The 111,627-nt window shown below is 62.1% G+C and carries 109 protein-coding genes (1 of these 109 cut by a window edge); 58 read left to right on the plus strand and 51 right to left on the minus strand.

All coding sequences use genetic code 11. The annotated features are described in order from the left end of the window. Nucleotides 1-226 precede the first annotated feature (226 nt). The 14 genes from IEI94_RS05665 to IEI94_RS05730 all read left to right on the plus strand — a co-directional run bounded on the left by IEI94_RS05665 (nt 227) and on the right by IEI94_RS05730 (nt 14,071). Nucleotides 227-631, plus strand: a complete 405-nt coding sequence (locus tag IEI94_RS05665; protein WP_191166357.1) for a hypothetical protein — start codon at nt 227-229, stop codon at nt 629-631. Between the two features lie 10 nt (nt 632-641). Next, entirely contained in the window at nt 642-1,367 is a 726-nt protein-coding gene (locus tag IEI94_RS05670) for a hypothetical protein (RefSeq protein ID WP_191166358.1), read from the plus strand. 317 nt (nt 1,368-1,684) lie between these two features. Then, on the plus strand, nt 1,685-1,960 hold the full coding sequence (locus IEI94_RS05675; RefSeq protein WP_191166359.1) for a hypothetical protein: 276 nt from the start codon (nt 1,685-1,687) through the stop codon (nt 1,958-1,960). A gap of 10 nt (nt 1,961-1,970) precedes the next feature. Then, nucleotides 1,971-2,705 (plus strand): hypothetical protein, encoded by a 735-nt coding sequence (locus IEI94_RS05680; RefSeq protein WP_191166360.1) that lies wholly within the window; start codon nt 1,971-1,973, stop codon nt 2,703-2,705. Between the two features lie 790 nt (nt 2,706-3,495). Then, a complete protein-coding gene (locus tag IEI94_RS05685) occupies nt 3,496-4,242 on the plus strand; it encodes a hypothetical protein (protein ID WP_224749957.1) in 747 nt (248 codons plus the stop codon). 36 nt (nt 4,243-4,278) lie between these two features. Further along, complete coding sequence (locus IEI94_RS05690) at nt 4,279-5,610, plus strand: hypothetical protein (RefSeq protein WP_191166361.1); 1,332 nt, start codon at nt 4,279-4,281, stop codon at nt 5,608-5,610. Between the two features lie 112 nt (nt 5,611-5,722). Then, nucleotides 5,723-6,097 (plus strand): DUF2628 domain-containing protein, encoded by a 375-nt coding sequence (locus IEI94_RS05695; RefSeq protein WP_191166362.1) that lies wholly within the window; start codon nt 5,723-5,725, stop codon nt 6,095-6,097. Between the two features lie 160 nt (nt 6,098-6,257). Beyond that, a complete protein-coding gene (locus IEI94_RS05700) occupies nt 6,258-6,644 on the plus strand; it encodes a hypothetical protein (RefSeq protein ID WP_191166363.1) in 387 nt (128 codons plus the stop codon). Nucleotides 6,645-6,772: 128 nt separating this feature from the next. Continuing rightward, entirely contained in the window at nt 6,773-9,028 is a 2,256-nt protein-coding gene (locus tag IEI94_RS05705; RefSeq protein WP_191166364.1) for a hypothetical protein, read from the plus strand. A 17-nt stretch (nt 9,029-9,045) separates the two neighbouring features. Beyond that, nucleotides 9,046-10,929 (plus strand): toxin-antitoxin system YwqK family antitoxin, encoded by a 1,884-nt coding sequence (locus tag IEI94_RS05710; RefSeq protein ID WP_191166365.1) that lies wholly within the window; start codon nt 9,046-9,048, stop codon nt 10,927-10,929. Nucleotides 10,930-10,949: 20 nt separating this feature from the next. Further along, nucleotides 10,950-12,038, plus strand: a complete 1,089-nt coding sequence (locus IEI94_RS05715) for a PQQ-binding-like beta-propeller repeat protein (protein WP_191166366.1) — start codon at nt 10,950-10,952, stop codon at nt 12,036-12,038. Nucleotides 12,039-12,187: 149 nt separating this feature from the next. Then, on the plus strand, nt 12,188-12,760 hold the full coding sequence (locus tag IEI94_RS05720) for a hypothetical protein (protein WP_191166367.1): 573 nt from the start codon (nt 12,188-12,190) through the stop codon (nt 12,758-12,760). 71 nt (nt 12,761-12,831) lie between these two features. After that, nucleotides 12,832-13,455: a hypothetical protein gene (locus IEI94_RS05725; RefSeq protein ID WP_191166368.1), complete on the plus strand. Its 624-nt coding sequence runs from the start codon at nt 12,832-12,834 to the stop codon at nt 13,453-13,455. A gap of 40 nt (nt 13,456-13,495) precedes the next feature. Continuing rightward, entirely contained in the window at nt 13,496-14,071 is a 576-nt protein-coding gene (locus tag IEI94_RS05730) for a zf-TFIIB domain-containing protein (RefSeq protein ID WP_224749959.1), read from the plus strand. 685 nt (nt 14,072-14,756) lie between these two features. On the opposite strand, the gene IEI94_RS05735 is transcribed toward IEI94_RS05730, so the two are convergent. Further along, nucleotides 14,757-15,461, minus strand: a complete 705-nt coding sequence (locus IEI94_RS05735; protein ID WP_191166370.1) for a PspA/IM30 family protein — start codon at nt 15,459-15,461, stop codon at nt 14,757-14,759. A 15-nt stretch (nt 15,462-15,476) separates the two neighbouring features. Next, nucleotides 15,477-15,881, minus strand: a complete 405-nt coding sequence (locus IEI94_RS05740; RefSeq protein ID WP_191166371.1) for a YjfI family protein — start codon at nt 15,879-15,881, stop codon at nt 15,477-15,479. Between the two features lie 178 nt (nt 15,882-16,059). On the opposite strand from IEI94_RS05740, the gene IEI94_RS05745 reads away from it, so the two are divergent. From IEI94_RS05745 to IEI94_RS05770, 6 genes are all read left to right on the plus strand, one after another. Further along, nucleotides 16,060-16,683: a hypothetical protein gene (locus IEI94_RS05745; protein ID WP_191166372.1), complete on the plus strand. Its 624-nt coding sequence runs from the start codon at nt 16,060-16,062 to the stop codon at nt 16,681-16,683. Between the two features lie 176 nt (nt 16,684-16,859). Further along, the gene (locus IEI94_RS05750) at nt 16,860-18,662 is read left to right on the plus strand and encodes a flotillin family protein (RefSeq protein ID WP_224749960.1); all 1,803 of its coding nucleotides are present in this window, start codon (nt 16,860-16,862) and stop codon (nt 18,660-18,662) included. Nucleotides 18,663-18,797: 135 nt separating this feature from the next. Further along, complete coding sequence (locus IEI94_RS05755; protein ID WP_224749961.1) at nt 18,798-23,735, plus strand: DNA repair ATPase; 4,938 nt, start codon at nt 18,798-18,800, stop codon at nt 23,733-23,735. 107 nt (nt 23,736-23,842) lie between these two features. Further along, complete coding sequence (locus IEI94_RS05760; protein ID WP_191166375.1) at nt 23,843-24,580, plus strand: hypothetical protein; 738 nt, start codon at nt 23,843-23,845, stop codon at nt 24,578-24,580. Between the two features lie 208 nt (nt 24,581-24,788). Beyond that, entirely contained in the window at nt 24,789-25,925 is a 1,137-nt protein-coding gene (locus tag IEI94_RS05765) for a hypothetical protein (RefSeq protein WP_191166376.1), read from the plus strand. A 145-nt stretch (nt 25,926-26,070) separates the two neighbouring features. After that, nucleotides 26,071-26,478 carry a hypothetical protein gene (locus IEI94_RS05770; protein ID WP_191166377.1) on the plus strand — a complete coding sequence of 136 codons (408 nt, stop codon included), beginning with the start codon at nt 26,071-26,073 and terminating at the stop codon, nt 26,476-26,478. A gap of 132 nt (nt 26,479-26,610) precedes the next feature. On the opposite strand, the gene IEI94_RS22850 is transcribed toward IEI94_RS05770, so the two are convergent. Together IEI94_RS22850 and IEI94_RS05780 are read right to left on the minus strand one after the other, a co-directional pair. Next, nucleotides 26,611-27,732 (minus strand): M48 family metallopeptidase, encoded by a 1,122-nt coding sequence (locus IEI94_RS22850; RefSeq protein ID WP_191166378.1) that lies wholly within the window; start codon nt 27,730-27,732, stop codon nt 26,611-26,613. Next, nucleotides 27,729-28,919 (minus strand): DUF898 family protein, encoded by a 1,191-nt coding sequence (locus tag IEI94_RS05780; protein ID WP_191166379.1) that lies wholly within the window; start codon nt 28,917-28,919, stop codon nt 27,729-27,731. The genes IEI94_RS22850 and IEI94_RS05780 overlap by 4 nt, the downstream gene beginning before the upstream one ends. A gap of 584 nt (nt 28,920-29,503) precedes the next feature. On the opposite strand from IEI94_RS05780, the gene IEI94_RS05785 reads away from it, so the two are divergent. Further along, entirely contained in the window at nt 29,504-29,944 is a 441-nt protein-coding gene (locus tag IEI94_RS05785; RefSeq protein ID WP_191166380.1) for a hypothetical protein, read from the plus strand. A 124-nt stretch (nt 29,945-30,068) separates the two neighbouring features. On the opposite strand, the gene IEI94_RS05790 is transcribed toward IEI94_RS05785, so the two are convergent. Continuing rightward, a complete protein-coding gene (locus IEI94_RS05790) occupies nt 30,069-31,424 on the minus strand; it encodes an acyltransferase family protein (protein WP_191166381.1) in 1,356 nt (451 codons plus the stop codon). Between the two features lie 379 nt (nt 31,425-31,803). Here IEI94_RS05790 and IEI94_RS05795 point away from each other — a divergent pair, with 379 nt between their 5' ends. Next, nucleotides 31,804-32,433: a glutathione S-transferase family protein gene (locus IEI94_RS05795; protein ID WP_191166382.1), complete on the plus strand. Its 630-nt coding sequence runs from the start codon at nt 31,804-31,806 to the stop codon at nt 32,431-32,433. A 26-nt stretch (nt 32,434-32,459) separates the two neighbouring features. Here the strand turns inward: IEI94_RS05795 and trhA are convergent, their stop codons facing one another. Both trhA and ribA read right to left on the minus strand, forming a co-directional pair. Continuing rightward, entirely contained in the window at nt 32,460-33,125 is a 666-nt protein-coding gene (gene trhA, locus IEI94_RS05800) for a PAQR family membrane homeostasis protein TrhA (RefSeq protein ID WP_191166383.1), read from the minus strand. Between the two features lie 44 nt (nt 33,126-33,169). Continuing rightward, on the minus strand, nt 33,170-33,805 hold the full coding sequence (gene ribA, locus IEI94_RS05805; protein WP_191166384.1) for a GTP cyclohydrolase II: 636 nt from the start codon (nt 33,803-33,805) through the stop codon (nt 33,170-33,172). A gap of 182 nt (nt 33,806-33,987) precedes the next feature. Between ribA and hemE the strand changes: the two genes are divergently transcribed. The 6 genes from hemE to IEI94_RS05835 all read left to right on the plus strand — a co-directional run bounded on the left by hemE (nt 33,988) and on the right by IEI94_RS05835 (nt 39,968). Beyond that, nucleotides 33,988-35,055: a uroporphyrinogen decarboxylase gene (gene hemE / locus IEI94_RS05810; RefSeq protein ID WP_191166385.1), complete on the plus strand. Its 1,068-nt coding sequence runs from the start codon at nt 33,988-33,990 to the stop codon at nt 35,053-35,055. Nucleotide 35,056: 1 nt separating this feature from the next. Next, on the plus strand, nt 35,057-35,434 hold the full coding sequence (locus IEI94_RS05815) for a VanZ family protein (RefSeq protein WP_191166386.1): 378 nt from the start codon (nt 35,057-35,059) through the stop codon (nt 35,432-35,434). Nucleotides 35,435-35,741: 307 nt separating this feature from the next. After that, entirely contained in the window at nt 35,742-36,770 is a 1,029-nt protein-coding gene (locus IEI94_RS05820; RefSeq protein WP_191166387.1) for an amino acid ABC transporter substrate-binding protein, read from the plus strand. A gap of 118 nt (nt 36,771-36,888) precedes the next feature. After that, the gene (locus IEI94_RS05825; RefSeq protein WP_191166388.1) at nt 36,889-38,079 is read left to right on the plus strand and encodes an amino acid ABC transporter permease; all 1,191 of its coding nucleotides are present in this window, start codon (nt 36,889-36,891) and stop codon (nt 38,077-38,079) included. Between the two features lie 9 nt (nt 38,080-38,088). Continuing rightward, nucleotides 38,089-39,189 carry an amino acid ABC transporter permease gene (locus tag IEI94_RS05830; protein WP_191166389.1) on the plus strand — a complete coding sequence of 367 codons (1,101 nt, stop codon included), beginning with the start codon at nt 38,089-38,091 and terminating at the stop codon, nt 39,187-39,189. A 50-nt stretch (nt 39,190-39,239) separates the two neighbouring features. Next, entirely contained in the window at nt 39,240-39,968 is a 729-nt protein-coding gene (locus IEI94_RS05835) for an amino acid ABC transporter ATP-binding protein (protein WP_076749932.1), read from the plus strand. On the opposite strand, the gene IEI94_RS05840 is transcribed toward IEI94_RS05835, so the two are convergent. Continuing rightward, nucleotides 39,946-41,430, minus strand: a complete 1,485-nt coding sequence (locus IEI94_RS05840) for a diguanylate cyclase (RefSeq protein ID WP_191166390.1) — start codon at nt 41,428-41,430, stop codon at nt 39,946-39,948. The two genes, IEI94_RS05835 and IEI94_RS05840, sit on opposite strands and share 23 nt — an antisense overlap. A gap of 51 nt (nt 41,431-41,481) precedes the next feature. Beyond that, a complete protein-coding gene (locus IEI94_RS05845; RefSeq protein ID WP_224749962.1) occupies nt 41,482-42,072 on the minus strand; it encodes a histidine phosphatase family protein in 591 nt (196 codons plus the stop codon). Between the two features lie 138 nt (nt 42,073-42,210). Here IEI94_RS05845 and phnD point away from each other — a divergent pair, with 138 nt between their 5' ends. Genes phnD through phnE (IEI94_RS05865) form a run of 4 tightly spaced genes read left to right on the plus strand, consistent with a single transcriptional unit; the run spans nt 42,211 to nt 45,712 of the window. Then, on the plus strand, nt 42,211-43,245 hold the full coding sequence (phnD, locus tag IEI94_RS05850; RefSeq protein WP_191166391.1) for a phosphate/phosphite/phosphonate ABC transporter substrate-binding protein: 1,035 nt from the start codon (nt 42,211-42,213) through the stop codon (nt 43,243-43,245). Between the two features lie 58 nt (nt 43,246-43,303). Further along, nucleotides 43,304-44,107 (plus strand): phosphonate ABC transporter ATP-binding protein, encoded by an 804-nt coding sequence (gene phnC, locus IEI94_RS05855; RefSeq protein WP_191166392.1) that lies wholly within the window; start codon nt 43,304-43,306, stop codon nt 44,105-44,107. Beyond that, a complete protein-coding gene (gene phnE, locus IEI94_RS05860; protein WP_191166393.1) occupies nt 44,094-44,909 on the plus strand; it encodes a phosphonate ABC transporter, permease protein PhnE in 816 nt (271 codons plus the stop codon). Before phnC ends, phnE (IEI94_RS05860) begins: the two co-directional genes overlap by 14 nt. Beyond that, nucleotides 44,903-45,712, plus strand: a complete 810-nt coding sequence (gene phnE, locus IEI94_RS05865; RefSeq protein WP_191166394.1) for a phosphonate ABC transporter, permease protein PhnE — start codon at nt 44,903-44,905, stop codon at nt 45,710-45,712. The genes phnE (IEI94_RS05860) and phnE (IEI94_RS05865) overlap by 7 nt, the downstream gene beginning before the upstream one ends. Nucleotides 45,713-45,737: 25 nt before the next feature. Here the strand turns inward: phnE (IEI94_RS05865) and IEI94_RS05870 are convergent, their stop codons facing one another. Then, nucleotides 45,738-46,226, minus strand: a complete 489-nt coding sequence (locus IEI94_RS05870; protein ID WP_191166395.1) for a hypothetical protein — start codon at nt 46,224-46,226, stop codon at nt 45,738-45,740. Between the two features lie 204 nt (nt 46,227-46,430). Between IEI94_RS05870 and IEI94_RS05875 the strand changes: the two genes are divergently transcribed. The 3 genes from IEI94_RS05875 (at nt 46,431) to IEI94_RS05885 (ending at nt 50,946) form a co-directional block, all read left to right on the plus strand. After that, on the plus strand, nt 46,431-46,859 hold the full coding sequence (locus tag IEI94_RS05875; RefSeq protein ID WP_191166396.1) for a host attachment protein: 429 nt from the start codon (nt 46,431-46,433) through the stop codon (nt 46,857-46,859). 117 nt (nt 46,860-46,976) lie between these two features. Continuing rightward, on the plus strand, nt 46,977-48,863 hold the full coding sequence (locus tag IEI94_RS05880) for a methyl-accepting chemotaxis protein (protein WP_191166397.1): 1,887 nt from the start codon (nt 46,977-46,979) through the stop codon (nt 48,861-48,863). Further along, complete coding sequence (locus IEI94_RS05885; RefSeq protein WP_191166398.1) at nt 48,853-50,946, plus strand: methyl-accepting chemotaxis protein; 2,094 nt, start codon at nt 48,853-48,855, stop codon at nt 50,944-50,946. Before IEI94_RS05880 ends, IEI94_RS05885 begins: the two co-directional genes overlap by 11 nt. Nucleotides 50,947-50,959: 13 nt before the next feature. Here IEI94_RS05885 and IEI94_RS05890 read toward each other — a convergent pair whose 3' ends face one another. After that, nucleotides 50,960-51,886, minus strand: coding sequence for a LysR family transcriptional regulator (locus IEI94_RS05890; RefSeq protein ID WP_191166399.1), 927 nt, complete (start codon nt 51,884-51,886; stop codon nt 50,960-50,962). Nucleotides 51,887-52,045: 159 nt separating this feature from the next. On the opposite strand from IEI94_RS05890, the gene IEI94_RS05895 reads away from it, so the two are divergent. Continuing rightward, the gene (locus tag IEI94_RS05895) at nt 52,046-52,822 is read left to right on the plus strand and encodes a ferredoxin--NADP reductase (protein ID WP_191166400.1); all 777 of its coding nucleotides are present in this window, start codon (nt 52,046-52,048) and stop codon (nt 52,820-52,822) included. A gap of 106 nt (nt 52,823-52,928) precedes the next feature. Here IEI94_RS05895 and glnK read toward each other — a convergent pair whose 3' ends face one another. The 3 genes from glnK to IEI94_RS05910 form a co-directional block, all read right to left on the minus strand. Further along, entirely contained in the window at nt 52,929-53,267 is a 339-nt protein-coding gene (gene glnK, locus IEI94_RS05900) for a P-II family nitrogen regulator (RefSeq protein ID WP_095620677.1), read from the minus strand. A 145-nt stretch (nt 53,268-53,412) separates the two neighbouring features. Then, nucleotides 53,413-54,660 (minus strand): ammonium transporter, encoded by a 1,248-nt coding sequence (locus IEI94_RS05905; protein ID WP_191166401.1) that lies wholly within the window; start codon nt 54,658-54,660, stop codon nt 53,413-53,415. A gap of 106 nt (nt 54,661-54,766) precedes the next feature. Further along, nucleotides 54,767-55,105, minus strand: a complete 339-nt coding sequence (locus tag IEI94_RS05910) for a P-II family nitrogen regulator (RefSeq protein ID WP_076746022.1) — start codon at nt 55,103-55,105, stop codon at nt 54,767-54,769. Between the two features lie 289 nt (nt 55,106-55,394). Between IEI94_RS05910 and IEI94_RS05915 the strand changes: the two genes are divergently transcribed. Next, the gene (locus IEI94_RS05915) at nt 55,395-55,730 is read left to right on the plus strand and encodes an accessory factor UbiK family protein (protein ID WP_191166402.1); all 336 of its coding nucleotides are present in this window, start codon (nt 55,395-55,397) and stop codon (nt 55,728-55,730) included. A 31-nt stretch (nt 55,731-55,761) separates the two neighbouring features. Then, nucleotides 55,762-57,273 (plus strand): YifB family Mg chelatase-like AAA ATPase, encoded by a 1,512-nt coding sequence (locus IEI94_RS05920; protein WP_191166403.1) that lies wholly within the window; start codon nt 55,762-55,764, stop codon nt 57,271-57,273. A gap of 27 nt (nt 57,274-57,300) precedes the next feature. On the opposite strand, the gene IEI94_RS05925 is transcribed toward IEI94_RS05920, so the two are convergent. Both IEI94_RS05925 and IEI94_RS05930 read right to left on the minus strand, forming a co-directional pair. Then, entirely contained in the window at nt 57,301-57,792 is a 492-nt protein-coding gene (locus IEI94_RS05925) for a hypothetical protein (protein ID WP_191166404.1), read from the minus strand. Next, nucleotides 57,789-58,769 carry an alpha/beta hydrolase gene (locus IEI94_RS05930; protein ID WP_191166405.1) on the minus strand — a complete coding sequence of 327 codons (981 nt, stop codon included), beginning with the start codon at nt 58,767-58,769 and terminating at the stop codon, nt 57,789-57,791. Before IEI94_RS05930 ends, IEI94_RS05925 begins: the two co-directional genes overlap by 4 nt. A gap of 217 nt (nt 58,770-58,986) precedes the next feature. Here IEI94_RS05930 and IEI94_RS05935 point away from each other — a divergent pair, with 217 nt between their 5' ends. Beyond that, nucleotides 58,987-61,161 carry a malate synthase G gene (locus IEI94_RS05935; RefSeq protein WP_191166406.1) on the plus strand — a complete coding sequence of 725 codons (2,175 nt, stop codon included), beginning with the start codon at nt 58,987-58,989 and terminating at the stop codon, nt 61,159-61,161. Between the two features lie 151 nt (nt 61,162-61,312). Further along, a complete protein-coding gene (locus IEI94_RS05940; protein ID WP_191166407.1) occupies nt 61,313-61,726 on the plus strand; it encodes a PaaI family thioesterase in 414 nt (137 codons plus the stop codon). Here IEI94_RS05940 and IEI94_RS05945 read toward each other — a convergent pair. After that, a complete protein-coding gene (locus IEI94_RS05945; RefSeq protein WP_191166408.1) occupies nt 61,702-62,094 on the minus strand; it encodes a DUF423 domain-containing protein in 393 nt (130 codons plus the stop codon). The genes IEI94_RS05940 and IEI94_RS05945 overlap by 25 nt on opposite strands. Before the next feature lie 101 nt (nt 62,095-62,195). Between IEI94_RS05945 and thiS the strand changes: the two genes are divergently transcribed. Genes thiS through trmB form a run of 3 tightly spaced genes read left to right on the plus strand, consistent with a single transcriptional unit; the run spans nt 62,196 to nt 63,981 of the window. Next, a complete protein-coding gene (gene thiS / locus IEI94_RS05950) occupies nt 62,196-62,396 on the plus strand; it encodes a sulfur carrier protein ThiS (RefSeq protein WP_076746030.1) in 201 nt (66 codons plus the stop codon). Nucleotides 62,397-62,406: 10 nt separating this feature from the next. Continuing rightward, nucleotides 62,407-63,204, plus strand: a complete 798-nt coding sequence (locus tag IEI94_RS05955) for a thiazole synthase (RefSeq protein WP_191166409.1) — start codon at nt 62,407-62,409, stop codon at nt 63,202-63,204. A 27-nt stretch (nt 63,205-63,231) separates the two neighbouring features. Continuing rightward, a complete protein-coding gene (trmB, locus tag IEI94_RS05960) occupies nt 63,232-63,981 on the plus strand; it encodes a tRNA (guanosine(46)-N7)-methyltransferase TrmB (RefSeq protein WP_191166410.1) in 750 nt (249 codons plus the stop codon). A 465-nt stretch (nt 63,982-64,446) separates the two neighbouring features. On the opposite strand, the gene IEI94_RS05965 is transcribed toward trmB, so the two are convergent. Next, the gene (locus IEI94_RS05965) at nt 64,447-65,364 is read right to left on the minus strand and encodes an AEC family transporter (protein WP_191166411.1); all 918 of its coding nucleotides are present in this window, start codon (nt 65,362-65,364) and stop codon (nt 64,447-64,449) included. A 114-nt stretch (nt 65,365-65,478) separates the two neighbouring features. Here IEI94_RS05965 and IEI94_RS05970 point away from each other — a divergent pair, with 114 nt between their 5' ends. Next, nucleotides 65,479-65,991 (plus strand): hypothetical protein, encoded by a 513-nt coding sequence (locus tag IEI94_RS05970; protein WP_191166412.1) that lies wholly within the window; start codon nt 65,479-65,481, stop codon nt 65,989-65,991. Then, complete coding sequence (locus IEI94_RS05975) at nt 65,988-66,578, plus strand: SCO family protein (RefSeq protein WP_191166413.1); 591 nt, start codon at nt 65,988-65,990, stop codon at nt 66,576-66,578. Before IEI94_RS05970 ends, IEI94_RS05975 begins: the two co-directional genes overlap by 4 nt. 10 nt (nt 66,579-66,588) lie before the next feature. On the opposite strand, the gene IEI94_RS05980 is transcribed toward IEI94_RS05975, so the two are convergent. The 7 genes from IEI94_RS05980 to IEI94_RS06010 form a co-directional block, all read right to left on the minus strand. After that, nucleotides 66,589-67,653: a PHB depolymerase family esterase gene (locus IEI94_RS05980; RefSeq protein WP_191166414.1), complete on the minus strand. Its 1,065-nt coding sequence runs from the start codon at nt 67,651-67,653 to the stop codon at nt 66,589-66,591. 5 nt (nt 67,654-67,658) lie between these two features. Continuing rightward, complete coding sequence (locus IEI94_RS05985; RefSeq protein ID WP_191166415.1) at nt 67,659-68,345, minus strand: FKBP-type peptidyl-prolyl cis-trans isomerase; 687 nt, start codon at nt 68,343-68,345, stop codon at nt 67,659-67,661. A 93-nt stretch (nt 68,346-68,438) separates the two neighbouring features. Then, nucleotides 68,439-68,873 (minus strand): universal stress protein, encoded by a 435-nt coding sequence (locus IEI94_RS05990; protein WP_191166416.1) that lies wholly within the window; start codon nt 68,871-68,873, stop codon nt 68,439-68,441. 37 nt (nt 68,874-68,910) lie between these two features. After that, nucleotides 68,911-70,194, minus strand: a complete 1,284-nt coding sequence (locus tag IEI94_RS05995) for a TRAP transporter large permease (protein ID WP_191166417.1) — start codon at nt 70,192-70,194, stop codon at nt 68,911-68,913. Between the two features lie 15 nt (nt 70,195-70,209). Continuing rightward, on the minus strand, nt 70,210-70,797 hold the full coding sequence (locus IEI94_RS06000) for a TRAP transporter small permease (protein WP_412030900.1): 588 nt from the start codon (nt 70,795-70,797) through the stop codon (nt 70,210-70,212). Between the two features lie 201 nt (nt 70,798-70,998). Beyond that, the gene (gene dctP, locus IEI94_RS06005; protein ID WP_191166418.1) at nt 70,999-72,015 is read right to left on the minus strand and encodes a TRAP transporter substrate-binding protein DctP; all 1,017 of its coding nucleotides are present in this window, start codon (nt 72,013-72,015) and stop codon (nt 70,999-71,001) included. An 89-nt stretch (nt 72,016-72,104) separates the two neighbouring features. Beyond that, nucleotides 72,105-72,650 carry a TIGR02444 family protein gene (locus IEI94_RS06010; RefSeq protein WP_191166419.1) on the minus strand — a complete coding sequence of 182 codons (546 nt, stop codon included), beginning with the start codon at nt 72,648-72,650 and terminating at the stop codon, nt 72,105-72,107. Between the two features lie 54 nt (nt 72,651-72,704). Between IEI94_RS06010 and IEI94_RS06015 the strand changes: the two genes are divergently transcribed. After that, nucleotides 72,705-74,636 (plus strand): ATP-binding cassette domain-containing protein, encoded by a 1,932-nt coding sequence (locus tag IEI94_RS06015; RefSeq protein ID WP_191166420.1) that lies wholly within the window; start codon nt 72,705-72,707, stop codon nt 74,634-74,636. A gap of 276 nt (nt 74,637-74,912) precedes the next feature. On the opposite strand, the gene dtd is transcribed toward IEI94_RS06015, so the two are convergent. The 4 genes from dtd to thiD all read right to left on the minus strand — a co-directional run bounded on the left by dtd (nt 74,913) and on the right by thiD (nt 77,806). Further along, nucleotides 74,913-75,350 carry a D-aminoacyl-tRNA deacylase gene (gene dtd / locus IEI94_RS06020; protein WP_191166421.1) on the minus strand — a complete coding sequence of 146 codons (438 nt, stop codon included), beginning with the start codon at nt 75,348-75,350 and terminating at the stop codon, nt 74,913-74,915. 41 nt (nt 75,351-75,391) lie between these two features. After that, complete coding sequence (locus IEI94_RS06025) at nt 75,392-75,973, minus strand: chalcone isomerase family protein (protein ID WP_191166422.1); 582 nt, start codon at nt 75,971-75,973, stop codon at nt 75,392-75,394. A gap of 82 nt (nt 75,974-76,055) precedes the next feature. Next, nucleotides 76,056-76,901: a universal stress protein gene (locus tag IEI94_RS06030; RefSeq protein ID WP_191166423.1), complete on the minus strand. Its 846-nt coding sequence runs from the start codon at nt 76,899-76,901 to the stop codon at nt 76,056-76,058. A 92-nt stretch (nt 76,902-76,993) separates the two neighbouring features. After that, nucleotides 76,994-77,806 carry a bifunctional hydroxymethylpyrimidine kinase/phosphomethylpyrimidine kinase gene (gene thiD / locus IEI94_RS06035; protein ID WP_191166424.1) on the minus strand — a complete coding sequence of 271 codons (813 nt, stop codon included), beginning with the start codon at nt 77,804-77,806 and terminating at the stop codon, nt 76,994-76,996. 65 nt (nt 77,807-77,871) lie between these two features. Between thiD and IEI94_RS06040 the strand changes: the two genes are divergently transcribed. Next, the gene (locus IEI94_RS06040; protein WP_191166425.1) at nt 77,872-78,303 is read left to right on the plus strand and encodes a YqaA family protein; all 432 of its coding nucleotides are present in this window, start codon (nt 77,872-77,874) and stop codon (nt 78,301-78,303) included. Nucleotides 78,304-78,309: 6 nt separating this feature from the next. Here IEI94_RS06040 and IEI94_RS06045 read toward each other — a convergent pair whose 3' ends face one another. The 5 genes from IEI94_RS06045 to IEI94_RS06065 all read right to left on the minus strand — a co-directional run bounded on the left by IEI94_RS06045 (nt 78,310) and on the right by IEI94_RS06065 (nt 82,682). Next, nucleotides 78,310-79,713, minus strand: coding sequence for a TRAP transporter large permease subunit (locus IEI94_RS06045; protein WP_318153369.1), 1,404 nt, complete (start codon nt 79,711-79,713; stop codon nt 78,310-78,312). A gap of 9 nt (nt 79,714-79,722) precedes the next feature. Continuing rightward, nucleotides 79,723-80,274 carry a TRAP transporter small permease subunit gene (locus tag IEI94_RS06050; RefSeq protein WP_191166426.1) on the minus strand — a complete coding sequence of 184 codons (552 nt, stop codon included), beginning with the start codon at nt 80,272-80,274 and terminating at the stop codon, nt 79,723-79,725. A 132-nt stretch (nt 80,275-80,406) separates the two neighbouring features. Continuing rightward, nucleotides 80,407-81,222 (minus strand): endonuclease/exonuclease/phosphatase family protein, encoded by an 816-nt coding sequence (locus tag IEI94_RS06055; RefSeq protein WP_191166427.1) that lies wholly within the window; start codon nt 81,220-81,222, stop codon nt 80,407-80,409. A gap of 2 nt (nt 81,223-81,224) precedes the next feature. After that, nucleotides 81,225-81,872, minus strand: a complete 648-nt coding sequence (locus tag IEI94_RS06060; protein ID WP_191166428.1) for a thiol:disulfide interchange protein DsbA/DsbL — start codon at nt 81,870-81,872, stop codon at nt 81,225-81,227. A 189-nt stretch (nt 81,873-82,061) separates the two neighbouring features. Further along, the gene (locus IEI94_RS06065) at nt 82,062-82,682 is read right to left on the minus strand and encodes a c-type cytochrome (RefSeq protein WP_191166429.1); all 621 of its coding nucleotides are present in this window, start codon (nt 82,680-82,682) and stop codon (nt 82,062-82,064) included. A gap of 277 nt (nt 82,683-82,959) precedes the next feature. Here IEI94_RS06065 and yihA point away from each other — a divergent pair, with 277 nt between their 5' ends. Then, the gene (gene yihA, locus IEI94_RS06070; RefSeq protein ID WP_191166430.1) at nt 82,960-83,568 is read left to right on the plus strand and encodes a ribosome biogenesis GTP-binding protein YihA/YsxC; all 609 of its coding nucleotides are present in this window, start codon (nt 82,960-82,962) and stop codon (nt 83,566-83,568) included. Here the strand turns inward: yihA and IEI94_RS06075 are convergent. From IEI94_RS06075 to argH, 7 genes are read right to left on the minus strand one after another with little or no spacing between them, the layout of a single operon-like run. After that, nucleotides 83,565-84,302, minus strand: coding sequence for an HAD family hydrolase (locus tag IEI94_RS06075; protein ID WP_191166431.1), 738 nt, complete (start codon nt 84,300-84,302; stop codon nt 83,565-83,567). The genes yihA and IEI94_RS06075 overlap by 4 nt on opposite strands. A 10-nt stretch (nt 84,303-84,312) precedes the next feature. Then, entirely contained in the window at nt 84,313-85,224 is a 912-nt protein-coding gene (locus IEI94_RS06080) for a tyrosine recombinase XerC (RefSeq protein ID WP_191166432.1), read from the minus strand. Continuing rightward, nucleotides 85,221-85,937, minus strand: coding sequence for a DUF484 family protein (locus IEI94_RS06085; protein ID WP_191166433.1), 717 nt, complete (start codon nt 85,935-85,937; stop codon nt 85,221-85,223). Before IEI94_RS06085 ends, IEI94_RS06080 begins: the two co-directional genes overlap by 4 nt. A gap of 38 nt (nt 85,938-85,975) precedes the next feature. Next, on the minus strand, nt 85,976-86,809 hold the full coding sequence (dapF, locus tag IEI94_RS06090) for a diaminopimelate epimerase (RefSeq protein WP_191166434.1): 834 nt from the start codon (nt 86,807-86,809) through the stop codon (nt 85,976-85,978). Continuing rightward, nucleotides 86,809-88,080: a diaminopimelate decarboxylase gene (lysA, locus tag IEI94_RS06095; protein WP_191166435.1), complete on the minus strand. Its 1,272-nt coding sequence runs from the start codon at nt 88,078-88,080 to the stop codon at nt 86,809-86,811. Before lysA ends, dapF begins: the two co-directional genes overlap by 1 nt. A gap of 2 nt (nt 88,081-88,082) precedes the next feature. Then, nucleotides 88,083-88,232: an LPS translocon maturation chaperone LptM gene (gene lptM, locus IEI94_RS06100; RefSeq protein WP_191166436.1), complete on the minus strand. Its 150-nt coding sequence runs from the start codon at nt 88,230-88,232 to the stop codon at nt 88,083-88,085. Then, entirely contained in the window at nt 88,229-89,626 is a 1,398-nt protein-coding gene (argH, locus tag IEI94_RS06105) for an argininosuccinate lyase (RefSeq protein ID WP_191166437.1), read from the minus strand. The genes lptM and argH overlap by 4 nt, the downstream gene beginning before the upstream one ends. A 235-nt stretch (nt 89,627-89,861) precedes the next feature. Here argH and hemC point away from each other — a divergent pair, with 235 nt between their 5' ends. The 5 genes from hemC to IEI94_RS06130 all read left to right on the plus strand — a co-directional run bounded on the left by hemC (nt 89,862) and on the right by IEI94_RS06130 (nt 95,898). Further along, nucleotides 89,862-90,803: a hydroxymethylbilane synthase gene (hemC, locus tag IEI94_RS06110; protein WP_191166438.1), complete on the plus strand. Its 942-nt coding sequence runs from the start codon at nt 89,862-89,864 to the stop codon at nt 90,801-90,803. Continuing rightward, nucleotides 90,803-91,594, plus strand: coding sequence for a uroporphyrinogen-III synthase (locus IEI94_RS06115; RefSeq protein WP_191166439.1), 792 nt, complete (start codon nt 90,803-90,805; stop codon nt 91,592-91,594). The genes hemC and IEI94_RS06115 overlap by 1 nt, the downstream gene beginning before the upstream one ends. A 6-nt stretch (nt 91,595-91,600) precedes the next feature. Beyond that, entirely contained in the window at nt 91,601-93,091 is a 1,491-nt protein-coding gene (locus IEI94_RS06120; RefSeq protein ID WP_191166440.1) for a uroporphyrinogen-III C-methyltransferase, read from the plus strand. Beyond that, nucleotides 93,088-94,311 carry a heme biosynthesis HemY N-terminal domain-containing protein gene (locus IEI94_RS06125; protein WP_191166441.1) on the plus strand — a complete coding sequence of 408 codons (1,224 nt, stop codon included), beginning with the start codon at nt 93,088-93,090 and terminating at the stop codon, nt 94,309-94,311. Before IEI94_RS06120 ends, IEI94_RS06125 begins: the two co-directional genes overlap by 4 nt. A gap of 213 nt (nt 94,312-94,524) precedes the next feature. Then, nucleotides 94,525-95,898 carry an NCS2 family permease gene (locus IEI94_RS06130; RefSeq protein WP_191166442.1) on the plus strand — a complete coding sequence of 458 codons (1,374 nt, stop codon included), beginning with the start codon at nt 94,525-94,527 and terminating at the stop codon, nt 95,896-95,898. Nucleotides 95,899-95,982: 84 nt separating this feature from the next. On the opposite strand, the gene IEI94_RS06135 is transcribed toward IEI94_RS06130, so the two are convergent. The 3 genes from IEI94_RS06135 to ybiO all read right to left on the minus strand — a co-directional run bounded on the left by IEI94_RS06135 (nt 95,983) and on the right by ybiO (nt 99,955). After that, on the minus strand, nt 95,983-96,594 hold the full coding sequence (locus tag IEI94_RS06135; protein WP_191166443.1) for a LysE family translocator: 612 nt from the start codon (nt 96,592-96,594) through the stop codon (nt 95,983-95,985). Nucleotides 96,595-96,712: 118 nt separating this feature from the next. Next, nucleotides 96,713-97,468, minus strand: a complete 756-nt coding sequence (locus IEI94_RS06140) for an AraC family transcriptional regulator (protein ID WP_318153365.1) — start codon at nt 97,466-97,468, stop codon at nt 96,713-96,715. A gap of 165 nt (nt 97,469-97,633) precedes the next feature. Next, on the minus strand, nt 97,634-99,955 hold the full coding sequence (ybiO, locus tag IEI94_RS06145) for a mechanosensitive channel protein (RefSeq protein ID WP_191166594.1): 2,322 nt from the start codon (nt 99,953-99,955) through the stop codon (nt 97,634-97,636). 327 nt (nt 99,956-100,282) lie between these two features. Here ybiO and IEI94_RS06150 point away from each other — a divergent pair, with 327 nt between their 5' ends. The 3 genes from IEI94_RS06150 (at nt 100,283) to crcB (ending at nt 101,400) form a co-directional block, all read left to right on the plus strand. Then, nucleotides 100,283-100,495, plus strand: a complete 213-nt coding sequence (locus tag IEI94_RS06150) for a hypothetical protein (RefSeq protein ID WP_191166445.1) — start codon at nt 100,283-100,285, stop codon at nt 100,493-100,495. A 99-nt stretch (nt 100,496-100,594) separates the two neighbouring features. Continuing rightward, on the plus strand, nt 100,595-101,002 hold the full coding sequence (locus IEI94_RS06155; protein WP_318153366.1) for a CrcB family protein: 408 nt from the start codon (nt 100,595-100,597) through the stop codon (nt 101,000-101,002). Continuing rightward, nucleotides 100,999-101,400 carry a fluoride efflux transporter CrcB gene (gene crcB, locus IEI94_RS06160; protein ID WP_191166446.1) on the plus strand — a complete coding sequence of 134 codons (402 nt, stop codon included), beginning with the start codon at nt 100,999-101,001 and terminating at the stop codon, nt 101,398-101,400. Before IEI94_RS06155 ends, crcB begins: the two co-directional genes overlap by 4 nt. Here the strand turns inward: crcB and IEI94_RS06165 are convergent. Then, nucleotides 101,378-101,935: an ATP-dependent zinc protease gene (locus IEI94_RS06165; RefSeq protein WP_191166447.1), complete on the minus strand. Its 558-nt coding sequence runs from the start codon at nt 101,933-101,935 to the stop codon at nt 101,378-101,380. The genes crcB and IEI94_RS06165 overlap by 23 nt on opposite strands. Before the next feature lie 92 nt (nt 101,936-102,027). Between IEI94_RS06165 and IEI94_RS06170 the strand changes: the two genes are divergently transcribed. Next, entirely contained in the window at nt 102,028-102,771 is a 744-nt protein-coding gene (locus tag IEI94_RS06170) for a sulfite exporter TauE/SafE family protein (protein ID WP_191166448.1), read from the plus strand. A gap of 5 nt (nt 102,772-102,776) precedes the next feature. Here the strand turns inward: IEI94_RS06170 and IEI94_RS06175 are convergent, their stop codons facing one another. The 3 genes from IEI94_RS06175 to IEI94_RS06185 are packed head-to-tail and all read right to left on the minus strand — an operon-like array spanning nt 102,777 to nt 106,514. Then, nucleotides 102,777-104,075, minus strand: coding sequence for an aspartate kinase (locus IEI94_RS06175; RefSeq protein ID WP_191166449.1), 1,299 nt, complete (start codon nt 104,073-104,075; stop codon nt 102,777-102,779). Nucleotides 104,076-104,132: 57 nt separating this feature from the next. After that, nucleotides 104,133-105,311: a carboxynorspermidine decarboxylase gene (gene nspC / locus IEI94_RS06180; protein ID WP_191166450.1), complete on the minus strand. Its 1,179-nt coding sequence runs from the start codon at nt 105,309-105,311 to the stop codon at nt 104,133-104,135. Nucleotides 105,312-105,314: 3 nt separating this feature from the next. Beyond that, nucleotides 105,315-106,514, minus strand: a complete 1,200-nt coding sequence (locus IEI94_RS06185) for a saccharopine dehydrogenase family protein (RefSeq protein ID WP_191166451.1) — start codon at nt 106,512-106,514, stop codon at nt 105,315-105,317. A gap of 358 nt (nt 106,515-106,872) precedes the next feature. On the opposite strand from IEI94_RS06185, the gene IEI94_RS06190 reads away from it, so the two are divergent. After that, nucleotides 106,873-108,756, plus strand: coding sequence for an OmpA family protein (locus tag IEI94_RS06190; protein ID WP_191166452.1), 1,884 nt, complete (start codon nt 106,873-106,875; stop codon nt 108,754-108,756). 96 nt (nt 108,757-108,852) lie between these two features. Here IEI94_RS06190 and IEI94_RS06195 read toward each other — a convergent pair whose 3' ends face one another. The 3 genes in view from IEI94_RS06195 to IEI94_RS06205 are tightly spaced (at most 25 nt apart) and all read right to left on the minus strand, a layout consistent with a single transcriptional unit that may run on beyond the window. Next, nucleotides 108,853-109,809 carry a D-2-hydroxyacid dehydrogenase family protein gene (locus IEI94_RS06195; RefSeq protein ID WP_191166453.1) on the minus strand — a complete coding sequence of 319 codons (957 nt, stop codon included), beginning with the start codon at nt 109,807-109,809 and terminating at the stop codon, nt 108,853-108,855. 7 nt (nt 109,810-109,816) lie between these two features. Then, nucleotides 109,817-110,524 (minus strand): 4-carboxy-4-hydroxy-2-oxoadipate aldolase/oxaloacetate decarboxylase, encoded by a 708-nt coding sequence (locus IEI94_RS06200; RefSeq protein WP_191166454.1) that lies wholly within the window; start codon nt 110,522-110,524, stop codon nt 109,817-109,819. Between the two features lie 25 nt (nt 110,525-110,549). Next, a protein-coding gene (locus IEI94_RS06205) for a tripartite tricarboxylate transporter permease (RefSeq protein WP_191166455.1) crosses the window boundary here: on the minus strand, nt 110,550-111,627 show its 3' portion. The gene runs 428 nt beyond the window's last position; 1,078 of the gene's 1,506 nt are visible here — the last part of the coding sequence; its start codon lies beyond the right edge, outside the window; the stop codon is at nt 110,550-110,552.

Below are 111,627 nucleotides of genomic sequence, written 5' to 3' on the forward strand. Positions count from 1 at the left end.
GCCTAATGCTAAATATGAAGAAGGAAAAATTGATATACCATAAATCTCGGCTTTTTGTGAACCAATGGCATTATATTTTGAGGCGAAGGGGCTGATGTAAAAAATAGTAATAAGGCCCCGTTCAAGCGCGTGATGAGCCTGCTGTAAATCCTGCATCAGACCTCGGCTAAGCCCACGAGAGCAGTGCGGAAGTGGTGATATAACCCGAACGTATCAGGGCTACTGGGTGAAAATCGCCTTTCCCGCCTTGCTGGCGGGTGAAACCGTCAAGCTATCCGAAAATGCCCGAGGCGGGTTCTGGGCACCTGCCAGCAGTTATGAACAAAGCCCCACTCAACAAGGTGAACGGGGGGCCGTGCTACCCGCTGACGCTGGCTATGACACTGACGATGTACGAGTATGGCAAACCTGGATTCCCGCCAGTGAGCAAGCCGAGCGCGAGCCGTTTGTACTGACAGTGAATTATGCAGAGACAATGCTCGCATCATCAGAAAGCAGTTTGGGCTTTACCTTTTATAAGCCGAATGCCGCCCGAGGCAAGAAAGAGATCGAGCCTAATAGCGCAGAAGGGCAAGGCATCAGCCTGCCCGCCCGCTTTGAAATCACGGTACCCATGAGTTTAGAAGAGTAAGGATATTGATATGTGGTTTGTACAACCCAAACAGGACCATATCTCTCAGATACCATGGATACATGCGGATGAGACTGCCATTATGAGCTGGCAGATTAGGGCGCGTAATTATAATGTCTTTGTGGCCAATATTTTGTTTTGCGTGCTTTTTGTAGTGTGTTTGATTTCAGCCTATTTGTCTTCCTTCGTAGGAGTGAGCTTGCTATCTAAAGCTTTTGTTGGAGGAGGGATGTTTGTTTTTTTAATATTGATTGCTATGAGCATGACCCACCAGACCTCCATTCTTGTCTACCGCTTTACAGATCAATATGCAGAGGAATGTACTTGGAAGCCACAGATGGAGGCTGTGAAACCATTTTTAAAATGGTCGGCTATTATCTCGATGCCAATTGTTCTGGTGCTGATTCTCATGGATCCGTCACTGCTCATTACCAGCCTGGGGCCGCTGGCAATGGGCATCGCGGCTTGGATGATGGGGACATCAAAAGGTTATCAAGAACTGCATGGAATGCAACACCACGACTACGATTGGCGTAAAGCTGACAAAGTTTACCTTTATCCGGGAAGAGATATCATTGGCTTGAATGTGCCTTGGTATCACCCTGAAATGGACGAGATGATACCGGAAGGTATCAAGGAGATTTATTGCAAAGAAGGTGAACGCGATAAGGTATTGAATTTTTTGACAAATAATCTCCCAGATATCGAGGTTGTAGAAGAAAAGTTTCATCTGTGACGGTGGGGTGTATACGTGATTAAGAGCGTGAGCTCGATTGTAAAGAGCAGAGCAGGGCTTCATGAATCATAAGGATAGCTATATCATCACAAGCGCCACTGATGTGGCGCTTGGCATGTGCCATGATGTTATTTTGTGACTGAATATATTATCGAGCAGTATAATAAAATAGAGCGCCAAGTCATTTGGTTACAAGTCGCCTTTCCCGCTTTGCTGGCGGGTGAAACCGTCAAGCTATCCGAAAATGCCCGAGGCGGGTTCTGGGCACCTGCCAGCAGTTATGAACAAAGCCCCACCCAACAAGGTGAACGGGGGCCGTGCTACCCGCTGACGCTGGCTATGACACTGACGATGTACGAGTATGGCAAGCCTGGATTCCCGCCAGTGAACAAGCTGAGCGCGAGCCGTTTGTACTGACAGTGAATTATGCAGAGACGCTGCTCGCATCATCAGAAAGCAGTTTGGGCTTTACCTTTTACAAGCCGAATGCCGCCCGAGGCAAAAAAGAGATCGAGCCCAATAGCGAAGAAGGCCAAGGCATCAGTCTGCCCGCTCGCTTTGAAATCACGGTACCGATGAGTTTAGAAGAGTAAGGATATTGATATGTGGTTTGTACAACCCAAGCAGGACTATATTCCAGAGATTCCATGGTTGCATCCGGATGAGCCTGCCATCACAAGCTGGCAAATTAGGGCACGTAACTATGATACACGTGCAGCTAATGTTTTGTTCCTAGTTCTAGTGGTCGTTTATTTTTTCGGTGCCTATTTGTTTTCTTCTCTATTTGGAGAGTCATTGCTTTTTACTTTTTTGGTAGGAGGGGGGCTTTTTTTGTTAGCTAGCCTGATTGCCATGAGCATGACCCATCAGACATCTATCCTTGTTTACCGGTTTACGGAGAAAAATGCTGAAGTGTGCTCCTGGAAACCGCAAATGGATTCGGTAAAACCATTTTTAAAATGGTCCGCCATTATTTTGATGCCAATTGTTCTGGTGCTGATTCTCATGGATCCCTCGTTGCTCATTACTAGCCTAGGGCCGCTGGCAATGGGCTTTGCGGCCTGGATGATGGGATCATCAAAAGGCTACCAGGAAATAGCCCGAGGAAGTCGACATGAAGAGATTGACTGGACAAAAACGGAGCATATCAAGGTATGGCGAAAGCGAAGCATGATTGCTTTGACCTATCAGTGGAAGCCTTTCAAGCGTAATTCTAGCTACCGACCGAGAACACATCTTCTCTACTGCCTTCCCGAAGAACTGGATGACCGCATTCAGTTCTTCAAGGAACACCTACCTGATGCTGAATATGAAGAAGGAAAAATTGATATACCATAAAGCTTGACTTTTTGTGAACCATTATATTTTGAGGCGAAGGGGCTGATGTAAAAAAATAGTAATAAGGCCCCGTTCAAGCGCGTGATGACCCTGCTGTAAATCCTGCATCAGAGCTCGGTTAAGCCCATGAGAGCATTGCGAAGGGGGATATCTCACGAACGAATCAGAGCTGCTGAGTACAAATCGCTTTTTCCCGCTTTGCTGGCAGGTGAAACCGTCAAGCTATCCGAAAATGCCCGAGGCGGGTTCTGGGCACCTGCCAGCAGTTATGAACAAAGCCCCACCCAACAAGGTGAGCGGGGGCCGTGCTACCCGCTGACGCTGGCTATGACACCCAACTCAGCCAATGGCGACTGGCATGAAATCGACGGTCGGGCCATCGTGGTCCCAGCCACCAGTAACGACTGAGCATCTAATGGCGAAACACACACACAGCGAATCGCTTCCCGAACCGACGCCGGGTCAACCTCACCGCGCCGGCGATATCGAGCGTATCGGTACCAGCAAGGTGACCTATCTGGCGCCTTTGCCGCTGCCTACTGGCATGTCACCGGTGGATGTCAGTCAAGCCATCGGCGACCTGAACGATACCTGGCTCGACTATGGTGCCGGACCACCTAACGTTTTTGGTTACCAGTTGGCCTTATTGGGTCCCTTATCCATTGTTTTTTTCAGTCTTGTGCTGCTCCCCCTGCTACTAATTTCTAATATGGACTGGCAAGGGTATCGAATGTTGCTCGGCATAGCAGTTTTCGGAGGAGGGGGAATATCCATAATATCGTGGTGGACCATGCGGGACATGCACCGGGAGCGCTTGGGGGCTACCCCCATCCGCTTCCACCGCCAGCGCCGTGAGGTGTGCTTTATCGTCAAAGAGCGGCGCCTGGGCCATGAGGTCGAGGAGCCGGTCATCATTCCCTGGGAATCGCTGATGGCCTGGGCGGTGGAGGGGTATGGCGCGACCCAGTACGGCACCACGCGGCAGTATGGTCTGGGAATCGGCTATGCCCACCCCAAGACAGGCAAGTGGTTAAATACCGAGGGCCTGACGGCGGGCATGGCTCTCTCCCTCGGTGAGTGGGAAGTACTACGTGCTTATATGGAATATGAGCTGAATAGCCTCGATGAGGTGCAGGATCGTCTCGGTCTGCGGGCGCCTGGCGACCCGCCTCACCAGGGTGTGCATACCATTCGCAATGCCCGCCGTAAGCTCCACCAGAGCCTACGTGAACGTCCCTCGCTCTGGCGCTATCTCTACGCGATAGGGTGGTACTTTATCAACGCCATGACGTTGTGGACGCTGCCGGGTTATCTGGCGGAGCGGGAGCACCGGCTCATCCAGCAGCAGCGGCCGCAGCTCAAATTGCCCGAGGTGGAAGAGTGGTCGAAGCCCCTCCCCAAGGAGCAGTGGGCCAAGCCCAGCGAGGAGCTGGTCAGGCTCTCCGCAGAGGTACGGCGGATCCGAGAGTGCGACCCGCAGCGTCCTGTCGAAGAGGTGTTCGCTGAGGCGTATCGGAAGGAAGGGATCGAGGCCTGATGGTGGTTGCACAGCTATAACGTGTAAGGACGCGCAATGTTCAAGACCGCGCCCAAAAATGCCCTGCCCCCGATGCGCGCCGGTGAGCGTGAAAGCCGCGCCGGGGGGGAGCAGTACTGCTTGAGCCCATTACCGCTACCCGTGGATAGCGAGCATGCAGTAGACGTGGGACATATTGATGTGCGCCATAAGGACGTCACAATGGATATCCGCCAGGGGGCCAGTCCCGAAAGCCTCATGACAGCAGGGCATATGTTAAGCATTGGGACGTGCGCTATTCTTGTGCTATTTCTTATTACATGGGGCGCTGTCGGCGGTTTCCCACCGGATTCACAGCTTATCTCGGTATGGGTGGGAGGGCTCTATTTCATTTTCCAGTTTGTCTTTATTCTAGGCATCGTCTGGATCAATACGCTGCTCAGGCGCCTCCCGCCTATTCGTCTTAACCGTCAGCGCCGCGAAGTGGCATTTGTGGTGGATCCACCTGGCCGCTTCTGGCTACCAGCGCCTCATAATCTCTGGTTAACGTCTACGGTGGGTATGGCTGCCGCAATACCTGGTGGTATGGTAATAATTGAAATTGGCGAATGGTTGCGCAGCGCCCGGGAGAGTTTTCCGCTGGGGCTGACACTACTCCATCTCGGCGCAATGGCTTTTTTCTTTGTTTATCCCCCGATCTACGATGCCTTCTGCCGCCTCTTCAAGCGCGAGCGCCGCACGGTGTTGGTGCCCTGGGAAGACGTGGTGGCGGTGTGTGGGTTTAACCCCAGCCTGGGGCCGGGCGCCATTACCGGCTTTGGCTGGAACTTTGCCCTGCTGCCACCCGATCCCGAGCGGCCGGGCTATACCCTGCCCGGGGCGGGGATTATGGTTGGCGTCGGCGGCCTGCCCGGCGCGCTGGCCCAGTGGGAGTACATCCGCCGCTTTATGGAAGAGGGCGCCGAGGCGATTACGCCCTCGGCCAAGGAGTGGGGCCTCGAGCGGTACGACGCCTATGTCGCTCGTGAAAAGGCGGCATGTGAGCGTACCAACGACAAGGCGCGCTGGCGGCGCTTTCGGCGCAAGCGCCTGTGGGAGCATGCCCGCTTCGCCCACTGGTACACCGAATATCGCATGAAGCACGTGCTGCCCAAGGCGGTTCCCAAGGACTGGCTGTCGGAGTGGTCCAAGCCGCTGCCCAAGGCACAGTGGGCTAAGCCCTCCGCCGCCGTCACCGAATTGAGCGAGCACCTGCGCGCCGCCTACCAGCGTGGCGAGAAATTTACCGACATGGGCGATATCGAGAAGCGCTTTGGGATCGCGCCCCCGGCGGCCAGCCAGAGGGCCTATCCGTCGTTTCCGTTTAGAGCTAAGGCTCAACCCGCATGAGTAATAAGCTGGTAGATATAAGTGCGTCTTGATAATAGATAAGAAGGCTGAGGTCTGTTGGGCTCTGCCCTCATATAGAAGTAAAAACCAATGGAATAGCAAGGATATATCAGTGAAGACATTCGATGTTTATGAACATTCTGTTCATGGTGCAAGGGCAGTCAAGCAGGGAATCAACTGGCCAGCCTTCTTCTTTTGTTGGATCTGGGCCATGGTGAAAAAGATGTGGGCTATTGGGTTTTTTCTGCTCGGCCTATTGGTGGTGTTCGTTGCCATTGAAGAGTTTTTCTTATACTACGCTAACATAGGGGGCGTATACCTCATGTGGGCAATGCAGCTGGCCGTGTTCCTATACGCTGGAGCGAAAGGGAATGACTGGCGTAGAGGTCATCTTCGCAAGCGTGGCTTTCAGTACATTGGCAGCGTAGAAGCGGCGAACCAGGATGCTGCAGTAACCTCGGTAAAGCAAGCCGACTCGGCCTTATGAAGCAGCAGTACATTAACCAACAGGTGATCAGCCCTGATCTCGGTAACGCCGATGATGATTACTTTGGGTGTGCCAAGATATATAGGATACTTGTCTAGGGCGGAAGAGCGTCGAGACAATCAATGTCAGGAACCATATATACAGTAAAGGGGTATAGAGTGTGAGCAGTGAAGAAGAGAAGGCTGTACTGAAAGAATTGGATTTCGAGTGTCCCTCATGTGGTTCTTGCTTCTGCGAAGAGTCGCAGTGGGTCGCCAATCTTATAGAATTCAAGACAGCCACTTGCCCAGACTGTAGCAGCGAGCTGGCGATGGGCGAAGAAGATGAAAGTCGACTGGTGGAATTTATGAAAAAGAAGGAAAGATTTGGAAAGGCGATGTTTGTATTTATGCTGCCCTATATGATTGGGGGGCTTGCTGTGTCTCTCTACTTCGGTGGTCTCGGGTTTATGCTCTATATGCCCGTCGGAATTGCAGGCTTCGCACTCCTGAAAGTGCTATTCGATAACCAGTCCGACATGACCGTTCGCTTTAATCTGAGTGAGTAACGTAATTTCCGCCGACCTGGTAGACGGCGGTTTCAATGACCCAGTGTAAGGAATGGTATGACGCATATGTGGCCAGTAAGAGGGCGCCGAGCGAGCGCACCAAGAGTTCGGCAAGACAGGGAGTTCGCATGATCTGCAGGAAAGGCCTCATTTTTTCAATTGTGGTGACCATGACGATGGTTATGGGCTGCTCATCCGAGCCTGAGTCGGTTGCGTTTGCTCCTGAAAAAGGCGACACACGGAGCTACCAACTCTTCAGTGAGGGCAGGCTAGGCTCCGGGTCATCCAATACCGGTCGTGATCAGGTTGTAGGGTTTGGCTCGGTATTGCGCTATGAGGTACTGGATATTGGCCGATCTCTGAATCTGGCGATTACTCCCAGGTATCTAGAACAAAGCGTGGACGGGAGACGAGAGTTCTCCACGATGGATCCTTCGGATACCCAGAATCCAGTGATGCGGGAGCTCATGTCCGCGGGCTTTGAAGTCGACATCGACAGTGATTCTGGAGAAGTGCGCCGTTTTACCAGCCGTAACGAGGACCTCTGGCAGACATTACAGGAGGATGGTCTAGCGCCATTGCTCGAGATTTTCGAGGAGCAGATGACCACCGGTATGGCAATGCCTGAGATTCCGCTGACCGAAGGCGAAGTGGTGACAGTGTCGGGCTCTCATGGCGCTGCTGACTTGCAGATTACAGTGCATTCGGTGACGGATACCGAGCTCGTGACAACACTCCAGACCGATCATGAAGAGGTCAAGTTGGCAGGCACCATGGTGCTGGAGCGTGAAACCGGATGGCTTCGTCGTCTTGCCGTGGTGAGCGAAGTGAGTCAGGAAGATCACGAAGGGCATGGCACGGTACGCCAGGCACTGGTCATGCTGCCGGAGGATGAGCCGTCCTGGTTGGGGGCATGGCTTATTAATATGGCGCCGAGTGATCCAGATGATTATGTCGCTATTCAGCCCGGCCCATCGCCGGAGGAGTTCGATGGCGATGCATTGGTAGATGGGGATACTGTACTGACTGCGCCTGTGGGTACATGGGTACCTTTTTCCAGTGAGATCGTTCTGGAGATTGACCATGATCTACCTAAAGGGGCGTTCTCTGGGTATCTAGATTTTGCTGATTTACGGATTGAAAGCGAAGAGGGTGAGGTACTGGATGTAGGGTTACAACAAACCATGCGTTACGCCTTCTATCACCCCGATCGCAAGCGGCATACCACGCAGGCTTGGTATGTTCCCCTTGGTTGGGGCGACGAACTGGCACCGCTGGAGCGCGCGAAGCGTCTTACTGCAACGGGAGTAGCATACCGCCCGGTGGCGGCAGAAGCGCTGGATTTGCCGCTGGACAGTGATCAAAAGACAGAGGTGACATCTGGGGACATCCGTGCCGAGGCAATACCCACGGATAGTCCGAGGGAGTTTTTATTGCGCTTTCATAGTACGCCGGATCACTGGTTCGGTGATCGTATCTACGGCATAAAAGATGCGATTACGCGGAGGATTCCGGAAGAGGACGCTCCAGACTGGCTGACATCCCACGAGGCTTGGATGTTACAAGCGGTGGCGATAGGACGTTCGACAGCCAGCGACCTGCGTGTCGAGTTTGAAGAGGGCAAGACCCCTGACAGCTTGACCCTGTTCGCGCTCAGCGAAAGCGAAGCCGTTCCCGTCGACGGTCCTGTCCGTTTTGTCACCGAAGAGGCCCGCTACTCCGATATCGATCTGCCGCCCCCCTTTGACGTCACCCTTTACCCAGACGGGGATGAACCGCCTCAGGTTGGATTGGCTGACCTGGAATTACCCGATGCGGAGAACAACCGCGCGCTGTTTAGGCTCCCGGCGTCCTTGGCAGCCATGTGTGAACCAGTGGTGGTCGAGGCCCCGAAGATCAATAACCAGCCACTGGTGTGGCAGCACGTTGATGAGGACGACGCTGGTAACCGGCAGCAACTGCCCACTGAACAGAAATGGCAGCTGATTACCGAGGATGGCGTGCGCAAGCACTTTTATGACATTGAAGTAGAAAGCGAGCTCCGCTGTCGGGGAGAAGGAGAGTGGCAGACGGTAGACCTGGCGCTGGGTGACAAACCTTGGCTCGTGCGCCTGGACGAGCTCCCAGACGCTGTTGATCAAGAGCAGAGCATGAGTCGCTTCCTCCAGCGTTACCGCTTTGTCAGTGAACAGGGCGATGCGCTGGCACCGATGCCGAGAGAGAGGTACAGCGATGTCTCTCTGGCCACAGCTTCAATTGCCGATTACCTCAATGAAGGTGATCGGCTGCGTCTGGCGGGAAGTGTCCAGCGAGTGGAGCGTTTCGAGGGCGATGGTCAACCCGACACACGCCGCTGGTCGCTACGCTACGCGCCGCTGCCATAAACAGGGAGGTATGTTTCATGAAACGTTTTTGCTGTGTTCTGGTGTTCACCTTGGCATTTATCCCGTGGCTGGTGCTAGGCGAAGAGGGGGGCGATATTCAATGGATCGACGCCGACCTTATGGGGGTGGAAGAGGGCGACTCTACGGCCGCGTACTACTTTGAGCCACCGGTGGCCGATGGTGAACTCTGGTCGGTCATCCTTTACTACATTGACGAGAGCGACGGCGATGATCCCGTGGTCGCGTATGACGTCCAACTCGATAACCCGGACTTTCACGATGCGTTCTTGGTGGGTGAATACAGCCGCTACTACCAGGATGGCAGCCTCCACAGAGTTGGCACGCTGGATGACAAGAGCCGACCACATGGGACCTTTACCCATTATCACCGCGATGGCAGCTACGAGGTGTCGGAATATCGGCATGGGCAGCGTCATGGATACCGTCGCGACTACCACGCCAACGATCAACTGAAACACGAGCAGCACTTCGTTGATGGCGAGCCCGAGGACGGCGAGCGCGTTTACTACGATGAGAATGGTGAAGTGACAACGCGATACTGGCACGTGGACGGCAAACTGCATGGTGCGTTGGAACGATTCGTTGGCGGTGTGCTGATGCTAGGGGAGGACTACGTTGATGGACAGCGGCACGGTTGGGCGCGTCGTTTTACCGAGGAGGGTGAAAAGGTCAGCGAAGTGGAGTTTGTAGGCGGACAGAGACATGGTGTTGAACGTCGCTGGAGTGATGGCCAGCTTACTCTGGAGAGCCACTATCGGCACGGCCAGCAACATGGCCAGCGCCAACGATGGGACGATGGCGTCCTCATCGTGAATAGCTCGTACGTGGAGGGGTCACGTCAGGGTGAAGCGCAGTTCTTCCGTAATGATGGTACCCGAAGCCGTTACGAATACCGGGATGAGGACGGGCAACTCATTGAGAGACGGGAATATGGCACTGACGACCAGATGACCTCGCTGATGATCGTCGAAGAGGGGGAGTACGGCCCTATGACTCGCCAGGAAACCTATCGCGACGGTGCGCTGGTGAGACGCAGGGTGAATAGCGAGGACCGTCGTTGGAGTCTGGACGAGCAGTTTCAGCCCCCTGGTGCGGAAGAGCCACGTTACCGACGGGAGACGGTTGACCGTGAGATGCACGGCCGCCAGGTGAGACCGCTCAACTGGCCAGAAGGTAGTACTGAGATCGGTGAATACGATCATGGTGTCCCGGTGGGGGAACACCGGCATACCGATGAGGATGGCAATCTGATCGCCGGTGGGCGGTATGAAAACGGTCACAAAGTGGGTGAGTGGATCACGCTGAGCTACGAGAGCACTGTCCACGAGAACTATGACGATGAGGGGCGTTTGCACGGCGAGCGTCGGGAAGTCCACGAGGATGGCACGCAGCTGGTGCGGGAGCATTATCGACATGGGGAGCGGCATGGCGATTACATTCAGCGCCATGCGTGGAACGGGCACATCATAGGCGAAGGTGAGTACCGCGATGGTCAGCGGATCGGCACATGGCGGGTGTTCAACGATTCCCACCAGGCGACATTCGAAGGTGAGTATGTCGACGGTGAAAAGGACGGACTCTGGGTAGCCCACTTCGAGGATGGCTATGAGCGTGGGAGGGTTCGCTATGACGCCGGATTGCCAGTGGGTGATCACTACATTTTCACCCACGATGGCGCCGTGGAGCTAGTCTCCCGTTACGAGGAGGGGCGGCTGCATGGTGAGCAACTGCGTTATTTCGAAGGTACGTTAAGTGAGGTCCGGCGCTATCGCAATGGAGAGCCCCACGGATTGAACGAGTTCTTCCTGCCTGACGGCGAGCGCTACATGGTGTCGGAATACCGTGACGGCGTTCTGCTGGAAAGGGAAGACGAGCTGTGATGAGGTGCCAGTGGAAATCGATGAGGCTGCCGATCTCGGTGATGCTGATGATCCTGACGTTGATCGCGTGTGACTCAGCCAGGGATGTCGATGTGATTCAGGAGTACCGGGGAAACAGCCATCGTACCGGGCTGTTCGAGGGTAGTGGGCCAAGTGAAAAGCCCAGTCAGCTATGGCGCTTCCTCACATTGAGTGTGCTGACAGAAACTCCGGTGATCGGCGGTGACACCTTGTTCGTTGGAAGTACCGATCGCTCCGTCTATGCTCTCGACGTAGACACTGGAAAGCGGCGTTGGCGTTACAGAACTCTGGGCAATGTTCGCGATGCGGTCGCTGTGGACGAGCAACGCGTTTATGCTGCTGGTGAGGATAATACTTTCTACGCCATCGACCGCTATAGCGGCGAGCCACACTGGCAGTTTCCCCTGGACAAGACGCCCCACGGTGCTGCCGCGGTGCGCGAGGGCTTGGTCTACTTCGGCAGTTTCGATGATCGAGTGATTGCACTGGATACCGACACCGGTGAGCTAGTGTGGGAGTTTCAAGGCAGTCGATCGTTCGCCGCGGGCATCACCGTGGTCGAGGACACCCTGTATGCCGCTAGCTTCGACGGACATCTCTACGCGTTTGATGCCGAAACTGGGGAGAAACGCTGGCGGGTTTCCGTGGGTCGAGGACATTGGCTGACCACCACGCCTGTCTACCGTGAGGGGCAGGTCTTCGTCGGTGGTTGGGCGCAGTACATGACGGCTGTCGGCGCCGAAACAGGAGAAATCAACTGGACCATCGACACCGAATCTCGGTTGGACCATCCTCCCAGCGTGGCACATGGCTTGGTCTACATCAGTGGAATGAACGCTCTGCAGGCCGTGGATGAGCAGACTGGGGAACTACGCTGGTCCTTCGATGAGCGCATATTCCGCTCCCCCGCGGTGACCGATAATCGCCTATACGCCGCTTGCGAGAACCAGGTCTGTACCCTGGATCCTATCAGTGGCGAACTGCTTTGGCGCTCCGATCCGTTGAGCGATACCGTCACTACAATCACCGTGCACGGAGATAGGCTTTTCGTGACCACCATTGATGGTTATATCTACGCCCTGCAGTGAGGGGGCGTGTCAGCCCGCGATCTAAACATGGGTGAGTGTCTGTCACCCATTGAGTACGAACGGCATTATTGCCAGAGCCCATCGGGTGTTCAGAATACCCGATGTGGCGCATAAGAAACTGTTGAGCAACCGATCGAGACAGGTGAAAAATGATAAGGATCATTAGATACTTCATTATTACTACGGTTATGCTGGCCAGCTTTTCGGCAGCTGTTGCCGAAAACAGAGATGAGAAGGAAGAAGTGATTGAACTGTTTTCAGAATATCTGGAGGCATATTCAGAGTCGGACTTTCATAGAGCAGCAACCTTTGTCCATCCGCAACATTTGAGTGACTATGAACGATACACTCTCCCGGTGCTGATTGAGGCGAAGAACCACCCCAGGGGTGCGCAGCACATGATTGTGGAGGTGTTTTTTGAGGGGGTGCCAGACGACAAGATCCATGAGCTAACCGGCAAGCAGATATCAGCACGCCTTGATCGCGCTATGGTGAGTTATCTCCCGATAATTATCGAGTCAGCGCGTATGGAAAACTTAACTATCAAGACGGTCGATTTCTTGGACGAGGGTCGTGCCAGGGTAAGCTATGATTACCTTAATAGTGATGGTGAGATAAATGAACTTGAGGATAACTTCGCAAAATATGAAGATGAGTGGAGAATTTTGCTGCCCGAGCCACCTAAACAAGCTGCAGAGAGTTTGAAGAGCCTTTATTGGTAAGGCGGCCGGTCTCGCGGAGTGGCCGCCATTAAGCGACTTGAAGCCCTACTTTTTTAGTAATGGAGCAATACATGATCCCTTTTCGTTTTAATAGAGACTTTGATGTCGAGATGCTCGAGTCTCTATATCAGCATCTCCGCACCCATGACAATGGAGTGGAACTTACTCTACGTGCTCCAGGCGGAAATAAAGTAGACGCTGCTGGCAAGGCAGTTTCCGGGGTGGTCAAGGATGCTGGAGGAAGAACATTGTTATCAATGCGCCCAAAAGAGGGGGTTGTTTACTTGAGGCGGGCTGGTGCTTTAAAGGCACCTCTGATTGATTTTCTTAAGGAGCGTGGATTTGATCAAGATAAAATAAATGGTGAGCTTTCCGTGGTATGTATCGGTGTTTACATTGCGCTAGTGGCTGGTCTTGGGTTTTACTATTTTCTCAATGCCCAGATGCTGTATTTTTACCCTGTTCTATTGATGTGCGCAGGCGTGATGGTTGCTGGATTATTTCTCTTGTCGCACTCCAGCAAGCCGGGCCAAGAGGTTTGGGAATTACCCGGAATGATTATGCTTGTTCTAGGCGCTTTGTTTACCGCCCCAGCGTGTATCTTGGCGAAGCCAATGATCAAGACGCTTGGGCTAAAGAAGTTGCAGTATCATCTTGTACAGGACAATGTCAGCTTGTATGAGGTAGAAAGGTAGTTGATCCGTAAGTCAAGTAGGTGCTTGAATCCACTCAGCTATGATTGATCATGAGTTGTACAGGGGAAAATCTGTGAAATGTACCGCGTGCCAAGAAGGCAATCTGATCCCGAGCTTCCTGGATGACTTGTTTCGTTGTCATACGTGCGATAGTTGCGGCGGGAACTGGATCTTGATTGAAGACTATATTAGCTGGAAGGAACGGCATCCGGAGCATGTGTTCTCCGGTGAGAGCATCGATGCCGAGGATTCGCCGGGTGCCTTGATCTGTCCTATGAGCGGCGGGTTGATGCGAAAGTTCCGGATTGCCAAGGACAATGCCCATCGAGTGGATTATAGCGCCAGGGTCGGTGGAGTATGGCTACACAAGGGTGAATGGGAGATGCTGGTGGCCGAAGGCTTGGCGGGCAACCTTAATGCTATTCTGACGGACCAGTGGCAGCACCGTATTCGCCAGGAGAAAGCCAGTGAGTCCCTCGAGAACTTGTATCGCAGTAAGTTCGGGGAAAGTGACTACCAGAGGGCTTGCGAAATCAGGGAGTGGCTGCATGATCATCCGCAGAAATCTGATATTCGAGCGTTTCTCATGGCCGATTCGCCGTTCTCGGTATCCTAGGTAACTGCATATAAGTTGGCGAGCTCGGGGGATATCACCAGGCGATGACCGCGATGAGCATGAGTATCCCGAAGGGAACTGCCACCCAAAGCATCAGAGCTAGCGGTATCAGCGTCGCACAGCGCCTTGCTCGTGGCCGTTTATCCCCCCAGCGAATGAAGCAAGCACATAGCGGACTGGCGATCAGAGAGGCCGTTACTATAAGATTGGTATCTTGGCCATCATGTATTAAAGAGGCTGGAGGAAGCCCGTTTATAGGCCAAAAATCGAGACGCAGTATCATCAGGGCCAAGGCGGCTGCGAAGAGTCCCATGGCAATTTGCCAAGGGTAGCTGTGGCGTGCGAGATAATGCCGGAAAAGAGCATAGAATGCTCCCGTCATTACTGGGCCTAGGCCAGCAAAAAAATAGACCAAGGGGAAAAATGGAATGGCAACAAGCAGTGGAGGAGCCAAAACGGAAATTGGCAAAATGAAGCACCATGGCCCTAATACCGCATAGACGAGAATAGACTCCCACGCCGGTGTAGGGGGAGTAAGGGAAGGCTCGGGTTCTGTTCGCATGAGGGCCGCGGCAGCCTGTATGGTGGGGTGTTGATGGGTCTATTTATCGCCGGACAGGCGTAGCGCCCTAACGGTGCCAGGGAAACATCTGGGGCCATCTACCCATGGCCCCAGACATCGGTGCTACGAGGCAGATTCGCTACGCGAAGCCTTCAAGCGAGCCATGACACCTTCCACAGCGTCGCTTTCCTGATCGATGCCTGCTGCCTTCAGGCGCTCGTCGAGGTCGGCACCGGTCAGCTCCTTCTCCAGCTGCACGCTGGCATGTTGCTTATCCTCAAGACGTTGCTGGCGCTCGCGGATACGAGCGAGGGTGGTCTTGGCACTGGTCAGAGAGGACTGGTTGCTACCGATGTTGGTGTCGATCTGAGCGGTAGTGCGGAGTACCCGCTCGTTGGTCTTGACCACTTGGAGTTCGCGCTTGTATTCGGCCAGCTGTTTCTCCGACTTCTGCATGCGTTCACGCATGCTGTCCACCTTGCCTTGCAGCTTGGTACGGGTGGCGGTTAGCTCGCTGCGTTGGCGCTCTGCTTCCACGATGCGTTCGGCGACTTCGCGAGCCAGGTCTTCCTTGCTGGCTGCCAGGGCCTTGCGGGCGTCATCTTCACGGCGGGCGATTTCATCTTCTGTATTCTTGATCTGGCGTGCAAGGGAGGTGTTCTCGGCCATCAGGGCTGCAAGCTCCTGACGCGCCTGTTGAAGCTCGTTCTCGGCGTCACGTATTTCCTGTTCGAAGATGCGGTTCGCCTGGTTGTCCACGACCGACTCGCCCAGTTCGTTAACCCCTCCGCGCATGGCGGTAAGCATTTTCTTGAATACCGATTTCATACCGTAGCGCTCCTGTTACTTTAAGAAATCTTCAAATATTTCAAGTAGATCAATGGCGTTGTCGGCAAGAGTGGTTAGCTCTTGGGCAATTTCTCGATAGGTTGCCGAAGTGGCCAAGGCCCCATGTACGACATAATGTTGCTCGATTTTGCCAAGAGCGCTGAGTGGCATGGGCACGCTGAGTCTCAGCATGTTGTCGAGAAGTGTCGGGAGACGCTCCGGGATGACTTCACCCTCATCAAAAAGGTAAGTGAAGCATAGAATCTGTGCTTCGTCGGCGGTGAGGTAGACAGGCATCTCCTCTGCGCCCGAAACGGTAACCTGCAGCACGTCTTCTTTACCTTCTATAGGCATGACGTGGAAGTGTCGACCTTCATGGGTCGTATCGCTGAGGTGTAATGTGAGGTCTTGCGTATCCACTGCGCTCTCCCTTTCTCGTGGAATCTGGTTGACAGCGTTTCTACAACTAATTAAGTTTATCCGGATGAAGAGGGGGTTGGCAACGCATTGGCTACTGAATGTCGTTGCAAGGGGAGGCTTTGCCAGGGATTCCTGAGGCAGCCATAGTTAAAGCCTGTCTCAAGGGATGATGAGGCAAATGTCGATATTTCTATCTATTATCATATCTTTTCCTACCGTCGTTTTTACTGTTCTGCTCTGTGTTGCCGTTATCTATTGGCTCGTATCCCTATCGGGAATGGTCGATGGTGATGTACTGGATGGTGATGTTGGAGGCGATGGGGCAGTAGACTTCGGTGGTTTGCTCGCCACGCTTGGGCTCCAAGGTGTGCCGTTACCCCTGATGGTGACGCTCCTGTCTTTAACGGGCTGGCTGTTGAGCTACTTCGCTGACCTGTGGCTGGGCGTTAGTACTGCATCTGGCTGGCTAAGTTGGTTGCTGGGCATCGTTCTCCTGCTTGCATCGCTGGTGGGCGCACTCTTTGCTACGGCCATTCTCATCCGCCCGCTACGGCCCCTGTTCGTGCGGGCATACCACAAGCCGCAAGAAAAGCAGCTCATTGGCACACTCTGCACGATTCGTTCGGGCTCGGTTGGTCTGGGCAGTGGAAGTGCCGATGTCCACGTCGATGGCTCGCACTTGATTCTACAGGTAAGAAGCGACTCGGCCTTGGCACGCGGGGACCAAGCCGTACTGATCGAATACTTGTTGGAAGAGCAGGCCTACTGGGTCGTACCTGAAAAAGAATTCCATACCGGCTAGGCCGGTGTAAACACGCAGGCAACATGGAGACTAAAGCAATGGATTTGTCGTGGATCATGCCACTGATTGTGGCAATTGGTGTTATCACCATTACTGTTTTTGCCTTGCTGGCGTTATTTCAGGCTTTTTATCGAAAAATCGATCAGGGCCAGGCGCTGATCGTCAATGATCTCTCAATGACACCGAAGGTGTACTTTACCGGTGCCATGGTGTTGCCGGTCATTCATCGCTCCGAGATCATGAAGATATCGGTCATTACTCTGGAGATGAATCGCACCGGTAAAGAAGGCTTGATCTGCCGCGACAACCTGCGTGCCGATATCAGCGTGGCCTTCTATCTCAGGGTCAATGCCACGGCAGACGATGTGCTGCGCGTTGCCAAGTCGGTTGGTGTGGGGCGCGCCTCCGACCGTGATGCGGTAAATGAGCTGTTCAATGCCAAGTTCAGCGAGGCGTTGAAGACCGTCGGCAAGAAGATGGACTTCATGCAGCTCTTCGATGAGCGCCAGCAGTTCCGTGATGCCATCGTCGAGACCATCGGTCAGGACTTGAATGGCTACATCCTCGAAGACGTGGCGATCGATTATCTCGAGCAGACGCCCAAGAGCTCTTTGGACTCCAATAACATTCTGGATTCAGAGGGCATCAAGCGCATCACCGAAATCACGGCCCAGCACAACGTCGAGACCAATCGCCTGGAGCGTGACCAGGAGCTGGAAATCCAGCGCAAGAACGTGTCTGCCCGTGAAGCGGGGCTGGAGCTGGAGCGTACCCAGGCCGATGCCGAAGCCCGCCAGCGTCGGGAGATCGATAGCCTGCAGGCGCGCGAGAGCTCGGAAACCGAGCAGATTCGTCAGCAGGAGCGTGCCAAGAGCGAGGCGGCACGCATCAAGACTGACGAAGAGCTGGCGATTGCCGATGAGAACAAGCAGCGCCAGATCGAGATGGCGGCCAAGGCGCGTGAGCGTGCCGTGCAGATCGAAGAAGTGCGCATTCAACAGGCGCGCGAACTCGAGGATGTGAACCGCGAGCGCGCCGTGGAAATCGAGCGCATCGGCATGGAGAAAGCGCTGGAGGGAGAGCGCAAGGAAATCGCCGACATCACCAGCCAGCGTATTGCCGTTGAGCGCAGCGTGGCGGAAGAAGAAGAGAATATCAGCGATGTCCGTAACCGTGCCGAAGCCGAACGCCACAAGGTGACTCGTCTGACGGCTGCCCAGGCGGAAGCGGAAGAGCGCAAGCTGAAAGAGGTGAAGTCGGCCGAGGCGGCTTTCGAGCGCTCCAAGCTCGAAGCCGAGGAAACGGTGATTCGCTCCCAGGCCGAGCTGGATGCCGCAGAGAAGAAGGCGGCCGCGGAAGAGAAACAGGCGCGTGGGAACCAGGCACTCGCCGCCGCCGATGGCCTGGCGGAGGCGCAAGTGCTGGAAGCCCGTGCACATGCGCAGCGCAGCGAAGGCTTGGCGCAGGCCGAGGTCAAGACGGCGAATGCCAAGGCCGAGGAAGATACCGGCATGGCCGAGGTGCGTGTGCTCGAGCAGCGTCTCGAGGCAGAGGCGATGGGCGAAGAGAAGCTGGGCGCTGCCAAGGCGCAAGCCCGCGAAGCCATGGCGTGCGCCGAGGCGAACGGCCTCGTCGAGAAGCTCAGGGCCTACGACAACATGTCCGAGGAGGCTCGCCACTTCGAAGAGTTCCGTATGAACCTCGAGGTGCACGAGAAGGAAGTCATGGCTCAGATCGAAGCGCAGCGCATCGGCATGCTGGAGAACGGCAAGGTGATGGCGGCAGCGCTGCAGAATGCCAAGTTCGAGCTGATCGGTGGCGATGGCGATATCTTCGAGAAGTTCGCAACGGGGCTCGGTTATGGCAAGACCGTACAAGGGGTTCTCGACAAGTCACCGGCACTCCAGGCGGCCCTGATGGGGATCGCAAACCGGGCAGTGGGCAGCCAACCAGCGGCCAAGTCTACCGAAACCGCTTAAGGCATGGGCGACACCGCGTAGGTGCGTGTCGCCGGGGCCAGCCTTGCCTGTGTCCCGACCTTTCGCTTCAGGGCCGCCATGTATTGCACATGCTGCGGCCCTTGCCATTGCCAGCCTACTTCCAGGATGAAGACTATGTCGAAGGGACCAACTCAGGTCGAGAGCATCGTCAGGGAAAGCACTGCATTCGAGACCATTCAGCGGCGCTTGCGATCCCAGGGTGAAAACCTGCACGCCTCAGTCGATAAGCTGAACGAGGAGCGTGCCGGGGTTTTCGGTAGCAGCAGCATGGCCCTGCTGGGGCGTGCCCGGGTACGTACCGAGAACAATACCGTGGCACGCGATATGGTGCGCATCGGTGACAGGATTCTGTTCGGTTTCAATGTGCAGCTGGGTCTGCGCAAGGCGCTCGAAGTCGGCGATATCTTCTCGCTTTACTATCTGGAGGATACCGCCGATGGCTTCGAACTTCAGGAGGCTCCGCTAGAGGGTAGCTTCCTGACGGATGAGCGCTTCGTACAAGACTTCCGGGAGCTGCAGCAGTACTACAGCAATGCCGTGCTGGTGCAGCTGGCTGTGATGAACGGGATGCTGCTGGCGGCTTTCCAGATTGGCGAGAAACTGACCGACGTACGCGTGTTTCGCTGGGAGCTGTCGGCGGACGGCAGCGTCAGACGTTACATCGACAACCGGGGCGAGCGCGACCTTGTCCTGCCGGAGCGCTTTGCGTTTCCCTGGAAAGAGGCGGGTCGTGACCATCAGGAGCAGGGGCGCGCGCCGCACCTGAACATTCTCGACACGGTCTTCATCGACAACCTGCGCGGCAACATTACCTTCAAGATCGAGAACAACACCGGCAGCGGCGAAGGCATCTATGCCGACCCGGTGGAGTCGGACTCCCAGTCGCTGGACGATGCAGCCTTCGAATATGCCGACCTGGGCGCGATACTGCTGGTCAGGATCCTGCCCTTCAACGAAAGCCAGTGGCGCTATTATCTGTACAACCGCTCCGAGCAGGTGGTGCAGCGGATAGACGAGATGGCCGGCTCGGTCGTCGCGCTGCCCGAAAACCACGGGATCATCTTTCCGTCGGGCTACTACCTCAACAGCGGTGAGCTCAGGACCTACGAGGTGCCCGATGAGGACCTGCGCTTCAAGCGCATGGTGCGCTCGCCGAACGGCGAAGACGTTCTCTACATCTTCTATGCGCCCCACACGGGCCATGTGGTGCTCTATCGCTACAACCTGATCCGCAAGCAGACCGACACGCCGATGGTCGGTCATGGCTTCGCGTTGCTGGAGAATGGCCATCTGGCGATTTTCCACTCCGAGGACGAGCCGACCCTGGTGCACCCGATCCAGGTGTGGGACACGCCGTTCATGTCGGAGAACTTCCATGCCCAGGATGCCGTTCGCAACGACACCCCGCTGGGTCGAATCGGTAACCCCGAGCTGGTGCGCGGGATTGCCGAGCTGAACAGCATCGTTCAACTGGCGGGGGAGCAGCAGGCTTCCGAGCGACATTACAATGCCATCATCCGGCGGGTGGACCGCGCGCTCAATCAGTTCCACTGGCTGGGCGAGGCCACCTTCGAGGCGGTGCACGATCTGCTGGTGCAGCTCAAGCATACCGCTGAACTGATGCTCGACGAGTATGAGAAGGTCCAGGCGATCCGGGGGCAGACGGCAGAGGCCCTGGATAGCATCGGTGGGCAGCAGGACACGCTGCTACGGGAACTCAAGCCGAGCAGCTGGAAAACGCCGGATCAATTCGTATCGCATCTCAAGGCGCTGCGCGATCACCGCGGCCGCCTGCTGGCGCTGCGGGATCGTCGCTATCTCGATGAGGAGCGTCTGCAGGAGCTGGAGCAGGCGTTGGACAAGGCCGAACGGACCCTGACCGGCCAGACCTTCGACTTTCTTGCGACGCCCGAAGCGCTGGACGGCTATCGGGCGACCCTGGCTGCATTGGCAGAGCGCGTGAAGGAGGCCGAAACGCGGGATCAACTGGGCAAATGCGTCGGCGAGTATCGCGAGCTGACCGCCGGCCTGGACATGATACAGGCCATGCTGTCGTCCATGTCCGGCGACGATGCCACCCAGCAGACCCGTATTACCGAGAACATCTCGAGCATTTACGCCACCATCAACCAGCAGCGCTCCGAGGCGGAGATCCGCATGCGCGAGCAGGGCAGTGCCGAAGCACAGGCCCAGTTCGCCGCTCAGATCCGGCTGTTCGAGCAGAGCCTGGCCAATGGCGTGGGGGCCCTGCGTGAGCCCGACGACTGCGACCAGTTGATGACACGGATGCTGGATCAACTGCAGGAGCTGGAGGGGCAGTTCGGCGAGTTCGACGAATTCCTGAGCATGATCCTGGAGCAGCGCGAGAGTGCCCACGAGAGTATCGAGGCGCGCCGCCAGCAGCTGCAGGACGAGCGCCAGCGCCGCGTCAACACCCTCACCGATGCCACCAAGCGCATTCTGCAGAACGTGGAGCGGCGCACCGAGCGCTTCGAGACCCTCGAGGAGCTGCACAGCTTTTTTGCCTCGGATGCGATGGTGGCCAAGGTGCGCAGCATGGCAGACGAGCTGCGTGAGATGGGCGCCAACCTCGAAGCCGATGACCTGGCCGGGCGCTTGCGCTCGACCCAGGACGCCGCCCTGCGCAGTGTCCGTGATCGGGCCGATATCTATGAATCCGGTGGCAATGTCATCCGCCTGGGGCCGCGCCATCGTTTCAGTGTCAATCAGCAGCATCTGGACCTGACGCTGGTGCCGCGGGATGACAGTATCATGCTGCATCTCACCGGTACGCAGTTCTATGCGCCGCTGAAGGATGAGCGCCTGGAGGCGCTACGCCCCTACTGGTCGATCACCCTGCCATCCGAGACCGACGAGGTCTATCGGGCCGAGTACCTGGCTTACCTGATCATGGAGGCGCTGGCGCGTCCCGGAGCCGAGCGGATCAACGTGGAGGACCAGGCGGAACTGGAGCGCTACATCAGCCGCTTTGCCTCGCCGCGCTACCGCGAAGGCTACGAAAAGGGCATTCATGACCACGATGCCGCCCGAATCGTGCGGACTCTTTGGCCGGCACGCCAGAGCGCCGGACTGCTCGGCTATGGCCCCTTGCCGCGGGCCATCGCGATGCTCTACTGGGCGCAATGCCGCCAGGACGAAAGCGCGTCCCGCAACCTGCGCGCGCGCTGCCTGTCGGCCGGCATGCTGTGCCGCATCATGGGCAATGAAGACCTGCTGCTGGCGCTGATCGAAGAGGTCGCTCCACTGCTGGATGCCTTCGTCAGCCAGTGTCGGCTTGATGGGTCGGCAAGCCAGCGCAGGAGTGCCGCGGAATACCTCGTGCGTCAGCTTGCCGAGGAGGGTGAGAGCTTCCCCGTTACCCAATACGCCGCCGAGCTGGTCGACAGCTTTACTGCCGCGATGAAGCAGCAGGGGCATTACCGCCATTTCGAGGAGTCGTTGGCAGTGGTGGCAGGCCAGCCTGGGCCACGCTGGACGATCACGTCGCACTGGCTGCAGGCTCACGCGGAAAACGCGGGCAAGGAGGCGCTGCTGCACTACCTCCCCGAAGCGATCGCCCTGTTGAATACGGCGGATCGTCTGGCCACGGCAACTCACAACGTCGAGCTCTCGTTTCGTGTCGAAGGGTTGCTCGGCCAGCACCCGAGGCTGTCGCAGCAGTCCCTGGCACTGCAGCTGGACGACTTCCACGAGCGCCTGCGCCATCACCAGCAGGAAGTGATACGCGGCTGGTCGGAACTTCAGGAGCGTCGCCAGACCATTCTACGCGAGCAGCGTGAGCGGCTTCGTCTCGAGGAGTTCATGCCCAAGCCGTTGAACTCCTTCGTGCGCAACAAGCTGATCACCGAAAGCTATCTGCCGATCATCGGCGACAACCTGGCCAAGCAGATGGGCACCGTTGGCGATGCGCGTCGAACCGACAACAGCGGCCTGCTGATGATGATCTCGCCGCCGGGCTACGGCAAGACCACCCTGATGGAGTACGTCGCCAATCGCCTGGGGTTGATCTTCATGAAGATCAACTGCCCGAGCCTCGGCCACGATGTCACCTCGCTGGACCCGGAAATGGCCGCCCACTCCACCGCAAGGGCCGAGCTGGTAAAGCTCAACCTCGCTCTGGAGATGGGCAACAACGTGATGCTGTATCTGGACGATATCCAGCACACCCACCCGGAGTTCCTGCAGAAGTTCATCTCCCTGTGTGACGGCAGCCGGCGCATCGACGGTGTATGGGAGGGGCGAAACAAGACCTACGACATGCGTGGCAAGCGGTTCTGCATTGCCATGGCGGGCAACCCCTATACCGAGAGCGGGGAGGCCTTCAAGGTGCCGGACATGCTGGCCAACCGGGCCGACGTGTATAACCTCGGCGATGTGCTGAGCGGGATGGAAGGCGTTTTTGCCCTCTCCTATATCGAGAATGCCATCAGCGCCAATACCGTGCTGGCGCCGTTGGCCACCCGTGGGTTGGACGACTTCTACCGCTTCGCCGATCTGGCGGCGGGCCGTGAGGTACCGAGCACCGACTTCGAGCACGACTACAGCGCAGCCGAGCGGGAGGAGATCGTGGCGGTGTTGAAGCACATGTTCAAGGTGCGTGAGGTGGTGTTGAGCGTCAATCAGCAGTACATCGCCTCGAGTGCCCAGGCAGATGCCTACCGGACCGAGCCGAGCTTCCGCCTGCAGGGCAGTTACCGCAATATGAGCCGCCTCGCCGAGAAGATATCGCCGATCCTGTCCGACGAAGAGCTCGAAGCGATTCTCGATGACCACTACCTCGGTGAAGCTCAGCTACTGACCCAGGGGGCGGAAGAGAACCTGCTCAAGCTCAAGGAGCTTCGCGGCACCTTGAGCGCCGAGGAGGCGCAGCGCTGGGAGTCCATCAAGCGTGAGTTCCGTCGCCGTCAACTGACCGGTGGCGACGAGGAAACCGGTGCCCTGGTGGTGCGTCAGCTTAGTCTCATCGCCGAAGGCGTGGGTAACCTCGGCGCCTCGATGCCGACCGGGGAGAGTTACCGCGAGCCGAGTTGAGACATCTCTGCAGGATGAATATGCACTTGGGCGGAAGAGGGCGAACGCCCAAGTGCGTAACCCGGCTTGGCAGCAGAGGTATGGTTTGATAACCCTTAAGGTGGGTGATGATGTTTGGAAAACTTGTTTTTGGGCCGTTCTTTTTGCTGTTTTCATCAAGCAAGAGTTTGTTTAAGAGTGTGTCGGTTCCGGCTGTCATCTACTTTCTTGTGAATATGGAAATGCAAGGTGTTCTAGATTTTTTCTGGGCGTCTGGGTGGCTGATCGGAGGAGTTGCATATATTGTCTTGGAGTGCGTTCTTCTATTGCTGATGACGTTGCTTGGTGTCAATGCAACGCGTGTGGTTCTGCTAGGTGGGAGCTTGTCAGCGGTTGGCGTGAGATGGACTAAGAGGGAAAGTGCCTATTTTCTCTATACTCTTTTGTTCATGCTTCCTTTGTATCTTATGACACTGCCTGAGATCTTTTTGAACAAGGCTCCTCTTGAGGTGAGGTTTGCCTATAGCCTGTTGTATCTAGTTTTGATGATAGGGTGGGTTTGGGTTTTTTCCAGGCTGTTGTTGGTCTTTCCAAGTATTGCGGTCGATGGCCGCATGAGTCTCAAAGACTCATGGCGGCTAACGAGAAAGTATCAGTGGGTGTTTTTGCTCTCGATTCTGTGTGTAGGTGGAATGTTTGTTGTTATGGGGGGTATGTTGCAGCTTATTCCCTTTGGCCATATTGCTGTTCATGCATTTCATACTCTGTTGGCGTTGGTCGTCTCATTGATGCTGGCGGCTTATTATGCCGAGGTCGTGGTAAAGGAAATTCGGCCGGAGCATGATCGTTTCGCGACGGAGGAGTAGATGCCTGATAGCTCGTGATTTAACCTTCTCTGAGCTAAGAATCATAGTGCCTATGAGGTCATTGGATTTTTTGGTGAAATAAATTCAAGCAATTCCGGGGTGTTTGTTGGATATCAGAGTAATAGTCTTGCTTGTCTTGTTTTTTAATTTATTCTTGTTGTCTTCCGTGCTGAAGCGCTTTTTTGATGCGAGAAGAGTCAGGGAAAGCATGCTAGATGGCAGTTCATGCCGGCCGTTGACTGAAAAAGAAAAGACAATTGCGACTCTAGGGCTGACCTTTGCTGACCACAGTTATCAGGGGGGCGGTGCATATAGAATCACAGGGCCTTTGAGTGAATATAAGATTAGGCATAGAGGGATCGTTACTGAGGTCAGGTATAAGGCTGGCGGTGTGGAAATTATTCCTGCATTTGATGCGTTAGATTTTATTAAGGAAAATAGCGTAATTGATTTGGTCGATGTGGGTAAGGGAAAGATGGGGGTGATCAAAGTCGATGATGTGTTTGATTTAGAGGAGGCCGTGGAAAGGAAAGAGCTTCAGTTTCCAGTGAGATTTCTAGAAGGCACGCTAGGGGTGTTGTATGGATCGTCAGGCGATAGAAAGGCAGAAAGTATAGAAGTTATCAGTGTGGCCGATTGTGAAGATAAGGGCGTTTATGACGACCGAGTCGATTCCGAAAAATTTTACTTCTCGTCACTTCATTTACTAGCAGTGTTTGGATTTCTGCTGCTGACTGTCCTGGGGTTACAAATAAGCATTTTGTCTCTTTTGTTCTTGATTCCGGTTCCTTTCTTTCTGTTTTTTTCCTTTTCTTTTTTCAGCATGGGTTTTTGTAAGGGTGAAGGAGAAGGTTATAGGATATTTAAAGTTAAGGCTGTTATGCATCGTGGTGGCTTAGGGTATGTCGTTGATTTAGGTCCCTTGGAAATGGTTACGGTCCCTCTTCCTTGGCGCGAATTTTTAGTAAGTGATGCTCACCCAAAGGAGTACGAAATAGTAGTCTCGCCATATGGTGGGGCTAGCTTACATAGTGCGCAAGGTCTATCAGTCGAGACAATGCCTGAGCCAAGCAAAAATTGGATCCCCTTTGCGGGTCCGGCTTGTGTCTCAGCATTAGCGCTGATCGCTGGGTTTTTTATGCTTAACCCATCCGACTTTTTTGTTATGCTTTCTGCTGGTGAGCTTTTTCAGCCGCGAAGCATGGCTGTTGCTTTTTTCTTCTTTATCGCGGGGGTGGTTTTTTTAATTAGTGCGCCTCTCTATTTTTATCGTTATTACAGATATCGTGCTGAGTTTGACGAGTGTGTTGCTACGGTACGCTCTGCTAAGGAAAAAAGCGGGTAACTTTTTATCAAAAAAATGGGCAAGTGTTAATGGAGTGATAGCAATGGGACATGGCAATACGATACTATCTGGGGCAGGTGTTGCGCTTAGTCACAGAGGCTGCCGTGAGTAAAGCAACTTAATTTAAGAAAAACGAGGTTATGTAATGCTGTACATGTTGGGTTTCTTACTGGGTTTCTTACTGGGTTTCTTAGGCTTTCTTTTTTTTACACCGAAAATCATTAAGTCGGTCATTGCGCAGAAAGAAATCTACAGGGAATTCAATCAGAGCCAATTACTCCCGTTTTTTTTGCTTTTGCTCCCGGCTGGTCCTCTGGCGCTAGGGATTTTTCCTTATATAATAGGTTGGGTGCCCGCGGCCGCTGTTGCTGCCGCATGCTATCTGCCTGCTTTACTGCTATCTCGCCGGCATATTGCCGCCTTTGATCACTCTGGTACGAGTCGGACAGTTGGTGCGCTTGACTCAGCACATATGGCGTTCGGTGGTGCTTTGGCTGGGTTAATCTATGTGGGAGTATTCGTAACTTTATCAGCAACTATAGGTAGACTGTGAGTATATTTACATTACGTCAAACTGAACATGCGAAACATCCGTGAACTGGTTACGCCCTCAAGCGGTATGGCCGCTGAAACAATGCTTTATAAAAAGAATCCATAAAATAAAGAGCCTCCAGCCTCTTTTTCATTACTCAGCAGGCTGACATATACTCTGCAAAATTTCCCAATCCTGTTGGGATAGCGATGGCTTGGTGGTTGGCAAAGCAGAATGATTACGGACGAGCTCAGCCCGGACAGTGCTCTCTGGGTGTGTATGAAGGTATGAAGGGAGCCAGTACTCTTCATCGTCCTGCTTCGCAAGCCGATCAAAGAAATTGGCAAAGGGTTCGCTGCTGATGCGGGCCGTATTGAGAAGTTCCAGAGCAAACTCATCGGCTTGAAGCTCTGCTGTATGTGTATAATTGGCACGCAGTAGAGCTTCTCCCAGTAAGGTAATGGTAGCGCCTCCGGTTATATCGCCTAGAATCATTGCCAAAATTCCAGCTGAACCTGCTGAGCGCAGGGCTAATCTGGTAGGATCTCGTGCTTCGACATGTCCTATTTCATGGGCAATCACGCCAGCAATCTCGTCAGGCGATTCAGCAGATTCAATGAGCCCGCGCAGTAACACAATATGCCCCCTTGGGGCAGCAAAGGCATTGACCATGGGGTGGTCAATAACTTGTACATGAATATCGTATTCTGTTGGATGACTTTCCACCAGTCTAATTACCAGCCTATCGAGTACGGCCGTCTCTTTCACGCCACTACAGGCTTTGGCCCCTCCTAGCATGTTTTTCATCTGGGAAACAACAGCGCGACCGACAGCAGCTTCGCTGTCTCGAGGAATATAAGTAGCTAGGCGGTCTGCGAGTGCCGGTATAATGACAAAGAGTAGAGCGAGCACTGATACTGTGGCAGCACCCGCCAGAGTCACGAGTTGACGCTTTATGCCAGGCCTGCTTTCTCGTGCATCCAGTTTGGGTGCGGCTTTCTGCAACCAGAGAATGAGCGCTGCATCGGTTATGATCAGTCTGGCTGGGTCATGTGGCGTTTCATCCTCGCTCTGTGTGTATTGCGTCAGCATGAGCCCCTCGCCTTGGTAAGATCGCTTGCGTAGGGCGTCTAGCGGCCAGCTAATATACTGGCCAGCCTCAGTTTCAATATGCAAGGCATCCCGCCCGGCTGATAGCCGGACGAGATGCTTTCTGGATGTTTCACCGTCGAAGAAAAGCCCTTGGGTGCTCGCTTCGGAGGAAGCATGCTTCACACTGTTGCTCCAACGTCCAGAACATCAGCAAAGCCTTCTGCATCCGTGCCCAGATCGGGGGCTCGTTGATTGATCGATTCCAATGAGTCGAGGTGCAGCACAGTCGTGTGCTGTACAATATGAGAAATGACAGGTTGTACCACCATGACAAGCATCAAAGCGCCAATTAATATAAACGCCGAGATGTAGGCTAGGGGGGGTAGCATTATACTAAGCATTCCTAATGTGGCAGTGCTAATGTCAGATTGCCATATCAAGGCACCTATAGGTCCTGCCAGTAGCAAAATGCAGAGTAAGGTGATAATGCTGGCACCAAGTGACCCAAGTATTACCATTGTGATGATAGATGAGGGGGTCAGGTTGTTGGAGAAATGAACCTCGTCGCCAAGAACTTTGGTATTTGTCAGGTATTGAAAAGATTTTACTTTGTAATACATTACGCCGAGTGACCACCAGATGGTCGCGATGACGAAGACAATTGTACCCAAGGTAGGCTTTGATAGGGCCATGGCAAGGCCTGATAGTAATGCTAGGCCGAGGCCGATGAAAATGTGTCGCATGGCAGAGTAGAGTTGGGTCCAGGAGCCACTTTGATGGAATTTTACCTGCCCGTACCAAGTCCTATCCGTCTGGTATTTCTCCAACCAATACGTCTGGCGAGGTAACAGTAGTCCGAGGCTGATCAAGGTTAGCAGACCATGCCCGATCACTCGGACACTATATCCCCAAGCCCCCGGCTCCATGCCGAATCGTATGCCGCGGAACCGAGTGCGGGCCATTTTATAACGTCGTGCACGATATTGTGCGAAGAAGATGAGAGGGGCAAGAAATACGAGGTTGAGATAGAAAGAGGCTGTCATGATAATAAAGTCAACCTCACTGCTTACTCTACGAAACATGCTAAGGTTGAAGAAGAAAAGTAGTAGCTGCACTATGGACAGATAGACTGCCACCACAATAAGAGCGATGAAAAAACCTTTTAGCTTTTCCAGCCCTGTACCCGTGTACTCAAACCGGTCGCCGTTAACACTAATGGATGACAAAAGAAAACGTCTTATTCTTGTTTTTGCCCAAAAGCGATATATTCCTATTGTAAGAACTGTCAACAGGCTTGTGACTAGTGAGATTTTAAGAAGCTTGCCCGTTTGGCCGTCATAACCAGCGGTGATTTTTTCCGTAGAGCTCATGCCTTATTCCTTTTGGCGTATGTTGCGAGTCACAGTATGTTGGTATTTATCGCTCCTGCGCTTGCAGGGCTTTCTACTTAGAGTGCGCTGCCCCAAGGGCTCATGGCAGAAAATGCAAGGTAGAGGAAAGTCGCTTTATCGTGACGTTCGATACTGTCAGGATTTATAAAACAAGGCAGGTGATGTTACCACTGACAGGTGGGGGCAGCTATGGCAGATTTCTGATCATACTGTAAGCCATTTCTTACATTCGCGTATTTCCCCGGACCCATGTCGAGTTGTAATCAATGTCAAAAATGAGGTTGAGTTATGAGAATGGCGCCATCGATACTTGACAGGTGGCAGGTCAATACTGCACTTTAATTTATAGCGTATCTCCTGGGTTAATAGAATAACTGTAGTCCTTTGGATCACCTGATAGAAGCCGCCTTAGTGACACAGGCTCTGCGCTTCGCAGTGCAGGGGGTGAGTTTCTATAGTGGCGGTTTGCCACTACCTTCACCTGGGCTACTTCATTGGCACGATGCTGCTGCTTAGCGGAGTAGCGCTGCTCTTCTGGTATTTTTAACTAGAGAAAGCATTTTATGTTGATGGCTAAAATTGCCCTTGCTCTTGTAGGCGTTATTGTGGTCGGCCTGGCTTTGGAGGTTGCTAGGATGGAGTGGGGAGTTCCGATAACCATGGTTGATTTGATATTTTTTCCGCTATTGGTGGTAACGTTTTTTAATGTGTTGAAAGGCCTTTTTAGAAAAATATATTCAAAATCACCCACTACGGAAGGGGAGATAAAAAAATTATCGATCAGTCTTTTATTTTTCTCAACTATAGCCATTCCGTTTGGTGCTTGGAGTGTTTGGCATGTGTGGTCAGGTACAATGGGGGTCTTCGACTATTTTCCCGGAGGGAGAGGGGCCGCTCATGGTTATACTCTCATCTCTCTGGGTTTTATGTTTTTAATAATGTGGGTGCGTGTTTTGTTTGTAATGGCTAGCAATCTGGTCGCCCATAAAAGGAATGACGATTAGCTTCAAGGCGACGACTCCCCATTGCTTTTCGTATCCAAGTTGGCAAGTGAGCGCGTTCACATCAGAGCGCAAGAATGATTATGTCAGGCCTGTTTCTGCCATCGTGGCATGGCAGACAGATCGCTCAGGCACGGCCCACGGGCTCTCCTTCCGGCTGCGGATGGGCGCGCAACAGCCACGAGGCGGCGGCGACGCCGGCCAGGCCGAAGAGTGCGCCGGGCAGGGCGCCTAGCGCCAGGCTGACGATGATACCGCCCAGGAGTGCCGTGCCGCCGACGAGAATGGCGGGTGTGCCGGTGGCCGAGATAACGCCGCGCTTGCGGCCCATCTCGAAGGTCACCACCGCGACCATGACCGGGGTGGCGGACACGATGCATAGCAGGATCCACCACAGGCGGCCGAGCCAGAAGCCCGCCTCGCCCGGTATGCCGGCGTCGATGGGCAGGCCGAGGCGCTCGCCCAGCCAGGCCGCCGGCAGCTCGGCGAGCTTGTGCCAGAGATAGAGCGGCATGCCCAGGGCGCCCAGGATCGTCACTACCCTGTCGATGCGGCGGCGCTCCAGCAGGCGGCGTACGGGGCCTTCACAGGTCAGTACGACACCGATCTGGACCCACATCACCCCCACCAGGGCCAGGGTTGGCGGAAGCAGGTTGCTGGGCACGCCAAACTCGCCATCGACCATGGCCACGGGATAGCCCGAGGCTACCGCCACGGCCAGCCACAGCAGGCCGAGCAGCAGCAGGGCCAGGCCGGCGCCCAGGCCAGAGAAGCGGCCGCGCTTCCAGGCGATACCGAGCTGCTGCGGCAGCAGCCAGACGATGATGGCGTTGAGCCAGCCGATGCCGCCGCCGTTGTCGGTGACCAGCGTGCCGAGCTCCAGCAGCTCGACGGGCGCCGTGATGCCGGCACGCAGTAGATCGACCGCGGCGGCGATCAGCAGCAGCCCCGCCACGGCCTTGAGCCCCCAGCGATTATCGGCCCATACGCAGAGCGGCAGCAGCGCCTGTACCCCAAGCAGCATCATCAGGAACCAGAGGTGCACGGTCAGCGAGTGGTTCAGCGGGCCGAGCAGGCGGCCGCCGGTGTAGGTGGCGATCACCACGAAAGCCACCAGCACCGCCAGATAGGTGACGGTGGGGCGCGCCAGGCCCAGCGCCCGGCCAGCCCACCAGTGAAGCTGCCGGTGGCCCTGCTTCAGCCGCCGCTGGGCGCCGTCAGCACTCACTGCGGCGGAGACGAACACGAACAGCGGCACGACCTGTAGCACCCAGGTGAGCACGCCGGCCCCCGTCCACACCATCAGCAGGTGGTCGGTGGTGGTCATCAGGCCGTTCTCGAGCCGCGGCAGGGTGGCGATCCAGTGGCCGAATACCACCACCAGCAGGGCGCCGGCGCGAAGCGCGTCGGGATAGCGGTCGCGGCTCGTCTGGCTGTCCGTGTCGCTGGGCTGTGGTGTGTCGCTTGGCTGTGAAGAGTTCAATGCGTACCGCTCCTGGTCAGCCTGGTCAGCCTGGTCCGCTGCTGTTCGATGGCGTTTACAACGCTACGATGCCTGACGGTCGATGGTTGTCGAACAGTGTTTTTTAATATCATCCATGAAACAGCGATACGCCGCAAGAGCGTGATGAGCGCCCCGCGTTGACCGAGATGGACAACAGCCAGTACCCGCACTAACTGGTCGGCCCGTAGAGCCTGTGCCGCGTTTTTTGCTGCACGGCTCTTTAACGGAATATCCCGATGCGCGGCTGGACCTCCCCGGCTAGCTCGCCAGGTCGGGAACAGTTCCCGTACCGCCAGTACGCTGTTAGCGTACCGCAAGCGGCTTGTTGCCTCCCTTATCACGTCGAAGGAGTGATCCGATGATTACGCTCTATGGTTTTCCCAACTCCCGCTCGCAGCGGGTTGCCTGGACCCTGGAGGAGCTGGGGCTCGAGTACGAGTACCGCTCTGTCGACATGATGGCCGGCGAGGGGCAGGGCGAGGAGCACCTGACACGTCACCCCGATGGCAAGGTGCCAGTGCTGGAAGACGGTGAACTGGTGCTGTTCGAGTCGCTGGCGATCTGTCGCTACCTGGCCGAGCACTACGGTGAGGCGAGCGGACTGCTGCCGGCCTCGCCGGTCGAACGGGCCCAGGTCGATCAGTGGCTGAGCTTCGTTATCAGCGAACTGGAGCAGCCGCTGTGGACCCAGGGCAAGCACAAGTTTGCCCTGCCCCGCGAGCGCCGCGTGCCGACGGTGCTGCCGACGGCAGCGTGGGAGTTCCAGCGTGCGATGGGGGCGCTACAGCGCCAGTTCGACGGCCAGGCGTGGCTGGTCGGCGGGCAGTTTACCCTCGCTGACCTGTTTGTCGGCCATACCCTGAGCTGGGGCGTGCGGTTCAAGAATCGCCTGCCGCTGGCGCTTGAGGCGTATCGTGAGCGCTGCATATCGCGCCCGGCGCTGGCCAGAGCCGCGGAGCGCGAAAAGTCGGTGGCCGAGGCAAGCTGAATTTCGAGACGTTTCCTATTTACCTGTCAGGCCCCGTGGGGTAGCACCGCCGCATACACCGCGAAGTAGTGGCAGGTGCTGCCGCCGAGCACGAACAGGTGCCAGATGGCGTGATTGTAGGGTATTGCGTTGATGGCAAAGAAGACCACGCCCAGGGTATAGGTGATGCCGCCGGCGGCGAGCAGGACGATGCCGCTGGTCGCCAGGCTGGTGGTCAGTTCGCCGCTGGCGAAGACCATCAGCCAGCCCATCAGCAGATAGTTGGCGATGCGCATGACGGTGAAGCGCTGAGGCCAGATCAGCTTGCAGGCAATACCGAACAGCGCCAGGGACCAGACGATGGCAAACAGCGTCCAGCCGGTGGGGCCGCGCATGTTGACCAGCAGAAAAGGGGTATAGGTACCGGCGATCAGCAGGTAGATGGCGCAGTGGTCCAGATGCTGAAACAGTCGCTTCAGTCGAGGGTGCTTGATGCCGTGGTAGAGGGTCGAGGCGGTGTAGAGCAGCACCAGGCTGGCGCCGTAGAGGCTGATGCCGATGATCTTCCAGGGGTCGGTATGGGTGGCGAGACTGGCCAGTACGATCAAGACCGCGACCCCGGCGAGGCTTAGAATGGCGCCGATACCGTGACTGATGCTGTTGAGCAGTTCCTCGATGACGCTGTGGTGGTGCGGCATGACGTGGCTAGGCATGGGCGGTTCTCCGGCAGATAGGGCGCCCGATGCCGTCATGCGGCTCAAGGCTTGCGGTCGATATCCACATCGCTGGCCTGGGTGAAGTCACCGAGCGCCATCATATGGCCCAGTTTGCCAGCTTTGGTGGCCAGATACTGTTCGTTGTGGGGATTGAGGCCGGTGGTCAGCGGCTGGCGTTCACTGATAATCACGCCGTCGCGGGTCAGCGCCTCGACCTTGCGCGGGTTGTTGGTCATCAGCTTGAGAGAGGCCACGCCGAGGTGCTCCAGCATCGGCACACAGAGGTCGTAGCGGCGCATGTCGGCGCCGAAGCCCAACTGTTCGTTGGCCTCCACGGTGTCGGCGCCCTGATCCTGCAGGTGGTAGGCGCGGATCTTGTTGAGCAGGCCGATGCCGCGGCCCTCCTGGCGCAGGTAGAGCAGTACGCCACGGCCTTCGGTGGCGATGCGCTTGAGCGCCTCCTGCAGCTGATAGCCGCAGTCGCAGCGCATCGAGAACAGCGCGTCGCCGGTCAGACACTCCGAGTGCACACGGCCCAGCACCGGGGCGCCATCGTCGATCTCACCAAGCGTCAAGGCAATATGATCCTTGCCGGTGGCGTCGTCTTCGAAGCCATGCATGGTGAAGGTCGCCCAGGGTGTGGGCAGCTGAGAGGCGGCGATGAAGCGAATCGACACGGAGAACCTCGATGCGGTGACGGCGGCCTGGCCGGCGGGTGGGCGCCTATTCTATCAGCTTCGTCGGTGCTGCTCACAGGCGATGAATAATGCCTATAGGTGGGGGGAAGCATGGCCTTAATCAAGCCGCGAGCGGCGGCATTGGGTACAATGCGGGTAAATTCTTCAGCATAGAGCCCTTCATGGAACTGCAAAACGATCGCTTCCTGCGCGCCCTGGCCCGCCAGCCGGTGGATCGCACCCCGGTATGGATGATGCGTCAGGCCGGCCGCTACCTCCCCGAGTATCGCGCCCTGCGCGCCCATGCCGGCAGCTTTATGGACCTGTGTCGCAACCAGGAGCTGGCCTGTGAAGTGACCCTGCAGCCGCTGGAGCGCTACCCGCTGGATGCCGCCATTCTGTTCTCGGATATCCTCACCATCCCCGATGCCATGGGCCTGGGGCTCTACTTCGAGACCGGCGAGGGGCCGAAATTCCGCCACCCGGTGCGCACCGCAGAGGCGGTCGCCGCGCTCAAGGCGCCGGATGCCGAGCGCGACCTCGACTATGTGATGAACGCCGTGCGCACCATTCGCCATGAGCTCAACGGCCGGGTACCGCTGATCGGCTTCTCCGGCAGCCCCTGGACCCTGGCCACCTATATGGTCGAGGGCGCCTCGAGCAAGGATTTCCGGCATGTGAAGTCGATGCTGTATGGCAACCCGGATGCCATGCACCAGCTGCTCGACACTCTGGCCACGGCGGTCACCGACTACCTCAATGCGCAGATTCGTGCCGGCGCCCAGGCGGTGCAGATCTTCGATACCTGGGGCGGGGTGCTGTCGACGCCGGCCTACTTGGAGTTCTCGCTGCGCTATATGGAGCAGATCGTCGCCGGGCTGATTCGCGAGCATGACGGGCGCCGGGTGCCGGTGATCCTGTTCACCAAGAATGGCGGCCAGTGGCTGGAGCAGATCGCCAGCGCCGGCAGCGACGCGGTGGGCCTGGACTGGACCACCGAGCTCTCCGATGCGCGTGCCCGGGTCGGTCACCGCGTCGCGCTGCAGGGCAACCTCGACCCCAACGTGCTGTTTGCCAAGCCGCCGGCGATCCGCGCCGAAGTGGCGCGGGTGCTGGACAGCTTTGGTCCCGGCGAGGGCCATATCTTCAACCTTGGGCACGGCATCAGTCAGTTTACCGACCCGGACCACGTCACCGCCTTTATGGAAGCCCTGAATGAGCTAAGCCCGGCGTACCACCAGGGCAACTGAGGTGAACGCGAGAGAGATTCTGCACCGCTGGCATGAGCGCCGCCGGCTATGGCTGGTGCTGGCGCTGCTGGCCGCACTGCTGATCGTGGTGGGTAGCCTGACCCCCGGCAGTGAGATGCCCCAGCGGCTGCCGTGGGACAAGTTCAACCACTTCGTCGGCTATGGGGGGCTGGCGACGCTGGTATCGCTGGCCGGGATGCGTGAGCTGCGAGCCTTTGCGCTGGTGGTCGCCTTCGGCATTGCCATCGAATATGCCCAGATCCCGGTGCCCGGACGCAGTGGCGGCGATGGCTGGGACATCCTGGCCAATACCCTGGGGGCCGCCAGCGCCTTGCTGGTGCTGGCCCGGCTGCGCCAATGGCTGGTCGCCGCGTCGTAACATCAGCCTGACACGCTATCTAGCCTAGATCGCCTCCGGGAGCTCCGCTGCCGGGGGCGATCTCGTTTTGGTGCGTCAGCGCGGGTGAGCGTTGAGTAATGCACTACGCAGGTGCATGAAAAAACAGGCGATTATCTTTGAGAGTGCGAGATTGAGCGGAAGAACCCGCGTTCCGCCTGGCTTTTATGCGTTGAATAAATGTTATTTTCGGTTACTGCGCATGTTGGAACACTCTTTGCTATGTTCTTGGCACATGCTTGCGTCACGCATGTCCCAATATATTGTTCATTAGGTGAGGGAATCCTCCATGTCGTACAAGAATAACAAGCTGGTACTGTTGACCTCGGCCACAGTGCTGGCCGCAGGTGCAAGCGTGATGGCCTCGGCCTCGACGCTGGAAGATACCGTTGATCGTGGCGCCGTGCAGTGTGGCGTGAGCGATGGTCTGCCGGGCTTTTCGGCGCCGGATGATGACGGTAACTGGCAAGGCCTGGATGTCGACGTCTGTCGCGCCATCGCCGCTGCCGTATTTGGCGATGCCGAGGCGGTACGCTATGTGCCGTTGAATGCCGTCGAGCGCTTCACCGCCCTGCAGTCGGGTGAAGTGGACGTGCTGTCGCGCAATACCACCTGGACCACCACCCGCGACACCACCCTGGGTATCAACTTTACTGGCGTCACCTTCTACGACGGTCAGGGCTTCCTGGTGTCGTCTGACCTGGGTATCTCCAGCGCTGAGGAGCTCGACGGTGCGGCGGTGTGCGTGCAGTCCGGCACTACCACTGAGCTCAACCTGGCCGACTACTTCCGCGCCAACGGCATGGAGTTCGACCCGATCGTTTTCGATACCTCCGAGCAGACCGTCGGCGGCTTCGAAGCCGGTCGCTGCGACGTGCTGACCTCCGACACCTCTCAGTTGGCCGCCCTGCGTATCCAGCTCGATGATCCGGATGGCGCCATGGTGTTGCCGGAAATCATCTCCAAGGAGCCGCTGGGTCCAGCCGTGCGCCAGGGCGATGATCAGTGGTTCAACGTCGTCAAGTGGTCACTGTTTGCCATGCTCAACGCCGAGGAGCTGGGCCTCAGCAGCGACAACGTCGACGAGATGCTGAGTTCGGAAGATCCGGATATTGCCCGCCTGCTGGGTGAAGACGGCAACTACGGCGAGGGCATGGGTCTCGAGGCCGACTGGGCTTACCACATCATCAGCCAGGTCGGTAACTACGCCGAAAGCTTCGAGCGCAACGTGGGGATGGACTCACCGCTGCAGATCGAGCGCGGCATCAACGCCCTGTGGACCGAAGGCGGCATCCAGTACGCGCCGCCGATCCGCTAAGCGATCCGCCTGATGCGCCGGCACGACCGGCGCGTTGACGCCACGTCTGGCGGGGGGTGTCACCGCCCGCCAGACGATGGTTCGCATTATCCAGCCCCTCCAGGCGGAGACGATTCTCATGTCTGCTCGACCCAAGGCCTCCCAGATAGGCCCCAAGCCCCCGTTCTGGCGCGATCCTGCCAAACGGGCGCTGATCTTTCAGGTGTTGCTGGTGGCGGCGGTCATCGCCTCGCTGCTCTACATTATCGGCAACACCCAGGACAACCTGGCCGCACGCGGTATTACCACCGGCTTCGGTTTCCTCAATAACACCGCCGGTTTTGGCATTGTCCAGAGTCTGGTTGATTACTCCTCCCAGAGTACCTATGGCCGCACCTTCCTGGTGGGCCTGCTCAACACCCTGCTGGTGGGTGGTCTCGGGGTGTTGGCGGCCACCATCATCGGTTTCATCGTCGGTATTGCGCGGCTGTCGCCCAACTGGCTGATTGCGCGCCTGGCCAACGCCTATATCGAGATCTTCCGCAATATCCCGCTGCTGCTGCAGATCTTCTTCTGGTACTTCGCGGTACTGCGCGCCATGCCCAGCGCCCGCGATAGCCTGGCGTTCGGCGAGGTGGTCTTCCTCAACGTCCGCGGGCTATATCTACCCGAGCCGCTGTTCGAGTCGGGCTTCGGGCTGATTCCACTGGCGTTTGGGGTGGCCATTGCCGCCAGCATCGCCCTGGTGATCTGGAACAAGCGTCGCCACGAGGCCACCGGCAAGCGCCTGCCGGCGGGCTGGATCTCGCTGGGGCTGATCCTGGGCTTGCCGCTGCTGGTGCTGGTCGCGACCGGGGTGCCGGTCACCTGGGACGTGCCCGAGCTGCGCGGCTTCAACTTCCGCGGCGGCATCACGGTGATCCCCGAGTTTCTGGCGCTGTGGCTGGCGCTGTCGATCTATACGGCGTCCTATATCGCCGAGATCGTCCGCTCCGGCATCCAGGCCATCTCCCATGGCCAGACCGAGGCGGCCCAGGCGCTGAGCCTGCCCCAGGGAATGGTGCTGCGGCTGGTGATCATCCCCCAGGCGATGCGGGTCATCATCCCGCCGCTGACCAGCCAGTATCTCAACCTGATCAAGAACTCCTCGCTGGCCACGGCCATCGGCTATCCGGATCTGGTCTCGGTGTTTGCCGGCACCACGCTGAACCAGACCGGTCAGGCCATCGAGGTGATTGCCATGACCATGGCGGTCTACCTGAGCATCAGCCTGTCGGTATCGCTGTTCATGAACTGGTACAACGCCCGCATGGCGTTGGTCGAACGATAGGGGCGGGCCATGATTCACCATCACAAGATGATCGAGGCGCGACCGGCGCCCTCCAACACCATCGGCCCCCTGGCCTGGCTGCGTGCCAATCTGTTCAGCGGGCCGATCAACAGCTTTTTCTCGCTGCTTGGGCTCTATCTGCTCTACCTGCTTCTGGCTCCCACCATCCAGTGGGGACTGATCAACGCCGACTGGGTGGGGACCAGCCGCGACGACTGCTCCCGCGAGGGCGCCTGCTGGGTGTTTATCAATGCCCGTTTCACGCAGTTCATCTACGGTCTCTATCCGCGTAGCGAGCTGTGGCGGGTCGACCTGACCTTTGCCACCTTCGCCGGGCTGATCGGCTGGCTGATGATTCCGCGGCTGCCGTTCAAGCGCTGGGTGGCGCTGGTCACCCTGATCGGCTTCCCGGTATTCGCCTACTTGCTGCTCTACGGCGGCCACTTCGGCCTGCCGGTGGTGCAGACCCACCGCTGGGGCGGCCTGATGCTGACCCTGGTGCTGGCCGTGGTAGGCATGGTCGGTGCGCTGCCGATCGGTATTCTGCTGGCCCTGGGCAGGCGTTCGCAGATGCCCATCGTCAAGAGCTTCTGCGTGGTGTTCATCGAGTTCTGGCGCGGCGTGCCGCTGATCACGGTGCTGTTCATGGCCTCGGTGATGCTGCCGCTGTTCATGCCTACCGGGGTCAGCGTCGACCGTCTGATCCGCGCCTTTATCGGTATCACCCTGTTCCAGAGCGCCTATATGGCCGAGGTGGTGCGCGGTGGCCTGCAGGCCATTCCGCGCGGGCAGGAGGAGGCGGCGGCGGCCCTGGGCATGGGCTACTGGAAGCGCATGGGCCTGATCGTGCTGCCCCAGGCCTTGAAGATGATGATCCCCGGGATCGTCAACACCTTCATCTCGCTGTTCAAGGACACCACCCTGGTGATGATCATCGGCCTGTTCGACCTGCTTGGCATCGTCCAGGCGGCGCTGTCGGACTCACGCTGGCTGGGCTTCGCGCTGGAGGGCTATATCTTCGCGGCGTTCATGTTCTGGATCTTCTGTTTCAGCATGTCGCGCTACAGCCAGTATCTCGAGAGAAAATTACACACCGGCCATAAGCGCTAAGGACAAATACAATGAATGAACAGGCAACCCAGGCCGGCGCCGGCGACCTGATGGTCGAGATGCGCGGCGTCAACAAGTGGTACGGCGACTTCCATGTGCTGCGCGATATCGACCTGGAGGTACGGCGCGGCGAGCGGATCGTCATCTGCGGCCCGTCGGGCTCGGGCAAGTCGACGCTGATTCGCTGTATCAACCATCTCGAAGAGCATCAGCAGGGCGAGATCGTGGTCGGCGGCATGCCGCTGACTCAGGACATCAAGCGCATCGAGCAGATTCGCCGCAGCGTCGGCATGGTGTTCCAGCACTTCAATCTCTTCCCGCACCTCACGGTGCTGGAAAACTGCTGTCTGGCACCGATGTGGGTGCAGAAGAAACCACGCCAGGAGGCCGAGGCGCGGGCCATGCAGTACCTCGAGCGGGTGCAGATTGCCGAGCAGGCGCTGAAGTACCCCGGCCAGCTCTCCGGCGGCCAGCAGCAGCGGGTGGCGATCGCCCGCTCGCTGTGCATGCACCCCGAGGTGATGCTGTTCGATGAGCCGACCTCGGCACTCGACCCGGAGATGATCAAGGAGGTGCTCGACGTCATGGTCGAGCTGGCCAAGGAGGGCATGACCATGCTCTGCGTTACCCATGAGATGGGCTTCGCCAAGACCGTGGCTGACCGGGTGATCTTCATGGATCAGGGGCAGATCATCGAGGAGAACGCGCCGGAACCGTTCTTCAATGACCCGCAGTCCGAGCGCACTCAGCTATTCCTTAGCCAGATTCTGGGCCACTGAGGTCGAGCGGCAGTGCCCAATAGCACGCCACGCGATTGCGGCCGGCATGCTTGGCCGCATACAGCGCCTGGTCGGCCTGGGCGGTGGCCAGTGCCTGGGTGTGCCGCAGGTCGCTATGCGGGGTGAGCTTGGCGATGCCCAGGCTCACCGTCATCGACACGCTGCCGTGCTGGCCCACCGCGCTCTCGAGCTGAAAGGGGGACGCGTCGATACGCTGTCTCAGACGCTCCCCCAGCCGAAACACATCGTCGTCGCACATACCGCTTACCACCAGCGCAAACTCCTCGCCACCGAGTCGTGCCAGTCCATCCTCTGGGCGTAGTTCGCGGGCCAGGCGCTGGGTCAACAGGCGCAACAGAGCGTCGCCGGCAGGGTGACCGCAGCGATCATTGACCTGCTTGAAGTAGTCGATATCGACCAGTATCAGGTGGTGCCCCTCCTGGCGCGCTAGCGCCGCTCCAAGGTGCCGTCCCAGCCCGCGGCGATTCAGTACTCCGGTCAGATCGTCGTACTCGGCGGCGGTCTGCGCCTGCTCCTCGCCGAGCTTGCGCTGGCTGATATCAATGGCCAGGCCGGCCAGCCCGCGCCAGCCACCACTGTCATCGGGGATCGCTTCGATGACTATCTCATGCCAGCAGAGCGCGCCGTCGGCGGTATACAGGCGGACGTCCAGCCGCCAGCTGTGCTGGTTGGTGTGCTTGCCGGTGCGCAACAGCTGCCAAAACCGCTGCCGGTCGCCGGCGTCAATGCTGCGCAGCAGCCGGCGCAGCGAGAGGCGCGCATAGCGTTCGGGGTAGCCAAGGGTGCGCAGCAGGCTGCGCGAGCACCAGGTCGAACGGCGCCGTAGTTCGACCTCCCAGATACCGCAGTCGGTGACGCGCTGCAGCAGCTCGATCTGGCGGCGTCGGCTAGTCAATCGATGGCGGTAGATGGCGGAGGCGATCAGCTCGGCGGCGACGGTCAGGGCGTTGAGGCCGGCGCCTTCCCAGCGCAGCGAGCGCTCGCAGTCGTCGATGCCCAGGGTGCCCCACCACTGGCCGTCGACCATGATCGGCACGGTTACCATCGAGGCGATGCCCTGCCCCTGAAGGTTGCTGCGCAGGGTGCCGGCCGGCATGTCGTCGATGACGAAGCGCTGCGACTCGCCGCGCTGTCTTTCGCGGACCAGCTGCCGGTAGACAGGGTCATCAAAGTCCGAGGTGAAGAAGCGGAAGTGCTTGTGGGTTAGCTGACGGTAGTGCGGGGCCGCGGCCCATTCGAAGACGTAGTCTTGCACCACGCCATGGTCGTTGATCTCGAGGAGCTGGAAGATCCACACCCGGCTGGCGCCGGAGGCCAGGCCGAGTGCCTCGAGGAGCTGGTCGACGCCGTCCGACCAGAAATGGGCGTCGATCAGAGCCCGGCTGCCGCGCGCCAGCGCAGCGAGCAGACGGGTGTCATCCGGGGTGGCAGGTGCCGGCATGGCGGGCAGCTCGTGAATCGGGTGATAGCGCTATCATAACAGAGCCGCGGCTCAGTCGAGCGGCGTGATGCTGGCCGGCGTCAACGCCGGGCGGTCGCGGTGCGCGCCGAGGGGCTGGCCAGCAAGGGCCGTGAGCAGGATCTGCAACGGATCGCCGTGGCTGACCAGCAGGATCGTCGCGTCGCGGTGCGACTCCTCGAGTTCCATGATCACCGCCTGGAGGCGTTCGGCGACGCTGGCGACGCTCTCCACGCCGTAGTCGTTATGCGTTGGGTCCTGAGCGTCCAGCGCCCAGACGGCGGGGTAGTGGCTGTCTGCCTGGCGCTCCAGGCTGCCGAAGTGGCGCTCACGCAGCCGCACCTCGGGTCTCATGTCGAGGCCAAAATGGCCGGCGACCCAGGCGGCCGTCTCGCTGGTGCGGAGGAAGTCGGAATGGACGATGAGGGTCGGTGCCGGCCAGTCCCATTCGGCGACCTTCTGCTCGAGCTGTGACTGGCCGAGGGGTGAGAGCCCGAAGCCGTTGAGCCCGTTGTCGGGATGGCTAATGATCAGCCCTTGCTGATTGGCCTGGCTGTGACCGTGGCGCATCAGCAGGTAGCGGTTTCGCCAGGCCGCCGGAGGGCGCGGTAAAGTGTTTGACATGCGATTGTCATAAAACCTAGATTGGAAGTTGTGTTTTCGAAAACAATCATTTTATACGGCTAATGTCGAATTTCGAAAAGCAGTACGCGGTTCTCACTCAGACATTCATAATAAAAAAACAACACAATGAGGCACGCCATGAAACATACTACGGCTATATCTGATGTATCCGCTGCTCAAGCGGCCCCCTTCAAGAAACGCCCGCTGGCCTCGCTGGCGCTGATTTCGCTGCTGCCGTTGGCGATGCTGGCATCGGCCAGCGCCCAGGCCGACTGTCCCCGCGGCGACCTGGACAGCATCTACTGCGATGAAGATGGTGACATGGTCGCCGATCGTCCAGCGGATGAGTCCGAGTGGGCCAATCCCGATACGCTGATATTCGCCTATACCCCGGTGGAAGATCCAGCTATCTACTCCGATATCTGGCAGCCGTTCATCGATCACCTGGAAGAGGTGACCGAGCGCGATGTGCGGTTCTTTGCGGTGCAGTCCAACTCGGCCCAAGTCGAGGCGATGCGCAGCGGTCGGCTGCATATTGCCGGGTTCTCCACCGGGCCGACGCCCTTTGCGGTCAATCTCGCAGGAGCCGTGCCCTTCGCGCTGATGGGCTCCGACGACGGCCAGTTCGGCTACACCCTGCAGGTCTACACCCACGTAGACTCGGGTATCGACGAGATGGAGGACCTCAAGGGCAAGCGCGTCGCGCACACCTCGCCGACCTCCAACTCCGGCAACCAGGCGCCGCGGGCGCTGTTCCCGGATCTCGGCGTGGTGCCCGACGAGGACTACGAGGTGGTGTACTCCGGCAGCCACGACCAGTCGATGCTCGGCGTAGTGGCGCAGGACTATGACGCCGCCCCGGTGGCCTCGGAGGTGGTGGAGCGCATGGCCGCGCGGGGTCTGTATGACCCGGATGAGGTCAAGATCATCTTCGAAACCGATCCCTTCCCCACCACCTCCTACAACTACGCCCACAACCTGCATCCCGACCTGGTCGAGAAGATCGAAGAGGCCTTCTTCAGCTTCGACTTCGCCGGTACTGCCCTGGGTGAGGAGTTCGAGGGCGTCGACAAGTTCGTGCCCATCAACTACCAGGACAACTGGGAGATGATCCGCACCATCCAGGCGGCCAACGACGTACGTTATACCCGCGAAGACCTGGACCAGGAGTAAGACGCGCGCCCCGGCCGCTGGCGGCTGGGGCGGTGTGCTCGTCTAGACGAGGTGACGGATGCTGGAAATTTCCAATCTGGTCAAGCGATACGGCCACGATGAAGCGGTACTCAAGGGCCTCGACCTGGTGGTGGAGGGCAATAGCGTAGTGGCCATCGTCGGCGCCTCGGGGGCCGGCAAGAGCACCATGCTGCGCTGTATCAATCGCCTGGTCGAGCCCACCTCGGGGTCGATCAAGCTCAACGGCAATGAGCTGGTCAACCTGCGCGGTGGCGCCCTGCGCCGGGCGCGGCGCAAGATCGGCATGGTCTTTCAGGGCTTCAACCTGATCGACCGACTGACGGTAATGGAGAACGTGCTGGCCGGCCGGCTGGGTTACGTCAGCCTCTACCAGGCCATCTCGCGGCGCTATCCCCAGGCCGATATCGAGCGCGCCTTCAGCCTGATGGAGCGCGTGGGTATCGCCCATTACGCCAACAAGCGCGCCGACGAGCTCTCCGGCGGTGAGCGTCAGCGGGTCGGGGTGGTGCGGGCGCTGATGCAGGAGCCGGAGGTGCTTCTGGCCGACGAGCCCACCGCCTCGCTGGATCCTCGCACCTCCGAGCAGATCATGGTGCTGCTGCAGAGCCTGGCAAGCGAGCTGTCGCTGCCGGTGCTGATCAATATTCACAACGTGGCCCAGGCCAAGACCTATACCGAGCGTATCGTGGGCCTACGCCACGGCAAGATGATCTTCGACGGTGTCCCCGCCGATTTCACCAAAGAGGCGCTGGATGCCATCTACGGTGGTATCGAGGCGCCCGAGGATGGCAGCAGTGAGGCGCCACCAGCCGCCGCGGGGGTGAGTCATGACCAGGCCTGACGCCAGCGCTACCGCGCCGGCCAGGACCTGGCGCAAGCCACCCTTTATCGCCAATCCCTGGCTACGCTACGGCCTGTGGCTGGTGGTGGTGGTCTATCTGGTCTGGGCCTTCGGCAGCCTGCCGTTCAACTGGGAGCGGATCAGTGAGGGCCTGCCGCGGGCGGCGCGGATTTTCGGCGGTGGCTTTCCACCAAGCTTCGAGCGCGGCGGCCTGCTGCTGACCGGCTTCAAGGAGAGCTTCCAGATCGCCATCCTGGCCACCCTGCTCGGGGTGGCGCTGTCGATTCCGTTTGCGGTAATGGCGGCTCGCAACGTCGCGCCGCTGCCTGTCTACCTGTTTGGCCGCGCGGTGATCATCGTGTCGCGCAGCTTTCACCCGGTGATCGTTGCCATCCTGTTCGTCGCTGCGGTGGGCTTCGGCCCGCTTGCCGGCATCCTCACGCTGACGCTCTATTCGATCGGCTTCGTCGGCAAGCTGCTTGCCGAAGAGATCGAGGAGATCGACTGGGGCCAGGTAGAGGCGATGCGTGCCACCGGTGCCGGCTATATGGCGACGCTGTTCTATGCGGTCTTCCCGCAGATCCTGCCGCGCCAGGTGGGGCTCTCGATGTACCAGCTCGACAGCAATCTGCGCGCCTCGGCGGTGGTCGGCATCGTCGGTGCCGGGGGCATCGGCGGCACCCTGATGAACGCCTTCGGGCGCTACGACTACGACTTCGCGTTCGCCATCCTGCTGATCATCATCGCGGTGATCCTGGTCAGCGAGGGCATCAGCGGCTGGGTGAGGAAGAAGATATGGTAGATCACGCCACACTGCTGGCCGACCGCGTCTGGCAACGCTACGACCGCAAGGAGCGCCTGATCCGCTACGCCGTGCTGCTGGTAACGATGATGGTGGTCTATTGGGCGGTGCGCGATATCGACATCTTCTGGCCCTGGGTGTGGGACGCCCCTAACCAGATCTCGAGTCTCGGGGCACGCATGTGGCCGCCGGATCCGAGCCGGCTGGCAGCGATCGTCAATGCCATGATCGAGACCGTGCATATCGCCACCCTGGCGACCCTGCTGACCATTTTCGTGGCCCTGCCGGTGTCGTACATTGCCGCGCAGAACACCACCCCCAACCGCTTTTGCCTGTGGCTGGGGCGCTTCATCCTGGTCTCCAGCCGCTCGGTCAACACCATCATCTGGGCGCTGCTGTTCGTGGCCATCTTCGGCCCCGGGGTGCTGGCCGGGATCCTGGCGATCATGTTTCGCTCGATCGGCTTTATCGGCAAGCTGATGGGGGAGGCGATCGAGGAGATCGACCGCCGACCGGTAGAGGCCATGGAGGCCACCGGCGCCTCCAAGGCCAAGGTGATCGCTTACGCCATCGTGCCCCAGGTGATGCCGGCGTTCTTCGCCATCGTGATCCTGCGCTGGGACATCAATATTCGCGAGTCGACGGTGCTTGGGCTGGTGGGGGCCGGCGGCATCGGGGTGATCCTGCAGGGCTCCATCGACACCTTTGCCTGGCCCACGGTAGCCACCATCCTGATTGCCATCGTGATCCTGGTACTGATCGGCGAGGCGATCACCAGTCTGCTGCGCCGCAAGGTGCTGTGACGCAGCAGCTCATCGCAGGCATGGCCTACAGGTGTGGCTCCTGACGTGCCGACGGCTCGGGGGGTGCGCTGTTGGCAGCCAGGTCGAGGGTCGGCTCGTCGACGCCTCGGCGGCGCGCCCGGGTGACTCGCGCGCTACCGACGACGCCATCCTCTACCTGCACCTCGCGGGCCTGACTGGTCCAGGCATCCTGGCTGTCATGAACGGCCGGGCGGCGCTCGAAGGAACGCGTGACCACGGCGCTGGGGGCGAAGCCGCCCCGTGCCTGGCCGAGATGATGTGGCAATAGCCACAGCTCGGCCATCAGGCGCACCGCGACCATTGCCAGCAGCAGTGCACCGCCGCCCAGGCTCAGGGCCGGCCAGGCATCGGCCCAGCTGGCGCCGCTCAGCCATGGAGTTTGCGGCGCCAGCCATAGTGCCGCACCGACCACCAGGCCGACTTGCAGCAGCAGATGGCACGAGAGCAGGGTCGCGCGTGCCAGCGGCGCACGGGGAAACAGGAACTGACGCATGGGAAAACCTCCTGGTTAGCGGGCGCATGGATGCGCGCGGGTTGCGCCGACCTCCGTGCCGGCGCTCAGATGCTACCCCAGTTAGTGGGCGGCGTCAGTTCTTTGCGGGGCGGTTGACCCACTGCCATGGGCTTGCCACTCTCAATGCAGGGGGTGGCGATTGGCCGCTGCCTCCTTCCCTAGGGCTACCGCCAAGGAGACACGATGACGACCTATATCGTAGTGGCAGATGCAGCCAGGGCACGCTTATTCACTCGCGATGCGCTGACACTGCAAGAGCAGGAAAGTCTGGTACACGCCGAAGGTCGCCTCCATGAGGGGGATCTGGTGACCGACAACGGCGCTGATGTGCACGAGTCGACCTCGACGACGTCACGCTCCTCGGGGGGCGAGAATACGGCGTCACAGCACCAGGCTGAAATCTTTGCCAAGCAGGTGGCCGGACGGCTTTACCAGGCGCGTGTCGATAATAGCCTGGAGAAGCTGATCCTGGTCGCTCCGCCCAAGTTTCTCGGCCTGTTGCGCGACAAGCTCGACGGCCCCACCGCCAAACGGGTCATCCACTCGCTGTCCAAGGATCTTTCCAAGGCGTCGCTGGGCGACATTCAGCATGCCGTCAGCGACATGCGCTGATAGAGATATCTTCTTAGTCTAAAGTATGGGGCGCGTCTGCCGATAACGTGATTTCCACGTCGGCGCATGGTTGCCATGCGTCGGTGAGTCTTGACTCACGATCAGCGAGAGCGCCCCATGTTATCTTCCCTGCGAGCCCGCCTTTTGATTGCCACGCTGCTGGTGATCGTCCTGGCCCTGACGGCCAACGGTGTGGCCAGTTACCTTACCGTCAAATCGCATAACGACGAGCAAGTTGCTCGAAACCTCGATGCTGTGGCCAGCAGTAATGCCCGTGCCATCGATGAGTGGTTGTCGGCGCGCATTACCATGCTGCAGGCCGTGGAGTCTGGCGCCCAGAGCGATTCGCCCATGGATGCCCTGGTACAGCTGGAAGCCTCGGGTGGCTTTCTGGCGACCTATATTGCCGATGAGCGCAGTGGGCATATGGTGTCATCTGATGGTTGGGAACCGCCCGCCGACTATGATCCGCGTGAACGCCCCTGGTATCGCGAGGCCAAAGCGGCCGGCGATACGGTCATCACTGAGCCCTATATCGATGCGGGTACCGACCAACTGGTGGTGACCATTGCACAACCCTTCTACCGCTCTGGCACTCTCTCCGCGGTGGTGGGGGGCAACATCGTCATCGACGATGTGGTCGAGAGCGTGGCCGCTATTGCTCCCACCCCCTCTAGCTTCGCCTTCCTCGCTAGTGCCGACGGCACCGTGGTAGCGCATTCCGATGCGGAGCAGATTCTCGCGCCTAGCACCGACTTGGCCGCGGAGCTCGATGCCGGTTATCTGCAGACACTGCTTGAGCGCGATGCACCAAGGCGTTTGATGATGAACGATCGCCCACGTCTTTTGCAGGCCCACCCGGTGTCGTCAGGGAGTGATTGGCAGCTGGTCATCGCCCTCGATGAACATGAGGCCACCGCCGGTCTGCGCGGGGTGCTGACCAGCTCCCTGATCACGCTGGTCCTGGTGGGGTTGGCCGCGACTCTGGCGCTGGGGGCGCTGCTCAAGGTCATGCTGCGTCGCCTGCAGGGGGCCCGCGATGCGATGGATAATATCGCCTCCGGCGAGGGCGATCTGACCCAGCGCCTGCCCGAAGAGGGGCGTGACGAGGTGGCGCAAATCGCGGCGGCATTCAACCGTTTCGTGGCCAAGATGGAGGCGGTGCTGATCGATGTGCGCGGCAGCAGCGAGGCGGTCAACAGCGCCGCCAGCGAGATCACCCTGGGTGGCCAGGACCTGTCGCGGCGCACCGAGAGCGCGGCCTCGAGCCTGCAGCAGACCTCCGCCTCGATGGAAGAGATCACCAGCACCGTGGAGCACACCGCGGCGTCGGCCCGTGAGGCCAACCAACTGTCGCAGTCGGCCTCCGAGGTCGCCGGCCGGGGCGGCGAGGTGGTGTCCCAGGTGGTGACGACCATGGACGAGATCACCGAAGCGTCGCGCAAGATCGGCGCGATCGTCAGCGTCATGGATGGCATCGCCTTCCAGACTAACCTGCTGGCGCTGAACGCCTCGGTGGAGGCGGCGCGGGCCGGTGAGCAGGGCCGTGGTTTTGCGGTGGTAGCGGCGGAGGTTCGCCAGCTGGCGAGCCGCAGCGCTGACGCCGCCCGCGAGATCAAGACCCTGATCGAGAGTTCGGGCGCCAAGGTCGACAGCGGCACCCAGCTGGTGCGCACTGCAGGCGAGACCATGGACGACATCGTGACCAGTATCGCGCGGGTTACCGACGTGCTGGGCGAGATCACGGCGGCCACGGGGGAGCAGAGCGAGGGCATCGGCCAGGTCAATATTGCGGTGGCCGAGCTCGACCGGACGATCCAGGAGAATGCCGCCATGGTCGAGGAGTCGACCAGTGCCGCCGAGCAGCTCAAGGCACAGGCCGACCACCTCAGTCAGGCGATTGGCGTGTTCACGCTGTCCGCCTCCAAGACAGCGGTGCCGGCCGCTCACGCGTTGGCCACAGATGGCGCCAAGGTGACGCGGGAGCTCTCCCATGCAGGCTAGGTCGATTCGTCAGTTCGTGGTCATCCTGGCCGGCGCCTGCCTGTTGGTCGTGGTGGTGGCACTGGTCAGCTATGCGCTGTACGCCTCATCGCGAACCCAGGCGACCGTCGAGAGCCATACCCGGGAGCTGCTCGAAGGGGCCGTCGACGAGCGTCTCGCGGCGCTGGCGGATGCCGAAGCGGAGCGCATTCAGCGCCAGCTCGAGCATGCAATGAACCTGGCCACGCAGTTGGCCAATACCAATGCGCTGATGGGGCAGCGTGACGATCAGGGGCGTCGGGCGCTAGCGATCAGTCGGCGCGAGCTCTCCAATCTGGTGCGTCAGACGGTGGCCGACAATCCCGCGCTGCTTGATGCCTTCATCGGCTGGGAGCCCGATGCCTTCGGCCACGATGCCCTCTATGCCGGTATCGAGCGCGATGGCTACGACGGCAGCGGACGTTTCATGCCTTGGTGGTATCGCACCGAGTCGGGTGACATCGATGTGTTGCCGCTGGGCGATACCATGGAGAGTGAGGCCTCACAGCCGAATGGGGCGCGTGAGGGGGAATACTATCTGTGCCCGCGTGAGACCCAGGCACCCTGCATCATCGACCCGGCGCCTTATGACTATGCTGGTGAAACCCTGCTGGTCACCTCTTTCAACGCGCCGGTGCTGGTCGATGGCGAGTTTCGCGGTGTGGCGGGGGTCGACTTGGCGCTGGATTTCATTCAGGAGCTGCTGGTGGAGGCCAATGCCGGTCTCTATGACGGTGTCGGTGAGATGATCTTGATCGCCGGAGGTGGTGGCCTGGCCGGACATACCAGCGACGTCGAAGGGCTGGGGGCTGGTGCCGATCGAGCGCTGGGAGAGGCCGCGTTGGCCAGCGTCCAACGCGCCCGAAGCGACGCCGATACCGTCAGCGTGGTGGAAGATGGGATGTTCGAGCGTTACCAGCCCTTCACCATCGGTGGGACCGAGACACCCTGGGTACTGATGGTAAGGCTCCCCGAGGAGGCGGTATTGGCCGAGCTCGAGGCGCTACAGGACACGCTCGGTGAACAGCGACGTGCCGATGCGCTGGGCATGAGCCTGGTAGGCGTGGTGCTGGCTGCACTGGGCCTGCTGGCGCTGTGGCTGGTGGGCACCAGCATCTCCCGCCCGCTCAAGCACCTGGCAGAGCGCATGCGCGAGATCGCCTCGGGGGACGGTGATCTCACTCAGCGGCTGCCGGTGAAGGGCCGTGACGAGAGTGCGGCGTTGGCGACCCAGTTCAACGCCTTCGCTGACAAGATTCATGATGTGCTGGTCGACGTGCGCGGCAGCAGCGCGGCGGTCAATAGCGCCGCCAGCGAGATCGCCCACGGCGGCCAGGATCTGTCACGGCGCACCGAGAATGCCGCCTCGAGCCTGCAGCAGACCTCGGCCTCGATGGAGGAGATCACCAGCACCGTGGAGCACTCCGCGGCCTCAGCCCGGGAGGCAAATCAGCTGTCGCAGTCGGCCTCCGATATCGCCGGCCGTGGCGGTGAGGTGGTCGCCCAGGTGGTGACGACCATGGACGAGATCACCGACTCGTCACGCAAGATCGGTGAGATCGTCAATGTCATGGACAGCATCGCCTTCCAGACCAACCTGCTGGCGTTGAACGCCTCGGTGGAGGCGGCGCGGGCCGGTGAGCAGGGGCGTGGCTTCGCGGTGGTAGCAGCGGAGGTGCGCCAGCTTGCCAGCCGCAGCGCCGACGCCGCCCGCGAGATCAAGACCCTGATCGAGGCGTCCAGTCAGCGGGTCGATGCCGGCACCCAACTGGTGCGTACCGCCGGCGAGACCATGCAGGAGATCGTCACCAGCATTGCGCGGGTCACCGACGTGCTGGGCGAAATCACCGCGGCGGCGGGGGAGCAGAGCGAGGGTATCGGTCAGGTCAACATTGCGGTAGCCGAGCTCGACCGCATGATTCAGGAGAACGCTGCGATGGTCGAGGAGTCGACGGTCGGCGCCGAGCAGCTCAAGGAGCAGGCCGAGCGGCTCGACACGGTAATCGGCGGCTTTACGCTTGCCGAGCACGACGCGGCCAAGCCACTGCTCGAGCGCCCGCGGTGAGCCGGGCACTGCCCTAGGGAATATAGGGCAGGTCGATCTCGTCGCTGCGGGCAATGCCGGCGGTCATCTGCCGGCACAGCTTGAGAAACTCGCGCATGCCGGTGGTCAGGTACTTGTGACGGTGCCAGATAAAGGTGAACTGGCGCTTCAGGTCGAGCTCCGGCGTGGCGAGCGGCACCAGGCTGCCGCGCCGGAAGGCGTCGCGCAGCGCCAGTCGCGAGACGCAGCCAATCCCCAGCCCCGACTCCACGGCACGCTTGATGCCCTCGGTATGCTCCAGCTCGAGCAGCGTATTGAAGCGCCCGCGGCGGTGGCGTGCGGCGTGCTCCAGGGTGAGTCGCGTGCCCGAGCCCGGCTCGCGCATGATCCAGTTCTCGCGCAGCAGCCGATCCATCTCCAGGGTGCCGGCCTCGGCCAAGTGGTGGCGCGGCGAGCAGAACACCACCAGCTCATCCTCTACCCAAGGCTGCATCACCACGTCTTCGTGCTGGCAGTCGCCCTCGATCAGGCCCAGGTCCAGCTCATGCTGGACGATGTGATCGATGATGGCGCTGGTGTTGCGCACCTGGAGTCGCACGCGGCTGTCTGGATGGCGCTGCATGAAGTCGCTGATCAGCAGCGTAGCCAGGTAGTTGCCGATGGTCAGGGTGGCGCCGACATCCAGCGAGCCGATACCGCGCTGGCCGCGCAGCAGCTCCTCGATCTCTTCGCCGCGGTCGAGCAGGGCGACCGCCTTGGGCAGAATCTGGAAGCCCAGCGCGTTGAGCTTGAGGCGCTTGCCGATGCGGTCGAGCAGCTGGCAGTCGAACTGCCGCTCCAGCTCGGCCAGGGCGGTGCTGGTCGCCGACTGTGAGAGAGCCAGGGCGTTGGCCGCACGCGAAACGCTTTCGTGCTGGGCGACCGCAACGAAGACTTCCAGCTGGCGCAGGGTGTAGCGCATGTCAGGCTCCCAGCTCAGTTTATATCTATATTATAGATAAGCTTTATTCATACTACCCATTTAACAGATATGGTTGTGACGCATAAACTGTGCGGCATAACCAATACGGCGCCTTATGCGCCAATGGAATACCTAGTTATCCTCACCCGGGAGCCGGTCATGAGCAAGTTTGCGCTGGAAGACGTGCTGAGCGTTCACCACTGGAACGACACCCTGTTCAGTTTTCGCACCACCCGCGAGCGCAGCCTGCGCTTCAAGAACGGCCAGTTCGTGATGATCGGCCTCGAAGTGAACGGCAAGCCGCTGATGCGCGCCTACTCCATCGCCAGCCCCAACTACGAGGACCACCTTGAGTTCTTCAGCATCAAGGTGCCTGATGGCCCGCTGACCTCGCGTCTGCAGCACCTCAAGGTCGGGGATCAGATCATGGTCAGCCGCAAGCCAACCGGTACGCTGGTCACCGATGACCTGCTGCCTGGCCGTAATCTCTACCTGCTCTCCACCGGCACCGGCCTGGCCCCGTTCATGAGCCTGATTCAGGACCCGGAGGCCTACGAGCGCTTCGAGAAGATCGTGCTGATCCACGGCGTACGCACCGTCAGCGAGCTGGCATACGCCGATTTCATCACCAAGGAGCTGCCGGCCCACGAGTATCTCGGTGAAGAGATCGCCGAGAAGCTGGTCTACTATCCGACGGTGACCCGTGAAGACTTCCACACCACCGGGCGTCTCACCGACCATATCCGCACGGGCAAATTGTTCGACGACACCGGCCTGGCGCCACTCGACCCCAAGCAGGATCGCGCCATGATCTGCGGCAGCCCGGCGATGCTCGACGAGACCAGCGCGCTACTCGACGACCTGGGCTTCAATATCTCGCCGCGTATGGGCGAGCCGGGTGACTATGTGATCGAACGGGCGTTTGTCGAGAAATAAGCGGGAAGTTTGAAGAGCATCGCTTCGCGCCTGGAAGTGGTAAGCAAAGGGCCCCGCCGTTTATTCATAACGGCGGGGCCCTTTAATTATGCTCTGCTTCGAGCTGTCAGACGGCGTCTTTGCCGGTCTCGCCGGTACGAATACGGATCACCTGCTCCAGCGGCGAGACAAAGATCTTGCCGTCGCCGATCTTGCCGGTGTTGGCCACATTGGTGATCGCGTCGATGACCTTGTCGGCCATGGCGTCATCCACGGCCACCTCGAGCTTCACCTTGGGCAGGAAATCGACGACATACTCGGCGCCACGATACAGCTCGGTGTGACCCTTCTGGCGGCCGAAACCCTTGACCTCGGTCACGGTGATGCCCTGCACGCCGATTTCCGAGAGCGATTCGCGAACGTCGTCGAGCTTGAACGGCTTGATGATGGCAGTCACCAGTTTCATGGTCTTTACTCCTCGCATCCTATAGGTGGGGCAGGCCCCAGGTTCAAGCGCTGTCTAAGACAAGCATACACCGCTCGGCCAGATATGAAAAAAGGCCCCCCGAAGGGGGCCAGGGGAGCACGCCAGCTCACTCGGTGTAACGCCGTTACTTCTTGGCGTTGAATTCGGGATAGGCCTCGAGACCGCATTCTGCGATGTCGACACCTTCGTACTCTTCTTCTTCGCTGACCCGGATGCCCATGATCGCCTTGAGCACTAGCCATACCGCCAGGCTGGCACCGAAGACCCAGGCAAAGATGCCCAAGATGCCGATGATCTGAGCACCGAAGGTGGCGTCTGCGTTGGACAGCGGAACCACCAGGACGCCCCAGATACCGACCACACCGTGCACCGAGATGGCACCGACAGGATCATCGAGCTTGAGCTTGTCGAGGCTGACGATCGCGGCTACCACAATGGCACCACCCACGGCACCGATCAGCGTGGCGCCTAGCGCGGTGGGTGCCAGCGGTTCAGCGGTAATTGCCACCAGGCCGGCCAGTGCGCCGTTCAGGGCCATGGTCAGGTCCGCCTTGCGGAACCACAGCTTGGCGAGAACCAGTGCGGCGATCACGCCACCGGCTGCTGCAGCGTTGGTGTTAACGAACACTTGCGCCACGTTGTTGGCCGAGATGCCGTCGGATATCTTCAGCTCGGAGCCGCCGTTGAAGCCGAACCAGCCCATCCACAGGATGAAGGTACCCAGGGTCGCCAGCGGCAGGTTGGCACCGGGAATGGCGTAGATAGCACCGTCCTTGCCGTACTTGCCCTTACGCGGGCCGAGCACCAGCACACCGGCCAGAGCAGCGGAAGCACCCGCCATGTGTACGATGCCGGAACCGGCATAGTCGGAGTAGCCCAGCGCGTCGAGCCAGCCTTCACCCCAGGTCCAGTAACCGGAGATTGGATAGATGACGCCGGTCATGACCACAGCAAATGCCAGGAAGGCCCACAGCTTCATGCGCTCGGCCACGGCGCCCGAGACGATCGACATGGCGGTGGCCACGAACACGACCTGGAAGAAGAAGTCGGAGCGCATCGAGTAGTAGGGTGCGTCCTCATCACCGGAAGTGATCGCATCGAGAGTGTTCTCACCACCGATCAGGAAGCCCAGGTTCGGCAGGAAACCGCCGCCGGCACTGGAGTACATGATGTAGTAGCCGACCAGCAGATACATGGTGCAGGCAACGGCGAACAGCGCGATATTCTTGGTCAGAATCTCGGCGGTGTTCTTGGAGCGTACCATCCCGGCCTCGAGCATCGAGAAGCCGGCGGCCATCCACATGACCAATACGCCACAGATAAGGAAATAGAAGGTGTCGAGCGCGTAAGTCAGCTCTGCTAATTCTGTCATTGGGTGTTCTCCTGAGCCCTTGTCGTGCTGCGGGCCGCGTCAGTGTCCGCGTTGAGCGTCGTTTTTTCTTGGTGCCTGCGTACTTGGGCGAAGCGCTAAGCCTCACTTACACCGCGTCGGCGCCGCGCTCACCGGTTCTAATGCGGATAACGTCTTCCAGTGGTGTGACGAACAGCTTGCCGTCGCCGATCTTGCCGCTGTTGGCTGCGGTGCGGATGGCATCGAGGACGCCTTCGACGCGCGAGTCGTCGACGGCGATCTCGACCTTGACCTTGGGCAGGAAATCGACCACGTACTCGGCGCCGCGATACAGCTCGGTGTGCCCTTTCTGGCGGCCGAAGCCTTTGACTTCGGTCACGGTGATGCCCTGAACGCCGTTGTCTGCCAGCGCTTCACGGACATCATCCAGCTTGAACGGCTTGATAATGGCGGTGATAAGTTTCATCCCGAATCTCCCAGATGAAAGAGGGTTGAGGCGTGCATAACGGCTTGCGCCTGATTAGGACATTGCGTGAAGCGTGCCAGGCTTTAATTATTGCTTATAAAACAGCGCAATAGGATCGAGCATGCACCATGTTGCAAAGCACGGGAGGGGGACTTTGTCATCTATTGCACCATTGCGGTGCCGTTGTAAAAGCTGCCTGCTCCACAATGAGGCAGTGGTCGGGCATGCGTGCCGAGCGCAGCTTGCGTATGCTGAAGGGGCATGTGCACAGGACAATGAGGAGAGTCGCGTGAGTCATCAAGATCCATTTAGCCGCCTGGCCCGGGAGCTGGGCGAGAGGTTGCAGGGCGCTTCCCAAGCGCCGGAGGAGATCCAGAAAGGCGTTCAGCAGGTGATGCGCGGTGCCTGCGAGCGTCTCGAACTGGTATCCCGTGAAGATTTCGATATTCTCATGGATGTGCTGCAGCGCACCCGCAGCCGCGTCGAGGCCTTGGAAGCGCGGGTCGCCACGCTGGAAGCGACGCTGAACGAGGACGCCGCGACGAGCGATACCGACAGCACAAGCAGCGCTGGCGGAGACGTGCCGCCCGCCGAGGATGCCGGCGGTGGTGAGGCGTCGAGCTGACGCTATGTGATTTCACCGGCGAGGGACCGCCATGACACTAGCCATCATCAATACCCGGGCCAGCCTGGGGCTGGACGCACCGGAGGTGCTGGTCGAAGTGCATCTGGCCAACGGCCTGCCAGGCCTGACCCTGGTCGGGCTGGCCGAGGCGGCGGTCAAGGAGAGCCGTGAGCGGGTGCGCAGCGCGCTGATCAACGCAGGCCTCGAGTTCCCCACCACCCGCCGTATTACCCTCAATCTGGCACCTGCCGACCTGCCCAAGGAGGGCGGACGTTTCGATCTGCCGATTGCCTTGGGCATCCTGGTCGCCTCGGGGCAGGTGCCGGGCGAGGCGCTGGAAACCATCGAGTGCCTGGGCGAGCTGGCGCTGGACGGCAAGCTGCGCCCGGTCACCGGGGTGCTGCCGGTGGCATTGGCCGCGCGCCGCGCCGGGCGTGCGCTGATCGTGCCCCGCGCCAATGCCGACGAGGCGGCTCTGGCCAGCGGTCTCGAGGTGCTGCCGGTGGAGCATCTGCTGGAAGTGGTGGCGCATCTGCTCGGCCAGCGGCACATCGCCGCGCATCACGCCGAGCCACCACCGCTCGAGGCGGTCGCCAGCGGCATAGACTTGGCCGAGGTGCGCGGCCAGCATCAGGCGCGCCGCGCGCTGGAGATCGCCGCTGCGGGCGGCCACAACCTCTTGCTAGCGGGGCCGCCAGGCACCGGCAAGACCATGCTGGCCAGCCGCCTGCCGGGCATTCTGCCGCCACTGGAGGAGGATGAGGCGCTGGAAGTGGCGGCGATTCGCTCGGTCATCGGACTGCCGCTCACCGACCAGTGGGGTCGGCGGCCGTTTCGCACCCCGCACCACACCGCCAGCGCCGTGGCCCTGGTGGGTGGCGGCTCCAAGCCGCGCCCCGGTGAAATCTCGCTGGCCCATCACGGCGTGCTGTTTCTCGATGAATTACCGGAGTTCGCGCGCAGCGTACTCGAGGTGATGCGCGAGCCGATGGAGTCGGGCACGATCTCGCTGTCGCGTGCCAACCATCAGCGCCGCTACCCGGCGCGGTTCCAACTCGTCGCGGCCATGAACCCCTGCCCTTGTGGACACCTCGGCGATCCGCGCAACCGCTGCCACTGCAGCGCGGCGCAGATTCAGCGCTATCAGCAGCGGCTGTCCGGCCCGCTGCTGGATCGCATCGACCTGCAGGTGGAAGTGCCGGCGCTGCCGCCGGAGCAGTTGACCTCTCAGCAGCCCGGAGAGAGTTCCGCTACGGTGCGTGAGCGGGTGCTGGCGGCCCGCGCCCGGCAAGCCAGGCGCGGTGCGCTCAATGCGTATCTGCCAGGGCGAGAGCTGGAGGCCGCCTGTGCGCTGGACACGGCCACCCGCGCCTGGCTGGCCGGGGTGCTGGAGCGGCTCAATCTCTCGGCACGGGCCTACCATCGGGTGCTGCGCGTGGCGCTGACCCTCGCCGACCTGACCGGCGATGCCCGCCCCGAGCGCCGCCAGCTGATGGAGGCGATCGGCTACCGTCAGCTCGACCGACTGCTCAAGGGCGGCTAAGCCGGGCCCCGACCCCCTTGCTACAGCCTACAGCGCAGTGGCGTCGAAGGCCCCATACAGTGTCTCCTCCCACTGTGGCTCGCTGTCGCCCAGGCGGCGCAGGCGCATATGCAGCGCATAGGGCAGCAGGTCGCGGTCGGAGAGCGTCAGCCGCGGGCCGTCGGCGCTGAGCCGCGTCTCCAGCATCCACTGATTGTCCCGCGGGTCGCTGTCCTCCATCTCCGTTGCCCAGTCGATGACCTGGGGGCCATCGCTGGGGGCCAGCAGTGCCCGGCTAAGGCTCTCGGTGAAACGCGACTGGCTGATGCCCAGGCTCTCGTCGACGTCGGGTTCGGCCAGTAGCAGCACCACATCGGGGGTATTTCGCGTCCACACCGGCTCACTCAGCAGGCTGGCCGTGGCATTTTCGCCCAGGCCGAACAGCGCCTGGCGCAGCAGCGTTGGTGCATCGGGGGTACTGGCGCAGCCGCTGAGCAGCAGGCCGAGCAGCGCGACACGCAGTAACGGCAGTTGCTTCATGTGTCCCGCCGCTCAGCGTCGTCGGCTGTCAACTCATCGAGGAACCCCCCCAGTTCATCGAACAGCGTCTGGCGAATGGGTTCGGCTTCGTTGACCAGATGATGACGCGCCTCGGGGTGACGATGGACCCGGGCACACGGAAACTTGCGGGTCATCACTTCGAGGTTCCAGGCCCAGTCGACGGTCAGGTCCTGCTCGCCCTGCAGGATCAGTACCGGCAGCTGACTTTCTGGAAGGGCGATCAGCTGCGGCATCCAGCGGCGCATGGCGCTGACCCAGCTCAGTGTCAGGTAGTCGGGTTGCAGGGGGTCGGCCTCGCGCAGGAAGGCGGTGAATTCGCTGTCCGAGGAGTTGGGTCGGTACTTGCGCGGCAGGGTGGTGATAAAGGGGCTGGCCAGCCGGTGCAGCCAGCTCGACTGCGGCCAGCCCAAGGGCCGTACCAGCGGCGCCAGCAGCGCCAGCCCGCACCATTCGCTGGCGTCGCCGTGGCGCAGCGCATCGGTGGCGAGTATTGCTGCGCCGGTACTCTGGCCGATTCCCACCCAGGGCTTGGGGATCAGCCCTTGGAAGTCGAGCTGCGTCCGCAGCGCGGCAAGGCACTCGCCGTAGTCGTCGAAATCGTCGATGGTGGCACGCTCACCGCTCGACAGGCCGTGCCCAGGCAGATCCCATAGCACCACCCGCCAGCCCTCGCTAAGCAGTCGCTCGAGCAGATGGCGGTAGAGGCCCAGGTGGTCGAAGTAGCCGTGCACCACGAAGGCCGTGCCGCGGGGCGCCTTGGGTGTCCAGACCTGGGTCCAGAGGCGAAAGCCGCGCGCGTCGAGATAGCCCACGTGGAGGCCTACCTGCTCTGCCAGCAGCGGGGCAAGCTGATAGTGTGCGAGGTACTGGTCGAGGTGTGGCGTCCATGGCGTACTGCCGGGCACGCGGGCCGGCGCGATGGGCCCGAGGGCCTGCAGCGGTGCGAAATCGGTCATCGAACCCTCCCTAGTACGCTCATGCTAGCGTCAGCAGGCTTGGCAAGCCATATTGCGACAGCGGCATTTCATCATTTGGTCGAGGCCTGGCAGACCCCGGTGACATTTTCAGGTAGCATGTGGAAGTCATTTCCATAAAAAAATGTTACTTTCAGGAACACCCCAAACGACCCACGGCCGGTATCTGATACCGGTCACAGCGCATCAGGAGACTCTCATGACTGATCGTGTCACCCGCCATCGTCTTCAGGTGGCCTCCGAGCTAGACCGTTTCATCAACGACCAGGCCCTGCCTGGCTCCGGCGTCGATGCAGAGACCTTCTGGTCCGGTGTCGATGCGCTGTTCCATGATTTGACCCCGAAGAATCGCGAATTGCTCGCAGAGCGTGAGCGCCTGCAGGGCGAGCTCGATGCCTGGCACCGTGAAAACCCCGGTCCGGTCAGCGATATGCCCGCCTATCGCGACTTTCTCAAGCGTGTTGGCTACCTTGCCGACGCCCCGGCCAAGGTAACCGCGACTACCGTTAACGTCGATGCCGAGGTCGCCACCCAGGCCGGCCCGCAGCTAGTGGTGCCGGCGAGCAATGCCCGCTATGCCTTGAACGCCGCCAATGCCCGCTGGGGCAGCCTCTACGACGCCCTGTATGGCACCGACGCCATCAGCGAGGCAGATGGCGCCGAAAAGGGCACCAGCTACAACCCCAAGCGCGGTGACAAGGTCATCGCCTATGCGCGCGGCGTGCTCGACCGCGCCGCGCCGCTGGCCACCGGTTCGCACCGCGATGCCGTCAACTACGCGCTGCGCGACGGCCACCTGATAGTGACCCTCGACGGCGGCCGCGAGACCGGCCTCAAGGATCCTGGCAAGCTGGTCGGTTTCCAGGGTGACGCGGCCAAGCCCGATGCCATCCTGCTCGCCAACCACGGCCTGCACCTGGAAATCCAGTTCGACACCAGCCATCCGATCGGCAAGACCGATCCGGCCGGGGTCAAGGACCTGCTGGTCGAGGCGGCTCTGACCACCATCATGGACTGTGAGGACTCGGTGGCGGCAGTCGATGCCGAGGACAAGGTCGGCGTCTATCGTAACTTGCTGGGGCTGATGAAGGGCGACCTGGAAGAGCAGCTCGACAAGGGCGGCAAGACCATCACCCGCCGCCTCAACCCGGACCGCCAGTACCTGACCCCCGATGGCGGTAGCCTGGCCCTGCCCGGTCGCGCGCTGATGTTCGTGCGCAACGTCGGGCATCTGATGACCAACCCGGCGGTGCTCGATGGCGACGGTAACGAGCTGCCGGAGGGCATCCTCGATGCCGCGGTGACCGGCCTGCTGGCCCTGCACGACCTCAACAAGGGCGGCGATGAGCCGCGCAACTCGCGTGCCGGCTCGGTGTATATCGTCAAGCCCAAGATGCACGGCCCCAAGGAGGTCGCCTTCGCCAACGAGCTGTTCGGTCGCGTCGAAGACATCCTCGGCATGGCCCGCGATACCCTCAAGATGGGCATCATGGACGAGGAGCGGCGTACCACCGTCAACCTCAAGGCCTGCATCAACGAGGCGGCGTCGCGGGTGGTGTTCATCAATACCGGTTTCCTCGACCGCACCGGCGACGAGATGCACACCGCTATGGAAGCCGGTCCCATGATTCGCAAGGGCGACATGAAGGGCGCCAAGTGGATCGGCGCCTACGAGCGTAACAACGTGCTGGTCGGTCTGGCCTGTGGTCTGCGCGGGCGCGCCCAGATCGGTAAGGGCATGTGGGCCATGCCCGACCTGATGGCTGCCATGCTAGAACAGAAGATCGGCCATCCCAAGGCGGGTGCCAACACCGCCTGGGTGCCGTCGCCCACTGCGGCTGCCCTGCACGCTCTGCACTACCACCAGGTGGATGTGGGCGCCGTGCAGCGCGAACTGGAAGGCCAGGGGGATGTCGATCTGCTCGACGACCTGCTGACGGTGCCGGTAGCCGAGAACGCCAACTGGTCCGACGAGGAGATCCAGCAGGAGCTCGACAACAACTGTCAGGGCATCCTCGGCTACGTGGTGCGCTGGGTCGAGCACGGCGTGGGCTGTTCCAAGGTGCCGGACATTCACAATGTCGGCCTGATGGAAGACCGCGCCACGCTGCGCATCTCCAGCCAGCACCTGGCAAATTGGCTGCGCCACGGGGTAGTCGACGCCGAGCGCGTGCAGAAGACCCTGGAGCGCATGGCCAAGGTGGTCGACGAGCAGAATGCCGGCGATCCCAGCTACACCGCCATGAGCGCCGACTTCTCCGCCTCCACTGCCTTCAAGGCCGCCTGTGACCTGATCTTCAAGGGGCGCGAGCAGCCGGCAGGCTACACCGAACCGCTTCTCCACGAGTGGCGCCAGGTGCACAAGGCCAAGTAATCCCGGCCGAGTGTGATGACGGGCCCCGGTGCATTAGCACCGGGGCCCGTTGCGTTATGTGGCGAGTAAGCCGCAGGGATATCGCCGTGCAGCGAACCTTGCGCTATCTTGGGCGCAGCGACACTCGCCGCCGAGCCGCCAGGAGGGCGCCATGACCGTAATGACCGCAGCCGCCATCGAGGAATTTCTCGACGAGGTGTTTCCCCATCGCGAGGGCACCATCGAGGGTGTCGACGAGATGCGCGCCACCATGAGCCTGGCCATCGAGGACGAACACCTGCGCCCCGGGGCCTGTGTCTCCGGGCCGAGCATGATGGGGTTGGCCGATGTCTGCCTCTACGTGGCGATCCTGGCGCAGATCGGCCCCGAGCCGATGGCGGTGACCAGTAATATGAACTGCCACTTTCTGCGCCGCGCCCGCGGCGACCGCGACCTGATCGCCAACGCGCGCATCGTCAAGCTCGGCCGCCGCCTGGCAGTGGGCGAGGTGCAGCTGTTTTCCGCTGGCGACGAGGAGCCGGTGGCGCTCGTCACGGCGACCTATGTCCTGCCCGACGCCGACTGAGCACGCAGTGCGGTGGCCGCCAGGGCGATCCAGCCGGCGATAAAGGCGACGCCGCCCAGCGGGGTGATCATCCCCAGCCGACCGATGCCACTCAGCGCCAGGGCGTAGAGCGATCCCGAGAACAGCACCATGCCTAGCGCCCAGAGTCCCAGCGTCAGCTGCTGGCCGCGCAGGGGCTGGCCGGCCCGCCAGGCCAGGACGCCGAGCATCGCCAGGGTATGCCACATCTGATAGCGCACGCCGGTCTCGAAGGCCGCCAGCAGGCGCGCCGGCAGCTGGCCCTGCAGGCCGTGGGCGGCGAAGGCACCGAGCGTCACGGCAAGGCCGCCACTGAGCGCTATCGCCAGCCACCAGGGGGTGTCTCGCATGGGGAAATCTCCTTGTCGAAGGCGCTCATACCGTACCCTGGCATCGATTAACAGGCTACAATAGCGACCCCCGAACCGCTGAGATTCGCTGGAGGACCGCCATGCAGATCCTGCTCAACGGCGAAGCCAGAACCCTCGAGGCCGAGGCCACCATCAGCGACCTGATCGCCTCCCTCGACCTGACCGGCAGACGCATTGCCGTCGAGGTCAATGAAGAGATCGTGCCGCGCAGCCAGCATGCCCAGCAGGGGCTGGCCGACGGCGATCGCGTTGAAATCGTCCACGCCATCGGCGGGGGCTAGAGGAGCCACCATGACAGACCGTTTTCAGGACCAGCCGCTGCAAGTGGCAGGGCATCGCTTCGCCTCGCGGCTGCTGGTCGGCACCGGCAAGTACCGCGATTTCGATGAGACCGCGGCCGCCATTGAGGCCTCAGGCGCCGAGGTGGTGACCTTCGCCGTGCGCCGCACCAATCTGGGGCAGGAAGCCGGCGCGCCCAATCTGCTCGACGTGGTACCGCCTGAGCGCTTTACTCTGCTGCCTAACACGGCGGGCTGCTATACCGCCAAGGATGCGGTGCGCACCTGCAAGCTGGCCCGCGAGCTGCTCGACGGCCACAAGCTGGTCAAGCTCGAGGTGCTGGGCGATGACGCGACCCTTTATCCCAACGTGGTGGAGACACTCAAGGCCGCCGAGGAGCTGATCAAGGACGGCTTCGATGTCATGGTCTACACCAGCGACGATCCTATCGTCGCCAAGGAGCTCGAACGCCTGGGCTGCTGCGCGGTAATGCCGCTGGGCTCGCTGATCGGCTCCGGTCACGGTATCCAGAACCCGCATAATGTGCGGCTCATCATCGAGCAGGCCGAGGTGCCGGTGCTGGTGGATGCCGGCATTGGCACCGCCTCCGACGCCGCCATGGCCATGGAGCTGGGCTGCGACGGGGTGCTGATGAACTCGGCGATTGCTCATGCGCGCCAGCCGGTGCTGATGGCGGCGGCCATGAAGCAGGCCGTCGAGGCCGGACGTGCCGCCTTCCTGGCCGGGCGCATGCCGCGTCGCCAGAGCGCCGAACCCTCCTCGCCCTTCGCCGGCCGTATCAACGGCTGACACCCCCCGACGAGACCCACGTGACGCATGAGTGATACCACCCACGATCGATCCGACGACGCCGTTCAAGCGCAAGAGCCCACCGAGGCCCCGCTGCATCGGCGCGGCATCAAGAGCTATGTGCTGCGTGCCGGGCGCATGACCGTTGCCCAGACCCGCGGCCTGGAGGAGGTCTGGCCGCGGCTGGGGCTGACCCTGGCCGATGGCCGACAGGATCTCGATGTGCTGTTTGGGCGCCGTGCGCCGCGGGTGGTGGAGATCGGCTTTGGTATGGGCGCCTCGCTGATCGAGCAGGCCGCCACGCATCCCGACAGCGACTTTATCGGTATCGAGGTGCACGCTCCCGGGGTGGGCAAGCTGCTCGACGAGGCCGACAAGCGTGGCCTGACCAACCTGCGGGTCTACCGCGAGGATGCCCTGCGGGTGCTCGAGGAGTGCCTGCCGGAGGCCAGCCTCGACGCGCTGCAGCTGTTCTTCCCCGACCCCTGGCCGAAGAAGAAGCATCACAAGCGGCGTATCGTCCAGCCGGCCTTCGTCGAGCTGGTGCGCACCCGCCTCAAGCTGGGGGGCACCTTTCACCTGGCCACCGACTGGGCGGCCTACGCCGAGTGGATGGCCGAGGTGATGGACGCTGCGCCGGGCTATCGCAACACCGCAGCGGCTGAGACGGCACCCTATGTGCCGCGCCCCGACTTCCGGCCGCTGACCAAGTTCGAGGCCCGCGGCGAGCGCCTGGGCCACGGCGTTTGGGACCTGATCTACGCCCGCGACGCTTAGGCGGCCCCTCGTATTGTCATGTCCTGGCTCAAGCATTTAGCAGTATCGCTCAGGGCTGATCCGGTGGCAGGCCTATGAGGAGGCGCTGTAAACCCATCCCTGGGCGCTACCAACGCCCTGCTGCGCTCTCGCATCCTGCTCCGCTTGCAGGACCGGTGCTGGCCATCCATGGCCAGCCCGTTCGGAGCAGTGCTCCTCACCCATGGCGTTGAACCTCCTCTTCGGCCTGCCGCCGGCGCCCCTCGCTAATAGTGACGGGAATAGCGCTGGGCGCATTTTTGTGGGGATAGAAAAGAAAAGGCCGCTCCCGGAGGAGCGGCAAAAGACCGTGACTAGCTTGATGAGGAGAAACCATGGCAGAAAACCTGACATTCTCTGCTATGGCGTGTGGCGCCTGGCAGCGCCACGGTTGTTAAGATAATCGTTCGCATTCGCGGCGTCAAGCGTAACGAGAATATTTTTTATTTAACTGCCGGCCAGCCTCAGCCACAGCGGCAGCGTCAGCATCGCCAGCAGCGTCTGACCGGTGATCAGCGCCGCCATCAATTCGGCATCGCCGCCCAGCTGGCGAGCCAGAATATAGGCCGAGGTGGCAGTGGGCAGTGCGGCAAACAGTAGCGCCACGTCGCGGCTCACCGGATCGAGGCCGAGCAGCAGCGCCAGCACCAGCACCAGGGCCGGCATGGCCACCAGTTTGAGCAGGTTGGCGGCCCATACGCCGCGGTCGAGGCGCACCAGCGCCCGTGGTCGCAGTGCGACGCCCACCGCTACCAGGCCCAAGGGGAGCGCCGCGCTGCCCAGCAGGCCGACGGTCTGGGCGCTCCAGCCCGGTAGGCCGATGCCGCTCAGGTTGAGGGTAATCCCTACCAGGCAGCCCAGGATCAGCGGATTACGCACCAGTGCCAGCAGGCTCTTGCCGAGGCTGGCCGGCCCCAGGGTGCCGGCGGCAATGAAACTCGCCACGCACAGCACGTTGACCACCGGTACCATCAGCGCCACGGCCACGGCAGCGACGGTGGCACCGGCGCTGCCGTGGAGGGCGCTGGCCCCGGCCACACCGACATAGGTATTGAAGCGCAGCGCGCCTTGGAACACCGAGGTGAAGGCGGCCGGTTCCAGGCCCAGCTGGTAGCGCAGCCGCCACAGCAGGGCGCCAAGGGCCGCCATCACCCCGAGCAATACCAGTGCTACCCGTCCCACCGGCACCTGGCTGACATCCGCGGTGGCCAGGGTGGCCACCAGCATGGCGGGAAACAGCAGGAAGTAGATCAGCTTCTCAAGCTGTGGCCAGAAATCGCCGCCCGGCAGGCGTTTCCAGCCCAGCGCGGCGCCCAGCAGGATCAACATAAACAGCGGGCCCAGCGCACCGGCCACGTCACCCATGAGGGCTCCTTGTCATCGACTTAGGGATGCGACAACCTTTCACAGGTTGCCGTGAGGCAAACACTGATAAGCTTACCGGCAATTGCTACTGCATTGGAGGGTCCTGGTGCCGCCATGACCACGCTGCCCCCATCGTCGGACGAGGCGACCCCGCGCTCACCGCTGCTCAATCTGCTGATCATGGTCACCCTGGTGACGGTGGTCGTGGCGCTGTGGTATCTCGCCAACTACTATTTCCGCGGCAGCAGCGAGGACGTCACCTGGTACCCGCCAAGCTCGCCCTGTGACCTCCACCAGGGTGCCTGCGAGGCGAGCCTGGGCATGGCCTCGCGGCTGTCGCTGGATTTCGACGGTGAGCTGCGTGAGCTCGAGATACTGCCCATCGAGGTGCGCCTGGATGGCCTCGAGGCACAGGCGGTGACCGTCGAGCTGGTAGGCCGCAATATGCATATGGGTATCAACCGGTTTACCCTCGAGTCGCAAGGCAATGGGGTGTACCGCGGCGATGGCCAGATCGGCGTCTGCACCGAGGAGGTGATGCCGTGGCGCGTCCAGGTGGTGGTGGAAACGCCCCAGGGGCGCAAGGGCAGCTGGTTCGACTTCGATATCAAGAGGAATTCGGTATGACGCGCAAGACGCTATGGGCGGGACTCGCCTCTCTGGTATTGGTAGTGGCGCTTGGCACGATCTGGTGGGTGCAGCAGCAGGGCGATGACGGCGAGCCGCGCGGTGGCGAGGTGGCGTTGCCTTCGACCCAGGGCGACTTCTCGCTGGCGTCGATGGACGACGACGAGCTCGCGGTGCTGTTCTTCGGCTACACCTATTGCCCGGATATCTGCCCAATGACGCTGGCCGTCATCCGCCAGGCGCTGCAGCAGCTCGAGCCGGAGCACGCCGAGCGCCTCGTCCCGGTGCTGATCACCGTCGACCCGGCGCGGGATACCCTCGAGCGTCTCGAAGAGTACGTTGGCTACTTCGGCGAGCAGTTCATCGGTGCACGTGGCAGCGAAGAGCAGCTCGACGATATCGCCGAGCGCTATAACCTGTTCTGGCGCCGGCACGACATGGAGGGCTCGGCGATGGAGTATACCGTCGACCACAGCTCCTCGATGTACCTGGTCGACCGCCACGGCGAGATCCGCCAGCGGGTACTCTATGCGCCGACGCCGCACACGCTGATCTCGGCCATTCGGCACGAATTCAACGGCAACTGAGCTGCCATCCTCAACGGGATGGCGCATCCTCTTGCTCGGCGTCGGCACCGCTCAGCCGATTGACCATGGCGTGTAGCGCCTGCACCTGGTGGCCGTCGCGGGTCTCGTGGCCGGCCGCAGGTTCCCAGCTGCTCTCGTCGAAGCCCCACCAGTCCCAGCAGCCTTGGGGATTGGCCATGCTGGTATCCGTCTGCGGGTAGAGCACGGCCAGGTCATTGGCGTCCGCCCAGGCATTGAGCCCGGTATGCCGCACAAAGGCGTCCTCGACCTGTGCCTGGTTCATATTGCAGCCGTGCAGCGCTACCACCAGCCCGCAGGGTGCCCCCTCTTCACACGCCTTGGGCAAGTAGAGCTGGCCCTGCTCGGCGAGCCCTGAGCCGCGATAGAACTCGCCCTGATCGAAGGCCAGCAGGGTACCGCGTGCGTCGTCCTCGGGAGGCGTCAGGTCGTCGTAGAGCCAGGTCAGTGCCTCGCCTGCCGCATCGCGGTCGCAGGCCAGCAGGTGCGGGCTGCCGCCGAGGCGGCAGTCGGCCAGCTCGGTGATGTGGGCCAGGCCGGTGCCGCCCACCGGCCAGCCATGGCCGACGTCCTCGGCCATGACGAAACTCAGCTGCTCGGGGGTTTCCAGCCACTGGCGATACTGGGTCGCGAGAAGTTCGCCGAGCGCCGGGTCGACCACCTCGTCCTCCTCGCCGTGCCATACGAAGACTCGCTGACGTGCCAAGGCATCGGTGGGGCCAAGCCGCTCCTGATCGCGGAAGGCAGCCAGGCGGCTATCCAGTTCGCTCAGTTCCGGCATGCCGTGGCGCTGCCCCATGCACTGGCCCAGCGCCAGGCGCAGGCTACCCTGGGCGCAGCCCCAGGGACCCGCGGCGAACACGCCCAGGCCACGGAAGGTCTCGGGAAAGGCCACTGCCAGCTGGGTGGCCATGTAGCCGCCGGACGAGACGCCCACCACGCTGACGCGATCAGGGGCGATATCGAGAACGGGCAGGGCGGGGAGCGTGTCGCTGTCGGCTAGCGCCGGGCCCGCCAGGCCCAGCGCCAAGCCGCACACTATCAGAGTGGGTTTCATCGCGATCAATCGTCGATGCCGAGCAGCTCGACCTTGAAGATCAGCGTTTCGTTGGGGCCGATCGGGCCGCCGGTACCGGCTTCGCCGTAGGCGAGCTCGGAGGGCAGGTAGATCATCCAGGTGTCACCGACGCTCATCAGCTGCAGGGCTTCCTGCCAGCCTTCGATGACCTGGTCGACGCGGAAACTGACCGGCTCGCCGCGCTGATAGGAGCTATCGAACACGGTGCCGTCGAGCAGGGTGCCCTCATAGTGCACTTCTACGCTGTCCGAGGCACCCGGGCTTGGCCCGTCGCCGGACTCCACCACCTGATACTGCAGGCCGGAGTCGGTGACTTCGACGCCCTCTTCTTCGGCGTTCTCGGCCAGGAAGGCTTCGCCGGCTTCGCGGTTGGCCTCGGCGGCCTGGGACGCCTGGGCCTCGCGACTTTCCATGGCGCTCTCCTGGAAGCGGGTCAGCGCCTCGGCCATCTGCTCCTCGCTCAAGGCCAGCTCGCCGCCGGCATAGACATCCTCGATGGCCTGGGTAAAGGCGTCGAGATCGAGCTCCTCGACGTCCTGTACCAGGCTCTGGCCGAGGGTCACGCCCAGGCTGTAGCTGAGCTGCTCTTGCTCAGTCTCGGGGGCGGCCAGGGCCAGCGGGGCGGCGGCCAGCAGGCTGCCGAATGCCGCAGCGGAAACCAGTGTCTTCATGCAGAGTCCTCGATTCGATAAACGTCGTCGTGTCTCGGACTCTATCAGGCGCCATGAGTTTCCGCACCCGCGCCATTGCGGTGCAATCATCGACTAAACGACCAGGACCGGGCACTTGGCCATACTCGCGACTCGCTGCGAGACGCTGCCCAGAATGCTCGACTCGCCGTTGGTGCCCTTGGAGCCGAGCACGATCAGGTCGCACTCACGCTTGCGGGCGAAGCGCACGATAGTGCTCGATGGCCGGCCGCCCTTGACGAAGGCGCGCACCCCCTCGACGCCAAGCTCGATGGCGCGATGCTTGGCATGCAGAGCGATCTCGGTGGCGTACTCCTTGAGGGCGTCGTCGGGGATATCGAGCTTTTCAGGACGCACCATCGACAGCGACGCCTCGAGCAGGCTGTGGTGCTTGAACACGCACAGCACGTAGAGCTCGGCACCGGTCAGCTGCTGCAGCTCGATGGCCTTGTCCAACGCCCGCAGCGCACGCTTGGAACCGTCGACCGGGACCAGGATTCGCTTGAACATCGTCACCTCCTCCTTGTGGGGCACACCCTTAGCTGGCTCAACGGAACGCCAGGTCACGCAGGAACAGCGCGATCTGCGGGAACATGATCACCAGCGCCGCCGCCAGCACCAGCATGAAGATGAATGGCGGCGTGCCGCGTATCACTTCCCAGTAGGGGCGCTTGAAGATCGCGATGGCGGTGAAGATATCGCAACCGAAGGGTGGCGTGGCCGAGCCGATCGCCACCTGCAGGGTGATGATGACGCCGACGTGTACCGGGTCGAGCCCCGAGGCGGCGATGGCCGGGGCGAAGATCGGCGTCAGCACCAGGATCACCACGATGGGATCGACGAACATGCAGGCCACGAAGAAGGCGATCGAGATAGCGATCAATACGCCGACTGGCCCGGCGTCGTCGATGCCCACTGCAGCGAGTATCTCCTGGGGAATCTGAGCAAACGAGATCACCCACGAGAAGCCGTTGCCGACGGCCACCAGGATAAACACCACGGCGGTGATCAGGCCGGTGGACTTGGCGATCGTGTAGATATGCTGCAGCTTGAGCGAGCGGAACACCACGAACTCCAGCAGCACCGCATACAGCACGCAGGCGGCGGCGGCCTCGGTGGGGCTGAATATGCCGCCGTAGATGCCGCCAACGATCAGCACCGGAAAGCCCAGCGGCCACAGCGCCCGCTGGACCGCGGTGAGGCGGTCGCGCCAGGTCGACTTGGGCTCGGTAGGCACATCCTTGATCACCGCATACATCACGCAGTAGATCGAGAACATGAACAGGATCAGCAGCCCCGGGCCGATGCCGGCGATAAACAGTTCGCCGATCGAGGTGCCGGAGATGACCCCGTAGATGATCATGCCGATGCTGGGCGGGATCAGAAAAGCGATGTCGCTGGAGTTGATGATCAACGCCAGGGTAAAGGGATCCTTGTAGCCGGCCTTGAGCATACGCGGACGCAGCGGCGAGCCCACCGCCACCACGGTGGCCTGGGTCGAACCCGAGACCGCACCAAACAGCGTACAGGAGGCGGCGGTACTCACCGCCAGACCGCCCTTCACATGGCCGACGAAGCTCATCACCATGTTGATCAGACGGTGCGCGGACTGGCCACGGGTCATGATATCGGCGGCCAGAATGAACATCGGCACGGCGATCAGCGCGGTGGGGCGTATGCCACCCATCATCTGCTGGATCAGGGTTTCCATCTGGCCGGTACCGCCGAAGGTCATGTAGAAACCAACGAAAGCAGCGGTGACCAGCGGGATCATCATCGGGAAGCCGAGCAGCAGCAGCACGATCATGATGGAGATAATGATTGTCGTCATGGTGCGTTCCCCGCGTCAGACTTCGGTTTCCGTGTCCTTGTACCCGTCGACCACATGGGTCGAGAGATAGACGTCACGAGAGGTCAGGTTCTTGAAGGCAGTGAGCAGGTACTGGATCCCGGTGACGGTGAAGCCCACTGGTACCCACAGGTACATGATCCATATCGGGATGCTCAGCGAGGGCAGTACCCGGCCTCGGCTGTAGGTGGTCTGGATATAGCCGATCGAGTAGTAGCAGAGCGTGAACATGACCAGTGCGGTGAACAGGCAGATAAAGATCATCAGCCAGCGGCGCCCGCCGGTGGGCAGTGCATCATAGATCGCCGACATGCGGATATGGCGGCCGTGGCGGGCGGCGTAGCCGATCCCGGCGAAGGTGATCATCACGATCAGGATGCGGTTGACCTCTTCGGAGAAGTGCAGGCTCTCGCCGAAGACGAAGCGGCCGATAACGTTGGCCACCGTATTGATCGCCATCAGGATCACCCCCACGGCGAGGATCACGGATTCTGTCCTGCTGATCCATGTGTCGATCACGCCCAATGGGCCGGGCAGGGTGGAGCGGTAATGTTTTTCAGCGACGTCTTCTTCGCTCATGTCCATGTCGAAGGACTCCTCGCGGTCTGAATAGCGTACAGGGTTGCGTGTAAACGAACGGTGACGTCCTCAGCCTATGCTGTTGTTTCACCGGTTGCAGGCGCGCTATCAACGCTGATTGGCCGAGTGCCAACGATAAGGGGGCAGCCTTGCGGCTGCCCCCTGTGCGGTTAGCTGCGACGCACGCCAAGCGTGTCTGACGCGGCATCACTCGTTGGTGACGGCCTCGAGGTCGTCCTTGAACTGCTGGAGCAGTTCGGCGCCACGGTCGCCGGTCATCTCGACGAAGCGCTCTTCGACCTGCGGGGCGCGCTCGCGGAAGGCTTCGATCTGCTCTTCATCGAGGCGCGTCACGGTGACTTCGTCAGACGCTTCCTGAATGGCGGCCAGCGAATCGTCGGCGAGCCCGGAGATATGCTCTATGGTGTGCTCGTAGGCCGCTTCGGTGGCGTCACGCACCAGCTGCTGATCCTCTTCAGAGAGACCATCGAAAAAGTCCTGGTTGGCCATCATCGCGGTGGTGAACCAACCGTGGCCGGTGAACACCAGGTTGGGGGAGACCTCATACAGGCCGCCGGACTCGATCCAGAAGATCGGGTTCTCCTGGCCCTGGATGATGTTGGTCTGCAGGCCGCCGTAGACCTCGCCCCACGGCAGCGGCGTCGGCGTGGCGCCAAAGGCGCGGTAGGTCTCGGAGAGCAGTGGGTTGGTCATGGTGCGGATGTTCTTGCCGCGAAGCTCGTCCGGGGTAGTGAAGGGCTCGTCCAGGGTGACGACCATCTCGCCTTCCGGATACATCTTGAGCAGCTCGAGGCCCTGCTCGGCATACAGCTCGGGGAAGGTTTCGTGAATCGCCGTGGAGGTGTTGAAGAACTCGACCACGGTCTCTTCATCGGTGGGCAGCAGATAGGGGATGAAGAAGATCTGCGCTTCGGGAATCAGCGACCCGGTGAAGCCCGGTGACTGATTGACGAACTGCAGGATGCCGGCCTGGGTCTGCTCCATGATGTCGTCGGACTCGCCGAGCTCACCGAAGCGATAGATCTGTACGGTATGGTCGGAGTTGTCCTCGACATACTCCTTGAAGGCCACGGCGAAGACATCCTGGACATCGCCTTCGAACTCTTCGTGGGCGTAGCGCCAGTTATCGGCACTGGCTGCGGCGGAGAGGCCGAACAGAAGAGCGCCGACACTGGCGGCGGTAAGTAGGTTGCGAACCATCATTTTTGTCTTCCCTCACAAGGTTGAGCCAGCATCGATACATCCCGACTGGCTGAAGTGCAGGTTTAAAAACATGCAGTTGTGATTTCAGGCTAGCGCGGGCCCCGAGAGGGGTCAAGGCGGCTTTCGAGGGTTTGCAGGGCGCAAAGGTGCTGTTTTTTCTGTTCGGGTAGCCAGGCGTACAGGCGTTCTACCAAGGGGAGGTCGGTCGGTTCGCGAGGCCGAAGTATGCCCTCAGGAGCCAGTTGATCCTCGCTGATTCGCTGTAACAGGCGCAGCGCTTCACGCTCGGCCAGCAGCTCGGCGCGCTTGATGGCTTCGCGCAGCTCGGCAATCTCGGGGTGAGTAAGTGCTTGCTGTTTTAGTGCGCGCCGACGCTGTCGCAGCGGCTGGGTCATTTCGGCCTGCCAGTGTCGCAGCGGCGCCAGCGCGGCGCTGAGTTTGCCGTCAGCTACCAGCCCGTGGACGTCGAGCCAGCATAGCCATAGCAGTTCGCAGACATCGGTGCGGGCTTCGTCCTGCAACTGCAGGCAGGCCGCTTCGACGCCGTCGCGGCCATACAGCGCGAGAGCGAAGTCCCATAGCGGCGCCTCGCGTAGACAGGCCCGCAAATGCGCCAATAATTGGGTAGAATCCATGCCATTCGTTCCTTCGGGGTGGGTAAGCCCCCCTGCCGAGCTACCGGAGCCAGCATGATCGCACTGCGCCAACTCTCGCTGCAACGCGGCACCCAGACGCTGATCGAGGGCGCCGAGCTGACCCTGCACGGCGGCCACAAGGCGGGCATCGTCGGCCCCAACGGGGCCGGCAAGTCGAGCCTGTTCAAGCTGCTGCTGGGGGAGCTGACGCCGGACAAGGGCCAGGTCGAGATGTCCGGTGGCCAGCGTATCGCGCATATGGACCAGGAGATCGCCGCACTGGATCGCGCCATCGTCGACTACGTGCTCGACGGCGACCGCGAGCTGCGCGCCACCGAGGCCGCCCTGGCCGCGGCCCAGGCCAGCGGCGAGGCTCATCGCGAGGCCGAACTGCACGGCAAGATCGAGGCCCTCGACGGCTACAGTGCCCCGGCGCGGGCCGCCCAGCTGCTGGTCGGGCTGGGCTTCACGCAGCGCGATCTGACGCGGCCGCTCTCCGACTTCTCCGGTGGCTGGCGGATGCGCGTCAATCTGGCGCGCACGCTGTTCATGCCCTCCGACCTGCTGCTGCTCGATGAGCCCACCAACCACCTCGACCTCGACGCCCTGCTGTGGCTCGAGCAGTGGCTGACGCGCTATCCCGGCACCCTGCTGCTGATCTCCCACGACCGCGACTTCCTCGACGCGGTGTGTGACCACATCGTGCACTTTGATCGCGGTCGGCTGGTGCTCTATCGCGGCAACTACTCGACCTTCGAGCGCACCCGCGCCGAAAAGCTGGCGCTGCAGCAGGCCGAGGCCGCCAAGCAGCAGGCGCGCAAGGAGGAGATCGAGCGCTTCGTGGCGCGCTTTCGCGCCCAGGCCACCAAGGCGCGTCAGGCCCAGAGTCGCCTCAAGATGCTCGAGCGCATGGGCGATATCGCCCTGGCTCACGCCGACTCGCCCTTCCACTTCTCGATTCCCGCGGCGGACAAGACCTCGCATCCGCTGCTGGTGCTGGACGAGGCGCGGCTCGGCTATCGCGATGAAGCCGGCCACGAGAGCGTGCAGCTCGACGACGTCAAGGTCACCCTGCTGCCCGGCAGTCGCATCGGTCTGCTGGGGCCCAACGGGGCCGGCAAGTCGACGTTGATCAAGTCGCTGACCGGAGAGTTGGCGCCGCTGGCCGGCAAGCGGGTGCCCGGCGAGCATCTGGTGATTGGCTACTTCGCCCAGCATCAGCTCGACGGGCTCGATCTCACGGCGAGCCCGTTCATGCACGTGCAGCGGCTCTCGCCCACCGCCAGCGACCAGGAGATCCGCAACTTCCTGGGCGGCTTCGGCTTCAAGGGCGACGACGCCTTCGAGGTGGCCGGCAGTTTCTCCGGTGGCGAGAAGGCGCGCCTGGCACTGGCCCTGGTGGCGTGGCAGAAACCCAACCTGCTGCTGCTCGACGAGCCCACCAACCACCTCGACCTGGAGATGCGCGAGGCGCTCACCGAGGCGCTGGCCAGCTTCGAGGGCACGGTGATCATCGTCTCCCACGACCGCCACCTGCTGCGTGCCACGGTGGACGAGTTCTGGCGCGTGGCCGACCACCGGGTGGAGCCCTTCGACGGCGACCTCGAGGACTATCGTGCCTGGCTCAAGGCGCGCCTCGAGGGGGAGCGCCGCGAGGCGCGGGTCGACAAGAGCGAGGAGGCGCCCCGCGAGGACCGCAAGGCGTCTCGGCGCGCGGCGGCCGAGTTGCGCGAGAAGCTACGTCCACTGAAGAAGCAGCGCGACCGTGCCGAGCAGGCGATGGACAAGATCCAGGCGACACTGACAGAGGTGGAAGAGACGCTGGGCGACGCCGAGCTCTACACCGACCCCGCGCGCAAGGAGGAGCTGACCGCGGCGCTGGCGCGCCAGGGTGAGCTCAAGTCGCAGCTCAACGATCTCGAAGCCGACTGGCTGGCCGCCGAGGAGGCGCTGGAGGCCATGGAGGCGGAGCTAAGCGAGGGGTAATGCGGCGCCGAATGCATGGCGTACTCACTACATTGGTTGGGAAAGTGCGGCGCACTCATGGCATTCTCCGGGAAAGCGCAAGTCGCGACCCCCGGATTGAAACCCTGGCGCTGCACTCGCAACCTGTCCGTCGGGTCACAACATAATCCCTCACGAGTGACCCTCGCTCGCCATCCCTGGCGAGCGCCGGACGTTGCTTCGTTTGCACCAGCAATCCGGGGTATATGTCGCTTTTGCGCTTCCCCGGCTCTGCCCATGCAACCGTCGTTGGCGCTCTCAGCTCTCCAGCAGAAAGGTCACCGGCCCGTCGTTGATCAGCGCCACCTGCATATCGGCGCCGAACTCGCCGCAGGCGACCCGCGGCCAGCTCGCCTGGGCGCGGGTCAGCAGGTAAGTGAACAGTCGCTCACCCTCGGCGGGCGGCGCGGCGCTGGAGAAGCTCGGGCGCAGCCCCTTGTGGGTGTCGGCGGCCAGGGTGAACTGCGAGACCAGCAGCAGCCCGCCCTCGGCCTGCTGCACATTGCGGTTCATCTTGCCCTCGGCGTCGCTGAACACCCGGTAGTGCAGCAGCTTGTGCAGCAGCTTGTCGGCGCGGGCCTCATCGTCACCCTTCTCGACGCCGATCAGCGCCAGCAGGCCGTGGTCGATAGCGCCAATGGTCTGGCCGTCGACCTCTACGCTGGCGCGGCGTACGCGTTGAATCAATGCTCGCATGCGGGCTCCTGTGGCGGTGGTCGGCGCGCCAGTATAGCCGCTCAGCGCCCCAGCAGGGCGTCGCGGAAATCGCGGCGCAGCGGGTTGCTGCCCAACCAGATGCCGAACAGGGCGTTGGCCAGTGCCAGATCATCGCTGCGATAGAGCGTCTCGGCGTTGAGCGCCAGACGCAGCTCGCTGCCGTCCCAGCTCAGCGCGTAGCGGTCGCCGGGCGCCACGTCGCGGTAGGCCTGATTGAAAGTCTCCAACTCGTCACTGAGTCGGGCAAAGGCCTCGGCATCCAGGGTGTCGCGCAGCGTCTCGCGGGTCGCCTCGGCGAAATCATCGGCCTCGATGGCGTGGAAGTACTCCAACTCCAGCCGCTTGGGAACGTTGGACTGCGGCGCCGGGGCGCTGGCGGTTTCGTCCTGGTAGTAGGCGCCGGCGTAGGCGTTCCACACCATATAGCGGAATACACCGCTGCCCAGCAGAACGTAGCGAGTGCCGTTGTCTTCGAGCTGGGTAGCGAATTCGGCACCGCGCACCTCGATCCGCGACTCGCTCTGGGCCAGGGCAACCGGGCTGACGGTTAGACACAGGATCAATATAGCCGCAGCGACGCGGAACAGGGTTGCGGGGCGCATGGGAACTCCATCGGCAGGGTATGATCCCCTACAGACCTCTCCTCTTCGTATAGGTTCTGTGCCGTTTTGGCGGGGCGCTAGGCTACCAGGCGCGACACACCATTACATCGCAGTGCGGCTCTGCCAGAAGCTGTTCGGTGAGGTGGCCCTGACGGCCCAGCGGCCCGCGGCTACCCAGCGCCAGCAGATCCGGCGGCTGGCGGCGCAGGCGATTCAGCAGCACCTCCAGCGGATCACCCTGCTCGAGCTCGAGGCGGACCTCGGGCACGGCATCGAACTCGCCCATCAACTGGTCGATCTCGCGCTCCAGTTGCTGGCGCAGTCGCGCTACCTCGCTATCTCGCCACTGCGCATAGTGGTTGTCCGAACCGAGTTCGCGCTCACCGGGGATATTCCAGGCATGCAGCAGCGTGACGCTGGCCTCGGGGAAGCGTTTGAGGGTCTCGCGCAGAGTGTGGCGGCAGGCCAACGAGAAGTTGACCGGCACCAGGATATCCTGCCAGGTCTGGGTGGCCACATGGCTCACCGAGAGCACCGGGCAGGGCGCGCCGCGCAACACACGGGCCAGGGTGGTGCCGCCGACTAGGTCGAGTTGGCCGCGTTTGCGGTGGGCGCCGAGCACGATCATGTCGGCCTTGCGCTCGTGGGCCTCGCGGATGATCTCGGCATAGGGCGCGCCGGCCACGGTCTGCAGCAGGGTAGCCGGCTCGGCGAGGGCGTAGTCCTCGCGCAGGTCGGTCAGGATGCGCTGCATCTCCTCGATCACCAGCGGCTCGATATCGCGCAGCGCCTGGTGCGGCAGATGGGGGTCGAGCACGTGAATGACATCGAGGCGCGCGCCGCTCTCGTTGGCCATGCGCAGGGCGCGGGCAAAGGCGGCGCGGTTCTCGGCGGACAGGTCGCAGGCAAACAGCAGGGTGTGGGCCATGAGCTTCCCTCCCTCGATGCGGGTCACGTGGCGCCGGTGGCGCCGTCACTCACCAGCATGGTGCCAGTTGCCCAAGCCTGCAAGCAGAGGGTTCACCACCAGGCGTGAAAGTGGTGCACCGGGCCGCGGCCGCGGCCGACCCGCAGCCGCGCACTGGCGGTGAGCGCCTCGCTCAGCCACTGCTTGGCGGCGCCGACCGCCGCGGGCAGATCGTCGCCGCGGGCCAGGCAGGCGGTGACCGCCGACGACAGCGAGCAGCCGGTGCCGTGCAGGTTGTCGGTGGCGATGCGCGGGCCGTCGAGCCAGCGCGCGCCGCCGGCCTCGGCGAGCAGGTCCGGGCAGCGCTCGCCGCGCAGGTGGCCGCCCTTGAGCAGCACATAGGGGGCGCCGAGGCTGCTCAGCGCTGGCAGCATCGCCTCCATCTCGTCGGGGCTGGTCGGCGTGCTGCGCGCCAGCAGGACCGCGGCCTCCGGCAGGTTGGGGGTGATCAGGTCGGCCAGCGGGACCAGGATGTCGCGCACTGCGGCAATACCGGCATCGTCGACCAGCACGTCGCCGCTCTTGGCGACCATCACCGGGTCGAGCACCACCCAGCGCGGGCGGTGGCGTGCAAGCGCCTCGCGGATCACTTCGGCGACCTCCAGGCTGGCCACCATGCCGATCTTCACCGCGTCGATCTCGACGTCGTCGAACAGGGTGCGGAGCTGGGTGGCGATAAAGTCGGCAGGCACCGGGTGAACGCCGCGCACGCCCTGGGTGTTCTGGGCGGTCAGCGCGGTGATCACGCTGGTACCATAGGCGCCCAGCGCCGAGAAGGTCTTGAGGTCGGCCTGAATGCCGGCGCCACCGCTGGGGTCGGAACCGGCAATAGTCAGGGCATTGGGAATCGTAACGGGAGCGGTCATGGCAAAGGTGTCAGGGTGGTGGAGTCAATGAAGGCTAGGCTACTGCAGTCAATGGGGTGGGCGCCATGCTGAGCCTGTTCGTGGTGGCGCTGGTCAGCGCCACCCTGCTGCCCGGTGGCTCTGAGGTGTGGCTGGCACGCCAGTGGTGCCTCGGCCAGCCGGCGCTGGCGCTGTGGCTGGTGGCCACCAGCGGCAACACCCTGGGCAGCTTGATCAACGTCTGGATGGGCCGCTACGCGCGGCGCTTCCAGAATCGACGCTGGTTTCCCGCCAGTCCGGCCGGGCTGGCCCGCGCTGAGCGCTGGTACCACCGCTTCGGCGAGTGGAGCCTGTTGCTCTCCTGGGCGCCGCTGATCGGTGACCCGTTGACCGTGCTGGCCGGGGTGTTCCGGCTGCCGTGGTGGCGGGCCATCCTGCTGATCACTATTGCCAAGGGCACCCGCTACGCGGTGGTGCTCTACCTGGCCCACGCCTGGCTGGCGCCGCTGTGCCAGTAACGCTTGCTACAGCACCGAGGGCAGCCAGGTGGCCAGCGCCGGGAACAGCGCCAGCGCTCCCAGCATCGTCAGCTGCAGCAGGATAAACGGGATCACGCCGCGGTAGATGGCGGTGGTCGGCACCGAATCCGGGGTTACGCCGCGCAGATAGAACAGCGCGAAGCCGAAGGGCGGCGTCAGGAACGAGGTCTGCAGGTTGATGGCGATCATGATCCCCAGCCAGATTGGATCGACGCCCATGGCCAGCAGCACCGGCCCGACGATCGGCACCACCACGAAGGTGATCTCGATAAAGTCGAGAATAAAGCCGAGCAGGAAGATCACCAGCATCACCACCAGGGTGGCACCGATCACCCCGCCGGGCAGCGCCTCGAACAGGTCGGTGACCAGGTGCTCGCCGCCGTAGGCGCGGAACACCAGCGAGAACAGCGCCGCGCCGATCAGGATCAGAAAGACCATGCTGGTGACGTGGGTGGTGGTGCGCGCCACGTCCTTGAGGATGGTAAACGACAGTCGACGCTTGGCGAGCGCCAGTAGCAGCGCGCCGAAGGCGCCCACCGCCGATGCCTCGGTGGGGGTGGCGAAGCCGCCGAGGATCGAGCCCAGCACCGCGACGATCAGCAGTACCGGCGGCACCAGCCCCTTGAGCAGCAGCGGCCACAGGCTGCCGCGATAGTCGAGTTCGCGCATCAGCTCCTGGCGGTCGGCGGGCGGTGCGGTCTCGGGCTTGAGCCAGGCCACCGCCGCCACATAGAGGATATAGGCCACCACCAGGATCAGGCCGGGGATCAGCGCGCCGATAAACAGGTCGCCCACCGACAGGGTGCGTGGGCTCCATACGCCCATCGACAGCTGGGCCTGCTGATAGGCGTTGGAGAGCACGTCGCCGAGCAGCACCAGGGCGATCGACGGCGGGATGATCTGGCCCAGGGTGCCGGTGGCGCAGATGGTGCCGGTAGCCAGCGCCGGTGAGTAGCCGCGCTTGAGCATGGTCGGCAGCGATAGCAGGCCCATGGTCACCACGGTGGCGCCGACGATCCCGGTGGAGGCGGCCAGCAGCATGCCGACCAATATCACCGAGATGCCCAGTCCGCCGCGCAGCGCCCCGAACAGCAGCGCCATGGCGTCGAGCAGGGTCTCGGCGACCCGCGACTTCTCGAGCAGTACCCCCATCAACACGAACAGCGGCACGGCCAGCAGCGTCTGGTTGGTCATGATGCCGTAGAGGCGGTTGGGCATGGCCGACATGTAACGCCCTTCGAAGGGCACCGCCACGCCCAGGCTCTGCAGTGCAAAGCCGAGGCCGGCGAAGGCCAGTGCGGTGCCGGCCAGCGACAGCGCCACCGGGTAGCCCAGCATCAGGACGCCGCATACGGCGAAGAACAGCAGGAACGGCATATAGATGAGCACGGCTTCCACTTACAGTATCTCCTCGTGCTCGTGGGTCTTCTCGGCGGGCAGACGTCCGCGCAGGATCAGCACCTGACGCCAGGCCTGGGCGATGCCCTGCAGCAGCAGTAGCAGGCACATCAGCGGAATTAGCGTCTTGAGCAGGAACACCGCCGGCAGGCCGCCGTCGGAGGAGCGCTCGAGGATCGCCCAGCTGCTGGCCACATAGCGCAGGCTGCCGAGGCCCAGGAACAGCACCACCGGAATCAGCAGCAGCAGGGTGCCGAACAGCTCCACCCAGGCCCGGCCGCGGGGCGACATGCGACGATTGAAGACGTCGACGCGCACGTGGCCGTCATGCTTGAGGGTGAAGGCGGCGGCGAGCATGAACACCATGGCGTGCATATACATCACCGACTCCTGCATGACGATGCTGTGCACGTTGAATAGATAGCGCATCACCACGATGGCGAATTGCACCAGCATCATCACCAGTACTAGCCAGGCAATGCTGCGGCCGATCACCTCGGTGAAAGCATCGAGTCGGGATAGCAGCACCGGCTCGCGAGTCGCGCGGCTCATGGGACCTCTCAACGGTAAACGGTTGTTCTAGCGTGGCGCGACATGATCGCCGATTATGCGCACAAAATCACCCACCATCGCTCTGGGGCGAGCCCCCTCGACCTGCCCCAGGCGTCCCTTGGTTGGGGCGGCTCACCCCGTGGACTTGATGCGGCCCAGGGCCTGCTGGCAGGCCAGCGGCAGGGTCAGATCGACGGCGATCGGCAGGTGATCTGAGAACAGCTGGTCGAGGACCCGCACCTCGGTGGTGGCCAGCGATGACGAGAGCAGGATGTGATCCAGCGCTCGGCGCGGCTGCCAGGAGGGGTAGCTGGGCAGCGGCATGACCGGATGCAGCGGCAGCGAGCGGCAGAAGCGGTCGTGGGTGTGCAGCTGCTCGGGGGTGCAGTTGAGATCGCCCATTACCACCACGTGACGCAGCGGCGCGATGATCTCGCTGAGATAGTCGAGCTGGCGCACCCGCGCGCGGTGGCTCAGCGCCAGGTGGGCAACGAACAGGTGCAGCGCATCTGGGCCCTCGCCATAGCTGGCGTGGATGGCGCCGCGCCCGGGCATGGTGCCGGGCAGGCGGTGCTCTTCGATACGCGCCGGTGGCAGCCGCGACAGCAGGCCGTTGCTGTGCTGGGCAAAGCGCCCCAGGTTGCGGTTGAGCTGCTGGAAGTGGTGCGGGAAGCCGCCGCGGCTGGCCAGGTACTCGACCTGATTGACGTTGCCGGAGCGGAAGCTGCCGCCGTCGACCTCCTGCAGGCCGACGATATCGAACTTGCCGAGCACCTCGCTCATCAGATCGAGGCGCCCGGCGCGCTTGGGATGGGGCAGGAAGTGCTGCCAGCTACGCGTCAGGTAGTGATGATAGGCCGAGGTGTGAATGCCGACCTGCAGATTGAAGGTCAGCAGCCGCAGGTGGCTGGCATCGTGGGGACGATGCAGGACATCGGCCTGGCTCACGGTTACTGGCTCCGTTCTTCACGCACCTTGCTGATCAGTGCATCGGCGACCTGGGGCATGTTCTCCAGACTGCCGGCACTCGACGGGCTGACCACGTAGCGGCCGTCGACGACCAGTGCGGGGACGCCCATCAACTCCATGGCACGCATCCGTGAATGGGCCTGGTTGACCTGGCTGCGTACGCCGAAGGAGGTCAGTGCCTGGTGCGCCTCGTCTTCGCTGACGCCGTAGTCGCTGAAGAAGGCGGCGATGTCGTCGTCGTCAGTGAGCGAGCGGCCCTGCTCGTGAATGGCATCGAAGATGTCGGCATGGATCTCGTCGATGATGCCCAGTTCCTCGGCGGCGTAATAGACGGCCGCATGTTTGTTCCAGTCGCCGCCCATGGTGGCCGGCATATGGATCACCGCGACGTCCTCGTCGAGCTCCTCGATCCAGGCATTGAGGCTGGGCTGCAGACGATTGCAGTGTGGGCAGCCGTACCAGAACACTTCGGTGACCTCGATCATGCTGATCTCGGTCATGTCCTCGTCAATGCGGGTATCCACGGCCTTGTCGAGGACCTCGTAGTGCTGGCCTTCGACCACGTCCTGGGCCGCAACCAGGCCGGACAGGCCGAGACCGGCGACGGCTACCATCAACGTCTTGAACATGCGTAGATTCTCCTTGGCACATGGGGCGTAGGGCCCGGCAGGTCGGGCGCCATACTTTGAACGGCTCGACCGATCAGGGTTCCCGACGCATGATGCAGCAAATCGTCATGCGGTAAAACGCTGGAGGCGGCCACTGGCCGCCTCCGCAGTGCCTGTCACGGCGAGGCGTGACAGTGTGTCGCAGGTGGCTCAGTCGTGCAGGCCGTAGAGGTAGTTGGCCACCGCTTCCATGTCGGCATCGCTCATCTTGGCGGCGATGTCGCGCATCATGTTGTTGGGATCGTTGCTACGCTCGCCGGCAGCGAAGTCCTGCAGCGTCGACACAGTGTAGTCGGGGAACTGACCGGAAAGGCCCGGGTAGACGGCGCTGCCGATGCCCTCGCCGCTGGGGGTGTGGCAGGCGGCACAGGAGGGGATACCCTTGGCCATGTCGCCGCCACGGTAGAGCTCTTCGCCGCGTGCCAGCAGCTCGGCATCATCGTCGGCTTCGCCGATATTGATGTTCTGCTCGGCGTAGAAGGCCGCCACGTCCCAGGCATCCTGGTCGGAGTAGTCGTCGACCTGACCGGCCATCTGGGCAACCACGCGATGGCCGTCGCGGATATCCTTGATCTGCTTGGCGAGATAGGAGGCCTGCTGTCCCGCCAGATGCGGGAAGGAGGCCGACGGGCTGATGCCCTCCTGGCCGTGACAGGCGGCGCAGGTGCCCGCCAGCTCCTGACCGGCGGCCGGATCCCCTTCGATTTCTTCTGCGTGGGCCACGCCAACGGCGCCCATGGTAATTGCCAGGCTTGCCAGTAACTTTCTCATCGCTAATTCACTATGCCGTTTCGTTGTTTACCGGTACGCACCCTGGGTGCCGCCCGGGCCCGCGGTGACCGCAGCCGAGCCCGCCAGTCGCGCGACAGCCATGCCGTAAGCGGGCAGGTCGCTGTCGACGAGAGCACGGTGGTACACTAGCGTGCCCCAGGTCGCAGACAAAAGACACCGCATTATAACGAATCCGCCCGATAACGTGAATGCGGCTGCACTGCGCTGTGCGCCATCAATCGTCGTATACCGGCCCCAGACAGGATCTCTCTGCCTCATGTCGCGCCTCAATTATCAGACTGCCCGCTTCCTCACCAGTGCCCCTACCCTGGCACAGTGCCCACCCGATGCCGGTGCCGAAGTCGCCTTCGCCGGCCGCTCCAACGCCGGCAAGTCGAGCGCGATCAACGCCTTGACCCAGCAGAAGGCGCTGGCGCGAACCTCCAAGACGCCCGGGCGCACTCAGCTGATCAATTTCTTCTCGCTGGTTGGCGGTGAGTCCCAGCGGCTGGTCGACCTGCCCGGCTACGGCTTCGCCAAGGTGCCGGAGAAGGTCAAGCTCGAGTGGCAGCGCCACCTTGCCGACTATCTGCAGCGCCGCCAGTCGCTGCGCGGCCTGGTGCTGGTCATGGACGTACGCCATCCGCTCAGCGAATTCGATGAGATGATGCTCGGTTGGGCCGACGAGCAGGACATGGCGGTGCATATCCTGCTGACCAAGGCCGACAAGCTGAAGAGCGGCGCGGCCAAGAACGAGCTACACAAGGTGCGCGGGAGGCTGCGCGAATGGGAGGACCTGGTCAGCGTGCAGCTATTCTCGTCGCTCAAGCGCGAGGGTGTCGATGAGGCCCAGGCCAAGCTGGACGAATGGCTAGTAGCTGACTAGTCGAGGCGCGCCAGCAGCGCTGGCAGCTCGCTGACATGACGCAAGCGATGCACCCCCGGCGGTAGCCGGGCGGCCCCCTTGTCGTGGATGTCGATCCACGCCACCTGCATGCCCAGCCGCTGAGCGGGCAGAACATCCTCGCGCCACGAGTCGCCGACGTGCAGCGCCCGCGACGGTCGACTGCCCAGGCGTGCCAGGGCGGCCAGGAAGGGGCGCGCATCGGGCTTGGGCGCGAGCATCTCGCCGGCGGCAATGGACACCCTGAAATGCGCCGCGATCGGCAGCCGGGCGATGTCCACGTTGCCGTTGGTGATGCTGGCCAGTCGGTAGCGCCCGGCCAAGGCCGTGAGCAGGGCATCGACCTCTGCATAGGGTTCCACCTGATGCCGCAGGGCCATAAACCGCTCCATGGCGCGGGCCGCCCAGTGGCTGGCGTCGTCCTGGCCGAGGCCGTACTCCATCAGCAGCTCGGTCAGGGCGCGCTGGCGAATCCAGGTGAAGTCGCCGCGCCGCAGGGGGTGTGCGCGAGCGAGCTGCTGGCGTCGGGCGACGAAGCTCTCCAGTGGGAAGCGTTCGGTGAAACCGGCTCGGGGCGTCTCGCTAGGAGGGGACAGCCAGGCGGTCAGGGCCTCGTCGAGCCAGGCGTAGTGGCCAGTTTCGGTCTTGACCATCACCTGATGGTTGTCCCACAGGGTGTCGTCGAGGTCGAAGGTCAGCGTATCGATGGGCGGCATGGCAGGCGTCTCAAGAACTGGAGTCGGGGGTGTCACGGCGGCGCTTGGCCCGCGGGTGGGCGGCGTCGTAGCTGGTGGCCAGATGCTGCCAGTCGAGGCGTGTGTAGACCTGGGTGGTGGAGAGGTTGGCGTGGCCGAGCAGCTCCTGCACCGCGCGCAGATCCTGGCTCGATTCCAGCAGATGACTGGCGAAGGAGTGGCGCAGGCGGTGGGGGTGGAGGTGCTCCGGCAGGCCGCGTTCACGCGCCAGCGCGGCGAGGCGCAGTTGGATCGCCCGATGACCCAGGCGGCGCCCGCGCTGGCCGACGAACAGTGCCGCCTCGTCGCTGGCGGCGAGCTGGCCGCGCACCGCCAGCCAGGCCTCCAGGGCCTGACGCGCGCGCTTGCCCACCGGCACCTGGCGCGGTTTGCTGCCCTTGCCGATGACCCTGACCCGCTGGGCCTGGAGCTGGTCGATATCCAGTGCGGCGAGTTCGGCGAGGCGCAGGCCGCTGGAGTAGAGCAGCTCGAGCATGGCCTGGTCGCGACACGCCAGGGGCGAGTCGTCGTGGGGGGTATCGAGAAAGCGGCCGAGCAGGTCGACATCCACCGGGCGCGGCAGGTGGCGCGGCTGGCGCGGCGCCTGGGTCAGGCTTACCGGATTGTGGGCCTGCAGGCCGCGGCGCACCAGATGGTCGGCAAAGCGCGACAGCGCGGCCCGGCGTCGCGCCAGGCTGCGCGGCGCCAGGCCGCGGCTGCGCTCGGCACCGAGGAAACGGCGCACCAGTGCCAGATCGAGGGCACTCCAGGCATCGAGCCCGGCCGCGTCGGCAAAGCGCGTCAGCGCCTCCAGGTCGCGGCGATAGGCATCGACGGTGGCCGGGCTGGCGCTGGCGGCGAGCTCGGCCAGAAAGGTCTCGATCTCGCCGAGGAGGGCACTCACTCCGCGCTCCCGTGGCGGATCAGCAGGCGTGCCACCACGTCGCCGAGGTACTCGGTGAACAGGGTGTCGAGGCTGGCGCGGAAGTGCTCCGGGTCGCTGCTGGCCAGTACCAGATAGCCCAGCGGTTCGCCCAGCGACAGTCGGGTAATGGCGCAGGAGCCAGGCTGTTCCGGTGGCGGCAGGTGCGGCAGGAGGCGCTTCCAGTCGGTGGCGGTGAGCCGCGTGCAGCGGCTGGTGCGGCCGTCGAGCAGTGCCGCGAGGCGGGTACTGGCAGCATCGTCGAGCACATGGCGTGGCGCTTGCGGCGGCCGCGGCTCGCGGTCGGTGAGGCTCGCCGGGCACCATAGCGCCACCGCCGGGGTGCGAAAACGCTCGGCCAACTGAGTGGCCAGGGCCTGGCCCATGGCATCGTTGTCCTCGGCCTCGAGCAGCGCCAGCACCATTTCACGGATACGCCGGTACTGAGCCTCGTTATGACGTGCCGACTCGAGCAGCTGCTCCAGCCGCCATTCGGCGCTTTCGGCACGCTCACGCAGGTCGTGAACCAGCCGCTCGAGCAGCGAGGTGGCGCCCCGCGTCTCGGGGTGCGGCACCTTGAGCTGCTGTAGCAGGCCCTCACGGCCGACGAAGAAGTCGGGGTGTCGCGCCAGCCATTCGGCGACGCGCTCGGGGGCCAGCGTCTGGCGCGGTTCGGGGACCGGGGCTCGGGCCATGCGGGACTCCTTCTATCGCTGCAGAATGGACGAGATGCTCAGGTCAGCGCCACCCGGCCGTCGAAGACCCGGGTCGCCGGGCCGGTCATGGTCAGACTGGCGTCGCCACCGGACCAGTCGATGCTCAGGGTGCCGCCTGGCAGGTGCACGGTCACCGGGCTCTCCAGCAGGCCCTGGCGGATGCCCCAAGCCGCCGCCGCGCAGGCGCCGGTGCCGCAGGCCAGGGTCTCGCCGCTGCCGCGCTCGAAGACCCTCAGGCGGATTTCGTGAGGCGAGACGATCTGCATGAACCCGACGTTGACCCGCTGTGGAAAGCGCGGGTGGTGTTCGATGAGGGGCCCCAGGCGTGCCACCGGCGCGGCATCGACGCTGTCAACGCGGAGAACTGCGTGAGGGTTGCCCATCGACACCGCGCCGATCTCGAGCGACTCGCCGTCGACCTCGAGCGGGTAGTAGGGCCGCTCCTCGGCGGCGTCGAAGGGAATCGCCTGGGGCGCAAAGCGCGGCGCCCCCATGTCGACGCTGACCTGGCCGTCGTTTTCCACCGTCAGGGTCAATGGGCCGCCGCAGGTCTCGACGCGAATCTCATGCTTGTGGGTCAGGCGCTGGTCGCGGACGAAGCGCGCGAAGCAGCGCGCACCGTTGCCACAATTCTCCACCTCGCTGCCGTCGGCGTTGAAGATCCGATAGCGGAAATCCATGTCCGGGTCGTGGGGCGGCTCGACGATCAGCAGCTGGTCGAAGCCGATGCCGAGGTGACGGTCGGCCAGCTGACGAATCTGCTCGTCGCGCAGTCGCGCACGCTGGGTGACCAGATCGACGACCATGAAGTCGTTACCCAGCCCATGCATCTTGGTGAAGTGCAGCAGCATCAGCGCGCCTCCTCGGGCAGCAGCGCCTCACCGGCCCACAGGTCGCTGAGGCGCTCGCGGCGACGTACCAGGTGGAGCCGGTCGCCGTCGACCATGACCTCGGCGGGCCGCGGGCGGCTGTTGTAGTTGGAGGCCATCACGAAACCGTAGGCGCCCGCCGAGCGGACCGCCAGCAGATCGCCGGCGGCGATCGCCAGCTCACGCTCCTTGCCGAGGAAGTCGCCGGTCTCGCAGACCGGGCCGACTACGTCAAAGGTGCCGGTGTCACGCGGCTGGCGGGTATCCACCGGCAGAATCGCCTGCCACGCCTGATAGAGCGCCGGGCGGATCAGGTCGTTCATGCCGGCGTCGACGATGGCGAAGCTCTTCTCCTCGCCAGGCTTGAGAAACTCGACCCGGGTCAGCAGCACCCCGGCGTTGGCGGCGATCGAGCGGCCGGGCTCGAACAGCAGCGTCAGCGGCGCGCCCTGCTGCCACTGGGAGAGCCGCTCGAGCAGCGATGCGGCGTAGTCGAACGGTGCCGGCGGGCGTTCGTCGCGGTAGGGCACGCCGAGGCCGCCGCCGAGATCGAGGTGCTCGACCTCGATGCCGCGGGTCTTGAGCTTGTCGAGCAGCAGTAGAAGCCGGTCGAGGGCGTCGAGAAATGGCGCCAATTCGGTAAGCTGCGAGCCGATATGGCAGTCGAGCCCGACCACCTTGACGTTGGGCAGCGCCGCGGCGCGCTCATAGACCGTCAGCGCCTCGTCCACCGGGATACCGAACTTGTTGGCCTTGAGGCCGGTGGAGATATAGGGGTGGGTCTTGGCGTCGACGTCGGGATTGACCCGCAGCGACACCGGCGCGACCTTGCCCAGTCCGCCGGCCACGGCGTCGAGGCGCTCCAGTTCCGGCAGCGACTCGACGTTGAAGCACTTGATGCCCACCTCGAGCGCTCGGGCCAGCTCGTTCTCCTGCTTGGCAACGCCTGAGAACACCACCTTGGCGGGGTCGCCGCCGGCGACCAGCACCCGCTCCAGCTCGCCCACCGAGACGATGTCGAAGCCGGCGCCGAGGCGGGCCAGCAGGCCCAGCACCGCCAGGTTGGAATTGGCCTTGACCGCGTAGCAGATCAGATGCGGATGGCTGCCCAGCGCCTCGCTGTAGGCGCGGAAATGGCGCTCTAGGGTGGCCCGGGAGTAGACGTAGCAGGGGGTGCCGAAGCGCTCGGCGACCTGCACCAGCGGTACCTCTTCGGCGTACATCACCCCGTCGCGGTATTCGAAATGGTCCATGCTCAGCTCTCGTCGTCGGGGGTGGTGGCCTCGGCCGGGTCGCCGTAGCGCTCGGCGGCCTGGCGGTCGTCGGGCAGATAGAGCGGCCCCTTCTGGCCGCAGCCGGCGACCAGCAGCAGCGTCACGGCGAGCAGGGCGGCGCGCGCGATCATGCCGGCCTCCGCGCCAGGTCGTCGCGGGCGCGCTGGGCGGCGGCGCGCACCTGATCCGGTGCGGTGCCACCGATATGGTTGCGTGCCGCCACCGAGCCCTCAAGGGTCAGTACCTCGAAGACATCGTCGCCGATCTCGTCGGAGAACTGACGCAGCTCGTCGAGGCTCATCTCGGAGAGATCCTTGCGCTGCTCGATGCCGTAGGCCACCGACTGGCCGACGATCTCGTGGGCGTCGCGAAAGGCCACGCCCTTGCGTACCAGGTAGTCGGCCAGGTCGGTGGCGGTGGAGAAACCGCGCCGCGCGGCGTCACGCATGTTGTCGGGTTTGGCTTCGATGGCCGGGATCATGTCGGCGAAGGCGCGCAGGCAGCCCTTGACGGTGTCGAGGGTGTCGAACAGCGGCTCCTTGTCCTCCTGGTTGTCCTTGTTATAGGCCAGCGGCTGCGATTTCATCAGCGTCAGCAGGCTGATCAGGTGGCCGTAGACGCGGCCGCTCTTGCCGCGCACCAGCTCCGGCACGTCGGGGTTCTTCTTCTGCGGCATGATCGACGAGCCGGTGCAGAAGCGGTCGGGGAGGTCAATGAAGTCGAACTGGGCGCTGGTCCACAGCACCAGCTCCTCGCTCATCCGCGACAGGTGCATCAGCAGCAGGCTGGCGAAGGCGGTGAACTCGATGGCGAAGTCGCGATCGCTGACCGCGTCGAGGCTATTCTCCGCCGGGCGGTCGAAGCCCAGCAGCTCGGCGGTGACGTGGCGATCGATGGGGTAAGTGGTGCCGGCCAGTGCGGCGGCTCCCAGCGGCATCACGTTGACGCGCTTGCGGCAGTCGGCGAGGCGCTGCTGGTCGCGGGCGACCATCTCCTGCCAGGCCAGCAGGTGATGGCCAAAGGTCACCGGCTGGGCGGTCTGCAGATGGGTGAAGCCGGGCATGATGGTGTCGGCCTCGCGGCTGGCGAGTTCGATCAGGCCTTCGCGCAGGCGGCTCAGTTCGGCGTCGACCACGTCGATCTCGTCGCGCAGGAACAGCCGAATGTCGGTGGCTACCTGGTCGTTGCGCGAGCGGCCGGTGTGCAGCTTCTTGCCGGTGATGCCGATCTTGTCGGTCAGGCGTGCCTCGATGTTCATGTGCACGTCTTCCAGCGGCACCGACCAGGCGAACTCGCCGCGGGCGATCTCCTCGGCGATCTCGCCGAGCCCGCCAATGATGGCATCGCGCTCGGCTTCGCTAAGCACGCCGACCCTGGCCAGCATGGTGGCATGGGCGATGGAGCCGCGGATATCGTGCTCGGCGAGGCGCTGGTCGAAGTCCACCGAGGCTGTGAAGCGGGCGACGAAGGCGTCGGTGGGCTCGCTGAAGCGGCCGCCCCAGGACTGATTGGTAGGCTTGGTCATCGGGCTGGACATCCTGCAGTGATCTTGTCGGCGGTTATACGGTCAAAGACACGCGCTCATGGCCGCAAAGTGTAACAGAGTCGCGCAGACTGGCCACGCCGCGTGCAGGCCGGCTAGCGGCGCATTTTTCCTGCTAGCGCGGGTGCATTATGATGGGGGCATCACGCGAGGACATCGCGCCTCGCCTTGCTCATTGTCCGGCCAACGTTGGTCGGGCTCATCCAGGGAGCCTTCCGTGCCCGCTTATACCACCCTGCGTATTGCCACCCGCAAGAGCCTGCTCGCCATGTGGCAGGCGGAACATGTGCGTGACCGACTGATGGCAGAACACCCTGGTCTAGAGGTGGAGCTGGTGGCGATGTCCACCCGCGGCGACAAGATCCTCGATACCCCGCTGGCCAAGGTCGGCGGCAAGGGCCTGTTCGTCAAGGAGCTCGAAGAGGCGATGCTCGACGGCCGCGCCGATATCGCCGTGCACTCGATGAAGGACGTGCCGATGCACTTTCCCGAAGGCCTGGGGCTGTCGGTGATCCTGGCCGGCGCCGAGCCCACCGATGCCTTCGTCTCCAATCATTACGCCTCGATCGATGAACTGCCCGAGGGCGCGCGCATCGGTACGTCCAGCCTGCGCCGCGGCCTGCAGATGCGCGAGGCGCGTCCCGATTTCGAAGTGCTGAGCCTGCGTGGCAACGTTCAGACCCGCCTCGGCAAGCTCGACGCCGGCGAGTTCGACGCCATCATCCTGGCGACCTCTGGCCTGCGCCGTCTGGGGCTTGCCGAGCGTATCGCCCTCGAGCTACCGCCGGAAGTGTGTCTGCCGGCCTGTGGCCAGGGCGCGCTGGGGATCGAGTGCCGTAGCGACGACCACGCGCTGATCGAGCTGCTGGCGCCGCTCGACGATCCCGATACCGCGACGCGGGTGCGCGCCGAGCGCGCCATGAACACCCGCCTCGAGGGCGGCTGCCAGGTACCCATCGGCGGCCATGCGATATTCGAGAACGACGGCCAGACGCTGTGGCTGCGGGCGCTGGTGGGCAACCCCGAAGGCACCCAGGTGCTGCGCGCCGAGGGCCGCGGTTCGGCCAGCGAGCCGGAAACACTGGGCATTCGCGTGGCCGAGGAGCTGCTCGATCAGGGCGCCGGCGAGATCCTGGCACAGGTCTACGGCGACGTCTGATGACGCTACCGATCCTGCTGACGCGCCCCGGCGAACGCGGCGAACAGCTGGCTGCGGCGCTCGCCGCTCAGGGGCATACCCCTCAGCATCTAGAGGTGATGGACCTCGAGCCGCTGGACGAGGACGCCCAGCAGCGCAATATCTGGCTGGATGTCGATCAGTTTACGCGGATCGTGGTGGTCAGCCCCTATGCCGCCGAACGGCTGGCCGAGGCGCTCGACCGCTACTGGCCGCAGCTGCCGCTGGGGCCAGCCTTCTATGCGGTGGGGCAGGCCACCGCTGCCACGCTGCATCGCTGCCTCGGGGTGAGCGTGCATCTGCCACCGCCAGGCAGCGGTGACACCAGCGAGGATCTGCTGGCGCTGCCGTCGCTGGCGCGCCTCGACGAGCAGAAGGTACTGCTGGTGGCCGGTGAAGGCGGCCGACCGCTGCTTGCCGAAACGCTGGCAGCGCGTGGCGCCAGGGTCACGCGTCTGGCACTCTATCGACGAGTGATGCGTCCGCCGCGGGGGCCCGTTGCCGAGCGGCTGGCGAATGGCAGCTACGCTGCGTTGGTGATCTCCAGCGGAGAACTGCTCGAATATCTGGCAGGATGGTGTCAGACACGCGCCTTGAACCAACCGCTAATCGTTTCCAGTCGGCGTTTGGCTACACTGGCAGTCGGCTTGGGGTTTACCGATGTGCGGCTCGCCGCCGGCGCCTCGGTAGCGGCCCTGAGTGCAGCAGTCGCCGGTATCCACGGGCGGGACGATGGCGCAGCAATCGATCATGACGATCTTGAAAAGGGCTAGCGACAGATGAGCAAGCAACCACACGATCAGGACGATAACCAGACGCCATCCGATGAGACGCCGCCTGACGCGTCTTCCCGCGACGCGGACAGCGCCGCTGCGACCTCATCTGACACGGCTGCGGCGAACAAGAGCGGTGGCCGCCCGCGTAGCCGCCGCCGCGGCGCCAAGGCGTCCGGCAATGCCGCCGCCAAGGCGCCTGCCGACAGCGCTGCTAGCCCAGCCAAGGCGGGTGACACACCGGACTCCGGCGCGCCACGTGGCGATGGTGACGCGGGCGGCGACACTCCGACCGACAAGCCGGCAGACAAGCCAACGAGCGCGACGCCCAAGACCGGTGCAGACAAGGCCGATGCCAAGACCTCCGCCAAGTCGACCGGCGGCAAGAGCGGCGCTGGCCCTGACAAGCAACCGCCGCCGCCGCAAACTGCCACGCCGCCCCCCGAGGACGGTGGTGGCAGCAAGACCGGGTTGATTGCGCTGGTACTGGCCGTACTGCTCGGCCTGGCCCTGCTGTTGGCTGCGTGGCAGGGCTGGGAGCGGCTCGAGGCGCAGCAGCAGCGCATCGCCGATCTCGAGTCGCGTAGCGGGGATGCCGCCAGCCGTGACGAACTGGCGGCACTGGAAGAGCGCCTCGACGACGGCGAAAGCGAGCGCGATGCGGCCCTGGATGACGCCCTGGCTAGCCTGCGCGGCGAGTTTGATGACTACCGCGGTGAGGTCGACGCCACCCTCGATCGGGTGCTCGACGAGCTCTCCAGCGAACAGGACGCAGATGAGCGCGAATGGCTCCACGCCGAGGCCGCCTACCTGCTGCGCCTGGCCAACCAGCGCCTGCAGCTGGAGCGTGACGCCGATGGTGCCGCAGCGCTGCTGCGCACCGCCGACGGTCGCCTGCGCGACGCCGACAACCCGGCGCTTACCCCGGTGCGCCGGGCTATCTCCTCCGAGCTGGCGGCGCTGGACGCGGTGCCGCGAGTCGACCGGACCGGCCTCTACCTGGCCCTCGACGCCCAGCAAGAGCAACTCGCCGGCCTGCCGCTGGGCCAGGACATCGAACAGATCGCCGCCGAGTCAGGCATCGAGCAACCGCCCTCCGGCGACTGGCAGCAGCAGCTGTCGCGCTTTGGCGCCGAGCTGCGCGACCTTGTCACGGTGCGCCGCCACGACGAGGCGCTGGAGGCACTGATCGCTCCCGAGCAGGAGGCCTACCTGCGCCAGAATGTGCGGCTGCTGATCGAGCAGTCCCAGTTGGCCCTGCTCAAGGAAGAAGAAGCGCTCTATGAAGCCAGCCTCGACAAGGCGATGGCCCTGGTCGAGGCCTACTACGACGTCGACAGCGAAGGTGTGCAGCGGGTGCTCGAGCGGCTCGGCGAGCTGCGCGAAGCGGCGATCCGCCCCGAGCTGCCCGACATCAGCGGCTCCCAGCAGGCGCTCGCCGAGTTTATCGAGCGGCGCTTCAACGGTAACGGCGACGACGAGGGAGACGAGGCATGAGAAAACTGATCCTCATCGTCGTTCTCGGCCTCGCGCTGGGGGCGCTATTTGGGCAGCTGATGGTCAGCGTGCCGGGCTACTGGCTGATACGGGTCGGTGACACCTCTGTACAGACCTCGTTCTGGTTCGGGCTGATCCTGCTACTGGGCGGTTTCCTGATACTGCATTTTGTGCTGAGGATACTCAGCCGTCTGCGCCATCCGGTCAGTCGGCTCAAACTGTGGAACAGCCGTACCCGTAATCGCAATGCCATGAAAAGCACCGTGCGTGGCCTGGTAGCGCTGGCCGAAGGGCGCTGGAAGCGTGCCGAGAAGGCCCTGGTCAAGTCGGCGGACGACTCCAGTACGCCGCTGGTCAACTACCTCTCCGCGGCGCTGGCGGCCCACTATCAGGGCCGCTACGACCAGGCCGACACCCTGCTCAAGCGCGCCCACCTGAGCACCGAGGGCGCCGACACCGCGGTGGGCATGGTCCAGGCGCAGTTGATGCTGGATCGCCAGCAGTACGAGGAGGCCCTGGCGACGCTGACCCGCCTCGACAAGCAGCTGCCCAACCACCCCCAGGTCCTCAAGCAGCTCAAGCAGGCCTATCTCAGCGTCAACGACTGGGACGGGCTGCGGCGGCTGATTCCACGCCTCGCTGCCCAGCAGCTAATCGCACCCGAGGAGCGCCAGTCCCTCGAGCAGCGCGCCTATCGCGAGCTGATCGTGCAGGCGGCGCGCCAGCCCAGCGATATCGAGCGGGTGCGCAACCTGTGGGCCGATATGCCCGACTACCTGCGCGGCGATATCGAATTGGTCGTGATCTATGCTGAGGCGCTGGTGCGCGGTGGCGAGGAGGGCATCGCCGAGAGGCTGCTGCGCCACTCGCTCAAGGAGCACTGGGATCACCGCCTGGTGCTGCGCTACGGTTTGCTTAGTGTCGATGCGGCGCGCCAGTTGGTCTATGCCGAAAAGTGGCTGCAGGAGCGCCCCAATGATCCCGACCTGCTGTTGACGCTGGGCCGCTTGTCGCTGCGCAACGCCTACTGGGGCAAGGCGCAGGAGTACTTCGAGGCCAGTCAGCGCCAGCGGCCCAGCGGTGTGGTGTGTGCCGAGCTGGCGCGTCTCTATGCCAACCTCGGCGAGCACAACAAGAGCCAGCTCTACTATCGTCAGAGCGTCGAGCTGCTCGACAAGTCGCTGCCGTCGCTCCCCCAGCCCAGCGACGACAATCGCTGAGCCCGCGGATTTGCTCTCCTGGGCGCCGTGAGGCGCCCTTTTTTATGCGGGAAATAACGTATCCAGTGGTTTGTCCTTTTGTATACGTCATTGGTCTATCATGGCTTGTCCAAATGGTCAGAAATTGCCTACCCTGTGATTGTTTGACCGAAAGGTCAGGGCTGCTTGCGGTACCTCTGACCTATGACAGCCAACAACAACAGGACCATGACGATGCAAGATTCCTCCACTACCGCTGGTGCGGCCTCAGCGTCGTCTAGCCAGGCGCCGGAAGAGGGCAATTGGCTGGAGCGCTATTTTCGTATACGCCATCGCGGCTCGACCCTGCGTACCGAGGTGCTGGCAGGTATCGCTACCTTCCTCGCCTCGATGTACATCATCGTGGTCAACCCGGCGATTCTGTCGGATGCCGGCATCCCCTTCTCGGCGGCGCTCTCGGCCACCGTGCTGATCAGCTTCATGAGCAGCCTGGCGATGGGGCTGTATGCGCGTAACCCGATCCTGGTGGCACCCGGCATGGGCATGAATGCGCTGTTCACCTATACCCTGGTGCAGGGGGCCGGGCTGTCATGGGAGGTGGCGCTGGGCTGCGTATTCTGGTCCGGGGTGCTGTTCGCGACCTTGGCGATGTTCAACGTGCGCAAGGCGATCATCGAGGCGATCCCGGCCTCGCTGCGCTATGCGATCACCTGCGGTATCGGCCTGTTCATCACCTTCATCGGGCTCAAGAACGCCGGCTTCATCGTTGGCAGCGATGCCACCCTGGTGTCGCTGGGCAGCATGGACCCGACCCTGATCACCTTCTTTGTCGGCATGATGGCCACTGCGATCATGGTCATCCTGCGCTTCAACGGTGCGCTGATCCTGGGTATCGCGCTGACCACCCTGCTGGCCACGCCGATGGGGCGGATGTGGGGCGGCGATGTGATGGTCGAGTGGAGCGGCCTGGCGGCCTGGCCCGACTTTAGCGCGGTGATGCAGGTGGATATCTGGGGGGCGCTGAAGGTTGCCTACCTGCCGTTTATCTTCGTGATGCTGTTTACCAACTTCTTCGATGCGCTGTCGTGCTTCATGGCGCTCTCCGAGTCCGCCGACCTCAAGGACAAGGATGGCAATCCTCGCAACCTCAAGCGCTCGATGACCGTCGACGCCTTCGCCTCGATGATTGCTGCGCCGCTGGGCACCAGCGCGGCCCAGACCTTTATCGAGTCCGGCGCCGGGGTTGCTCAGGGCGGGCGTACGGGGCTGGTGGCGGTGGTCATCGCGGTGCTGTTCCTGCCGTTCCTGTTCCTCTCTCCGCTGCTGTCGCTGGTGCCAGCGATCGCTACCGCGCCAGCGTTGGTGCTGGTCGGTCTGTTCATGCTGGCGCCGATCAGCAAGATCGACTGGACGCGCTATGACGAGGCTTTCCCGGCCTTCCTGGCGATCATCCTGATGCCGCTGACCTACTCGATCACCCTGGGGATCGCCTTTGGCTTCCTCAGCTTCGTGATGATCAAGTTGTTCACCGGCCGCATCGATGCGATCAAGCCGGCGATGTGGGTGTCGGCGGCGCTTAGCGTGGTGATGCTGGTCACCACCCACTGATCAAACGATTGTTGGCGAAACAGACAGGGGCTGCCATTGGCAGCCCCTGTGCGTGGCGCGGTCAGTCTTCGTTGATGTCAGGCCTTATCGCTGAGTGAGCGCGAGCTGAGCAGCGAGAGCCGCGAAAGCGCCAGCGAAGCCGCGTCGCATCCAGGTCTGAACAGAGGCGCTGGATATGACATGCTGACGGACCGCAGCGGCAAATGCGCCATAGGCGGCGAAGATCACGAATGTCAGCACCATGAATACCAGGCTCAGCTCCAGCATTTTGATCACAGGTGCCGTTTCATCCCCTCTGACGAATTGCGGCAGGAAGGCGAAGAAGAAGATCGAGAGCTTGGGATTCAGCAGGTTGATGAGGATCGCCGAGGCGATCACCTGCCGGGCACTCTTGCCATTCGCCTTGCCGTCCAGGCTCAGCATGCCGTGGTCACGGAACATTGCCCAGGCCATGTAGAGCAGATAGGCGACGCCGACATACTTGAGGATATGGAAAGCCGCGGCGCTGGTGTGAAGCAGTGCCGCAAGCCCGCTGATCGCCGCTAACATATGGGGAATGATGCCAAGCGTGCAGCCCAGAGCGGCAATGAGACTCGCGCGCACGCCACCCAGCAGGCCGGCGGCGACCGTGTAGATCGCGCCGCTGCCCGGCGATGCGACGATGACCAGGGCGGTGAGGAAGAATTCAGGCGTCATGACGGCTCAATCTCGCAGTGCTGCCGGACCATGCCGGCCTCGGCGGTTGCGTGGCTCGATTATGTTCCGAGCCACTCTGCACGCTGCGCTTTTGCGCTGTCTTGAACAAAATTGCAGATCAATTCATCGCGGCGGCATAAAGCCCTGGCGATATGGCGTAGGCGCGCACGAACAGCCGGGTCATGTGGCTCTGGTCGGCGAAGCCGGATCTCTGGGCGGCATCGGTGAGGCTCGCCCCGGCGGCAATCAGCCTTCGCGCCCTTTGCAGTCGACGCTGTACGAGATAGGCATGGGGTGTGAGTCCGGTGGCCTTCGAGAACCCTCGCACGAGCTGGAACTGGCTGACGCCAGCGATGTCGGCCAGATCAAGAAGTGTCAGGGAGGTCGCTGGATCGTCGTCGATGCGAGTACGGGCCTGCTCGATACCGATAGGTACTCCGCGCACGGGTTGTGCACGACCAGGCTCGATAAGCCGCGCAAGCAGCAGCAGCAGATTCTCGCGGATTTCAATGTCGCTATGCCCACCTTGCGGATCGGTGATGGCGCGAAAAAGCGCGCAGAAACGCGCGGAGGACAGCGGGTCGCGCATGGCGGGGTGCGAAAGTTCTCGGTTGTTGGTCACGCCGTCCGTGACATCGTCTATCGTGCCGGCCAAGCTTGCCGGATCGAAGTACAGCATCCGCCACGCGCGGCCATTGTCACCAAGCGGTGTTCCATCATGCACCTCGCCAGGATTGACGGTGATGATGTCTCCCGCTGTCGCCTCGACGGTGCCGCGTCCGCTCAAGGACTTCTGTGCACCACGCAGGATGACGCCGATCCCGTACTGGTCATGCGTGTGACGGCCGAACGCATGCGCGGTGTCGGCCGACACCGCCTCTACGCCATTCGTCCCGCATCGGGCTATGCTGAACAGTCCCTTTGTCATCCTTCCAAGGTTACATCGAGTCGGCTGCTCCAATCTATTCAGGCGTGGCGAATCATCACACGCAAAGGGGCTGCCGATGGCAGCCCCTTTGCGTGGATGGCAAGAGCGCGGTCAGTCTTCGTCGAAGTCGCCCTTGAATTCGGGGTTGGGCTGCGAGCGCGGGTCGTCCTGGCCGATGCGACTCTGCTCCCCGGAGCTTGGCTGACCGCCCGGGCGGCCGTTGATGTCGAACGGCTGACGCATGGTGCGCAGGTTGGCCGGCGGCGCTTCGCCCTCCTTGCCGACACCGAAGTAGAGCGTGGTGTGCGGGAAGGGGATCTCGATGCCCTTGGCGTCGAAGTGCAGCTTGACCAGGCGATTGAAGGCGCGGCCGGTGGACCACTGGGTGCCCGGCGTGGTCTTGATCCGTACGCGGATATTCACCGAGCTGTCGGCCAGTGCCACGACCCCGGCGACTTCCAGGGGCGCCAGGATATTGGCCTTGTGCGCCTCATCGTTGGCCAGCTCGTCGAAGGCTTCGCGTAGCACCACGATCGCCTCGTCGATGCTCTCGCGGTAGGCGATGCCATACTCGCCGACGTGGTAGCCGAACTCGCGCATATAGTTGGAGACGGTGTCCACGCTGGAGAAGGGCACGATGTGGTAGGTGCCGTTGAGGTCGCGGATACCCACCGAGCGGATGCTCAGGCGCTCGGCGGTGCCGGTGATGCCGCCTACGGTCACCACATCGCCGTTGTTCATGGCGTTCTCGATCTGGATGAACACCCCGGTGATGATGTCCTGCACCAGCTTCTGGGCACCGAAACCGATGGCCAGGCCGAGGACACCGGCACCGGCGATCAGCGGGCCGATGTTGATGCCGATTTCGGCCAGTACGATCATCAGGGTGATGGTGACCAGGGCAATCGCCAGCGCATTGCGGAACAGCGTCAGCAGGGTCTTGGCGCGGGCATCGGGTTCGCCAGCACCCGTCTCGGGGTTGAGCTTGTGCTCGATAAGGCTGGCCAGCGACAGCCAGGCGCCGATGGCGAGCAGCAGGATGACCGCCACGCTAACGAGCTTGCCGATCAGCCCGCGGCCGGCCTCGGAGGCGTACCAGGCGGCGGCGTCGAAGGCGCCCCAGGCGTTGAGCACCAACATGATCACGGCGACCAGAATCACCGCGCGAATGACCCGCAGGGCGTTGGGCACATAACTGTTGAGGCGAGGTTCGAGCATCGGCAGCTTGCGTCGCAGATCCTCGGAGAGGCGAATATGACGGCCGATGGTCTGTGTCAGTAGTGCCGATAGCAGCGCGCCGGCGCCGACCACCAGTAGCGTCTGCAGGGTGGCGACCATCACGAATGGCAGCGCATCCTCGGGGCGGATCAGCGTCACCACCAGCACCATCAGGAAGTAGAGGACGGCCAGCCAGTGCCACAGCCGGGCAAACAGCTGCAGCGACATGCGAGTGGCACTCAGCGAGCTGCGCTCCGCCATGCCCTCTATGGCGAGGCGCAGCTTGAGGCGGTTCTTGAGTACCTTGCCGACGGCGTAGATAAAGGCGCCGAGCATGATCAGCGTACCGACGCTTTCGCCAAGCGCCGGCGCCAGATAGAAGTTGATCATTGGCACTGCCACCAGCAAGCCATAGCCAACCAGACCGATCAGCCGGGCGATCCAGGTGTTCCAGTAGGAGGCCTCTTCAGCGACGATAGGCAGCAGGCGTAGCCCTTCGTAGCGCGAGGCGAACAGCATGCGCACCGCGGCCTTGAACAGTTCGATGACCAGGAAGGCGTTGAGAAACAGCGAGGCCCGGGTTGAGAGTTCACCGGTCTCACCCACCGCAAAGGTAGCGATCAGGTTGCCGCCGACGTAGGCCAGGGCGACCACCAGTACGTCGATGACCGCGGCCACGGCCACCGCGATGACCAGGCGCAGGATCGGCGTCAGGCCGGCGCTCTCGCGGGACCACAGGCTGATGCGCGTAAAGGCCGGCTTGGCCAGGTAGCGAAAGCTAATGAACAGCGCAAAGGTGGCGAGGATCACCAGGCCGAGGTTGATCGCAGCGCTCATGAAGGCGGCGCTGTCGAAGCCTGGTTCGCCGGTGGGCTGGCCGCTGAACAGCGAGCCGAGCACATTGATCAGGTTGTTGAACTGGCCGCCGACGTCACTGGCGATATTGCTGGTGGCCTCGGCCAGGCGGCGCGGAAGCGATATCTGTTCGGCGGTCTGGCCGCTGGGGGCGGTGGCAGCAATGGCTTCGGCCGAGATTTCGCCCTCCAGTCCCAGCGGCGCCACCGACTCCTCCTGTGATAAACCGCGCAGCTCTTCAATCAGCCGGTTCCGCGACTGTTCGTCTTCGAGCAGATCGGCCAGCGTATCGTAGGCGGGCGACGGGGCGGTGGGGGTAGTCTGCTGAGCCTGGGCTGGCCCCAGGAGCAGCAGGGCCATCAGCAGGCCGGTGACAATCGTGAAGAGACGTGGGAGAAGCACGCTTCTACCTCCATGAGTCAGCGTGAAAGGGCGAGTGGCAACGGCGTGCACAGCGCATCCATTATGGCGCATCTCAACATGCCGGCCCCAAGCAGACAAGTCGGCGGCCGTCATAAGCGCGTCACACACGAGGATGACACTGGCGACTGGTGCGTTTTCGGCACAATTATACGCAAGGTTAATCTATACAAATATTGTACATCAAGTGGAAGCATGCCAATGTATATTGCATTGCTATCGCCTTGGTGTTCAGGGAAGAGCATCACGCATCACGAGGAATACACCATGTTGGACGTCCCGCTGGAGCTGCGCTGTAACGTGTGTGGCCATGATCGTTTCACCCTGCCGACAGTAGATGCCGCAGACCAGGACGTACGCTGCGGCGAATGCCTGGCCTTCAAGTGTCATGCAGACGATCTCGAACAGCATATGCTGGCAGCCGCTTCGAGTCTGACGCCGCAGCCGGGTAAAGGAGCCAGGCGTTCCTGCGCCAGTTAGAGAGAACATTGGCAAGCATGCGGTAACTTCCACCACCCGTTCGCGGGTGGTTTTTTTTGTCTGCTAGGATAGCCGCTGGCGATATGGGAGAGAGAAGCCGTGTTCGATGTTCAAGCGCTGATGTTGGTGGGTGCCGGTGGCGCCGTGGGCGGCGTGTTGAGGGTGGGATTAACAGCCCTGGTCACGGCCCGCTGGGGCGCAACGTTCCCCTGGGGGACCCTGGCGGTAAACCTCAGCGGGGCGCTGTTGCTCGGAACGCTGGCCGGTGCCTGGGGGCTCGATGTGCTGCTGCTTCAGGGACCCACCGCCAGCTGGTGGCTACTCGCCGTGGGCGTGCTCGGCAGCTATACCACGGTCTCCTCTTTCAGCATGCAGAGCCTGACGCTGCTGCGCAGTGCCGAACCGTGGCGTGGCTATGTGAATATCGCCGCGTCACTGTTCGGCTGTTTGCTGGCGGTATCGCTGGGTCTGATCGTCGGCCGGCTGGCCGCGGGAGGCGCACTATGAAGGCGGCGCTTGCCAACTACGCAGCGGTGGCGGTCGGCAGTGCCCTGGGGGCGATGGCGCGCTACCTCTTCTCGATGTGGCTGCTGGCAGCCCCTGGCGGGTTGCCCTGGGGCACCCTGAGCGTCAATCTGCTGGGGTCCATCGCCATTGGCTTGATCGCCACGCTCAGCGCTGGTCGCTGGCCGTTGTCGACGCGGATGCAGCTGTTCCTGATCGGCGGCGTATGCGGCGGCTTTACCACCTTCTCGATCTTCAGCCTGGAGGTGCTGACCCTGGCCGGCACCGGTGCGCCGGGCATGGCGGTGCTCTATGTTGGTCTGTCGATCTGTCTATGGCTGGCCGGCGCCTGGTTGGGCACCGGCATTGGCGCCTGGCTCAATCGTCGTCCGGGTCGTTAGCCACGAACTCGGCGTCCTCAGCGCAGTCGGCGCCGTTGATAAAGGTCTCGCGCACGTCGAGCAGGCCCAGATGTTCGATGGTGCGGCGCCCGAGCAGCAGCGGGTAGAACATCTCGCTGCGATCGCGCAGCCCGACCTGCTCTTCATAGATACGGTCGCCGAGGCAGAACTCCATCAGCACCACGGCACGCCTGGCACTACCGCCTGCACCGCGGACCTTGATGCTGCGGTAGATCGGTTTTTCCAGCTCCTCCGAGAGCACCTCGTCGCTGCGCTCATCTTCCAACTCAAGGCGAAAACGCACCCACTCTTCACCGTCCTTCTCGAAGCGTTCGATATCGCGGGCGTCCAACGACGAGGTGAGGGCGCCACTATCGAGCTTGGCTTTTATGGTGGTGCCCCAGGGCTCCACGGTGGCCATTTCGACCCAGCCGAATACCGGCTCGTCGGCACTGGCAGATAGTGAGATGGTGGCCAGCAGCAGGGCGCCGGCCGCGCCGATCAGGCGGCGGGGCAGTACAGCACGGGTTGGCATGGGATCTCCTTGTCTTATGCAACGCAGCGATAGAGTACCATTGCGGCAAATAATTCCCGTGCGGCGCAGCGGAGCGCGTCAAAGGATCTGCGATGTTACCTGATTACTCGTGGCTCGCCTGGGGCCTGATCATCTTCTCCACCTATCTGACCGGGGTCTCCAAGGGGGGCTTCGCCGGTGGCTTCGGTACGCTTTCGGTACCGCTGATGGCGCTGGCCATCGGCCCCATCGAGGCGGCCGGCCTGCTGCTGCCGCTGCTGTTGGTGATGGACGCCTTTACCGTCAAGGCGTGGTGGGGGTATCACGACCGCACCGAGGTGCGGCGTATCCTGCCCGGGCTGGTGCTGGGAGTGATCATCGGCACGCTGCTGATCGGCAGCCTCGACGAGAATGGCGTGCGCCTGCTGCTGGGCGTGCTGTCGCTGCTGTTCGCGCTGTATATGCTGCTGCGGCCTGCCGCCGGGCGCCCGATCTCCACACGCTGGGCGCCACTGGCGGGTATCGGCTGTGGCTTCACCAGCTTTCTGGCCCACGCCGGCGCGCCGCCGATCAACCTCTACCTGATCCCCCGACGGTTGGCCAAGCGCACCTTTATCGCCACCTGCGCCATCGTCTTCGCCGCGGTCAACCTGATGAAGCTCGGCCCCTACCTGTGGCTGGGTGAGATCAACCTCACCAGCGCCTGGGCCTCGCTGGTGCTGGTGCCGGTGGCCTGGGCCGGGGTGCGCAGCGGCCTGTGGCTGCAGCACCGGGTCAACGAGACGCTGTTCTACCGCCTGATCATCATCGCCATGGCGATCGTCGGCGTGCAGCTGGTGGTCAAGGCGCTGGGGTGAGGGGCTTAGCCGTCTCTACCATCGGGAATACGCCAGGTCTCAGGACACTCGCCGCGGCGAAACAGGCGCTGGGCGGTGAAGGCGTTGCTGCGCTGGGCGAGCACCTCGCGGCCTGCGCTGAGCGCGTCCAGCTGCGCCTGGGTGGGGTGGCGTATCGAAAGCAGGGTCAGGTCGTCGTGGCGCGTTAGGTCATAGTCGGCGGCGAGCGCCTCGACAAAAGGCTCGAGGCGCGCGGGGTGGGCGTCGAGGCATAGCGAGAGGCGCATGGCGCCGCCGTCGATCAGGTTGGCGTGCAGGCCGGCGTCGACTAGCCAGCCAAACACCTGGTGCTGGCGGGGCTCGTCCATAAACGAGAAATCCTGGGGCTGGATGTCCAGCAAGACCTGCTCCTCGGCCAGGATATAGGCCGGCGTGGCGTCGTCGTCGCCTTGCTCGGAGATAACGCTGGGCGCGGCGTCCGGGGTCTTGAACGAGCGCACCTTGAGAGGGATCTGCCGCTCGCGCAGCGGGGCCAGCGTCTTGGGGTGAATGACCTTGGCGCCCAGCCAGGCCAACTCGATGGCCTCGTCGTAGCTGATCTGCATCAGCTGCCGGGCATTGTCGAAGCGCCGCGGGTCGGCGTTGAACAACCCCGGCACGTCCTTCCAGATCACCACCTCGCTGGCGTCCAGGCAGTGGGCGACGATCGCCGCGCTGAAATCCGAGCCTTCGCGGCCGAGGGTGGTTGACTCGCCCGCCGCAGTAGCCCCGATAAACCCCTGGATAATTCCCATACGCTTGCTGCTGAGCGCTTGCAGTCGCTGCGACGTCTCAGCCCAGTCGACGTTGGCGGCCTGGTGGGTGGCGTCGGTGATGATCAGCTGGCGAGCGTCATGCCAGTCGTTGTCGATACCGATCTCGTTGAGCCAGGCGCTGACGATGGTGGTGGAGAGCAGTTCGCCGAAGCCGATGGTGCGGTCGTAGTGGTGCGCCCGCTCAGCGTCGCGATACTTGCGCTGGCAGGCGTCCAGGTCGCTGAGCAGCGCCTCGACGCGCTCGGCGACGGCGTTGTCCTGCGTGCCGAACAGTGCCTCGACGGTGGCCAGGTGGTCGTTGCGCAGAGCCTGGAGCCGCTGGCGATAGTCGCTCTCGTCGCTGCCGCGTGCTGCGGCGAGCAGGGCCTCCAGGGCATTGGTGGTCTTGCCCATGGCCGAGATGATCAGGACTTGGGGGCGCTCGTGGCTGCCAGCAAGCAGCTTGCCCAGATGGCGAATGGCCTCGGCATCCTTGATCGAGGCCCCGCCGAACTTGAATATCGTCGTCATAACCGTCACTCCCTGGCGGTGGATGTCATGTTCGTCACGCCGCGGTGCTGCGACGCCTCAACTCAGCCGCTGCATATAGTCCACATAGCCGAAGGTGCGCACCGTGCGCAGTTCGCGGCTCTGCGCATCGATGCGGCAGATCGATGGCAGGCGGATGCCGTTGAAGGTGGTGGTCTTGACCATGGTGTAGTGGGCCATATCGGTGAACACCAGGCGATCGCCGATCGCCAGCGGGCGGTCGAAGGAGTAGTCACCGATCACGTCGCCGGCGAGACACGTCATGCCGCCCAGGCGATAGCTGTGAGCCTTCTCTCCCGGTTCGCCGCTGCCGATGATATGCGGCCGATAGGGCATCTCCAGCACGTCGGGCATATGCGCGGTGGCGGAGGTGTCGAGGATGGCGATGGGGCCGTCATTGTCGACGATATCCAGCACCGAGCAGACCAGGTAGCCGGTGTTGAGCGCGATGGCTTCGCCCGGCTCCAGATAGACCGTGAGATGCGGATGGCGCTCGCGGAAGCTGCGGATCACTCGCACCAGCCGCTCGATGTCGTAGTCGGCGCGGGTGATATGGTGCCCGCCGCCGAAGTTGACCCACTTGAGACAGGCCAGATAGTGGCCGAACTTCGCCTCGAAGGCCGCCAGGGTCTCTTCCAGGGCGTCGCTGTTCTGCTCGCACAGGGTGTGGAAGTGCAGCCCCTCCAGCCCTTCGAGATCCGCCGCTGCCAGGTCTACGGCGCGGGTGCCGAGCCGCGAGCCCGCCGCACAGGGGTCATAGAGCGGCACCGCGCCGGTGGAGTGCTCGGGGTTGACCCGCATGCCGTAGGAGACCCGCCGCGGCGCGCCCGCGACGGTGTCGCGGAAGCGCCGCCACTGGCCCGGCGAGTTGAAGCTGAGGTGATCCGCGTAGCGCAGTACCACGGCCAGCTCCTCCTCGGTGAAGGCCGGCGAGTAGCAGTGCACCTCGCCGCCGAAGGTCTCCGCCCCCAGGCGCGCCTCGTCCTGGCCGCTGGCCGTGGTGCCCACCAGGTACTGGCGGACCAGTGGGAAGGCGTCCCACATGGCGAAGCCCTTGAGCGCCAGCAGGATGCGCGCGCCGCTGCGCTCCTGGACCTGCCCCAGCAGTTCCAGGTTGCGGCGCAGCAGGGCGTCGTCCACCACATAGGCCGGGGAGGGGCAGGCTTGGATGTCGAAATCGAGTCCGGCGTCCAGGCCTCCATCGCGTGCGTTGGCCATGGCTCAGGCCAGCGGATCGTGGTCGGGATCGAGCTCGACCACCTGCCACGGCAGGCCCATCTCGCCGATGCGCGCCATAAAGGGATCGGGGTCGAGCTGCTCGACGTTGAACACCCCTTGGCCCTTCCAGATGCCCTCGAGCATCAGCATGGCGCCGGTCACCGCCGGCACGCCGGTGGTGTAGGAGATGGCCTGGGACTGCACCTCCGCATAGCACTGCTCGTGGTCGCAGATGTTGTAGATATGCACCTTGCGGCGCTTACCGTCCTTGATGCCGTCGGCAATGATGCCGATATTGGTCTTGCCCTTGGTGCGCGGGCCCAACGAGGCCGGGTCGGGCAGCACCGCCTTGAGAAACTCCAGCGGGGCGATCTCGGCACCGCCCACCTTGATCGGCTCGATGCTGGTCATGCCGACGTTCTCGAGCACCTTGAGGTGGGTGATGTACTTATCGGAGAAGGTCATCCAGAAGCGGATACGCTCCAGGCCCTTGATGTTCTGACACAGCGATTCCATCTCCTCGTGGTAGAGGAGGTAGATGTCCTTCTCGCCGATGCCGTCGAAGTCGAACGTGCGCTTCACCGCCAGCGGGTCGGTCTCCTTCCACTCGCCCTTCTCCCAGTAGCGCCCCTTCGCGGTGATCTCGCGAATATTGATCTCCGGGTTGAAGTTGGTGGCAAACGGATAGCCGTGGTCGCCGCCGTTGGCATCCAGGATGTCGATGCGGTGAATCTCGTCGAACAGGTTCTTCTGGGCGTAGGCGCAGTAGATATTGGTCATGCCCGGATCAAAGCCGCAGCCCAGGGTGGCCATGTTACCGGCCTTGGCGTAGCGATCCTGGAAGGCCCACTGCTCCTTGTACTCGAACTTGGCTTCGTCGGGATGCTCGTAGTTGGCCGTATCGAGGTAGGGCACGCCGGTGCGCAGGCACGCCTCCATGATGGTCAGGTCCTGATAGGGCAGGGCCACGTGGATCAGTACGTCCGGCGTGAACGACTCGATCAGTGCGACCAGCGCCTCGACGTCATCGGCATCCACCTGTGCCGTCTGGATCGGGCGATCCAACTGGGCGGCGATGGCCTGGCACTTCGACTCATTGCGGCTGGCCAGCATGATCTCACTGAAGTTCTCGGGGTGCTGGGCGCACTTGTGGGTGACGACACCGCCGACGCCGCCGGCGCCGATAATCAGGACTTTGCTCATGGGTTCGAATCCAGATCGGGAAAAGTGGAACAGTCTTGGCCTCATCCGGATTCCCCGACAGGGGATAGACGAGTGGGCGCTGATAATGGCGTCCCCTGAGGCTGGTATCAAGTGGTTTTCGCGTCAAGTCACCACCCAGGCTGATGGGGCCGGGTGGAGGGCAGGGATTGCATTTGGTCATTGAAGTCGATGTCTCCTGTGTGTGCTGTCGTACCGATGGTTCACGCTTTCTCGACCATGCTGAAACCATCAGGCGTGGTAGCTGATCGTGACGGAAACAGAGCTTGCCTCGGCAGTTTGCAGAAAGCTCCTATCGGCCCCAGGGCGCTAGTTGTGGGTGAAGAACATGAAGTATCGAATGCGTGTTTTCAGTAAGCCTGTGGTGCTGGCGGCATCGCTGTCGTTGATGGGGCCGAGTTTCGCCCAGGCAGGCTTCATTCTGGCGCCAGATACCGAGCTTATTACGCTCGCTCAAGCTATTGAATCTGAGGATGACACTGACGCTGAGCTTCTGATCGAAGAGGAAGCCGCCGAGCAAGCCGAAGCAGAGACGCTGACCGAAGAGGAAGCCGCCGAGCAAGCCGAAGCAGAGGCGCTGGCCGAAGAGGAAGCCATTGAGCAGGCCGAGGCAGACGCGCTGGCCGAAGAGGAAGCCATCAAGCAGGCCGAGGCAGACGCCCTGGCCGAAGAGGAGGCCATTGAACAAGCCGAGGCAAACGCGCTGGCCGAAGAGGAAGCCATCGAGCAGGCCGAGGCAGACGCCCTGGTTGAGGAGGAAGCCATCGAGCAGGCCGAAGCAGACGCCCTGGCCGAAGAGGAAGCTATCAAGCAGGCCGAGGCAGACGCCCTGGCCGAAGAGGAGGCGCTCGCCGAGCAGGAGGCGATTGAGCAGGCTGAAGCTGACGCCCTTGCCGAGCAGGAGGCCATTGAACAAGCCGAGGCAGACGCCCTGGCCGAAGAGGAGGCGCTCGCCGAGCAGGAGGCGATTGAGCAGGCTGAAGCTGACGCCCTTGCCGAGCAGGAGGCCATCGAACAGGCCGAGGCAGAGGCGTTGGCCGAGCAGGAGGCCATCGAGCAGGCCGAAGCAGAGGCCCTGGCCGAGCAGGAGGCGATCGAACAGGCCGAGGCCGAGGCCCGGGACGATCAGCAGGCGATGGAGCAGGCCGAGGCAGACGCCTTGGCCGCTGCTGCCGATCTAGACGATCAGGAGGCCGCCACGACCTCCGAAGAGGTCGTGACGTCGGAAAGCACACGCAGCAGCGACCAGGAAGTCAGCGTCGCGGCTGCTTCAGATGCCGATTCGGATAGCGGCAGCAGCAGTCAGGTATGGAAATACCTGGGGGCAGCTGCGGCAGGTGCCGTGGTGGGCGCCTTGATCCCGCAGCTCGGGGGACGGGTCGTCGATGATCAAGGCGATCGCATGATCGTCGAGCGCGACGGCGAACTCCACGTGCGCAAGGACGAGAATCTGCTGCTGCGTCGCCCTGGCGTCACCGAGACGACCGAGTCGTTTGCCGATGGCGTCACGCGCTCCACTGTGACGCGCGAGGATGGCAGCCGCATCGTGACGATTCGCGACTCTGGGGGCTTTGTGCTTCAGCGCACCCGCTACTTGCCCGACGGCACCGCTATCGTACTGATCGATGAAACGAGAAAGACCGACAGCTGGGTGTCATCTGCTCAACTTGACCAGTCGCTCCCGCCGCTGCGTCACAGCCTGCCGGATGATCGCTACGTCGTGGACTATCGACGTGCGGATCAGGACATTCTGCGCCAGGCGCTACTGGCGCCGCCAGTGGAGGAGTTTGAGCAGGTATTTTCACTTCGGCAGGTACGCGAGAACCATCGCATTCGAGCGATGATGCCGCGGGTCGACCTCGACGTTATCCAGTTCGCCACCGGCTCGTCTGCTATTCAGCCTAGGGAGGCCGAAGGCCTGCGCATGATTGGTCTTACCATGGCCGATATCATCAAGGAGCACCCCAGCGAGCTTTTCCTGGTGGAAGGTCATACCGATGCCGTCGGCGCGGACCTGATGAACCTCGGGCTGTCCGATCGACGGGCAGAAGCCGTCGCCCTGGCATTGACGGAGTACTTCGATATTCCCCCGGAAAATCTTGTGGTGCAGGGCTACGGTGAGCGCTATCTGAAAGTGGATACGCAGGGCCCCAGTCAGGAGAACCGGCGAGCCAGCGTCCGACGGATCACCCCATTGATCGATGCAGGCCTGGTCCGGCTCTGACACCTGGTAGGCCAGACAATGGGCTGACAAGGCAGGTGCAATAAGGCAGGTGCGATAGCGGTGGCGCTCAGCAGTGAGCGCCACCGCCATGTCGGACTAGTCGAGTTGACGGATAGGTTCTCCTCGCTGCCAGGCATGGATGTCTTCCACCATCTGCCGGTAGAAGAGCCGGAACGTCTGTTCGCTGGTATAGCCGAGGTGGGGCGTCAGCAGCAGGCGGCCACTGTCGATCAAGTCATGATCGCGGAGCGGGTCATCGGCAGGCAGCGGCTCTTGATCGAAGACATCGATCGCCGCCGATCCCAGGGTCTGGCTGCGTAACGCCTCAACCAGTGCCTGGGTGTCGACGATTGGCCCCCTGGAGGTATTGATGAGGCAGGCGGTCGGCCGCATCAGACTCAGTGCCTCGCGATTGATAAGCCCGCGGCTACGCGGCGACAGCACCACGTGTATGGTGACAATATCCGACATCTTCAGCAGTGCTTCGAGCGACGTCGCATGCTGGACGCCGTGTTCGTCACACAGCGCCGGCGTGAGGTTCTGCGACCAGGCCGCGACCTGCATGCCGAAGGCTTTGGCCAGCGCCGAGACCTGCTGTCCAACCTTGCCGAGTCCGATGATCCCTAGCGTCAGCCCGCCCAGGTCTCGGCCCAGTCCCTGCTGCCACTGGCCGTTGCGCAGGTGGTTTGACTCGACAACAATGCGGCGCTGGCTGGCCAGCATCAGCCCGAGAGTGAGCTCTGCGGTGGTGGTTTTCCGCAACTCGGTGCCACAGACCGTAATGCCCTGGCGCGCGGCGGTGTCGAGGTCAATCGAGAGGTTGCGTGAGCCCGACGTGACGATAAGCTTCAGCTTTGGCAGCCGCTCCAGCAGCGCCCCGGGCAGCGGGGTACGTTCGCGCATCACGCACAGGACGTCATAAGCAGAGAGGCGTTCTGCCAGCGCGTCCTGATCTGTCAACGTATCCTGGAAGATGTCGATTTCCCCCAGGCCGCTCCAGTCGGCCAGTCGCAGGGCATCGTGCCCATAATCATCTAGAATGGCGATCTTCATGGTTTTCTCACTCCCGGTGAAACGGCCAGTCGATGGGGCCGTCATCGTACCGAAGCCCTTTCTCGATGAGTTTTTCGCGCAAGCCCAGCAGGTCGAGCGTTTTTCCGCCCTGCTTGATGGCCGTGCGCATGGCCTCTTCCTTGTCTATCCGCTGGTGAGAAGCGTCGAGGACATCGGCAGCATGCTGGCGAGGTACCAGCACAACTCCGTCGTCATCGGCCACGACAACATCGCCGGGGATGACCAGGCGTCCGCCGCACATGATGGGGACGTTAACCGCACCTACCGTCTCCTTGACGGTGCCCTGCGGGCTGATGGCGCGCGACCACACCGGGAAGCCTTGTTCCCGGAGGTCCCTGATATCGCGTGCCCCGGTATCCAGCACTGCGCCAACGCCGCCCCGCTGCGTCACGAATTCGGCCAGAATATCGCCGAAAAAGCCGTCGAGGCTGCGCGATGTCGTACCCACCACCAGCACATCGCCCGGCTCCATGAGTTCAATGGCGACATGCAGCATCCAGTTGTCGCCTGGCGCGCAGAGGACAGTGATCGCCGATCCAGCAATTGCCGCGCCTGGTACGCCGGCACGGATCTCCGGCTCCATGGCCCCTGAGCGCCCCTGGGCCTCATGCACGGTGGCCACGCCGCACTTGCCAAGGGCCTTGATCACTTCTCCATCTGCACGCTCTATCGTCTTGATAGCAACCTTGTTCATATCCCTAGCCTTTTGTAGGTGGTTTTCAGTTGTTTTCGGTAGTACTTCGGCGGGGTTTAAAGCTGCCCCAGATAACCCACAGCAGCAGAAGTGCTGCCAGAAACAGAAAAGCGGCGCTGATTGGGCGTTCAAGGAAGACCATGAAGTCCCCCCTGCTGAGTAGCATTGAACGGCGCAGGTTCTCCTCCAGCATGGGGCCAAGGATAAAGCCGAGAAGCAGCGGTGCTGCTTCAAACCCAAGCTTGATCAGCAGATAGCCGATGCCGGCAAAACCCGCGACAAGCAACACGTCCATGACGGAGCGATCGAGGCTGTAGACGCCTGCACAAATCAGCAGAATGATGATGGGGAACAGCAGCCGATAGGGAATCTGAAGTATCTTCACCCAGACCTTGATCAAGGGAATGTTGAGGATAAGCAGGATCAGGTTTCCGATCAGGAAGCTCACCACCAGCCCCCAGAATAGCTCCGGATTCTCGGTCACCACTCTAGGGCCAGGCGCAATGCCATGGATCATCAAGGCGCCCAGCATCAGGGCCATGATGGCGTCGCCAGGGATCCCCAGGGTCAGGGTGGGGATAAAGGAGGATTGCGCGGCAGCGTTGTTGGCGCCCTCCGGGGCGGCAATGCCAGCGACCGCGCCCTTGCCAAAGGTTTCCGGCTTGGAAGAGATGCGCTTCTCGACGGCATAGGCCATGAACGAGGCCATGGAGCCGCCCCCCGTGCCTGGCAGAATGCCGACGGCAGTGCCCACGCCAGAACCGCGCAGAATGGGCCAGCCGGATTCGCGCCACTCTTTGCGTGTCGGCAGCAGGGAGCGAAAGGTGACACGGGTCTTGTTGGCTCCGTCGCCGGTCTTGCCAATGCTGGAAATGACCTCGGAGACACCGAACAGTGCCATGGCAATGACGATGATGCTGACGCCGTCGAAGAGTTCGGGTATCCCGAACGTCATGCGCATTGCGCCGCTGTTGACGTCGATGCCCACCAGGCCAATCAGCAGCCCCAGTACTACGCTGGCGAGTCCGATCAGCGGTCGTCCCTGGCTAATCGATCCGGCGGCGACCAGGCCGAGCACCATCATGGAGAAGTAGTCGGCGGAG

Source organism: Halomonas sp. ML-15, from assembly GCF_014779595.1.
Classification (GTDB): Bacteria; Pseudomonadota; Gammaproteobacteria; order Pseudomonadales; family Halomonadaceae; genus Franzmannia.

Excerpts from the sequence above, each read along its gene's own strand:
- IEI94_RS05670 (WP_191166358.1), top strand. The coding sequence starts at position 642 with ATGTGGTTTGTACAACCCAAACAGGACCATATCTCTCAGATACCATGG.
- IEI94_RS05680 (WP_191166360.1), top strand. The coding sequence starts at position 1,971 with ATGTGGTTTGTACAACCCAAGCAGGACTATATTCCAGAGATTCCATGG.
- IEI94_RS05685 (WP_224749957.1), top strand. The coding sequence starts at position 3,496 with ATGCGGGACATGCACCGGGAGCGCTTGGGGGCTACCCCCATCCGCTTC.
- IEI94_RS05690 (WP_191166361.1), top strand. The coding sequence starts at position 4,279 with ATGTTCAAGACCGCGCCCAAAAATGCCCTGCCCCCGATGCGCGCCGGT.
- IEI94_RS05705 (WP_191166364.1), top strand. The coding sequence starts at position 6,773 with ATGATCTGCAGGAAAGGCCTCATTTTTTCAATTGTGGTGACCATGACG.
- IEI94_RS05710 (WP_191166365.1), top strand. The coding sequence starts at position 9,046 with ATGAAACGTTTTTGCTGTGTTCTGGTGTTCACCTTGGCATTTATCCCG.
- IEI94_RS05715 (WP_191166366.1), top strand. The coding sequence starts at position 10,950 with ATGAGGCTGCCGATCTCGGTGATGCTGATGATCCTGACGTTGATCGCG.
- IEI94_RS05720 (WP_191166367.1), top strand. The coding sequence starts at position 12,188 with ATGATAAGGATCATTAGATACTTCATTATTACTACGGTTATGCTGGCC.
- IEI94_RS05725 (WP_191166368.1), top strand. The coding sequence starts at position 12,832 with ATGATCCCTTTTCGTTTTAATAGAGACTTTGATGTCGAGATGCTCGAG.
- IEI94_RS05730 (WP_224749959.1), top strand. The coding sequence starts at position 13,496 with ATGATTGATCATGAGTTGTACAGGGGAAAATCTGTGAAATGTACCGCG.
- IEI94_RS05735 (WP_191166370.1), bottom strand. The coding sequence starts at position 15,461 with ATGAAATCGGTATTCAAGAAAATGCTTACCGCCATGCGCGGAGGGGTT.
- IEI94_RS05745 (WP_191166372.1), top strand. The coding sequence starts at position 16,060 with ATGTCGATATTTCTATCTATTATCATATCTTTTCCTACCGTCGTTTTT.
- IEI94_RS05750 (WP_224749960.1), top strand. The coding sequence starts at position 16,860 with ATGACACCGAAGGTGTACTTTACCGGTGCCATGGTGTTGCCGGTCATT.
- IEI94_RS05755 (WP_224749961.1), top strand. The coding sequence starts at position 18,798 with ATGTCGAAGGGACCAACTCAGGTCGAGAGCATCGTCAGGGAAAGCACT.
- IEI94_RS05760 (WP_191166375.1), top strand. The coding sequence starts at position 23,843 with ATGATGTTTGGAAAACTTGTTTTTGGGCCGTTCTTTTTGCTGTTTTCA.
- IEI94_RS05765 (WP_191166376.1), top strand. The coding sequence starts at position 24,789 with ATGCTAGATGGCAGTTCATGCCGGCCGTTGACTGAAAAAGAAAAGACA.
- IEI94_RS05770 (WP_191166377.1), top strand. The coding sequence starts at position 26,071 with ATGCTGTACATGTTGGGTTTCTTACTGGGTTTCTTACTGGGTTTCTTA.
- IEI94_RS05780 (WP_191166379.1), bottom strand. The coding sequence starts at position 28,919 with ATGAGCTCTACGGAAAAAATCACCGCTGGTTATGACGGCCAAACGGGC.
- IEI94_RS05785 (WP_191166380.1), top strand. The coding sequence starts at position 29,504 with ATGTTGATGGCTAAAATTGCCCTTGCTCTTGTAGGCGTTATTGTGGTC.
- IEI94_RS05795 (WP_191166382.1), top strand. The coding sequence starts at position 31,804 with ATGATTACGCTCTATGGTTTTCCCAACTCCCGCTCGCAGCGGGTTGCC.
- trhA (WP_191166383.1), bottom strand. The coding sequence starts at position 33,125 with ATGCCTAGCCACGTCATGCCGCACCACCACAGCGTCATCGAGGAACTG.
- hemE (WP_191166385.1), top strand. The coding sequence starts at position 33,988 with ATGGAACTGCAAAACGATCGCTTCCTGCGCGCCCTGGCCCGCCAGCCG.
- IEI94_RS05820 (WP_191166387.1), top strand. The coding sequence starts at position 35,742 with ATGTCGTACAAGAATAACAAGCTGGTACTGTTGACCTCGGCCACAGTG.
- IEI94_RS05825 (WP_191166388.1), top strand. The coding sequence starts at position 36,889 with ATGTCTGCTCGACCCAAGGCCTCCCAGATAGGCCCCAAGCCCCCGTTC.
- IEI94_RS05830 (WP_191166389.1), top strand. The coding sequence starts at position 38,089 with ATGATTCACCATCACAAGATGATCGAGGCGCGACCGGCGCCCTCCAAC.
- IEI94_RS05835 (WP_076749932.1), top strand. The coding sequence starts at position 39,240 with ATGGTCGAGATGCGCGGCGTCAACAAGTGGTACGGCGACTTCCATGTG.
- IEI94_RS05840 (WP_191166390.1), bottom strand. The coding sequence starts at position 41,430 with ATGCCGGCACCTGCCACCCCGGATGACACCCGTCTGCTCGCTGCGCTG.
- IEI94_RS05845 (WP_224749962.1), bottom strand. The coding sequence starts at position 42,072 with ATGTCAAACACTTTACCGCGCCCTCCGGCGGCCTGGCGAAACCGCTAC.
- phnD (WP_191166391.1), top strand. The coding sequence starts at position 42,211 with ATGAAACATACTACGGCTATATCTGATGTATCCGCTGCTCAAGCGGCC.
- phnC (WP_191166392.1), top strand. The coding sequence starts at position 43,304 with ATGCTGGAAATTTCCAATCTGGTCAAGCGATACGGCCACGATGAAGCG.
- phnE (WP_191166393.1), top strand. The coding sequence starts at position 44,094 with ATGACCAGGCCTGACGCCAGCGCTACCGCGCCGGCCAGGACCTGGCGC.
- phnE (WP_191166394.1), top strand. The coding sequence starts at position 44,903 with ATGGTAGATCACGCCACACTGCTGGCCGACCGCGTCTGGCAACGCTAC.
- IEI94_RS05870 (WP_191166395.1), bottom strand. The coding sequence starts at position 46,226 with ATGCGTCAGTTCCTGTTTCCCCGTGCGCCGCTGGCACGCGCGACCCTG.
- IEI94_RS05875 (WP_191166396.1), top strand. The coding sequence starts at position 46,431 with ATGACGACCTATATCGTAGTGGCAGATGCAGCCAGGGCACGCTTATTC.
- IEI94_RS05880 (WP_191166397.1), top strand. The coding sequence starts at position 46,977 with ATGTTATCTTCCCTGCGAGCCCGCCTTTTGATTGCCACGCTGCTGGTG.
- IEI94_RS05885 (WP_191166398.1), top strand. The coding sequence starts at position 48,853 with ATGCAGGCTAGGTCGATTCGTCAGTTCGTGGTCATCCTGGCCGGCGCC.
- IEI94_RS05890 (WP_191166399.1), bottom strand. The coding sequence starts at position 51,886 with ATGCGCTACACCCTGCGCCAGCTGGAAGTCTTCGTTGCGGTCGCCCAG.
- IEI94_RS05895 (WP_191166400.1), top strand. The coding sequence starts at position 52,046 with ATGAGCAAGTTTGCGCTGGAAGACGTGCTGAGCGTTCACCACTGGAAC.
- glnK (WP_095620677.1), bottom strand. The coding sequence starts at position 53,267 with ATGAAACTGGTGACTGCCATCATCAAGCCGTTCAAGCTCGACGACGTT.
- IEI94_RS05905 (WP_191166401.1), bottom strand. The coding sequence starts at position 54,660 with ATGACAGAATTAGCAGAGCTGACTTACGCGCTCGACACCTTCTATTTC.
- IEI94_RS05910 (WP_076746022.1), bottom strand. The coding sequence starts at position 55,105 with ATGAAACTTATCACCGCCATTATCAAGCCGTTCAAGCTGGATGATGTC.
- IEI94_RS05920 (WP_191166403.1), top strand. The coding sequence starts at position 55,762 with ATGACACTAGCCATCATCAATACCCGGGCCAGCCTGGGGCTGGACGCA.
- IEI94_RS05925 (WP_191166404.1), bottom strand. The coding sequence starts at position 57,792 with ATGAAGCAACTGCCGTTACTGCGTGTCGCGCTGCTCGGCCTGCTGCTC.
- IEI94_RS05930 (WP_191166405.1), bottom strand. The coding sequence starts at position 58,769 with ATGACCGATTTCGCACCGCTGCAGGCCCTCGGGCCCATCGCGCCGGCC.
- IEI94_RS05935 (WP_191166406.1), top strand. The coding sequence starts at position 58,987 with ATGACTGATCGTGTCACCCGCCATCGTCTTCAGGTGGCCTCCGAGCTA.
- IEI94_RS05940 (WP_191166407.1), top strand. The coding sequence starts at position 61,313 with ATGACCGTAATGACCGCAGCCGCCATCGAGGAATTTCTCGACGAGGTG.
- IEI94_RS05945 (WP_191166408.1), bottom strand. The coding sequence starts at position 62,094 with ATGCGAGACACCCCCTGGTGGCTGGCGATAGCGCTCAGTGGCGGCCTT.
- thiS (WP_076746030.1), top strand. The coding sequence starts at position 62,196 with ATGCAGATCCTGCTCAACGGCGAAGCCAGAACCCTCGAGGCCGAGGCC.
- IEI94_RS05955 (WP_191166409.1), top strand. The coding sequence starts at position 62,407 with ATGACAGACCGTTTTCAGGACCAGCCGCTGCAAGTGGCAGGGCATCGC.
- trmB (WP_191166410.1), top strand. The coding sequence starts at position 63,232 with ATGAGTGATACCACCCACGATCGATCCGACGACGCCGTTCAAGCGCAA.
- IEI94_RS05965 (WP_191166411.1), bottom strand. The coding sequence starts at position 65,364 with ATGGGTGACGTGGCCGGTGCGCTGGGCCCGCTGTTTATGTTGATCCTG.
- IEI94_RS05970 (WP_191166412.1), top strand. The coding sequence starts at position 65,479 with ATGACCACGCTGCCCCCATCGTCGGACGAGGCGACCCCGCGCTCACCG.
- IEI94_RS05975 (WP_191166413.1), top strand. The coding sequence starts at position 65,988 with ATGACGCGCAAGACGCTATGGGCGGGACTCGCCTCTCTGGTATTGGTA.
- IEI94_RS05980 (WP_191166414.1), bottom strand. The coding sequence starts at position 67,653 with ATGAAACCCACTCTGATAGTGTGCGGCTTGGCGCTGGGCCTGGCGGGC.
- IEI94_RS05985 (WP_191166415.1), bottom strand. The coding sequence starts at position 68,345 with ATGAAGACACTGGTTTCCGCTGCGGCATTCGGCAGCCTGCTGGCCGCC.
- IEI94_RS05990 (WP_191166416.1), bottom strand. The coding sequence starts at position 68,873 with ATGTTCAAGCGAATCCTGGTCCCGGTCGACGGTTCCAAGCGTGCGCTG.
- IEI94_RS05995 (WP_191166417.1), bottom strand. The coding sequence starts at position 70,194 with ATGACGACAATCATTATCTCCATCATGATCGTGCTGCTGCTGCTCGGC.
- IEI94_RS06000 (WP_412030900.1), bottom strand. The coding sequence starts at position 70,797 with ATGGACATGAGCGAAGAAGACGTCGCTGAAAAACATTACCGCTCCACC.
- dctP (WP_191166418.1), bottom strand. The coding sequence starts at position 72,015 with ATGATGGTTCGCAACCTACTTACCGCCGCCAGTGTCGGCGCTCTTCTG.
- IEI94_RS06010 (WP_191166419.1), bottom strand. The coding sequence starts at position 72,650 with ATGGATTCTACCCAATTATTGGCGCATTTGCGGGCCTGTCTACGCGAG.
- IEI94_RS06015 (WP_191166420.1), top strand. The coding sequence starts at position 72,705 with ATGATCGCACTGCGCCAACTCTCGCTGCAACGCGGCACCCAGACGCTG.
- dtd (WP_191166421.1), bottom strand. The coding sequence starts at position 75,350 with ATGCGAGCATTGATTCAACGCGTACGCCGCGCCAGCGTAGAGGTCGAC.
- IEI94_RS06025 (WP_191166422.1), bottom strand. The coding sequence starts at position 75,973 with ATGCGCCCCGCAACCCTGTTCCGCGTCGCTGCGGCTATATTGATCCTG.
- IEI94_RS06030 (WP_191166423.1), bottom strand. The coding sequence starts at position 76,901 with ATGGCCCACACCCTGCTGTTTGCCTGCGACCTGTCCGCCGAGAACCGC.
- thiD (WP_191166424.1), bottom strand. The coding sequence starts at position 77,806 with ATGACCGCTCCCGTTACGATTCCCAATGCCCTGACTATTGCCGGTTCC.
- IEI94_RS06040 (WP_191166425.1), top strand. The coding sequence starts at position 77,872 with ATGCTGAGCCTGTTCGTGGTGGCGCTGGTCAGCGCCACCCTGCTGCCC.
- IEI94_RS06050 (WP_191166426.1), bottom strand. The coding sequence starts at position 80,274 with ATGAGCCGCGCGACTCGCGAGCCGGTGCTGCTATCCCGACTCGATGCT.
- IEI94_RS06060 (WP_191166428.1), bottom strand. The coding sequence starts at position 81,872 with ATGTTCAAGACGTTGATGGTAGCCGTCGCCGGTCTCGGCCTGTCCGGC.
- IEI94_RS06065 (WP_191166429.1), bottom strand. The coding sequence starts at position 82,682 with ATGAGAAAGTTACTGGCAAGCCTGGCAATTACCATGGGCGCCGTTGGC.
- yihA (WP_191166430.1), top strand. The coding sequence starts at position 82,960 with ATGTCGCGCCTCAATTATCAGACTGCCCGCTTCCTCACCAGTGCCCCT.
- IEI94_RS06075 (WP_191166431.1), bottom strand. The coding sequence starts at position 84,302 with ATGCCGCCCATCGATACGCTGACCTTCGACCTCGACGACACCCTGTGG.
- IEI94_RS06085 (WP_191166433.1), bottom strand. The coding sequence starts at position 85,937 with ATGGCCCGAGCCCCGGTCCCCGAACCGCGCCAGACGCTGGCCCCCGAG.
- dapF (WP_191166434.1), bottom strand. The coding sequence starts at position 86,809 with ATGCTGCTGCACTTCACCAAGATGCATGGGCTGGGTAACGACTTCATG.
- lysA (WP_191166435.1), bottom strand. The coding sequence starts at position 88,080 with ATGGACCATTTCGAATACCGCGACGGGGTGATGTACGCCGAAGAGGTA.
- lptM (WP_191166436.1), bottom strand. The coding sequence starts at position 88,232 with ATGATCGCGCGCGCCGCCCTGCTCGCCGTGACGCTGCTGCTGGTCGCC.
- argH (WP_191166437.1), bottom strand. The coding sequence starts at position 89,626 with ATGACCAAGCCTACCAATCAGTCCTGGGGCGGCCGCTTCAGCGAGCCC.
- IEI94_RS06115 (WP_191166439.1), top strand. The coding sequence starts at position 90,803 with ATGACGCTACCGATCCTGCTGACGCGCCCCGGCGAACGCGGCGAACAG.
- IEI94_RS06120 (WP_191166440.1), top strand. The coding sequence starts at position 91,601 with ATGAGCAAGCAACCACACGATCAGGACGATAACCAGACGCCATCCGAT.
- IEI94_RS06125 (WP_191166441.1), top strand. The coding sequence starts at position 93,088 with ATGAGAAAACTGATCCTCATCGTCGTTCTCGGCCTCGCGCTGGGGGCG.
- IEI94_RS06130 (WP_191166442.1), top strand. The coding sequence starts at position 94,525 with ATGCAAGATTCCTCCACTACCGCTGGTGCGGCCTCAGCGTCGTCTAGC.
- IEI94_RS06135 (WP_191166443.1), bottom strand. The coding sequence starts at position 96,594 with ATGACGCCTGAATTCTTCCTCACCGCCCTGGTCATCGTCGCATCGCCG.
- ybiO (WP_191166594.1), bottom strand. The coding sequence starts at position 99,955 with ATGGCCCTGCTGCTCCTGGGGCCAGCCCAGGCTCAGCAGACTACCCCC.
- IEI94_RS06150 (WP_191166445.1), top strand. The coding sequence starts at position 100,283 with ATGTTGGACGTCCCGCTGGAGCTGCGCTGTAACGTGTGTGGCCATGAT.
- crcB (WP_191166446.1), top strand. The coding sequence starts at position 100,999 with ATGAAGGCGGCGCTTGCCAACTACGCAGCGGTGGCGGTCGGCAGTGCC.
- IEI94_RS06165 (WP_191166447.1), bottom strand. The coding sequence starts at position 101,935 with ATGCCAACCCGTGCTGTACTGCCCCGCCGCCTGATCGGCGCGGCCGGC.
- IEI94_RS06170 (WP_191166448.1), top strand. The coding sequence starts at position 102,028 with ATGTTACCTGATTACTCGTGGCTCGCCTGGGGCCTGATCATCTTCTCC.
- IEI94_RS06175 (WP_191166449.1), bottom strand. The coding sequence starts at position 104,075 with ATGACGACGATATTCAAGTTCGGCGGGGCCTCGATCAAGGATGCCGAG.
- nspC (WP_191166450.1), bottom strand. The coding sequence starts at position 105,311 with ATGGCCAACGCACGCGATGGAGGCCTGGACGCCGGACTCGATTTCGAC.
- IEI94_RS06185 (WP_191166451.1), bottom strand. The coding sequence starts at position 106,514 with ATGAGCAAAGTCCTGATTATCGGCGCCGGCGGCGTCGGCGGTGTCGTC.
- IEI94_RS06190 (WP_191166452.1), top strand. The coding sequence starts at position 106,873 with ATGCGTGTTTTCAGTAAGCCTGTGGTGCTGGCGGCATCGCTGTCGTTG.
- IEI94_RS06195 (WP_191166453.1), bottom strand. The coding sequence starts at position 109,809 with ATGAAGATCGCCATTCTAGATGATTATGGGCACGATGCCCTGCGACTG.
- IEI94_RS06200 (WP_191166454.1), bottom strand. The coding sequence starts at position 110,524 with ATGAACAAGGTTGCTATCAAGACGATAGAGCGTGCAGATGGAGAAGTG.